At 67.3% G+C, this 89,529-nt stretch carries 83 protein-coding genes and 2 pseudogenes; 32 read left to right on the forward strand and 53 right to left on the reverse strand.

The genetic code is table 11. From position 1 onward, the window contains the following. From QSJ18_RS16130 to QSJ18_RS16140, 3 genes are all read left to right on the forward strand, one after another. Window positions 1–333: hypothetical protein (locus QSJ18_RS16130; protein WP_286327603.1), on the forward strand; the 333-nt coding region annotated here is incomplete at its 5' end. Continuing rightward, entirely contained in the window at window positions 330–677 is a 348-nt protein-coding gene (locus QSJ18_RS16135) for a hypothetical protein (protein ID WP_286327604.1), read from the forward strand. The genes QSJ18_RS16130 and QSJ18_RS16135, both read left to right, overlap by 4 nt. After that, window positions 665–892, forward strand: a complete 228-nt coding sequence (locus QSJ18_RS16140; RefSeq protein ID WP_286327605.1) for a hypothetical protein — start codon at window positions 665–667, stop codon at window positions 890–892. Before QSJ18_RS16135 ends, QSJ18_RS16140 begins: the two co-directional genes overlap by 13 nt. Window positions 893–901: 9 nt before the next feature. On the opposite strand, the gene QSJ18_RS16145 is transcribed toward QSJ18_RS16140, so the two are convergent. Then, window positions 902–2,428 carry a recombinase family protein gene (locus QSJ18_RS16145; protein ID WP_286327606.1) on the reverse strand — a complete coding sequence of 509 codons (1,527 nt, stop codon included), beginning with the start codon at window positions 2,426–2,428 and terminating at the stop codon, window positions 902–904. A gap of 21 nt (window positions 2,429–2,449) precedes the next feature. Here QSJ18_RS16145 and QSJ18_RS16150 point away from each other — a divergent pair, with 21 nt between their 5' ends. Next, a complete protein-coding gene (locus QSJ18_RS16150; protein WP_286327607.1) occupies window positions 2,450–2,914 on the forward strand; it encodes a tRNA (cytidine(34)-2'-O)-methyltransferase in 465 nt (154 codons plus the stop codon). Between the two features lie 17 nt (window positions 2,915–2,931). Here the strand turns inward: QSJ18_RS16150 and QSJ18_RS16155 are convergent, their stop codons facing one another. Next, on the reverse strand, window positions 2,932–3,159 hold the full coding sequence (locus QSJ18_RS16155; protein WP_286327608.1) for a DUF167 domain-containing protein: 228 nt from the start codon (window positions 3,157–3,159) through the stop codon (window positions 2,932–2,934). A gap of 22 nt (window positions 3,160–3,181) precedes the next feature. Continuing rightward, window positions 3,182–6,499: an error-prone DNA polymerase gene (locus QSJ18_RS16160; RefSeq protein WP_286327610.1), complete on the reverse strand. Its 3,318-nt coding sequence runs from the start codon at window positions 6,497–6,499 to the stop codon at window positions 3,182–3,184. Between the two features lie 144 nt (window positions 6,500–6,643). Here QSJ18_RS16160 and QSJ18_RS16165 point away from each other — a divergent pair, with 144 nt between their 5' ends. After that, on the forward strand, window positions 6,644–8,593 hold the full coding sequence (locus QSJ18_RS16165) for an SDR family oxidoreductase (RefSeq protein ID WP_286327611.1): 1,950 nt from the start codon (window positions 6,644–6,646) through the stop codon (window positions 8,591–8,593). On the opposite strand, the gene QSJ18_RS16170 is transcribed toward QSJ18_RS16165, so the two are convergent. From QSJ18_RS16170 to QSJ18_RS16180, 3 genes are all read right to left on the reverse strand, one after another. Continuing rightward, a complete protein-coding gene (locus tag QSJ18_RS16170; RefSeq protein WP_286327612.1) occupies window positions 8,584–10,176 on the reverse strand; it encodes a DNA polymerase Y family protein in 1,593 nt (530 codons plus the stop codon). The two genes, QSJ18_RS16165 and QSJ18_RS16170, sit on opposite strands and share 10 nt — an antisense overlap. A gap of 15 nt (window positions 10,177–10,191) precedes the next feature. Beyond that, window positions 10,192–10,983, reverse strand: a complete 792-nt coding sequence (locus QSJ18_RS16175; RefSeq protein ID WP_286327614.1) for a hypothetical protein — start codon at window positions 10,981–10,983, stop codon at window positions 10,192–10,194. A 151-nt stretch (window positions 10,984–11,134) separates the two neighbouring features. Then, complete coding sequence (locus QSJ18_RS16180) at window positions 11,135–12,151, reverse strand: Rv2578c family radical SAM protein (protein WP_286327615.1); 1,017 nt, start codon at window positions 12,149–12,151, stop codon at window positions 11,135–11,137. A 78-nt stretch (window positions 12,152–12,229) separates the two neighbouring features. On the opposite strand from QSJ18_RS16180, the gene QSJ18_RS16185 reads away from it, so the two are divergent. Continuing rightward, on the forward strand, window positions 12,230–13,429 hold the full coding sequence (locus QSJ18_RS16185; RefSeq protein ID WP_286327616.1) for a serine/threonine-protein kinase: 1,200 nt from the start codon (window positions 12,230–12,232) through the stop codon (window positions 13,427–13,429). A gap of 17 nt (window positions 13,430–13,446) precedes the next feature. On the opposite strand, the gene QSJ18_RS16190 is transcribed toward QSJ18_RS16185, so the two are convergent. Together QSJ18_RS16190 and QSJ18_RS16195 are read right to left on the reverse strand one after the other, a co-directional pair. After that, window positions 13,447–14,121, reverse strand: a complete 675-nt coding sequence (locus tag QSJ18_RS16190; RefSeq protein ID WP_286327696.1) for a response regulator — start codon at window positions 14,119–14,121, stop codon at window positions 13,447–13,449. A 62-nt stretch (window positions 14,122–14,183) separates the two neighbouring features. After that, on the reverse strand, window positions 14,184–15,536 hold the full coding sequence (locus QSJ18_RS16195) for an ATP-binding protein (RefSeq protein WP_286327617.1): 1,353 nt from the start codon (window positions 15,534–15,536) through the stop codon (window positions 14,184–14,186). Window positions 15,537–15,624: 88 nt separating this feature from the next. On the opposite strand from QSJ18_RS16195, the gene QSJ18_RS16200 reads away from it, so the two are divergent. Both QSJ18_RS16200 and QSJ18_RS16205 read left to right on the forward strand, forming a co-directional pair. Next, window positions 15,625–17,055, forward strand: a complete 1,431-nt coding sequence (locus tag QSJ18_RS16200; RefSeq protein WP_353507219.1) for a PspC domain-containing protein — start codon at window positions 15,625–15,627, stop codon at window positions 17,053–17,055. Further along, window positions 17,052–17,282 carry a hypothetical protein gene (locus QSJ18_RS16205; RefSeq protein ID WP_286327619.1) on the forward strand — a complete coding sequence of 77 codons (231 nt, stop codon included), beginning with the start codon at window positions 17,052–17,054 and terminating at the stop codon, window positions 17,280–17,282. Before QSJ18_RS16200 ends, QSJ18_RS16205 begins: the two co-directional genes overlap by 4 nt. A gap of 15 nt (window positions 17,283–17,297) precedes the next feature. Here QSJ18_RS16205 and guaA read toward each other — a convergent pair whose 3' ends face one another. After that, window positions 17,298–18,893, reverse strand: a complete 1,596-nt coding sequence (guaA, locus tag QSJ18_RS16210; protein ID WP_286327620.1) for a glutamine-hydrolyzing GMP synthase — start codon at window positions 18,891–18,893, stop codon at window positions 17,298–17,300. An 85-nt stretch (window positions 18,894–18,978) separates the two neighbouring features. Between guaA and QSJ18_RS16215 the strand changes: the two genes are divergently transcribed. Genes QSJ18_RS16215 through QSJ18_RS16225 form a run of 3 tightly spaced genes read left to right on the forward strand, consistent with a single transcriptional unit; the run spans window position 18,979 to window position 20,890 of the window. Then, window positions 18,979–19,611, forward strand: coding sequence for a biotin transporter BioY (locus QSJ18_RS16215; protein ID WP_286327621.1), 633 nt, complete (start codon window positions 18,979–18,981; stop codon window positions 19,609–19,611). Then, window positions 19,608–20,291: an energy-coupling factor ABC transporter ATP-binding protein gene (locus QSJ18_RS16220; RefSeq protein ID WP_286327622.1), complete on the forward strand. Its 684-nt coding sequence runs from the start codon at window positions 19,608–19,610 to the stop codon at window positions 20,289–20,291. Before QSJ18_RS16215 ends, QSJ18_RS16220 begins: the two co-directional genes overlap by 4 nt. Continuing rightward, window positions 20,288–20,890, forward strand: coding sequence for an energy-coupling factor transporter transmembrane component T family protein (locus QSJ18_RS16225; RefSeq protein WP_286327623.1), 603 nt, complete (start codon window positions 20,288–20,290; stop codon window positions 20,888–20,890). Before QSJ18_RS16220 ends, QSJ18_RS16225 begins: the two co-directional genes overlap by 4 nt. A 14-nt stretch (window positions 20,891–20,904) precedes the next feature. Here the strand turns inward: QSJ18_RS16225 and QSJ18_RS16230 are convergent, their stop codons facing one another. The 4 genes from QSJ18_RS16230 to guaB form a co-directional block, all read right to left on the reverse strand. Then, window positions 20,905–21,327, reverse strand: a complete 423-nt coding sequence (locus tag QSJ18_RS16230) for an NUDIX hydrolase (RefSeq protein ID WP_286327624.1) — start codon at window positions 21,325–21,327, stop codon at window positions 20,905–20,907. A gap of 75 nt (window positions 21,328–21,402) precedes the next feature. After that, window positions 21,403–23,172 carry a GMC family oxidoreductase gene (locus QSJ18_RS16235; protein ID WP_286327626.1) on the reverse strand — a complete coding sequence of 590 codons (1,770 nt, stop codon included), beginning with the start codon at window positions 23,170–23,172 and terminating at the stop codon, window positions 21,403–21,405. A gap of 61 nt (window positions 23,173–23,233) precedes the next feature. Beyond that, a complete protein-coding gene (locus QSJ18_RS16240) occupies window positions 23,234–24,391 on the reverse strand; it encodes a GuaB3 family IMP dehydrogenase-related protein (RefSeq protein WP_286327627.1) in 1,158 nt (385 codons plus the stop codon). A 57-nt stretch (window positions 24,392–24,448) separates the two neighbouring features. Continuing rightward, window positions 24,449–25,960, reverse strand: a complete 1,512-nt coding sequence (guaB, locus tag QSJ18_RS16245; RefSeq protein WP_286327628.1) for an IMP dehydrogenase — start codon at window positions 25,958–25,960, stop codon at window positions 24,449–24,451. Window positions 25,961–26,107: 147 nt separating this feature from the next. Between guaB and QSJ18_RS16250 the strand changes: the two genes are divergently transcribed. After that, a complete protein-coding gene (locus QSJ18_RS16250; RefSeq protein ID WP_286327629.1) occupies window positions 26,108–26,497 on the forward strand; it encodes a DUF5319 domain-containing protein in 390 nt (129 codons plus the stop codon). Between the two features lie 71 nt (window positions 26,498–26,568). Here QSJ18_RS16250 and QSJ18_RS16255 read toward each other — a convergent pair whose 3' ends face one another. From QSJ18_RS16255 to QSJ18_RS16265, 3 genes are all read right to left on the reverse strand, one after another. Then, window positions 26,569–27,564 (reverse strand): anti-sigma-D factor RsdA, encoded by a 996-nt coding sequence (locus tag QSJ18_RS16255; protein ID WP_286327630.1) that lies wholly within the window; start codon window positions 27,562–27,564, stop codon window positions 26,569–26,571. Further along, entirely contained in the window at window positions 27,561–28,136 is a 576-nt protein-coding gene (locus tag QSJ18_RS16260; RefSeq protein WP_286327631.1) for a sigma-70 family RNA polymerase sigma factor, read from the reverse strand. Before QSJ18_RS16260 ends, QSJ18_RS16255 begins: the two co-directional genes overlap by 4 nt. Window positions 28,137–28,250: 114 nt before the next feature. After that, window positions 28,251–29,051 carry a hypothetical protein gene (locus tag QSJ18_RS16265; protein WP_286327632.1) on the reverse strand — a complete coding sequence of 267 codons (801 nt, stop codon included), beginning with the start codon at window positions 29,049–29,051 and terminating at the stop codon, window positions 28,251–28,253. A gap of 494 nt (window positions 29,052–29,545) precedes the next feature. On the opposite strand from QSJ18_RS16265, the gene QSJ18_RS16270 reads away from it, so the two are divergent. Then, window positions 29,546–29,842 (forward strand): WhiB family transcriptional regulator, encoded by a 297-nt coding sequence (locus QSJ18_RS16270; RefSeq protein WP_286327633.1) that lies wholly within the window; start codon window positions 29,546–29,548, stop codon window positions 29,840–29,842. Window positions 29,843–29,942: 100 nt separating this feature from the next. Here QSJ18_RS16270 and groL read toward each other — a convergent pair whose 3' ends face one another. From groL to QSJ18_RS16285, 3 genes are all read right to left on the reverse strand, one after another. Next, window positions 29,943–31,553, reverse strand: coding sequence for a chaperonin GroEL (gene groL / locus QSJ18_RS16275; protein WP_286327634.1), 1,611 nt, complete (start codon window positions 31,551–31,553; stop codon window positions 29,943–29,945). 101 nt (window positions 31,554–31,654) lie between these two features. Beyond that, window positions 31,655–31,954, reverse strand: a complete 300-nt coding sequence (groES, locus tag QSJ18_RS16280; protein WP_004019185.1) for a co-chaperone GroES — start codon at window positions 31,952–31,954, stop codon at window positions 31,655–31,657. A gap of 153 nt (window positions 31,955–32,107) precedes the next feature. Then, complete coding sequence (locus QSJ18_RS16285; RefSeq protein WP_462476098.1) at window positions 32,108–33,601, reverse strand: MFS transporter; 1,494 nt, start codon at window positions 33,599–33,601, stop codon at window positions 32,108–32,110. A 152-nt stretch (window positions 33,602–33,753) separates the two neighbouring features. Here QSJ18_RS16285 and QSJ18_RS16290 point away from each other — a divergent pair, with 152 nt between their 5' ends. Beyond that, complete coding sequence (locus tag QSJ18_RS16290; protein WP_286327639.1) at window positions 33,754–34,224, forward strand: MarR family winged helix-turn-helix transcriptional regulator; 471 nt, start codon at window positions 33,754–33,756, stop codon at window positions 34,222–34,224. Here QSJ18_RS16290 and tsaD read toward each other — a convergent pair. The 19 genes from tsaD to eccCa all read right to left on the reverse strand — a co-directional run bounded on the left by tsaD (window position 34,215) and on the right by eccCa (window position 55,682). Next, complete coding sequence (gene tsaD, locus QSJ18_RS16295) at window positions 34,215–35,261, reverse strand: tRNA (adenosine(37)-N6)-threonylcarbamoyltransferase complex transferase subunit TsaD (protein WP_286327640.1); 1,047 nt, start codon at window positions 35,259–35,261, stop codon at window positions 34,215–34,217. The two genes, QSJ18_RS16290 and tsaD, sit on opposite strands and share 10 nt — an antisense overlap. Then, the gene (rimI, locus tag QSJ18_RS16300) at window positions 35,258–35,689 is read right to left on the reverse strand and encodes a ribosomal protein S18-alanine N-acetyltransferase (protein WP_462476099.1); all 432 of its coding nucleotides are present in this window, start codon (window positions 35,687–35,689) and stop codon (window positions 35,258–35,260) included. Before rimI ends, tsaD begins: the two co-directional genes overlap by 4 nt. 71 nt (window positions 35,690–35,760) lie before the next feature. Continuing rightward, a complete protein-coding gene (gene tsaB, locus QSJ18_RS16305; protein ID WP_286327642.1) occupies window positions 35,761–36,507 on the reverse strand; it encodes a tRNA (adenosine(37)-N6)-threonylcarbamoyltransferase complex dimerization subunit type 1 TsaB in 747 nt (248 codons plus the stop codon). Beyond that, window positions 36,470–36,916: a tRNA (adenosine(37)-N6)-threonylcarbamoyltransferase complex ATPase subunit type 1 TsaE gene (gene tsaE / locus QSJ18_RS16310; protein WP_286327643.1), complete on the reverse strand. Its 447-nt coding sequence runs from the start codon at window positions 36,914–36,916 to the stop codon at window positions 36,470–36,472. The genes tsaB and tsaE overlap by 38 nt, the downstream gene beginning before the upstream one ends. Further along, window positions 36,913–38,034, reverse strand: a complete 1,122-nt coding sequence (locus QSJ18_RS16315) for an alpha/beta fold hydrolase (protein ID WP_286327644.1) — start codon at window positions 38,032–38,034, stop codon at window positions 36,913–36,915. Before QSJ18_RS16315 ends, tsaE begins: the two co-directional genes overlap by 4 nt. Beyond that, window positions 38,034–39,206 (reverse strand): alanine racemase, encoded by a 1,173-nt coding sequence (gene alr, locus QSJ18_RS16320; RefSeq protein ID WP_286327645.1) that lies wholly within the window; start codon window positions 39,204–39,206, stop codon window positions 38,034–38,036. The genes QSJ18_RS16315 and alr overlap by 1 nt, the downstream gene beginning before the upstream one ends. Before the next feature lie 64 nt (window positions 39,207–39,270). Further along, window positions 39,271–40,701, reverse strand: coding sequence for an NAD(P)H-hydrate epimerase (locus QSJ18_RS16325; RefSeq protein WP_286327646.1), 1,431 nt, complete (start codon window positions 40,699–40,701; stop codon window positions 39,271–39,273). A 10-nt stretch (window positions 40,702–40,711) separates the two neighbouring features. Beyond that, on the reverse strand, window positions 40,712–42,574 hold the full coding sequence (glmS, locus tag QSJ18_RS16330) for a glutamine--fructose-6-phosphate transaminase (isomerizing) (protein ID WP_286327647.1): 1,863 nt from the start codon (window positions 42,572–42,574) through the stop codon (window positions 40,712–40,714). Window positions 42,575–42,605: 31 nt separating this feature from the next. Beyond that, window positions 42,606–43,589, reverse strand: coding sequence for a dienelactone hydrolase family protein (locus QSJ18_RS16335; RefSeq protein ID WP_286327648.1), 984 nt, complete (start codon window positions 43,587–43,589; stop codon window positions 42,606–42,608). A gap of 10 nt (window positions 43,590–43,599) precedes the next feature. After that, complete coding sequence (locus tag QSJ18_RS16340) at window positions 43,600–43,857, reverse strand: hypothetical protein (RefSeq protein ID WP_286327649.1); 258 nt, start codon at window positions 43,855–43,857, stop codon at window positions 43,600–43,602. After that, window positions 43,854–44,717, reverse strand: a complete 864-nt coding sequence (locus tag QSJ18_RS16345) for a hypothetical protein (protein ID WP_286327651.1) — start codon at window positions 44,715–44,717, stop codon at window positions 43,854–43,856. The genes QSJ18_RS16340 and QSJ18_RS16345 overlap by 4 nt, the downstream gene beginning before the upstream one ends. After that, a complete protein-coding gene (locus QSJ18_RS16350) occupies window positions 44,711–45,124 on the reverse strand; it encodes a hypothetical protein (RefSeq protein WP_286327652.1) in 414 nt (137 codons plus the stop codon). The genes QSJ18_RS16345 and QSJ18_RS16350 overlap by 7 nt, the downstream gene beginning before the upstream one ends. Window positions 45,125–45,269: 145 nt before the next feature. Continuing rightward, entirely contained in the window at window positions 45,270–46,004 is a 735-nt protein-coding gene (locus QSJ18_RS16355) for an HAD family hydrolase (protein ID WP_286327653.1), read from the reverse strand. A gap of 66 nt (window positions 46,005–46,070) precedes the next feature. Then, the gene (locus QSJ18_RS16360; protein ID WP_286327654.1) at window positions 46,071–47,447 is read right to left on the reverse strand and encodes a DUF222 domain-containing protein; all 1,377 of its coding nucleotides are present in this window, start codon (window positions 47,445–47,447) and stop codon (window positions 46,071–46,073) included. 319 nt (window positions 47,448–47,766) lie between these two features. Continuing rightward, window positions 47,767–49,161: a phosphoglucosamine mutase gene (gene glmM / locus QSJ18_RS16365; protein ID WP_286327656.1), complete on the reverse strand. Its 1,395-nt coding sequence runs from the start codon at window positions 49,159–49,161 to the stop codon at window positions 47,767–47,769. A gap of 2 nt (window positions 49,162–49,163) precedes the next feature. Then, window positions 49,164–49,697, reverse strand: a complete 534-nt coding sequence (rpsI, locus tag QSJ18_RS16370) for a 30S ribosomal protein S9 (protein ID WP_286327657.1) — start codon at window positions 49,695–49,697, stop codon at window positions 49,164–49,166. Continuing rightward, window positions 49,694–50,137, reverse strand: a complete 444-nt coding sequence (gene rplM, locus QSJ18_RS16375; RefSeq protein WP_286327658.1) for a 50S ribosomal protein L13 — start codon at window positions 50,135–50,137, stop codon at window positions 49,694–49,696. Before rplM ends, rpsI begins: the two co-directional genes overlap by 4 nt. 183 nt (window positions 50,138–50,320) lie before the next feature. Beyond that, a complete protein-coding gene (locus tag QSJ18_RS16380) occupies window positions 50,321–51,613 on the reverse strand; it encodes a type VII secretion-associated protein (RefSeq protein WP_286327659.1) in 1,293 nt (430 codons plus the stop codon). A gap of 1 nt (window position 51,614) precedes the next feature. After that, window positions 51,615–55,682 carry a type VII secretion protein EccCa gene (eccCa, locus tag QSJ18_RS16385; RefSeq protein ID WP_286327660.1) on the reverse strand — a complete coding sequence of 1,356 codons (4,068 nt, stop codon included), beginning with the start codon at window positions 55,680–55,682 and terminating at the stop codon, window positions 51,615–51,617. 200 nt (window positions 55,683–55,882) lie between these two features. Here eccCa and eccD point away from each other — a divergent pair, with 200 nt between their 5' ends. Further along, complete coding sequence (gene eccD / locus QSJ18_RS16390; RefSeq protein ID WP_286327662.1) at window positions 55,883–57,397, forward strand: type VII secretion integral membrane protein EccD; 1,515 nt, start codon at window positions 55,883–55,885, stop codon at window positions 57,395–57,397. A gap of 8 nt (window positions 57,398–57,405) precedes the next feature. After that, entirely contained in the window at window positions 57,406–58,821 is a 1,416-nt protein-coding gene (gene mycP / locus QSJ18_RS16395; RefSeq protein WP_286327697.1) for a type VII secretion-associated serine protease mycosin, read from the forward strand. Between the two features lie 33 nt (window positions 58,822–58,854). Here the strand turns inward: mycP and QSJ18_RS16400 are convergent, their stop codons facing one another. From QSJ18_RS16400 to QSJ18_RS16410, 3 genes are all read right to left on the reverse strand, one after another. Further along, window positions 58,855–59,595 carry a substrate-binding domain-containing protein gene (locus QSJ18_RS16400; RefSeq protein WP_286327663.1) on the reverse strand — a complete coding sequence of 247 codons (741 nt, stop codon included), beginning with the start codon at window positions 59,593–59,595 and terminating at the stop codon, window positions 58,855–58,857. A gap of 34 nt (window positions 59,596–59,629) precedes the next feature. Continuing rightward, complete coding sequence (locus QSJ18_RS16405; protein WP_286327664.1) at window positions 59,630–60,511, reverse strand: SGNH/GDSL hydrolase family protein; 882 nt, start codon at window positions 60,509–60,511, stop codon at window positions 59,630–59,632. 81 nt (window positions 60,512–60,592) lie between these two features. Beyond that, window positions 60,593–61,549 carry a 4-hydroxy-3-methylbut-2-enyl diphosphate reductase gene (locus QSJ18_RS16410; protein WP_286327665.1) on the reverse strand — a complete coding sequence of 319 codons (957 nt, stop codon included), beginning with the start codon at window positions 61,547–61,549 and terminating at the stop codon, window positions 60,593–60,595. Between the two features lie 65 nt (window positions 61,550–61,614). On the opposite strand from QSJ18_RS16410, the gene QSJ18_RS16415 reads away from it, so the two are divergent. Genes QSJ18_RS16415 through QSJ18_RS16425 form a run of 3 tightly spaced genes read left to right on the forward strand, consistent with a single transcriptional unit; the run spans window position 61,615 to window position 63,814 of the window. Next, on the forward strand, window positions 61,615–62,316 hold the full coding sequence (locus tag QSJ18_RS16415) for a lipid droplet-associated protein (RefSeq protein WP_286327667.1): 702 nt from the start codon (window positions 61,615–61,617) through the stop codon (window positions 62,314–62,316). After that, complete coding sequence (gene xseA, locus QSJ18_RS16420) at window positions 62,313–63,575, forward strand: exodeoxyribonuclease VII large subunit (protein ID WP_286327669.1); 1,263 nt, start codon at window positions 62,313–62,315, stop codon at window positions 63,573–63,575. Before QSJ18_RS16415 ends, xseA begins: the two co-directional genes overlap by 4 nt. A gap of 14 nt (window positions 63,576–63,589) precedes the next feature. Then, window positions 63,590–63,814: an exodeoxyribonuclease VII small subunit gene (locus tag QSJ18_RS16425; RefSeq protein WP_286327698.1), complete on the forward strand. Its 225-nt coding sequence runs from the start codon at window positions 63,590–63,592 to the stop codon at window positions 63,812–63,814. 19 nt (window positions 63,815–63,833) lie between these two features. Here QSJ18_RS16425 and QSJ18_RS16430 read toward each other — a convergent pair whose 3' ends face one another. Together QSJ18_RS16430 and QSJ18_RS16435 are read right to left on the reverse strand one after the other, a co-directional pair. Next, window positions 63,834–64,388 (reverse strand): early set domain-containing protein, encoded by a 555-nt coding sequence (locus tag QSJ18_RS16430; RefSeq protein WP_286327671.1) that lies wholly within the window; start codon window positions 64,386–64,388, stop codon window positions 63,834–63,836. 162 nt (window positions 64,389–64,550) lie between these two features. Continuing rightward, the gene (locus QSJ18_RS16435) at window positions 64,551–65,141 is read right to left on the reverse strand and encodes a DUF4245 domain-containing protein (protein ID WP_286327673.1); all 591 of its coding nucleotides are present in this window, start codon (window positions 65,139–65,141) and stop codon (window positions 64,551–64,553) included. A gap of 194 nt (window positions 65,142–65,335) precedes the next feature. On the opposite strand from QSJ18_RS16435, the gene glpX reads away from it, so the two are divergent. From glpX to QSJ18_RS16460, 5 genes and pseudogenes are all read left to right on the forward strand, one after another. Next, window positions 65,336–66,328, forward strand: a complete 993-nt coding sequence (glpX, locus tag QSJ18_RS16440; RefSeq protein WP_286327674.1) for a class II fructose-bisphosphatase — start codon at window positions 65,336–65,338, stop codon at window positions 66,326–66,328. 147 nt (window positions 66,329–66,475) lie between these two features. Continuing rightward, complete coding sequence (locus QSJ18_RS16445; protein WP_286327675.1) at window positions 66,476–68,167, forward strand: fumarate hydratase; 1,692 nt, start codon at window positions 66,476–66,478, stop codon at window positions 68,165–68,167. A gap of 173 nt (window positions 68,168–68,340) precedes the next feature. Then, window positions 68,341–69,741 (forward strand): class II fumarate hydratase, encoded by a 1,401-nt coding sequence (locus tag QSJ18_RS16450; protein WP_286327699.1) that lies wholly within the window; start codon window positions 68,341–68,343, stop codon window positions 69,739–69,741. A gap of 51 nt (window positions 69,742–69,792) precedes the next feature. Continuing rightward, window positions 69,793–70,476: pseudogene (locus QSJ18_RS16455) on the forward strand (PIG-L deacetylase family protein); the annotation flags it as partial. A gap of 51 nt (window positions 70,477–70,527) precedes the next feature. Further along, entirely contained in the window at window positions 70,528–71,097 is a 570-nt protein-coding gene (locus QSJ18_RS16460; RefSeq protein WP_286327700.1) for a class I SAM-dependent methyltransferase, read from the forward strand. 11 nt (window positions 71,098–71,108) lie between these two features. Here QSJ18_RS16460 and QSJ18_RS16465 read toward each other — a convergent pair whose 3' ends face one another. The 5 genes from QSJ18_RS16465 to QSJ18_RS16485 all read right to left on the reverse strand — a co-directional run bounded on the left by QSJ18_RS16465 (window position 71,109) and on the right by QSJ18_RS16485 (window position 77,515). Further along, window positions 71,109–72,035, reverse strand: a complete 927-nt coding sequence (locus QSJ18_RS16465; protein ID WP_286327676.1) for a L,D-transpeptidase family protein — start codon at window positions 72,033–72,035, stop codon at window positions 71,109–71,111. Between the two features lie 182 nt (window positions 72,036–72,217). Further along, window positions 72,218–73,525, reverse strand: coding sequence for a PhoH family protein (locus QSJ18_RS16470; protein ID WP_286327677.1), 1,308 nt, complete (start codon window positions 73,523–73,525; stop codon window positions 72,218–72,220). 338 nt (window positions 73,526–73,863) lie between these two features. Next, window positions 73,864–74,730 (reverse strand): acyl-ACP desaturase, encoded by an 867-nt coding sequence (locus tag QSJ18_RS16475; protein WP_286327678.1) that lies wholly within the window; start codon window positions 74,728–74,730, stop codon window positions 73,864–73,866. A 153-nt stretch (window positions 74,731–74,883) separates the two neighbouring features. Beyond that, window positions 74,884–76,191 carry a serine hydroxymethyltransferase gene (gene glyA, locus QSJ18_RS16480; RefSeq protein WP_286327679.1) on the reverse strand — a complete coding sequence of 436 codons (1,308 nt, stop codon included), beginning with the start codon at window positions 76,189–76,191 and terminating at the stop codon, window positions 74,884–74,886. A gap of 79 nt (window positions 76,192–76,270) precedes the next feature. Then, a complete protein-coding gene (locus QSJ18_RS16485) occupies window positions 76,271–77,515 on the reverse strand; it encodes a DUF885 domain-containing protein (protein ID WP_286327680.1) in 1,245 nt (414 codons plus the stop codon). Between the two features lie 125 nt (window positions 77,516–77,640). Here QSJ18_RS16485 and coaA point away from each other — a divergent pair, with 125 nt between their 5' ends. Continuing rightward, on the forward strand, window positions 77,641–78,582 hold the full coding sequence (coaA, locus tag QSJ18_RS16490) for a type I pantothenate kinase (RefSeq protein ID WP_286327683.1): 942 nt from the start codon (window positions 77,641–77,643) through the stop codon (window positions 78,580–78,582). 8 nt (window positions 78,583–78,590) lie between these two features. Here the strand turns inward: coaA and QSJ18_RS16495 are convergent, their stop codons facing one another. Together QSJ18_RS16495 and QSJ18_RS16500 are read right to left on the reverse strand one after the other, a co-directional pair. Then, window positions 78,591–79,382, reverse strand: coding sequence for an SDR family oxidoreductase (locus QSJ18_RS16495; protein WP_286327684.1), 792 nt, complete (start codon window positions 79,380–79,382; stop codon window positions 78,591–78,593). A gap of 145 nt (window positions 79,383–79,527) precedes the next feature. Further along, window positions 79,528–80,310 carry an isoprenyl transferase gene (locus QSJ18_RS16500; protein ID WP_286327685.1) on the reverse strand — a complete coding sequence of 261 codons (783 nt, stop codon included), beginning with the start codon at window positions 80,308–80,310 and terminating at the stop codon, window positions 79,528–79,530. Between the two features lie 126 nt (window positions 80,311–80,436). On the opposite strand from QSJ18_RS16500, the gene trhA reads away from it, so the two are divergent. The 3 genes from trhA to QSJ18_RS16515 all read left to right on the forward strand — a co-directional run bounded on the left by trhA (window position 80,437) and on the right by QSJ18_RS16515 (window position 83,299). Then, window positions 80,437–81,105 (forward strand): PAQR family membrane homeostasis protein TrhA, encoded by a 669-nt coding sequence (gene trhA / locus QSJ18_RS16505; RefSeq protein ID WP_286327686.1) that lies wholly within the window; start codon window positions 80,437–80,439, stop codon window positions 81,103–81,105. A gap of 52 nt (window positions 81,106–81,157) precedes the next feature. After that, entirely contained in the window at window positions 81,158–81,694 is a 537-nt protein-coding gene (locus tag QSJ18_RS16510; protein WP_286327687.1) for a hypothetical protein, read from the forward strand. A gap of 126 nt (window positions 81,695–81,820) precedes the next feature. Further along, window positions 81,821–83,299: a PepSY-associated TM helix domain-containing protein gene (locus tag QSJ18_RS16515; protein WP_286327688.1), complete on the forward strand. Its 1,479-nt coding sequence runs from the start codon at window positions 81,821–81,823 to the stop codon at window positions 83,297–83,299. Here the strand turns inward: QSJ18_RS16515 and QSJ18_RS16520 are convergent. Continuing rightward, window positions 83,285–84,370 carry a 3-deoxy-7-phosphoheptulonate synthase gene (locus QSJ18_RS16520; RefSeq protein WP_286327689.1) on the reverse strand — a complete coding sequence of 362 codons (1,086 nt, stop codon included), beginning with the start codon at window positions 84,368–84,370 and terminating at the stop codon, window positions 83,285–83,287. The two genes, QSJ18_RS16515 and QSJ18_RS16520, sit on opposite strands and share 15 nt — an antisense overlap. Before the next feature lie 397 nt (window positions 84,371–84,767). Between QSJ18_RS16520 and rocD the strand changes: the two are divergent. Continuing rightward, a pseudogene (gene rocD / locus QSJ18_RS16525) lies at window positions 84,768–85,940 on the forward strand (ornithine--oxo-acid transaminase); the annotation flags it as partial. A gap of 56 nt (window positions 85,941–85,996) precedes the next feature. Here the strand turns inward: rocD and QSJ18_RS16530 are convergent. Then, a complete protein-coding gene (locus QSJ18_RS16530) occupies window positions 85,997–86,326 on the reverse strand; it encodes a hypothetical protein (protein WP_286327691.1) in 330 nt (109 codons plus the stop codon). Further along, entirely contained in the window at window positions 86,323–87,174 is an 852-nt protein-coding gene (gene mca, locus QSJ18_RS16535; protein WP_462476100.1) for a mycothiol conjugate amidase Mca, read from the reverse strand. Before mca ends, QSJ18_RS16530 begins: the two co-directional genes overlap by 4 nt. 96 nt (window positions 87,175–87,270) lie before the next feature. Here mca and QSJ18_RS16540 point away from each other — a divergent pair, with 96 nt between their 5' ends. The 3 genes from QSJ18_RS16540 (at window position 87,271) to greA (ending at window position 89,165) form a co-directional block, all read left to right on the forward strand. Then, entirely contained in the window at window positions 87,271–87,756 is a 486-nt protein-coding gene (locus tag QSJ18_RS16540; protein ID WP_286327694.1) for a DUF4307 domain-containing protein, read from the forward strand. An 83-nt stretch (window positions 87,757–87,839) separates the two neighbouring features. Further along, the gene (locus QSJ18_RS16545) at window positions 87,840–88,541 is read left to right on the forward strand and encodes a queuosine precursor transporter (RefSeq protein WP_286327701.1); all 702 of its coding nucleotides are present in this window, start codon (window positions 87,840–87,842) and stop codon (window positions 88,539–88,541) included. A gap of 138 nt (window positions 88,542–88,679) precedes the next feature. Beyond that, complete coding sequence (gene greA / locus QSJ18_RS16550; protein WP_286327695.1) at window positions 88,680–89,165, forward strand: transcription elongation factor GreA; 486 nt, start codon at window positions 88,680–88,682, stop codon at window positions 89,163–89,165. The last annotated feature ends 364 nt before the right edge of the window (window positions 89,166–89,529 follow it).

Here is an 89,529-nt window from a genome sequence, read left to right on the forward strand (position 1 = left end):
AAGGCTATGCAGATGACCGACTCGCTCAACAACGCCTTCCGCGAGCTATGCGGCGATGTTCCCGAGGAACCGAGCAAGCCCGAGACCGAGCTAGAACGGTTCATGCGAGAGCAGTTCGGAGAGCCGGAGGCACCGCCGGCCGAGTCGAACTCGGCAGCAAAAGCGCTCTCGGACGCGCTGACCGAAACAGCAGCACGAACAACCGCCGAACCGACGCACGTGCGAGAACTCAACGACCTGGAACAGGCCGCTGTCTCGTCTGGGCGGCAAGCGATCGTCATGCCGCTCAACGGGTCTCAGGTCACCGATGCGGTAAAGCGGGCGGGCCAGTGACACCCCGAAAGCCGAAAGGGTTGGGGACCGAAGGCGCGAAACTGTGGAAAGCGGTAACCGCTGACTACGACCTCACGCCAGCAGAACTGACCCTTCTCGAACGAGCAGCACGCGAACTCGATGTCATCGCCCGACTACAGAACGCGGTCGACGAAGCCGACGAACTGTGGACCCGAGGATCGATGGGCCAACGAGTCGAACTCCCGGAGCTGAAAGAACTACGACTCCACACCGCGACATACCAGTCACTGATCCGACAACTCGACCTACCCGAGGACGACGGAGAAGTACTGGTCGTATCAGTTCGCAGCACCGGAGAACGGCGCATCGAATGGCAAAGCTGAAAGCTCAACAGACCGTCACAGACCCGGTCGGTACCGTGGTCAACGCACTTCCCGAGGCCCTCACCCGGCCTCGGGTCACCGGGTACGAAGGTCTGACCGAATGGGCCTCGGAGGTCAACCAGATCATCCGAGAACTCGACCTAGCCGAGATCGTCACCACCACCGACGTGCTCGAAGCGCTCGGTACGTCTGTTGCTGACTGGTACCTGAGATAGCCCCGGTTCTCAGACCGAGCTGAGCCGCTCTCGCAGGTCTTCGGGCACGTGGACATCGAAGAACACAGGATGAGACTCCGTCGGCTTCCGGCGGTTGCCTTCGGAGTCGATCCGTAGACCGACGGTTATCCCGGCGCGAACCAACATGTCGTGTCGTTCGTCGTCGGTCATCTCCGACCAGGCATCGCGGTAGGTTCTGCCGAGCGGGCGGAACTCCCAGTGAGCTTCGGTCGTCGGAGCCTGTTCTAGTTCGGCTAGCTGAGCGTCTTTCGCTTGTATCTGCTTCTGTAGCCGTTGTTTTCCGGACTCTGAGCTGAGAGTCCCGATCATCTCGGTCAAGTCGTCTAGGTCCGATAGAACCTGTCGGATCTCGTCGGACTTCGAATCTCCGGAGACCCACACCCGTTCGACCATCTCGTCGTCGCCGATCTCGTCTAGAACGAACTCTTCGACGTACGACATAGCGAGTTGCTCCGGGATAGGTGTCGACGAGCACTCGGGGCCGGGGGAGAACTCGACAGGGTGTCGGAGGTAGACGTATTCGTACTCCCGGATCTCTCCGGACTTCCGTTCCCGTTTGTGGGTACTTCTGTCGTAGTGCAACGGTCGTCGGCATCCGTGACAGACGACGATCCCGGCTAGCGGGGACGGTGCCGCACGTCGTCGGGGAGCGGTCTTCCCCTTTGGGGCTAACGCCTGTTGGACCTTCTCGAACTCGTCGAGCGTGACGAGCGGTTCACCGATCAGCACCGGGTTACCGGAGTCGTCACGGACGGTCTCGCCTTTGACTACCTGGTATCCAAGGAGTGCCTTGGACTTCAGAACTTGTCTGACGGTCTGTTGCTTCCAGGTCTTCGATGGATCGAACGGCTTTCCCCGTACAGCCTTCCGGTGTTCGGCGGGTATTGGCGTACCCGCTTCGTTGAGCCGTTTCACGGCGTAGGCAACGCCACGCCCATCGACTACGTCTCGGATCATCTCGTGGATGACGGCCTGTGCGGACTCGTCCACCGCTAGAACGAATCCGGGTCCGTCGGGGTTGTCGACAGGCTTGTATCCGTACGGGAATTGCCCGCCGGGCCAGCGTCCGAGCTGCCGAAGCTTCTGCCGACTCGCCAGTTGCCGTTCCCGGATCGCTTCGAGCTCGCCTTTCGCCAGACCCGAGAGGAGGCCAGCGATCATCTGTCCAACCCAGTTGGACATGTCGATGTTCTCGGTGACCGATACGAGCGACTTGTTGTGTTCGTCGGCCCAACCGAACAGAGCGTGTAGGTGGATCGAGCTTCGACCGAGGCGGTCGAGCTTCCACGCGGCTATCGCGTCGTAGGTGTCGATCAGATCTGGACTGGTCAGCCACCGCCCGAACTCCGGGGTTTTGAACGGGTCGATCGATCCCGAGACTCCGTCGTCTACCGCCCAACCGACGACGGTGTGGCCTTCGCGCTCAGCCCACTGTTCGACGACTTCGCGCTGACGCTCGACGGACGTAGATTCTTCAGTAGACCTCGACAACCGCACTCGACCAAGAACACGCATGTCAGGAGACTAGCAAGAGTTATGTGGAAGATCATGTTCTATCAACCGTGCATCCCGCCCAACACCGGGAACGCGATCAGGCTTGCCGCGAACACCGGCTGCGAACTGCACCTCATCGAGCCGCTCGGATTCTCGATGTCGGACGCACAGGTGAAGCGGGCGGGCCTGGACTATCACGAGATGGCGCATGTCACGGTGCATCCGGATCTGGCCACCGCATTCGCCACTCTGCAACCCGAACGCGTGTTCGCCTTCACCGCACATGCCACGCGGTATCACTCCGACGTCGAGTACCGCCCGGGCGACGTGCTGCTGTTCGGCCCCGAACCCACCGGCCTGCCCGACGAGGTGTTCGAGTTCGACGAGATCACCGACACCATCCGCATTCCGATGCTTCCCGCACGGCGATCACACAATCTGGCCAATGCGGCGAGTATCGCGGTCTATGAAGCTTGGCGGCAGAACGGCTTTCAGGGCGCCGTCTGACCACCAACGCGGCCCGGTCACCCGACGCGGAATCGTTTGGTGCGCGAGGTCGCGCCACCGATCAGCGCCACCTTGCTCTTGGGTACGCCCAGATGCGCGGCCAACACTTCCGCGACCGCCTTGTTCGCCCGGCCCTCGGTGGCCGGTTCCCGCACGAAGAGGATCAGCGATCCGTCCGGTCCTTCCTCGACCGCTGGCCCCTTGCGGCTGTTCGGTTTCACGGTCACCACTACCTGCTGCGACATGTCTCCCCTGTCATCTGCGGCCTCACTGCCAGTCCCTCGATCGGGTCCCCACCCGAAGATCCATGCGCTGCAACCGTTCTGCGACGATGGTTACCGCCCCCTCGGCATTCTGCACCCGGCCGCGGACGAGTAACGCCGACGCCGACTGCGCCAGCCCCCGATACTTCGACCACAATCCGACCGAGCAGACCACATTCACCATCCCCGTCTCGTCTTCGAGGTTGATGAAGGTGACCCCGGAGGCTGTCGCCGGCCGCTGCCGGTGCGTCACCGCACCTCCGACCAGTACGCGGGAGCCATCCGGAACCGACAATAGCCCCTCGGCCGGAACCACCCCCATCGCCTGCAGCCGGGGACGCAAGAACTGGGTGGGATAGGACGTCGGGGTGATCCCGGTCGCCCAGGCATCGGTGGCCGCGAGTTCGACCTCGGACAGACCCGGTAACGCCGGTGCCGCCGACGTCGGCGTCAGCGGCAGATGATCGGCCCGCACCTTGGCGGCCGCCCCCGCCTGCCACAGCGCCTGCCTGCGGCTGACACCGAATCCGTCGAAGGCGCCCGCACCCGCCAGGCCTTCCAGTTCCGGCTCGGTCAGCCCCACCCGCCGGGCCACATCGGTGATGTCGGTGAAATCACCCACTCCCCTGGCCTCGACGATCCGCTCGGCGACGTCGGTGCCGACCCCACGTATTCCGTCGAGCCCCAAGCGCACCTGCATTCCCTGATCTTCCAGGGTGGCGTGGGCCAGCGACAGGTTGATATCGGGCCGATGCACCGTGACTCCGTGCCGGCGGGCGTCGGCAACCAGTGACTGCGGGGAGTAGAAGCCCATCGGCTGTGCGCGTAGCAGTGCCGCACAGAAAGCGGCCGGGTGATGCAACTTGAACCACGACGAGTAGAAGACCAGCGAGGCGAAACTCTGCGAATGGCTTTCCGGAAAACCGAAATTCGCGAAGGCCGACATCTTCTCGTAGATACGATCGGCGACCTCACCGGTGATGCCGTGGAGTCGGTTCATCCCGTCGTAGAAGTCCTGCCGCAGCCGGTCCATCCGCTCCGGCGATCGTTTGGAGCCCATCGCCCGGCGCAACCGGTCGGCACCCGCGGCATCGAACCCGGCGACGTCGACGGCCAGTTGCATCAGCTGTTCTTGGAAGAGCGGGACACCCAGCGTGCGGTCGAGCGCGCGCCGCATCGACGGATGTTCGACACTCGGCGCCTCCAACCCATTGCGCCGACGGATGTAGGGATGCACCGACCCGCCCTGGATCGGGCCGGGCCGGATCAGCGCGACCTCGACCACCAGGTCGTAGAAACATTGAGGTTTCAGCCGGGGCAAGGTGGCCATCTGGGCTCGTGACTCCACCTGGAAAACGCCGACCGAGTCCGCTCGGCACAACATCTCGTAGACGGCCGGTTCACTCAGGTCGAGGGCGGCGAGATCGACCTCGATCCCCTTGTGTTCGGCGAGCAGGTCGATCGCGTAGTGCAGCGCCGACAACATGCCGAGGCCGAGTAGGTCGAATTTCACCAGCCCGATCGCCGCACAGTCGTCCTTGTCCCACTGCAGGACACTGCGATCGGCCATACGCGCCCATTCGGTGGGACAGACGTCGGCGATCGGCCGGTCGCAGATCACCATGCCACCGGAGTGAATACCCAGATGTCTTGGCATACCGGCGATCTCGGCAGCCAGCTCGGCGACGTCGGCCGGCGCCTCGTCGGGCGCCTTACTCCACGCATCCTGCTGGCCGGTCGCATATCCCAGCGCCCGCGCGGTGTCCCGAATCGCCGACCGCCGACGATAGGTGATGACGTTGGCGACCTGCGCACTGTAGTCGCGGCCGTAGCGCCGGTAGACGTATTGGATGGCCTCCTCACGTCGATCCGATTCGATGTCGACGTCGATATCGGGCGGGCCGTCGCGCTCTGGCGAGAGGAACCGCTCGAACAACAGCTTGTTCTCCACCGGATCGACATTGGTGATGCCGAGCGCGTAACAGACCGCCGAGTTGGCCGCACTCCCCCGGCCCTGACAGAGGATGTCGTTGTTCTTGCAGAAGTCGACGATGTCGGCGACCACCAGGAAGTAGCCCGGAAATGTCAGCGTCTCGATGATGGCCAGTTCGTGCTCGATCTGACGATAGGCCTGCGGCGCCTGCGATGGCGTGCCGTACCGGGTGCGCGCACGAGCCATGGTGAGTTCCCGCAGCCAGCCGATCTCGGTATAGCCTTCCGGTACCGCGAAGGGCGGCAACTGCGGTGCGATCAAACCGAGTTCGAAGGCGCAGTCGGCGGCGATGCCGACCGCATTGTCGATGGCATCTCGGTGCGCGGGCAGCAGCCGCGCCATCTCGTCACCGCTGCGCAGATGTGCACCGGCCACCCCGGGCATCCATCCCGCGATCGTCTCGATATCGGTCCGCGCCCGAACCGCGGCCATGGCCATGGCCAGCCGCCGGCGATGCGGGGCGGCGAAATGGGCGCCCGTGGTGGCCACCGTCGTCACCCCCGCCCGGAGGGCGAGTCCGGCGAGCGCCGCATTGCGTTCGTCGTCGTCGGGCAGCCCGTTCGCGGTGAGTTCGACCGCGACATTGTCCCGCCCGAATTCCTCGACGAGTCCGGCCAGCGTCGCCGCGGCGGCGCGCACGCCACCGCGGTCCAGTGCTCGGCGTACCGACCCTTTACGGCAGCCGGTCAGAATCAGCCAATGCCCGTCGCCCGCACCGGCCAACGCCGCGCGGTCATAGCGCAACAGCCCCTTCTCCCCGGCCACCATATGTGCGGCGGCGATCGTGCGGGACAGCCGCCGGTATCCTTCCCCGTCCCGAGCGAGCACCAGCAGATGCTCCCCGGGTGGATCCCGATGACCGGTTCGCGTGACATCCGGTTCCAGCGACAGTTCCGAGCCGAAGACCGTCGGCATCCCGAATTCCCTTGCCGCCTCGGCGAATCGGACGATGCCGTAAAAACCGTCGTGGTCGGTGACCGCCAGGGCCCGCAGGTCGAGGCGTTGCGCCTCCTCGACCATCTCCTCCGGCATCGACGCACCGTCGAGGAAGCTGTAGGCACTGTGCGCATGCAACTCGGCGTAGGCGATCGTCGACCTGCCACGCTCGATTCCCTCGGCCCGGTAGGTACCACGTTTGCGGGACCAGGCCGGACTGTCATTCCCGTCCCCGGCCGGATCACCCGCGGCCAGGCCGTCACCGGCGTGACCGCTGCGCACAGCGCTACCCGGCCCGAATGTCTCACCCGGCCGGTCGCCGGAACCCGGCGCCCGCCCCGAGAGCACCCGTTCCATCTCCGACCATGTCGGGGGTCCTTGATCCCAACCCACCACACCATTCTATCGAAAGTATGTTCGATAGCCAACGTGAGTGGCAGCTCACCCGACAAAGACATTGCCATTCGCCAATGTAAGTGTCACTCTGGGTACCAGATATCGCCACCAAGGCCCCGACAGTTCGATCGGATACATCACATGCCGAACTACTTCATCACCGGTGGAAGCGGTTTCATCGGCCGCCGGGTCATCGAACGACTACTCGTCGTCGAACCGACCGCAACCATCCACGCGCTGGTCCGCGAACAATCACGCACCAGATTCGTCGAATCCTTCATCGGTCACCCCGGCGCGGACCGCATCACACCGGTCACCGGCGACCTCACCGCCCCCGGGCTCGGACTCCGCCCCGGAGAAGACGGCGCCGACGATCTGCCCGACATCGACCACGTCATCCATCTCGCGGCGATCTACGACATGTCCGCCGACGCGGACGCACAACAGTCGGCCAACGTCGAGGGCACCGCTCGCGTCGCCGACTTCGCCCTCGCCCGCGGCGCACTGTGCCATCACATCTCCTCCATCGCGGTCGCCGGAGATCACCAAGGCCGGTTCACCGAACGTGATTTCGACGCCGGACAGGGCTTCCCGTCCCCCTATCACCGCACCAAATTCGAGGCCGAACGGATCATCCGGGAACGTGAGGGACTGCGCTGGCGGATCTATCGCCCCTCCGTGGTGGTCGGCGATTCCCGCACCGGCGAAATGGACAAGATCGACGGCCCGTACTACTTCTTCGGGCATCTCGGCGTGCTGGGCCGTCTGCCCTCGGCGATGCGAATCCCGATGCCCGACCTCGGGACCATCAACATGGTCCCAGTGGATTACGTGGTGCACGGCATCGTCGCCCTGCTCGGCGTCGACCCACAGCGCAGCGGGCTCGTCTTCCATCTCGGCGACACCCGTCGCCGGAGCATCACCGAGATGTACAACGCCATCGCCCCGGGTTTCGGTGCGCCCCAAGGGTTCAGTGTCATCCCTCACCGACTCGTCGAACCCGCACTGGTCCTGTCCGGACGAGGTCCGCTGCGCCTGGGCCGGAACGCGATCGCCGCGCAGCAGGGTATCCCGCCCGCCGTCCTGGACTCGTTGTCGTTGCCGGTCGACTTCCGCTCCGAGGCCACCCTGGCGACGCTGCGCGACCAGGGCATCACTCTGCCCGAACTCAACGAGTACGGACCCCGGCTGTGGCAGTACTGGGCCGACCACCTCGACCCGGCCCGCAACCGGCGGACCGATCGGCGCGGACCGCTGGTCGGCAAACACATCCTCGTCACCGGCGGCTCGAGCGGAATCGGGAAGTCGGTCGCCCGGATGTGCGTCACCCGCGGGGCCGACGTCATCATCGTCGCCCGCAACGCCGCCGAACTCGACGCCACCGTCGCCGAACTCAACGCCGCCTCTACCAAGAAGGGCATCCCACCGGGCCGCGCGACCGCCTACCAGTGCGACATCACCGACGAGGAGTCGGTGGCGTCGATGGTCAAGAGCATCCTCGCCGACCATGGCCACATCGACGTCCTGGTGAACAACGCCGGGCGGTCGATCAGACGCGCCACCCTCAACTCGGTGGACCGGATGCACGACTACCAGCGGGTGATGGCGGTGAACTACTTCGCCGCCGTCCGGCTGACGCTCGCCCTGCTCCCCCACATGGTGCAACGACAGAGCGGTCACGTGGTCAACGTGACCTCGATCGCGGTCCAGACACATGGACCGCGGTTCGGCGCCTACGCCGCGTCGAAGGCCGCCCTGGAGGCCTTCAGTGAGGCCACCGGCACCGAAACCCTGTCCGACCATGTGACTTTCACCAATGTCCGGCTGCCACTGGTGCGCACCCGGATGATCGCGCCGACCGAGGCCTACCGCAATCAGCCGGGCACCTGGGATGTCGACAAGGCCGCCTCGCGGGTACTCGAGGCGATCGTGCGCCGGCCACAACGCATCAGTTCGCCGGTGGGCACCCTCGCCGAAGTGGGTCGGCGGATCACGCCGAGACTGGTCCGGCGGGTGCTCCATCAGGAGTTCCTGATGTTCGACGAATCGGCCGCCGCGCTCGGAAAGAACACCGGTCGATCTCACTCGTAGACCCCTTCGACGATCCAGCCACCGGCGCGGTAACACAGCAGCAGTGCCCGGGCATCGTCGAGCAGAACCTGTGCGCGGGCGGTGATCCCGGCCGCGTCGGTGCCGGTCGGCCACGGCCCCGCCCACCAGTTCAGCCCCCAGCCGCGGCGGCCACCCGCCTGGGTGAGCGTGACCGGTTCGGCGGTGAACGCACCCCGGCCGGTCACCGACACCGGACGTCCGAGTCCGTCCAGCACCGCGACCTCGGCATCGGTCAGCACCGCCGGGGCCGGTTGCGGCAATCGGCCCGGCCAGGGTGCGTCCGGGTCCGCGGCGGGCACCTGCTCGTCACCGAGGGCCACCAGGGTCACCTGCTCCCCAGGTCCGCGACCGCCGCTGAGCACCGGCACCTGTACCGAGTCACCACCGAGTAGGCCCTGGATCCGCACCAGCGACCGGCGCGCACGTGCGTCGGCCTCGACATCGGCGACCCCGCCGGATCCGGTCAGCTCATATTGCAGCGCACCGGCTTCCACGAGTTCCACCGGTTCCAGCCGCAGGAAGGCGATCGGCGAATCCGGGCGATCCTCGGGCACCCGGCCGCTGCCTCGCCGACGCCCTTCGGTGAGCCAGCCCTCCAGCTGCCACCGAATCCGATCCGCGGTCGATTCCGGGGTCAGCGGCTGTGCGCAGCACCAGGTTCGCGAATGCCGTTGACCGCGTTCGGTTCTGGCCTCGATCGTCAGGCGGGTACAGGCCACCCCGGCCGCGACCAGCCCCCGATGCAGGGTGTCGGCGAGTTGCCTGCCGAGGAAGGCCGCCGCGTCGACCCGATCGATCGGCGGCTCACATGCCTGTTCGACGGCCACTTCCACCGGATCCCGCCGCCCCGACGGCACCCGCCCCGGCTGCGCGTTCGCCAGCCGGTGAGCCACCACCGCATCCGCCGGAAACCTGGTCGCGACATCGGCCGCCGACAGTGCTGCGAAGGCACCGATCGTCGAAATCCCCAGCCGGCGCAGCAGACCCACCAGCTCGGTCCGTGACGGATCACCCAGGCTCGGCTCGATGGCCAGATCCGCGACCGGCCGACCGGCCAGGAACTCCCGGTCACCACCGGATCCGACATGCGTTCCGCCGCGGGCGGCGAGCACCGCGGTGAACAGCTCGTCGGCGACCCCGGCCTGGGATTCGACGCCGCAGGCGGAGACCGCGTCGATCACCTCTTCGGCCATCCGTTCCTCCGTGCCGAAATAGCGGACCGCGCGGTCGCCGGGAACCACGAGCAGGCCCGGGCGCAGCACCTCCAGGGTCGGGACCACGTGCGCCACCGCCGAGACCACCGGTTCGAACAGCCGGCCGTCCCGGTTCTCGTCCGCGCTGATCACCGTCATCTCCGGGCAGGCCGCCTGTGCCTGCCGCTTTCGCATGCCGCGCCGGACCCCCAGTGCACGCGCCGACGCCGAACAGGCGACCACCCGATTCGCCGCCAGCACCGCCACCGGATCACGCGGGGAGAGTTGCGCATCGACGGCCGCCGCCATCGCAGGCCAGTCCGGACACCACAGGGCCAGCACCCGCCGGGGCGCCGCGGATCGTGACATCGTCTCCGCCATCGGTCAGTTCGCGACCGCGAGTTCTGGGCGAGCATCCCCCAGATGCACCAGCTCCACCTGCCGGGCCGCCCATTGGCCACGTGTCACCAGCTCCACCTCGACGGTGCCCGGCCGGCCGGAGCGGCGCGACACGGTCACCCGTAGACGCATTCCGCCGATGCGGCCGTACCCGTTACGGGCGGCGGTGAGATCCACGACCGATCGGTCCGGACTGTGCCGGTAGGTGATCACCTCCGCGTCCAGCCGCAGCTGCGCCCCCGGCCAGTCACCCCCGACCACCAGCAACACCGACGACTGCTTCCGCGCTCGGCCCTGCACCACCCGCGCACGCGATGGCGCGACGGCGGTACCGCGCGCCCCGAGCACCACCAGATCCATGCCGTCCAGCAGGACCGCGGCCACCTCCACCGGATCCAGTCCCGGCGCCGGGATCACCGCGATCCGCGACAGATCCGCCCCCATCTCCACCGCCGACAACAGATTGAGTCCGGGCAATCCCACGATCCCGACGCGGCCACCGGCCCCGGTCACCGAGGCGATCATCGCCACCAGCATCGAGTTCGCGCCACCGAGGCAGGCGACCGTGCCCCGTGGTATCCCGTTCTGCGGCAAGACCTCCGACAGACATTCCGGCATCACCAGCGCATCCGCCGACCGGTCCGGCCGCTCCGGCGACCGACGATCGGGATCACCGGACAGGACCGCCATCTGCCTGCGTAATCCCGCCAGCGCATCGGCATGCACCCGCTGCGCGTGCGCCCGCTGCGATGAAATTGCTTCCGGTGAAAAACCCATGTCGACCCTCCAGAACCGCGATGAGAACAGCGCAGCCGGGAAGGTGCTGCATCGAACATACTTTCGATGCCTCGATCGTAGGACCGGCCACCGACAAGCGTCAACATCGCAGGTCACCGCCACTACCGATCCGGAGATCGGGAGACCGGAGTCAGAACAGCGTCAGCGCCTGCTGCAGCTCGGGCTTCGCCACCGGCTCGATGTCGCCGGCATTCTCGGTGCGCAGTCCGGCCAGTCCATGCCGCTCCACAATCGGCACCATGCGCTCCCGCAGCCACGACGAATATTCCGGCGTCACATACGCCCCACGGCCGTACAGGCCGCGATAGCGACGCACCAAGGCCGGATGCTGTTCGGCCAGCCACTCCAGGAACCAGGGTTTCGTCGCACCGCGCAGATGCATGGGAAAGGCGGTCACCCCGGACGCCCCGGCCGCGGCGAGCTCTCCCAGTAGTTCATCCAGATGCGCCGCCGAATCGGTCAGGTAGGGAATCACCGGCGCCAGCATCACCTGTGGCGCGAAGCCGGCATCGGCCACCTCCCGGATCAGCGCCAGCCGCGCGCGCGGCGACGGGGTGCCCGGCTCGATCTGCTTCTGCAGGTCGTCGTCGAAGATCGCCAGCGAGATGGCGATACTCACCGGGACCTCGCCGGCCGCCTGGCGCAGCTGCGGCAGATCCCGCCGCAACAGCGTGCCCTTGGTGAGGATCGAGAACGGGGTCCGCGCCTCGGTCAGCGCCGAGATCACCCCGGGCATCAGCCGATACCGCCCTTCGGCCCGCTGGTAGGGATCGGTGTTGGTACCGAGCGCGACCGTCTCGCGCGTCCACGACCGTCGCCTCAGCTCTCGACGCAACACGGCCGCGACATTGAGCTTCACCACGACCTGGGTGTCGAAGTCCTTACCGGCGTCGAGGTCCAGATACTCGTGCGTCGGACGCGCGAAACAGTACCGGCAGGCGTGCGTACACCCACGAAAGGTGTTGACGGTGAAGCGAAACGGCAGATGTGCGGTATCCGGTACCCGATTGAGCGCACTCTTGGCGAGCACCTCGTGAAAGGTGATCCCCTCGAAATCCGGGGAACGCACCGAACGAACCAGACCCGAGCGCGCAAACCCGGGGAACGCACCGTCGTCGGCGTCGACCGCCTGCTCCGACCATCGCATAGCGCGAGTCGAACATATGTACGACTACGATGTCAAGTGGGTCGCTCGGCGGTATCCGCCCCCGCTATCATCGCCGTTATGCCCACCGAGTCCGGAAACCACCGCAGGCCAGGCCCCCAGTACCTGGTTGCCGGACGATACCGGCTGCAATCGCACATCGGCGGCGGCGGTATGGGCACCGTCTGGCTCGCCCGCGATCAACTACTCGACCGCGAGGTCGCGGTCAAACAGGTCGTCTCCACCGAGGGTATGTCGGAGGAATCGGCAGACAACATCCGGCAACGCGCCATGCGTGAGGGCCGGATCGCTGCCAAACTCTCCCACCGCAACGCCATCGCCATGCACGACGTGGCACTCGATCGCGGTGAACCATGGCTGGTGATGGAGTATCTCCCCTCCCGGAGTGTGGCCGAGATTCTGCATGACACAGGAACTCTCAGCATCACCGAGGCCGCACAGATCGGCGCGCAGGTGGCCGACGCGATGACCGAGGCGCACGCGGCGGGCATCGTGCACCGCGACATCAAACCCGGCAACATCCTCATCGCCACCGGAGCCCGGATCGCCGGGCTGGTCAAGATCACCGACTTCGGGATCTCGCGCGCCAAGGACGATGTCTCCCTCACCCAGACCGGCGTCATCACCGGCACTCCGGCCTATTTCGCCCCGGAAGTCGCCCGCGGCTCCGAAACCGCCGAACCCTCCGACGTCTACTCCCTCGGGGCGACGGTCTACACCATGGTCGAGGGCGAGCCGCCCTTCGGACTCGATGAGAACTCGCTGGTACTGCTCCATCGCGTGGCCCGTGCACAGATCAAGCCGATGACCAGAGCCGGCGAGCTCGAACCGGTGCTGTTGCAGCTACTGGAACCGAGCCCCACCCGACGACCCACCATGGAGGAAGCTCGCAACCTCCTCGCCGAGGTGGCCGCGGGTACCCATCGCACCACGGCTCAGATCCTCGTCACCCCGCTCCGGCCGCCCGGACTCATCGGTTCTCCGTCGGGCCCCTCCGCCCAGACCCTACTCCCGCCCACGGGCAATCCGTCCACCCGCGTCGGTCCACCGTCGACGCCGGGCTCCGCCTTCGCGCCGACCATGACGCCACAGCCGTTCATGCCCGAACCACCGGTCCACCAGCCGTATACGAGTCCCTACGACCCGATCCCCGGTGTCCGCCCGTCCTCGACCTCACCGACCAGACTCGCCCTCGCGGTCTTCGGCTGCTTCCTCGTCATCGCGATCATCGCGGTGCTCGTGGTCGCACTGCTGAAGTAGCCGCCCACCGGGCGTCGTCAGCCGATATGGCGGGTGGCCGCCCACCGGGTCAACGCATTCCGATTGGACTGCTGCGTCTTTCGCAACACGTTGGAGGCATGCGTCTCGACCGTCTTGATCGAGATGAAGAGTTCCTCGGCGATCTCGCGGTAGGTGTATCCGCGGGCGAGCAACCGCAGCACCTCCAGCTCACGGCGGGTCAGCGAATCCAGTTCCGGATCCAGCGGCGGTTCCGGTGCACTCGACTTGCCGGTGAAGGAATCGAGCACGAAGCCGGCCAGCCGTGGACTGAACACCGCATCGCCATCCGCGACCCGGCGAACCGCGTCAGCCAGGTCACCACCGCTGATCGTCTTGGTCACATAGCCACGGGCGCCCGCCCGGATGGTCGCGATGACGTCCTCGGCCGCATCGGACACGCTGAGCGCCAAGAAGACCGGGGCCTGCGCTCCCAGCGCATCACTCACCCCACGCAACACCGACACGCCACCCCCACCGGGCATGTGTACGTCGAGCAGCACGACGTCGGGACGGGACGCGACAATCGCCTCGACCGCCTCGGGCACCGTGCCGGCCTCCCCGACGACCCGTAGCCCCGACTCCCCCGCCAGTTCCGCGCGGACGCCCGAGCGGAAGACCGCATGGTCGTCGACGAGGAAGACCCCACACCTGCGTCCCTGCTCGGGTTCCATCGCTGTAGCCGGATCACCCACACCCGGATCATTCACACCCGGATCACTCACACCCCGATCACTCACACCCGATGCCCTCTCTCCTGCTGCCGAGAATCCACTCGTTCACCATCTCTGTTCGGACTGTCCTTACCGCCAGACCCGGACACGTCACCCCTCGGCATCGACAATCGCACATTCGTCCCGCGCCCCGGTACCGAGTCGACATGTGCGCTGCCCCCGGCGCGTTCGATCCGAGCGGTGATCGAGCGGGCCACTCCCTGCCGGTCGGCGGGTACCGCGGCCGCGTCGAAACCCTTACCGCGATCCCGGATGAAGACCTCCACGGTCTGTTCCCGAACCGCGGTTTCGCGATCGGGGGCATCGCCGTCGCCCTCCGGGAGTTCGTCGTCGGGAACCTCGCAATAGACATCGACCGACCGTTCCCCAGAATGCTTGGCGGCGTTGATCAATGCCTCGCGTGTCGCCCCGATGACCGCCGCCCAGCGTTTGTCGTCCAGATCGGGACGCAGATCGCCGACGGTGACCACCTCGACCTCCACCCCGTAGGTGTCCTCCACCTCGCCCGCGACCTCACGCAACGCCCCGGCGAGCGACGCGGAGTGCCTCGCCGGGTCGCCGAACAGCCAGGTGCGCAACTCCCGCTCCTGACTGCGGGCCAGGCGCGCCACCTCCTCGGGTCGCTGCGCCCGCTTCTGGATCAGTGCGAGGGTCTGCAGTACCGAGTCGTGCAGGTGTGACGCGATCTCCTCGCGTTCAGCGTTCCGGATCCGTGCGGCCCGCTCCTCGTTGAGTGCCCGCCACAACCGCATCCACAACGGGACGGTCAGCAATGACACCCCGACCAGGGTGGCGACCACCGCCAGCAGCGTCGTGTTCAGACCGCCGAAGGAGCGGTTACCCGCGACCACCACGACGACCAGTCCACCGATCACCAGCACCGCGCCACCGATCACCCGCGTCCAGGTCAGCACCAATGTTCGCGGCGCACGGGCCGACGTATCGAATTCCCGCCACACCAGACTCGCGCCGATCGCGATGAACACGAAAGGCACCAGATATTCGGCCGCGGTTCCCGACGCGGCGAAACCGACCACCGACATCGCCACCAGGCCCAACACCGCCAGCCCCAGCGACTGTCTGCGCACACCAGGCGCCGGCGGCGCGGTGTCCTGGCCCGGCGGACAGAAGAACCACAGCAGGCCGTAGGCGAGCACCCCCGCCCCGGCGAGCGCCGCCAGCACCACGAAGACCACCCGCACGCGGAAGACGTCGACGCCCAAATGGTCGGCGATACCGCCCGCCACCCCGCCGATGACACGACCACCGTCACGCCGCACCAGACGCGGCGCCGGCTCGATCTGTACGGGGCGGCTCACCACTCGATGGTGGCACGAAAATCCGGTCAGGCACATCAGGGTCCACCCCGGTTCTCCATCTCCGGGGATATCTCAGGGTGACACCCGATGCGCAGTCACCACCACGATGACCATGATGGGCAGCATGGACACCAAGCTCTTCCAGGAGCGACTCGAACGCCTGTGGGCGACCCGGCCGGTCCGCCCGTCCGAGCCGCGCACCATCGCCGGAGTCGCCACCGGCATCGGCGCGCGATATCGAGTCGATCCCACTCTGGTGAAGGTGGCCTTTGTCGTCGCCGCACTCTTCGGGGGCAGCGGACTGTTGCTCTACCTGGCCGCCTGGATCGCCTTTCCGGCGGCGAGCAACGTCAGCTACGCCAACGGCAACACCACCGGACCGACCGCCCGCCCGTGGGGACACCGGCACCACCGACCGTGGCACCGACCCCGGTTCCTGCTGTTCGTGGTCTTCGCGATCGTCGTCATCACCTCCTTCGGCCCCAACCGCGCGTGGGGCTCGGGTGGCATCGTCGGCGCTCTACTCCTCCTGATCGGATGGTGGCTGCTGTTCATGCGAACCCCGACACCCCCGCCGGGCACCTCGGTGGACACCCGGCCGGCGCCCGCGCCCGCACCGGTGGCCGACGGTTTCCAGCGCTGGATACCCCGCGGCATGACAACCCCGGAAAGTACCGGCTACCAGCCGAATACGATGTCGCAACGCTGGCAGGCCACCGGCGCGGGCACCCCGACCCCTGCCTCCACGCCGACCGCCGTCACGACGCCCACGACAGCTACGGCGAACGCCGAGGAGACCACCGGTCTGGCAACGCCCGCCACCGACACCCCAGGCACTGATCCCGGCGACGTGCTGTCGGAGCAGCCACCGGCCTGGGATCCGTTGGGTACCGCCCGATTCGCCTGGGATCTCCCCGAACCGTCCGACCCACAACCACCTGAACCGAAGGCCGCACGCCAGCGGCGATCACCACTCACCCTCATCGTCATCGGTCTGGCGATCATCGTCGCGGCCATCGGCGCCGCCGCCAACAATGCGGGCGCCGACTGGTTCACCACGGGCCGAGTCCTATCACTGTCGCTGTTCGTCGTCGGTGCCGGACTCGTCGGCGGTGCGCTGCGCCGCCGCAGCACCGGTCGGCACAGCAGTGGCCTGGTCCCGGTCGCGCTGGGCCTAGGTGCGGCCGTCGTGATCGCGACGGCCGGATCCCACGGCTTCACCGGGCTGATTCCCCCGGGTGGGGTCGGGGAACGGAACTGGAAACCGATCGCGGAGACCGACATCAAACCCGAGTACAGCCTCGGCATGGGCGACATGACCCTGGATCTTCGCCACATCACACTCACCGCAGACCGGACAGTCCGCCTGCGCGCCGGACTCGGCCAGATCACCGTCCACGTACCCCCGACGATGAATGTCCGGGCCGACTGCAGCACCACCGTCGGCGACTACAGCTGCCCGGACGGCCTCGACGGCGGCAGCGACGGTAACCCCGGGCCGGTACTGACCGTCGAAGCACACGCCACCATGGGAAATGTGGAGATCAGCCGATGAACGCGAACCCCGCCGAGCACACCGACCCCGGCACCGAAACCGTCGACAATCGCCACCGCTCACCGGGACTGGTGATCATCGGCATCGCCGCACTGCTGGTCGCGGGCTGGGGGCTGGCGGACGGCCCCGCGCTGCCCGACACCGCCGATCTCGGATGGGTCGCGGTCGCCGCCGGTTTGCTCATCGGCCTGGTGCTGATCGTCACCGGCACCCGGTCACAACGCTGAGAGAAGCCCGCGGGCTCACTCCCACTCGATGGTGCCCGGCGGCTTGCTCGTCACGTCGAGGACGACGCGGTTGACGTCGGGCACCTCGTTGGTGATGCGGGTGGAGATCACCTCGAGCACCTCGTAGGGCACTCGCGTCCAGTCCGCGGTCATGGCGTCCTCGCTGGAGACCGGCCGCAGCACGATCGGATGGCCGTAGGTACGGCCGTCGCCCTGGACGCCGACGCTGCGCACGTCGGCCAGCAGCACCACCGGGCACTGCCAGATCTGGTTGTCCAGTCCGGCCGCGGTCAGCTCCTCGCGGGCGATCAGGTCGGCCTTGCGCAGGATCTCCAGCCGGTCCGCGGTCACCTCGCCGACGATCCGGATGGCCAGGCCCGGCCCCGGGAACGGCTGCCGCCCGACGATCTCCTCGGGAAGACCGAGTTCCCTGCCGACCGCGCGCACCTCGTCCTTGAACAGCAACCGCAGCGGCTCGACCAGGCTGAACTCCAGATCTTCGGGCAGACCGCCGACATTGTGGTGGCTCTTGATGTTCGCGGTACCGCTGCCACCACCGGATTCGACGACGTCGGGATACAGCGTGCCCTGCACCAGGAAATCGACCTTGCGTCCATCGGAGGCATGCTCGCCGAGGACATCGGAGACCGCACCTTCGAAGGAGCGGATGAACTCGCGGCCGATGATCTTGCGCTTGGCCTCGGGATCGCTGACCCCGGCCAGTTCGGAAAGGAAGGTCTCCTCGGCGTCGACCGTCACCAGTTTGGCACCGGTCGAGGCGACGAAGTCGTGCTGGACCTGCTCGCGTTCACCCGCGCGCAGCAGACCGTGGTCGACGAAAACACAGGTCAGCCGGTCGCCGATGGCGCGCTGCACCAGTGCCGCGGCGACCGCCGAATCCACCCCGCCCGAGAGTCCGCAGATGGCCAGTCCGTCGTCGCCGATCTGGTCGGCCACCGCATCGATCAGGCTGTCCGCGATATTCGCCGGTGTCCAGGTCGCCTCGAGGCCGGCGATCTCGTACAGGAACCGGGTCAGCACCTGCTGGCCGTGCGGGCTGTGCAGGACCTCCGGGTGATATTGCACGCCGGCCATCTTGCGCTCGACGGACTCGAAGGCGGCGACCGGTGCACCCGGCGTCGAACCGGTGACCTCGAAGCCTTCCGGAGCGACCTGTACGGCGTCGTTGTGGCTCATCCACACCGGCTGCGTCTCGCTGAGCCCCTGATGCAGCACACCGGTGCCGGTGGCAGTCATCGTCGTGCGGCCGAATTCGCGACCGCCGGTGTTCGCGACCTCACCACCGAGCTGGCGGGCCATCGACTGGAAGCCGTAGCAGATACCGAAGACCGGAATGCCCAGGTCGTAGATGCCATCATCGACCGTCGGCGCGTTCTCGGCGTATACCGACGACGGCCCACCGGACAGGATGATCGCGACCGGGTTCTTCGCGGAGAACTCGGCGAGCGACGCGTCGTGCGCGATGACCTCGGAGTAGATCCGCGCCTCGCGGACGCGACGCGCGATGAGCTGGGCGTACTGGGCCCCGAAATCGACAACCAGAACCGGGCGCGGACCTTCGAGGAAGTCCGGAGCAGCAGAATCCGTCACTGTTGAGAGTGTAGTCGGCGTATGCCGCGCGATCGGCCCGGGCCGCCCGACGCCGAATGGTGACGTGGGATACTGAGCAATCGTCATGGACACATTCCCCGAATCCGACCGGCCGACGCGCCGACGCGCCGCCCTGTCGCTCTCCATCACCAACATCACTCAGGCGGCCGTTTTCGCCGCACTGATCGCCGTACTCGGCATACCCGGCTCGTTCAACCTGGCCAGCGGTGTTCCGATCACCTTGCAGTCGATGGGTGTCATGCTCGCCGGCGCCGTCCTCGGCCCCAAGAAGGGCACCCTCGCGGTCGTCATCTTCATGGCGCTCGCGATCGCCGGCCTGCCGATCCTCGCCGGCGGCCGCAACGGCCAGACCGCACTCAGTTCCCCGACCGCCGGATACTTCCTCGGATTCCTGCCCGCGGTGATCGTGATCGGCGTGGCAACGGCTTTCATGATGCCGCGCTACCGACTGTGGCTCGGGATGATCATCAACGTCGTCGGCGGCGCCCTGGTGATCTACGCCTGCGGCACCATCGGACTCATGGTGCGCACCGACATGTCGTTGCGCCAGACCATCACCACCAATGGGCCGTTCATCGTCGGCGACCTCATCAAGGCCGCGGTGACGACCGTCGTGGCGCAGCAGGTACACCGCGGACGTCCCGGCCTGATCGCCCCGCTCCGCTTACGCCGCAACCGATCTCCGCGACAACTATGACCAGTGTCGTCTTCGACACGGTCGCGCACGCCTTCGGTGACCGGCCGGTGCTCCGCGATATCAGCGTGGAGCTGACCGAACGCCGGATCGGGATCGTCGGCGCCAACGGCAGCGGCAAGTCGACGATGGCGCGGATGATGAACGGGCTGATCCTGCCCGAGTCCGGGACGGTCACCGTGAACGGGATGAACGTCGCCAAGAACAAACGTAAGGTACGCCGGGAAGTCGGGTTCATCTTCTCCGACCCCGACCGGCAGATCATCATGCCGACGGTCGCCGAGGACATCGAGCTGTCGCTGACCCGTACGGTCGGCGACAAACAGGTTCGTCGTACACGCGCCCGGGCGGTGCTCGCCGACTTCGGGCTGGCCGACCACGCAGATCAGCCGGCCCATACGTTGTCCGGCGGACAGAAGCAACTCCTGGCACTGGCCGCGATCATGGTGCTCGGCCCCTCGATCCTCGTCGCCGACGAGCCGACCACCATGCTCGATCTCCGCAATGCACTGATGCTGCGCGACGTACTCGCCGGCCTCGATGAGCAGGTCATCGTGGCCACCCACGACCTGGAGATGCTCACCGACTTCGACCGGGTTCTCGTGATGGACGACGGGATGATCGTCGCCGATGACGATCCCACCGCCGCGGTCGCCTTCTACCGGAGCCGCATGTCGTCGTGAGCATGCTGGGCACCTACGTCCCCGGCCGGTCGCCGATCCATCGGCTACCGGCCGGGTTCAAACTGCTCGCCCTGTTCGGCTCGATCATCGCGATGACGCTGAGCGTCCACACCCTCCTCGGTGTCGCGATCAGTTGCGCGTGCGTGGTGGCGACCTTCGCACTGGCCGGGGTCGGACCGCGTCAGGCGTGGCCGTTGATGCGCGGCGCGGTCTGGGTCGTCGGGATCGTGCTGGTGATGCAGTTGATCATCACCGACTGGCAGCGTGCGGTGGTGGTGTGCACCGTCCTCATCGCCGCTATCGCCCTCGCGGCGGTCGTCACCCTGACCACCCGCACCGCCGACATGCTCGACGCGATGATGAAAGCCCTTGCACCCCTGGCCCGGTTCGGAGTCCGCACCGACCTCATCGCCATGGCGCTGGCGCTCACCATCCGCTCGATCCCACTGATCGCCGAGATCGCCGTGCAGGTCGATCAGGCGCGGCGGGCACGTGGCCTGCGAGCCGGCCCGCGTGTGCTCGTGGTGCCCGTCGTCTTGGCCGCGCTGGCCACCGCGGACGGTTTCGCCGACACCCTGGCCGCCCGCGGGCTGGACTGATCCGCCGGGAGATCTCAGCTCGTCAATGCGGGGAAGACCGCCTCGGCGAGCAGCGGCGCGAGATCGGTGCGCTCCCGGAATTCGCCGTCCTCGACGCGCTGCCACCGGATCTCGGCGATCTCCGCCGACGGTGCGGCGTTCGTCAGCGGGAGCGGGTAGGTGAACACGGTCGCGTGGACCAGCGTCCGGGATTCGTTGGCCGCCGCAGTGGTGAACGTACCCAGGTACGTGAGCAGATCGATGTCGAGTTCGACGTCGAGTTCCTCGCGTGTCTCCCGGACCGCAGTCTGCACCGCCGTCTCACCGGCTTCGGGTTTGCCACCGGGGAACATGAATCTTGTGGTGCCACGTTTCCGGACGGTCAGGACCGCGCCGTCGGCGCCGCGAAGGACGACCGCGCTGACCACGATGACGTCGTCGGGTATTCGGGAACTCACCCCGGAACCTTAACCGGCACGGCGCTGGCCCGGCGGCCAGGCGATGCTCAACCCCAGTAACTCAACCCCAATAGCTCAGCCTGCCGACGCCGACCGCTGGATCGGAGTGATCGACAGGCGTAGCGCACCGGGGGCGTCGGCGGGCACCACCGGGGACACCGGGGCGACCGCGGCCAGCCGACGGTAGGGCGAGCCCTGCGCCGGACGCTGGTCTGCCTCACCCTTGTTGGGCCACAACGAGATCGCCCGCTCTGCCTGTGCGCAGATCGACAGTGAGGGGTTGACGCCAAGGTTCGCGCTGATCGCCGCACCGTCGGTGATGTGCAGCGTCGGATAGTTCCACACGCGGTGATACGCGTCGATGACACCGGCACCGGGATCGTCGGAGATCGCACAGCCACCGAGATAATGCGCTGTCAACGGCATGTTCACCAGGTCGCCCCAGGTGCCGCCGGCGAGTCCGTTCGGGAGCTTCTCCGCCACCCGGCGGGTGGCCTCGTTGCCCTTGGGGATCCACGTCGGATTCGGTTCACCGATCCCCTGCTTGGAGGTGATGTAGCGCAACGGGCCACGTTTGCGGACGAAGGTGGTCAGCGAATTGTTGTTGTTCTGCATGACCAGTGCGATGACGGTGCGCTGACTCCACTTGCGCACCACCAGCAGCCGCACCAGGAGGAACGGATTCTTCGCGACCTGCTTGAGGAACTGTCCGACCCGGTTGCCGATGCTGCCACCATCGGTCAGCGCGGTCTGGAGATAGGCGATCGCGTTGGAACCCTTGCCATATCGCACCGGCTCGATATGGGTGTTCGACTCCGGATGGAAGGAGGATGTGATCGCGACCCCGTGCGAATAGTCATGTGCCGGATCGTATTTCCCGGCCATCGCACCCAGGATCGACTCGGAGTTGGTGCGGGTCAGCTCACCCATCGCATCCGAGATGGCCGGTAGCGTCGACTGCTTGGCGTGATGCATCAGTCGCTGGGTGTTGAAGGTGCCGGCGGCGACGATCACCTGCCCGGCGGTGTAGGTGCGCGCGGCGCGTCCCAGCGGCCCCCACGACGACGAACCGTGCGTACCGATCGCCCACGTGCCGTCCGGCCGCTGCTCGAGGGAATCCACGGTGGTGCGGGCGATGATCCGCGCACCGTTGCGCTCGGCCAGGCCGAGGTAGTTCTTCATCAAGGTGTTCTTGGCGCCCACCCGGCAGCCCGTCATGCATGCTCCGCATTCGGTGCAGGCGGTCCGTGCCGGGCCCGCGCCCCCGAAGTAGGGATCGGCCACGGTCTCACCGGGCTGTCCGGCCAATCCTGTCTTGGCACCGAAGAACACACCCACCGGTGTCGCGGTGAACGTATCCCCGACACCCATCTCGTCGGCGACCTCCTTCATCACCCGATCGGATTCGGTGAAGGTCGGGTTGGTGACCACCCCGAGCATCCGGCGTGCCTGCTCGTAGTGGGGCGTCAGCTCCGATTCCCAGTCGGTGATGTGCGACCACTGCGGGTCGGTGAAGAACGGCGTCGGCGGCTTGTACAGGGTGTTCGCATAGTTCAGCGAACCACCACCGACCCCGGCACCGGCCAGGATCATCACATCCTTGAGTGCGTGGATGCGCTGGATGCCGTACAGGCCCAGCTTGGGCGCCCAGAGCCACTTGTTCAGTCGCCAGCTGGTCTTCGCGAAGTCGTCATCCTCGAAACGACGGCCCGCCTCGATGACCCCGACCCGATACCCCTTCTCGACCAGGCGCAATGCACTGACACTGCCCCCGAAACCGGATCCGATGATCAGTACGTCGAAATCGGTGGAGGCGGTGGTACCGGGAGTAGCAGAGACTGACATACGACCATGCTAACGGCCGTTGTCACATAACTGATACCTTAGGTCCTCCTTACCGGCAGGATCAGCCGCGTACCGACAAACCGACCTTCTGGAACTCCTTCAGGTCGCAATAACCGGCCTTGGCCATCGCACGACGCAGCGCGCCGACCAGGTTCAGCTCACCGAACGGGTCGTCGGACGGGCCGTTGAGTACCCGCTCCAGCGAGGGGCGCTCTTCCTCGGCGGCAACCTGCAACAGCGCACCGCGCGGGGTGTCGGGATGGGCGGCAGCCGACGGCCAGTACCAGCCCCGACCAGGAGCCGACGACGTCGCTGCCAGCGCAGTACCGAGGACCGCGGCGTCGGCACCGCAGGCGATGGCCTTCACCAGATCGCCGGAGGTGTGGATGTCGCCGTCGGCGATGACGTGCACGTAGCGGCCGCCGGTCTCGTCGAGATAGTCGCGGCGCGCGGCCGCGGCATCGGCGATCGCGGTCGCCATCGGCACGCCCAGGCCGAGCACCTCGCCGGTCGTCGTCGCACCCGCCGCCGACCCGTAGCCGACGATCACACCGGCCGCGCCGGTCCGCATCAGATGCAGCGCCGTGCGGTGATCGTGCACCCCACCGGCGACCACCGGGATGTCGAGGTCGGCGATGAAGGTCTTGAGGTTCAACGGCTCTCGCTGAGTGCCGTCGGAATCCACCTGTGCCACATGCTCCGCCGAGATGATCGTGCCGTGCACCACAAGCAGTTCGACACCGGCCGCGAGCAATGCAGGTGTCAGTTCCGGCGCATGCTGCGGGCTGACGCGCACCGCGGTGGTGACACCGGCCTCGCGCACCCGGGTGACGGCTTCGCCGAGCAGCCCGCTGTCGAGCGGCGCGGCATGCAGCTGTTGCAGGAAACGCACTGCCGCATAGGGATCGGGATCCTCATTCGCAATCGCGATGAGTTCGGCGATCTTCGCCTCGACGTCGCGGTGACGAGCCCACAGGCCCTCACCGTTGATCACGCCGAGCGCGCCGAGCCTGCCCAGCTCGATGGCCATCTCGGGAGACGCCAGCGCGTCGGTGGGGTGGCTCAGGATCGGGGCCTCGAACCGGTAGGCATCCAGCTGCCACGCGGTCGAGACGTCCTTGGACGAACGGGTCCGCCGAGACGGCACGATGCTGATGTCATCCAGCTCGTAGGTCCGTCGGGCTGTTCTGCCCATGCCGATTTCAACGAGATCACGCACCGGTGCGCCTTTCTCTTTCCTTTGTGCTCACACGAACGACGACTGCACCCAGTCGGGTCAGCGGGTGTAGTAGTTGGGCGCCTCGGCGGTCAGGGTGATGTCGTGCGGATGCGATTCCTTGAGCCCGGCCGCCGTGATCTGCACGAACTGAGCTTCCTGCAATCCGGCGATGGTCGTCGATCCGGTGTAGCCCATGGCCGCCCGCAGGCCGCCGACGAGCTGATGGATGACCTGGCCGAGCGGGCCGCGGAACGGCACGCGCCCCTCGATGCCCTCGGGGACCAGTTTCTCCTCCTTGAGGACGTCATCCTGGAAGTAGCGGTCCTTGGAGTACGACTTGCCCTGGCCGCGGCCCTGCATCGCGCCGAGCGAACCCATGCCGCGGTAGCTCTTGAACTGCTTGCCGTTGACCAGGATCAGCTCACCCGGCGATTCCGCGGTGCCGGCGAGCAACGACCCGAGCATGGCGGTCGAGGCACCGGCGGCCAACGCCTTGGCGATGTCACCCGAGTACTGCAGCCCACCGTCGGCGATGACCGGGACGTCGGCCTTCTTGCAGGCGGCGACGGCTTCGAGGATCGCGGTGATCTGCGGGGCGCCCACACCGGCGACGACACGCGTGGTGCAGATCGAACCCGGACCGACGCCCACCTTCACCGCATCCGCGCCGGCGTCGATGAGGGCCTGGGCCGCCTCACGCGTCGCGACGTTGCCACCGACGATCTCGACCCGGTCCCCCACCTCGGCCTTGAGCTTGGCGACCATGTCGAGCACCAGACGATTGTGAGCGTGCGCGGTGTCGACGATGATGACATCGGCACCGGCATCGGCGAGCGCCATCGCACGGCCCCACTGCGGTTCCCCGGTACCGACCGCGGCACCCACCAGCAGCCGCCCGTCGGCGTCCTTGGTCGCCAGCGGATGCTGCTCGGTCTTGACGAAATCCTTCACGGTGATCAGACCCGTCAGCCGACCGTTGCCGTCGACGATCGGGAGCTTCTCCACCTTGTTGCGGCGCAGCAGTCCGAGCGCGGCCTCCGCGGACACCCCTTCCTGCGCGGTGATCAGCGGGGACTTGGTCATGACCTCGGACACCGGACGGTTGAGGTCGACCTCGAAACGCATGTCGCGATTGGTGATGATCCCGACGAGTTCACCGCGGCCGTCGACCACCGGCAGACCCGAGATGCGGTACCGGGCGCACATCGCATCGACCTCGGCGAGGGTGTCGGTCGGCGAGCAGGTGACCGGGTCGGTGACCATGCCTGCCTCGGACCGCTTCACGGTTTCGACCTGCGAGGCCTGGGCCTCGATGGACAGGTTCCGGTGCAGCACGCCCATGCCACCGGCCCGGGCCATGGCGATCGCCATCCGCGACTCGGTCACGGTGTCCATCGCAGAACTCACCAGCGGGACCCGCAGACTGATCTTCTTCGTCACCCGCGAGGAGGTGTCCACCTCGCTGGGGATCACGTCGGAAGCCGCGGGCAGCAACAGCACGTCGTCAAAGGTCAGGCCGAGCATCGCGACCTTGTTGGGATCGTCTCCACCGGTACGAACAGGGGTCATCGGTCCATGGTATCGGCTCCCGCGACCCGATTTGGCCGTCCCGCCCGCCGCGCGGCGTGAGACTCGTCATGTCAGACTGTTGGATTTCGCATCGAACCGTGGGGATGCGTGCGGGTGTGGGCATCGGGAATCGGCTACCGTGGTGATGTGCGTGACCACCTGCCACCCGGCCTTCCGCCGGATCCGTTCGCCGACGACCCCAGCGACCCCGCAGCGGCCCTGGACTCGGTCGAACCCGGCATCCCCCTCGACGAGACCGAACGAGTCGCGGTCGAAGAAGATCTCGCCGACCTCGCCGTCTACGAGGCCCTCCTGTCCCATCGCGGTATCCGTGGTCTGGTCGTGGTCTGCGAGGACTGCCACGAAGACCACTATCACGACTGGGACATGCTGCGCGCCAACCTGCTTCAGCTCCTGATCGACGGCACCGTCCGTCCGCATGAGCCGGCTGTCGACCCGCGACCGGACACCTACGTGACCTGGGACTACTGCCGGGGCTATGCGGACGCACACAGTCACTTCGACGACGAACGCTGAGTACGCGAGCCGAGCCTACGAGCGTTGAGCCGGCCGACTCATAGCTCGGCTACCTCAGCCCACCCACAACCTCAGCTTGAGGTCTGGCCCGAATGCGGCTTCGACGGGTAATTCGACGTCTCGATCGACGTCGCCTCGGCCGAGGTGGTCGGCGTGGTGTTTGTCGGCTTCGTCTGGGTCGGCTTCGTCTGGGTCGGCGTCGGCTTCGTCGTCGGCACGGTAGACGACGGTGGCGTCGGACTCTCGGGGGTCGACGGCTCGGTCGTCTCGGACGGGGCGCTGGACCGATCGTCGGGGCGTGTCGTGGATGGTCCGGTGGTCAGCAACCGCGGATCCTGCGACGACGTCCCGGGCAGCGGTTCGGTGCTGTTGCCCGGCAGCGTCGAACTCGACGGCGCTCCCGGCGTGATCGTCGTCGGCGTCGCCTCCGCGCGCAGCCGTTTGATCCACTCACCCATCTGCTCACGCGTGTCCGAGCTGCGTACCGGCCCCATCTGGCTCTCGGCCTTCTGGATCAGGCTCGCCGCCTCGTCCATGCGACCCGAACTGATCGCCTCCTGGGCACGTTCGAGGTTGTTGCGGACGTCGTAGGAGGCCTGCGTCTCCGAGGCGGCCTCGGCGAACACGACCTTCTTGACACCCCACAGCGGATCACCGGGCTGGGCGCCCTGGGACAGGACCGTCAGGCCGGCTGCGGCGACGATGACAACCGCCGCGGCCCCCGACACCACACGCAGATGACGCACGATCCGCTTACCCCGGCCGGCGCGCTCGGTCGCCGCGATCGCCCGCTCGACCTCCTCGACGGTGGGCAGCTCCGGCGCCGGCGTGCCGACGACCTCGTGGCGCCAACCCGAGAGCAGCGCGGCGAGTTCGTATTCGGCGTCATCGCGGGTCGGTACGGGGACGTCACGCGACAGCGCATCGAGGAACTGATCATCGAGGCTGATGGCCGCGATGTCGACGGGGTCACCCGCGTCGACATCGTCGGACGGAGTCGTGCTCGGCGGCTGCGGGAATCGACCGTCGTGCCCACGACGCCACGGCTGCCGGTCATCGGCGTTCATCGATCCCCTCCTGTCCGCTTGAGTTCGTTCTTGAGCTTGGCCAGCGCACGGTGCTGCGCCACCCGTACCGCACCGGCGGTACTCCCGACCGCGGCCGCGGTCTCCTCGGCCGACATCCCGACGACCAGCCGCAGGATGAGGACCTCACGCTGCTTCTCGGGCAGGATCTCCAGCAGCAGCCGCATCCGGCGGCTGTCGTCGGCGGCCATGGCCAGCTGTTCGGGTCCACCGCCGACGTTGGTCAGCTCGGGTACCGCGTCCACCGGGTCCGCCTTGATGCGGCCGGCCGCGCGGAGCGCGTCGGCGACCTTGTGCGCCGAGATGCCATAGACGAAGGCCATGAAGGGCTTGCCCTGATCCTGGTACCTGGGCAGCGCTGTCATCACCGCCATCAACGCCTCCTGCGCAATGTCGTCGGCGGAGAACAGGTGGCGTTCTCCGACTCCAATACGCCCTCGGCAGTACCGCAGGATGGGATCCTGCACACTCTCGAGAACTGACGTGAGAGCCGCGCGGTCGCCCTGCCCTGCGGCGCGGACGGCGGCGTCCAACTCAACACCTGTCAGCTTCATCGTCAGTCGGAATCCCCGTGTTACACGTCGTTATGACCGGCTATGCCGGCTCTGATGGTGACCCCCCGTCGGCCCATGAGCGCACCGGACGACGGCCGCGGGCCTCCAATAACCTTAGCGAGGCCTGTCCATACGGAAGGGCATGCCCTGTCTCGTCAACCGTTTCGACAGGTTGACCAGCTCAGATCGCTCTGATTCGGTCACCACGGCGACCCCGTTGCGCAGTGACAGCGCCGCCCACGTGAGGGGCAGGAGACCGGCCGCGGACGCGGCGGCGGCGAGTTCGCGGGCCTCGACCTCCGCACCGTCGGTGTTTCCGATCACAGCTTGTGCGGCCGCGGCGATCAGCCGGGTCTTGATCCGATGCCGTGGCACCGGCAGCGCTTGCGCACGCTCCATCAGATCCAGCCCGGCCGCGGCATGGGCTACCGCGGCGTCCGGATCCCCGCTGTACATCGCGAGTTCGGCGGACACCCAGCGGTGCCGCAGCAGACCGCGACCACCCTCCTCCCACAGCGTCGTATCCCAGGTACTCGGGTCGGTGGCGGCAACCGGGGCGAGTTCACCGGCTGCCCGATCGAGCAGTCGGCGAGACGCGCCGAAACGGCCGAGACCCAGATTGTCGGCGGCCAGTCCGACGACGGCATCGGCGAAGCCCGCCACCCCGGACGCCGACGCGAGCGCGCGGCCGTCATAGATGAGCGCCTGGGCGTGATCGCCCCCCTGTCGATAGAGCGAGCCGGTGGTACTCCAGGCCAGTGACTCAAGCTCCGTGTGCGCACGGGCACGCGCGCGCAGGCGAAGCGACTCGAGTTCACTGAGTGCGACGGCGATCGCACCACGACCTCCGGCCTCGACCGCCCGCCGCCAGCCCTCCCACAGGTCGCCGGAATCCCACCGACCGGCGGTATACACGCGTTGCCGCAGTTCAGAAGTGATGATCTGACCTCTCCAAAGTGGGCTGGATCACCCATTTCGTTTCTCGTTTGCGTGAATTTAACCAAGAGAAACAAACGTTAATTCAAAGGTCACGTCACGTCCAGATGATCTATTTATTTCAACCGCGTTACGTGACCGCTGCCGGTCCGACGACGAAAAGCGGCCGAGGATGTGCGTCCAGAATGCCGATCAATCGCAAAGTGCCCAGTTCACAGGCATTCTCCCGGCGCGAGCGCCACCCTGGGACCATCACCTACCACCGGTGTGATACCACTGCCATTCGAGCTAACGACCCGTTAACATTTCCGAGATTTTCACCCTGGTTCTAGGGCCTTTCGGCGGTATTGACTGCATTTCTCAGCCCCGCTTAATGTGATCGGTGTTGCCAGGGAGAGCAGTGACGAAGAGACGTTCCGAGTTCTTCTCCCGGTAGAGCGACAACCGTAAGACCTGACCAAGGAGGAGCCACCATGCCTGCGCCCAACACTCTCCCCGGACCCAACGCAGACATCTGGGATTGGCAGATGCAGGGCCTCTGTCGCGGTGTCGACTCGTCGATGTTCTTCCATCCCGACGGTGAGCGGGGCCGCGCACGTGCCCAGCGCGAGCGCCGCGCCAAGGAGATGTGCCACCAGTGCCCGGTGATCGCCCAGTGCCGTGAGCACGCCCTCGCCGTCGCCGAACCCTACGGAATCTGGGGCGGGCTGTCGGAGTCCGAGCGCAGCATCCTGATGAAGCGCAGCGTCAGCCGCCGCATCGCCAGCTGACCCACGCGATCGCCGGATGCACCGGCATATCCTCACCTACGACAGCGGGGCTGCCACTGAGATCTCAGTGGCAGCCCCGCTGCTATTGGTCACGCCGTGATCAGTGCGCGTGTCCGTGTCCGTGGTCGTCGGCCTCGGCGGGCCGGTCGGTCACCGCGGTCTCGGTGGTGAGCACCATGCGGGCCACCGACGCGGCGTTGACGACCGCCGAGCGAGTCACCTTCACCGGATCGATGATGCCCTCGGCGACCAGGTCGCCGTAGGACAGTGTGGCGGCGTTGAATCCATGGCCCTTGTCGGCCTGGGCCACCTTGTCGACGACGACCGCACCGTCGAGACCACTGTTCGCGGCAATCCAGAACAGCGGCGCCTTGGCCGCGTCCCGGACCACCCGCACACCGAGTGCCTCTTCCTCGGGCAGACCGGCGGCGAGTTCGTCGAGCACCGAGGCGGCCTGCACGATGGCCGAGCCGCCACCGGGGATGATGCCTTCCTCGACCGCGGCCTTGGCCGCGGCGACCGCATCCTCGACGCGGTGCTTGCGCTCCTTGAGCGCGGTCTCGGTGGCGGCGCCGACGCGGATCACCGCGACACCGCCGGCCAGCTTGGCCAGACGCTCGGCGAGCTTCTCACGATCCCAGTCCGAATCGCTCTGCTCGATCTCACGGCGCAGCTGTGCGGCGCGGTCGGCGACGGCTTGCTTGGTCCCGGCACCCTCGATGATGGTGGTCGCCTCCTTGGTGACGACCACACGACGAGCCGAGCCGAGCACCTCGACGCCTGCCGTCGACAGGCTCAGTCCGATGTCGGCGGTCACCACGGTGGCACCGGTGACGACCGCGAGGTCCTCCAGGAAGGCCTTGCGACGGTCACCGAAGAACGGTGCCTTGACCGCAACGGCGCGGATGGTCTTGCGCAGCGAGTTCACCACGAGGGTCGACAGCGGTTCACCCTCGACATCCTCGGCGACGATGAGCAGCGGCTTACCGGTTTCGACGATCTTCTCCAGCAGCGGCAGGAAGTCGGGCAGTGAGCTGATCTTGTCGCGATACAGCAGGATCAGCGCATCGTCGAAGGCTGCCTCCTGGCTGTCCGGGTCGGTGACGAAGTACGGCGAGAGGTAACCCTTGTCGAATTGAACGCCCTCGGTGATCTCGAGTTCGGTGTTCAGTCCGGAGCCCTCTTCGACGGTGACCACACCGTCGGCGCCGACGACGGTCATCGCCTTGCCGACGAGTCCGCCGACCTCTTCGTCGCGCGAGGAGACGGTTGCGACCTGCGCGATGGCATTCTCACCGTCGACCGGGGTGGCGGCGGCGAGCAGTGCCTCGCCGAGCGCGTCGGCAGCCTTACCAATGCCGCTTCCCAGCGTGATCGGGTTGGCGCCCGCGGCGACGTTGCGCATACCGGCGCGCACCATGGCCTGGGCGAGCACGGTCGCGGTGGTGGTGCCGTCGCCTGCGACGTCGTTGGTCTTGGTGGCGACCGACTTCACCAGCTGGGCACCGAGGTTCTCGAAGGGATCCTCGAGGTCGATGTCACGTGCGATGGTGACGCCGTCGTTCGTCACGCTCGGGCCGCCGAATGCCTTGGCCAGCACCACGTGCCGGCCACGCGGGCCGAGGGTCACCTTCACGGTGTCGGCGAGCTTGTTGATCCCGCTCTCGAGGGCGCGCCGCGCCTTCTCGTCGAATTCGATCTGTTTGGCCATATGTCATTTCTCCTTGGGGCGAAAGACCGCGTTACGCAGAACGCCCCGGTGCCCGGTGAGGGGCGCCGGGGCGTTGCGACACGCGAAAGTGTTCGCGGGTCTTACTTGCCGATGACAGCCAGCACGTCGCGTGCCGACAGGATCAGGTATTCCTCTCCGGCATACTTGATCTCGGTGCCGCCGTACTTGCTGTAGATGACGGTGTCGCCTTCTTTGACGTCCACGGGGACGCGGTTGCCCTGCTCGGTGACCCGACCTTCGCCGACTGCGATGACGGTGCCTTCCTGCGGCTTCTCCTTGGCGGAATCCGGAATGACCAGACCCGACGCGGTGGTCGTCTCGGCCTCGACGGCCTGCACCAGGATCTTGTCCTCAAGCGGCTTGATGTTCACGCTCGCCACGATGTGAGTCCTCAACTTTCGTCTGAGAAAGAATCTTCAAGTTCATGGCCCTGGGTCCATTCCTCGTCGTCGCGGGTGAACGAGGTCTGTGCACAGCGCCAACTAGCACTCTATACATGCGAGTGCCAGCACTCAAGGTATCCGGCTGCAAAATCAAAAGTCGGCAAGTATCGCGGCCTCGCGACGCTCCCGCCGTTCCAGCGAGGCGACCACTACCGCGCCGACCAGTCCGACGACCGAGAGCCCGCTGACCACCCAGATCGCGGTGTCCATCCCGGCCAACGGTTCGCCGGGCACATTGGTCGACCCCGAGCTGGTCAGGATGGCGGTGACCACCGCCATCATGATCGCGCCACCGACCTGAACACTGGTGTTGACCAGCCCTGAGGCCAGCCCCTGCTCGTCGTCGGAAACGCCGGAGGTGCCCTGTGCGGTGACCGACGGGAAGGTGACCGCGAAGCCGATGCCGAGCAGGATGATCGTAGGCAGCAGGAACTCCACATAACTCATCCCCGATTCGGCCCGCGCGAACCACAGGTATCCGCCGAGGAAGGCCGCGAACCCGACGATCATCAGCACCGGCGTACCGACCCGATCGAGTACCTGGTCCATTCTGATCGCACTCGCGGCGACGATCAGCCCGGCAGGCAGGAAGCCCAGCGCCATCGACAGCGGCGACCACCCGAGGGAATCCTGCAGGTAGAGCGTCACCACGAACTGGAAAGCCGCATAGCCGCCGAACATCAGCGCCCCCGAGAGATTGGCATGCACCAGACGCATCGACCGCAGGATGCCCAGCCGGACGAGCGGGTGGCGATGCCGACCCTCGACCACGACGAAAGCTATCGCCGACGCCGCGGCGACCCCCAGAGTTCCCAGGGTGGCCGGGGCCACCCAGCCGATGACCGGCGCCCGCACCACACCCAGCACGAGGAGAAGTAGCGCACCGGTACTCGTCACCGCCCCGGCCAGGTCGAACTGGGCCCACCGGAATGCACCCCCGGTGATCTTGGGGATCACCAACACCCCGGCGATCAGCAGCAGCAACGCCACCGGGCCGGGGAAGCCGAGCGTCGCACGCCACGAGATCTCGGTGAGAAGACCACCGAAGACCAGTCCGAGCGAGAACCCGCTGGCACCGCAGACCGTGTAGATCGACAGCGCCCGGTTACGGGCCGGCCCTTCGGCGAAGGTCGTCGTGATGATCGACAACCCGGCGGGCACGGTGAACGCGGCCGCGACCCCCTTGACGAAGCGCAGGGCGATGATCAGCCCGTTGAGGTCGACGACGGCGCTGATGACTGACGCAACGCCGAAAACGGCCAGGGCAGAGAGGAATACGCGCCGCCGCCCGAAGAGGTCACTGGCCCGGCCGCCCAGTAGCAGCAGGCCGCCGTAGCCCAGCACGTAGCCGCTGACGATCCACTGCAACTGACCCTGCCCCATGTCGAGGTCGGCGCCGATGGACGGTAGCGCCACCCCGACCATGGAGATGTCGAGGCCATCCAGGAACAGCGCTCCGGCCAGCACGACCAGGAGCAACCAGGTGCGCGGGGTCCAACCCGACGCACTGGTGAGGTGTAGGGGCGCTTGCTCCCCCGCCGGATCGGCGTCGCGTACGGGCGACTCCGATCGCACGTTCGTCATCACTTCGGTAGTTGTGTGTGCCACCCGGCCAACTATATGCATACGCATGGGTTGCGTCTACATCTATTTCTTATGCATAAGATGCATAAGAAATATCTCCTACTGCATAAATTTCGATTGCATACCCGTGCCGGCGCACATAGAATGCGGCCATGAGCAGCGCTGCGTTCGACCACGACGACCTCGCTGCGTCCGACCACGACGACCTCGCTGCCGCCTGGCACGACCTGTCGGTGAGCTACCACCGCGTACTGTGCTCCCTCGACCGCGAGCTCGAAGCCCGCCACCAGCTGTCCTCCAGCGAGTTCGAGGTCCTGGAATTACTCTGGACCGCCGACGACCACCAGCGCCGGATGAGCGATCTCGCCGACAACGTGCACCTGAGTCAGAGCGCACTATCGCGTGTCGTCGCCCGTCTGGAACGCGACGGCCTTGTCGAACGCACACTCTGCGTCAGCGATCGCCGTGCCGTGTTCGCAGCACTGACCGAGGCCGGCGTCGAGCGCTACGGTCAGGCACGCCCCACCCAGCGCAGCGTCCTGGCTGAGCTGTCCGGCGGATGCCCGCAGATGCTCGTCGAACTGACCCGCGAGGAACACGCGGACGCAGACGCTCAGAGCTGACTGACCTGAACCGACATCCCCGGATCGGTGGCCACCGTCAGCGGCGACGGATCCGCACCGCCCGCGATGACATGCGCCCCCAGGGTCGCGATCATCACCCCATTGTCGGTGCACAACCGAGGTTTCGGCACGCGCAGCGTGATTCCAGCTGCCGCACAACGCTCTTCGGCAAGTGAGCGGATACGCGAATTGGCTGTCGCGCCGCCCCCGAGCACGAGCGTGTCCACGTCGAGGTCCGTGCAGGCGCGAATCGCCTTCATCGTCAGCACGTCGGCGACCGCCTCTTGGAACGACGCCGCGACGTCGGCGATCGGCACCTCACGCCCGTTGCGTTCGCAGTGTTCGACATGCCGGGCCACGGCGGTCTTGAGCCCGCTGAAGGAGAAGTCGTAGCGCGCATCCTGCGGCCTGATCATCCCTCGCGGGAAAGCGATCGCGTGCGGATCGCCCTCGCGCGCAGCCCGATCGAGAGCCGGACCACCGGGGAAACCGAGATCCAGCAGCCGGGCCACCTTGTCGAAGGCCTCCCCCGCAGCGTCATCGACGGTGGTGCCGAGTTCGACGATCGGCCGCGCCAGATCGGTGACGTGCAGCAGATGGGTGTGGCCGCCGGACACCAGCAGTGCAACACATTCGGGCATCGGACCGTGTTCGAGGGTGTCCACCGCGACGTGGCCACCCAGGTGGTTCATCGCGTACAGCGGCACATCCCAGGCCAGCGAATATGCCTTCGCCGCCGCCGCACCGACGAGCAACGCACCGGCCAGACCCGGTCCGATGGTCACCGCGATGGCGTCGGGACGGTCGATCCCGGCGGCCTCCCGTGCGCGCTGCATGGTCGGCACGATCGCCTCCAGGTGGGCGCGTGAGGCGATCTCGGGGACCACCCCGCCGAACCGGGCGTGCTCGTCGACGCTGGAGGCCACCTCATCGGCGAGCAGCGTCGCCGATCCCCCGCCGGTGTCGTCGGACGGATCCCATCGGACGATGCCGACACCCGTTTCGTCGCAGGAACTCTCGATGCCCATCACGATCATGCCGGGCCCTCCTCGCTGTACTGCCGTCCCGACCGTGGGGCTCGGATCATCGTGTACGCGTCCGCACCCGACGGCTGATAGTAGTTGCGCCGAATCCCTGAGGTGGCGAACCCGTGCTGTGAATACAGGGTGATCGCGGGCTCGTTGTCGGTCCGCACCTCCAGGTACACCGGCGCGTCGCATTCGTCGGCGATCGCCAGCATGGCCGCCAGCAACGCTCGACCCAGTCCCCGGCCGCGGAACTCCGGGACCACCGCGATGGTGTGAATCTCGCATTCGTACTCGGCCGGCTGCCCGAGAGTGGAGACACCCGCGTACCCCACGACCTCACCGCCGGCCTCGACGCGCGCGGCGAAATACGTGTTGTAGGGCGCGTTGAGTTCGGCCCGGAACGCCGACGCCGGCCACGGCGAGTCCTCGGCGAACATCTCCCGTTCCAGTGCGGCGCATCGGGGGATGTCCCCATAGGTGAGTGCGTCGATGACCCCGTGTGGCCCGCTCACACCGCCCCCGCCGCTTTCGGTTCGATCGGCTTGCGCGGCTTGCGTTCCACCGCATCCGGTCGCCGCAGATACAGCGGCACGAGGGGTTCGGGGGTCACACCGTCGAGGACGGCCCGGGCCGCCACCGTCGCGAGCCCGGCGACCGTGGGCACCGTGACGAGCGGGGTGCCGCCGGTCCAGCCGACCAGCGCCAGCTGTGCCGGCGAGCCACCGGCCGCATCGAGGTCGACACCGGTGAGCGTCTGCGCCACCGTGGCAGGCGCCTGCACCTCGGGTCCGACGACCCGCTCGCCGTCGCGGTACAACGCCCAGTACACCTCGCGGCGACGGGCGTCGGTCACGGCGATGACCGTGGCGGAATCCGGCTGGGCCGCAACGGTGTCCGAAGCGATCGCATCGAGCGAGCACACGCCGTGGGCGGGAATCGACAGGGCGTCGGCAAAGGCCGCCCCGGTCGCCATCCCCACCCGCAGCCCGGTGAACGGACCGGGTCCGGTACCGGTGACGACGGCGTCGAGTTCGCTGCGGGCAACGCCGGATTCGGCCAGGCATTCGGCCATCAGGGTGGTCAGCAGTTCGGCATGACGACGATGGTCGGCGACCGTCCGTTCCGCGAGCACCCGGATCCCGGTCTCGGCGATCTCGGCGATCCCGGTGACCACCGCGTCGGTCGCCGTGTCGACGATCAGGACACGCTTGCGCCCATCACTGCTCATGTTCATCCACCCATTCCCATTCGGCATGTCGCACATCGGAATCCGGATCCCGACGAAGACGGACGATCAGATGCCGGTCGGTCAGACGTTCCACCACGCCCTCACCCCACTCGACCACCACGACGGTGTCGTCGAGGTCGGTGTCGAGGTCGAGCGCATCGAGTTCGTCGAGGCCACCGAGCCGATAGGCATCCACATGCACCATCCCCGGCCGTCCCGGCGTCTGCGGACGATGCTCGCGGGCGATGATGAAGGTCGGCGAGGTGACCCGGCCGGCGACACCCAGTCCGGCCCCGATACCCCGAGCGAGCGCGGTCTTACCCGCGCCGAGCGGACCGTCGAGGATCACCAGATCACCGGCCCGCAGGTCGGCGGCCAGTTCGGCGCCGAGCGCCTCGGTGTCGGCGACGTCGGGCAGTTCGCGGCGGGTCGTCATCGCGTGCTCCGTTTCCACCAGCGTTCTCGCGGTGCCGGCGCGGCCACCCGCGCCCGATCGACGAGATCGGCGATCGCGTCGGTGACCAGTTCCGGCTGTTCCATCAGCACCATGTGCCCGGCACCCTTGACGACCACCAGCCGCGAATCGGTGCCGAACTGCGCAAACATGTTCACCGAGTTCGGCAACGGCGTCAGCCGGTCCCGATCGCCGCAGACGACGACGGTGGGAACCTGTGCCAGAGTCGGCAGCGCGGTCGACTCGTCATGGGTCTCCAGCGCGTGCAGGAAGTTGACCAGGGTGTCGATCGGCGTGTTCTGGATCATCTTCTCGACGGCACGCCCCACCGCCGGGCTGTAGAAGCCCGGACCGAAACTCGCCGCGACGAGTACCGGTTCGAGTGCTTGCCGGGTGATGCCGCGGCCGGCCTGCACCAGGCGCGGCGCCCTGCGCACCGACACCCGGAAGGCGCCGACGACCGGATTGTGCAGTCCCTCACCGAGTCCGGCCTCGGTGATGCCGCGCGCCGCGGTGGCGACCAGTGCCACACCGGCGATCGGCCCGGACGCGGTGAACAGGCCCGGATGTCTGCGGGCCAGCGCCATCAACGCCATCCCACCCATCGAATGCCCGACCAGCACCACCGGCCCGGACGGGGCGGTCGCCGCGATCACCGCGGCCACGTCGTCGGCGAGCTGACCGACGGTACAGGTGTCGTCGGGGGCCGGGTCGCTCTTGCCGTGGCCCCGATGATCGAAGAAGACCATTCGGATGTCGCGGTCGGCCCATTCGGCGGCCAGCTGTTCACGCTGGAAGTGCCACGCCGCCATGCGAAGACTGAACCCGTGCACGAAGACGACCGTCAGAGCCGGTTGTCCGCCGTCGGCCACCGCACCCAGGTCGACGGTACGGACCGCCAGGTCGAGGCCGTCGGCGGTGGTGACGGTCCGCGGGTCGCCGTCATAGGTCGCGGTGAAGTCGATGTCGGCGAACGGATCGGTCCGGCCGGTGACGCGTCTGCGGGCCATGTTGCGGGCCGCCCCGGCCACCGCGACACCCCCGAGTGCCGCGACCCCGGCGACACCCGCGAGTAGCCCGACCCGCCCCGAGTTCTCCACTACCGCCGATCCTGCCCGGATCCGTCGTCGACGCCCAGTTCGGCGGCCACGCTGCCGGTGTATCGCCGTACCGCACGTGCGCCGATACCCGAGACGACCTCGTAGTCGATCGTGCCGATCGCGTCCGCCCAGTCCTTGGCGGTGGGACCACCGTGGGCACCCGTGCCGAAGAGTTCGGCCCGATCACCTTCGCGCACCCCGCCACCGTCGGGACCCAGGTCGATGACCAGCTGATCCATGCAGACGCGGCCGATCCCGGCGAAATCCTGATCGCCGATGCGCACCGACAGCTTGCCCGAGAGCAGCCGCGGCACACCGTCGGCGTAGCCCGCCGGGAGCACCGCAACGGTGGTGTCGTACGGGGCAATCCAGGTGTGGCTGTAGGAAACACCTTGTCCGGCAGCCACTTTCTTGACCAACGCGACCTCGGCGGACAGTGTCATCACCGGGATCAGACCGAAGTCCCCTCGATCGGGCAGCGGTGTCCGGCCATAGAGTGCGATACCCGGCCGGACCAGGTCGCGAGCCAGATCCGGTCGGCTCAGGGCGGCTGGTGAATTCGCCAGATGAACCACCTCGGGCGCCACCCCGGCGCGCGTGAGATCGGCGACGGCGGCGTCGAGCCGGGCGGCCTGTGCGTCGTTGAGAGGATGATCGGGTTCATCGCCACGCACCAGATGACACATTGCCGCGCGCACCCGCACCGCGTCCTCGGCGTGGGCCTTGGCCAGCGATTCGGTGAAGCTCTGCCATTCGTCGACGGCCACGCCGCTGCGATTGAGACCGGTGTCCACCTTCACCGACACGGTGGCCGTCGTCCCCGATTCCCGGGCGGCGGCCACCACCGCCGCCAGCTGCCGCTCCGAGGACAGTGCGATGTCGATGCCGGCAGCGATACCGGCGGCAAAATCTGCGCTGGGGGCATGCAACCACGAGGTGATGTGCGCATCGATGCCCGCCGCACGTAGGTCCAGGGCCTCGGTCAGATGTGCGACGCCGAGTTCGGCCGCGCCCGCCGCGATGGCGGCCCGGGCCACCGGTACCGCACCGTGACCGTAGGCGTCGGCCTTCACGACCGCCAGGACATCGGCGTGTGAGGCGGCTCGCAGGATGGCGACATTGTTCGCGATCGCGTCGAGATCAACGGTCGCGGTCAGGGCAGATGCAGTCATATCGCCACCATTGTCCCAGATCGGCGCCACCGGGTTAATCCGCACCGACGGCGCGTGTGTGTGGTCAGCTCACGCGGATCGCGCGGATTGCCTCGCGCAGGGCGGCGAGCAGGTTCGACGCGCCGATCGGCGCCCCGCGCGCGGCCCGGGCTGCGGCGTGCGCGTGCACCCGCGCCGCAGCGGCCCCGGCGATGCGCGGTTCGAGTCCGGCCGCCAGCAGCGCGCCCGCGATTCCGGAGAGTACGTCACCGGCTCCCGCGGTGGCGGCCCACGACGACCCGGCGTCGTTGCCGTACACGATGCCGTCAGGCCCCGCGACCAGCGTGATACGCCCCTTGAGCAGAACGGTCACCCCCCAGTCGGCGGCCAGGGCGGTTACCGCGGCCAGCCGGTCGTCGGGCAGGCGTGTTCCGCGCAGCCGGCCGAACTCACCCGCATGCGGGGTAAGCAGTGTCGGGGCGCCGCGTCCGACGACCAGTTCCGGGTGACCGGCGAGCAGTGTCAGAGCGTCGGCGTCCACGAGTACTGGCACGTCGGTGGCCAGAACTGTGCGCAGCGTGGCGAGTGCGGCGTCGTCGGTGCCGCCGCCCGGACCGACGACCCATGCCTGGACCCGGCCGGCGTCGGCGAGGTCGGGCACCGCGACGACCTCCGGCCACCGGCCGACGACCTCCGCATGGGCCGAACCCACATATCGGGTCATCCCGGATGTCGTGGTAACCGCGGCCCCGGCGCAGAGGACGGCGGCCCCCGGATAGCGGTGCGAGCCTGCGATGATCCCGACGACACCCTGGGTGTATTTGTCGTCGTGCGGCCCGGGTACCGGCCACCGTCGGCCGATCTCGGCGTCGGTCAGTGACCACAGCGTCCCGGGCGGCACCGCGTCATCGGCGCGGATCCCTATGTCGGCGACGATGATTCGCCCGCATTGTGGGGCAGCCAGCAGGTGGGCGTTGCGTCGGACGCCGAAGGTGACGGTGATGTCGGCGGCGACGGCCGGGTCGTGCACGACGCCGGTGTCGGCGTCGACTCCCGAAGGGAGGTCGACACTCACCACGCAGGTGCCCGGTTCGAGGGCGGCGAAGGCGGCGGCGGCCGGTGGGCGCAGCGGGCCGCGCCCACCGATACCCACCACACCGTCGATGACGACGTCGACGCGTGCGGCGAGGGCGTCGACGACCCGGCCACCCGCACGCCGGAAATACGCCAGCCCGGCGTCATGGGCCTTCTCCGGAGCCAGGAGCACCGCCTCGACGTCGGCCCCGCGGCGGGCGAGTCGGCCACCGGCGAACAGTGCGTCGCCACCGTTGTCGCCGGCACCGACGACCAGTCCCACCCGGCGGCCGTAACACCCGCCACGGGCATCGAGTTCGGCGACGACCGCCTGGGCGACCGCGTGTGCGGCCCGTTGCATCAAGGTCCCGCCGGTCAGCAGATCCCCCGTCGCGGATTCGGCGGCGCGAATCGCGTCGGCGGTGAGGTGGCAGACCGGCATCGCGGGGACGCTATTCGACGGTGACGGACTTGGCCAGGTTGCGTGGCTTGTCGACGTCGTACCCGCGGGCCTGGGCCACGCTCGCCGCGAACACCTGCAGCGGCACCGTCGAGACCAGCGGCTGCAACAGCGTCGGCGTCTTCGGAATGGGGATGAACTCGTCGGCCACCGCGCGGGCGGCCTCGTCGTCGGCCTCCGCGATCACGATGGTGCGCGCACCGCGGGCCTGGATCTCGCGGATGTTGCTGACCATCTTCGAATGCAGCACCGCCCGGCCGTCCGCCGATGGCATCACGGTGATCACCGGCAGACCGTCCTCGATGAGTGCGATCGGACCGTGCTTGAGTTCACCCGCGGCAAAGCCCTCGGCATGCATGTAGGCCAACTCTTTGAGTTTGAGTGCGCCTTCCAATGCCACCGGGTACCCGACGTGGCGACCGATGAACAGCACGGTGTTGTGATGCGCGAGCGAGCGGGCCAGATCTCGCACCGGCTCCATCGTCTCCAGTACCGCGGCGACCGCATCCGACATCGCCTCCATCGCCACGAACTCGCGAGCGACCTCGTCGGCGTATTTGGTGCCACGAGCCTGGGCCAACGCCAGACCGACCAGATAGGCCGCCGCGATCTGCGCCAGGAAGCATTTCGTTGATGCGACACCGATCTCGGGGCCGGCATGGGTGTAGAGCACGGCATCGGACTCGCGTGGGATCTGCGCGCCGTTGGTGTTGCAGATGGCCAGCACGCGGGCTTTCTGGTCCTTGGCGTGGCGGACCGCCTCGAGGGTGTCCGCGGTCTCACCCGACTGGGAGATCGCGACCACGAGTGTCGACCGGTCGAGGACCGGGTCCCGATAGCGGAACTCGCTGGCCAATTCGACCTCGACGGGCAACCGGGTCCAGTGTTCGATCGCATACTTCGCCAGCATGCCCGCGTGATAGGCGGTACCGCAGGCGACGACGAACACCTTGTCGATGTCGCGCAGGTCGTCGTCGGTCAGGCGCTGCTCGTCGAGGACGATGCGCCCCCCTTCGAGGTGCCCCATCAGAGTGTCGGCGATCGCGCGCGGTTGTTCGGCGATCTCCTTGAGCATGAAGAAGTCGTAGCCACCCTTCTCGGCGGCCGCGAGATCCCAGTCGATGTGGAAGGGCTTGCCGGCCCGCGGATTCCGGTCGAAATCGGTGATCTCGTAAGTGTCCGCGGTGATCACCACGACCTCGTCCTGACCGAGCTCTACCGCGTCGCGGGTGTGTTCAATGAAGGCCGTGACATCGGATCCGACGAACATCTCGCCCTTGCCGACGCCGACGACGAGCGGCGTCGACCGGCGGGCCGCGACGATCGTGCCGGGATGGTCGGAATGGGTGAACACCAGGGTGAACGCGCCTTCGAGCCGTTGCAGCGCGGCGTAGGCACTCGCGACGAAGTCCCCCGCGGTCGCCCCGGTCGCGTATTCACGCTCCAGTAGGTGGACCGCGGTTTCGGTGTCGGTGTCGGAGGCGAATTCGATACCCGCTTCTTCGAGTTCGGCACGCAATGGTGCGTAATTCTCGATGATGCCGTTGTGCACCACGGCGATCTTGCCGTCGGTGCTGACGTGCGGATGGGCGTTGCGATCGGTGGGCTTGCCGTGGGTGGCCCAGCGGGTGTGGCCCATGCCGGTGGTTCCGGTCAGGCCGTCGCGGCCGATCGTCGCGATCTGCTTGTCGAGATTCTCCAGGCGTCCCGCCCGCTTCTGGATGGCGGTGTTGCCCTGACCATCGACGATGGCGACTCCGGCCGAGTCGTAGCCGCGGTATTCCATCCGCCGCAGGGCCTCGACAACGATGTCCAGGGCGTCACGTTGCCCCACGTATCCGACAATTCCGCACATAGGTAGTCAGGGTACCCGGCGGGACGCCGGATCAGCCTTCCCGCGTGGCCTGCGCCCGCCCGGCGAGTGCACCGGCCAGTTTGGCTCCCGGTCCGCGTTTGGCGGTCGTGGCACCGAACAATCGGGCAATTCGGTCGAGTTCCTCCACCGGCGGGTCGTCGAGGTCGACGTTGGCCAGCGCCCCGAGCAGTTCCTCCGGGTCGCCGAATGCCTGGTATTCGTCATCGCCGGTGAGCGTTTCCAGTAGAAAGCCGGTCAGCACTGCCCGGACCTGGGCATGGGTTTTCGGTTCGATGCCGGGTTTGCCGAGCAACGCCCCGATCGACCGGCGCTCCACGAGTCCCCGGGACGTGGCGCCGACCACGGTGCGCAACGCCACACTCCCCTCGACTGCGTCTGCTCCGTATTCCAGGGCCAGCGGCAGCCCGTTCTCGGCGACGGTGTCGAGATAGCCGGATCCCGCGACGATGAGACCTGGGGCGGTCACGGTACGGGCGGCGGGCAGCAGGCCGGGGGTGGTCGGCGCCGGGAACAGCGCCGCGACAGCCTTCACCGGCGGGCCGGGTTGCCCCTGGATGACGGAGTCGGAGGCGGCGATCACCGCGGCCGAGGCACCGAAGCCGTGTCCGGCGACCCCCAGCCGCTCGGGGTCGACGCTGACCCGGCCGAAGCCGAGGGACACCCGCGCCGCGATCGTGAGCGATGACCGGAGGTCCGCGGCGAGCCCGACGTCGGAGGCGAGAATCCCCTTCTGGCCGTTCGGCGCGGCAACCACGATTCCCCAGGAGGCCAAGTGGTACATCAGATCCCGATACTTGGCCGGGTTGACCATCCAGCCGTGGCCGAATGCCACCGCGGGTAGGCCATCGCCGGTGTCGGGTGTGAAGATCTGGCCCGGCAGCCCGATCATGCCCAGGTCACCGCGCAGGACGCGGTGCGGCCCGCGATGGGCCAGCGCGGACATCAACTGCGCGGGAGTTCGGGACGGCTTGCGTCGACGCTTTTTGCCTGGCACACCGCACAGCCTATGCGTTTCTCCGCGACAGATGGGGACTACCCTGCGCCATGTCGGCGGGAAGCAGGATGCCCGGCAGGTTGTCCTCGGCATCGGCTTGCGCCTGAAGCCGGGCACACAGCCGGTCGTCGGCGCCGACGTGGGCAGCCCGATGTGCCGCAAGCGCATCGGCGAGGTCGCGCTGGATGCCGGAGAGTTTCCGTGAGGCCGCTGCGACGTGCGCGGTCGCCATGCGTGCGACCGCCTCGATCTGGTCGGCGGGATTCACTGGTCACCGGCCAGCGCGAGGTCACCGGCCGAGTCGGTGGTCCGCGGCCGGCTGCCGACAGGGTGGTCGGTTCCGCTCGCACTGTCGATGGCCCCAGGTTCTGTTTCGATCGTCAGCCGTAGCGGGACATCCGGTGTCGGCGTCTCGTCCTTGGTGGCGGCAATCCGGCGGTGGTCGGGCGCCGAGGGTTCCGGGTGAGAGGTCGCGATCCCACGCTCCTGCGGGTAGGGGTCGGCGCCCAGACCGTCTGCCGCGCCGTTGAGAATCTCCAGGATCTGCCCGATGCCATCGATGACGGCCTGCGACGATGTGAGGAACATCTGGAGTCGGGCGCCGATCTCCCCGACGGCCACCTCGTGCGGTACGCGTCCGGCGAAGACCGCCGCGCCCAATTCGGCGGGCGGGCAGTCGGCGACACCGGGATCGGCGAGGCGTGCGGTGGCCAGGAGGAAGGTGCGCAGCAGTCGGTCGACGCCTGCAGCCGCGGCACTCGTCGCGTCGCTGAGCGTATGGAGCACATGCAGATCGGATTCCGCGCGGCGTTGGTGGGCGACCACGGCGCCGATCACCTCTCCCGACGACGAACTGCGCCAGGTGTGGTCGAGTCGGATCTGTTGTTCGGGAAGCCGATGCAACTGATCGGACAACACCCGGTTCGCCGACAGCAGACATCGGGCATCGGCACTGAGGGCCGCGGCGTCGAATCGCCGGATCGCGGCCAACCGCGCACGCACCTCGTCGTCCGCGATCACCGACATCCCCAGGCTCCGCCCCACTCCCAGCGCGACGATGAGGCCGTCCACGCCCGCAGCCGCCTGTTCGTGGAGTTCGACCAGCGATGCCCCGGCCGACCTCACCATCGGTCCGCCTGCCATCGAGAGATCTCGGCAGTCAGCAGCGTCGCCGCCTCGAGATCGGCGTCGGCGAGGTGCCCGGCGGTGACATGCAGCGCCGTCGCCAGATCGTCGGCTGCGGCCGCATGCGCATGCAACCGGCTCACGAGACCACTACACAGAGACGAATAGCGTTGGGCGGCATACTCATCGATGCGCACTTCCACAGGGTCTACACCCTCGGCCCCGGCCAGTTCCGTGTCCGGGGCCGGGTCATCGCTGCCCCAGCGACCGAAGTCATGGGAGGCGAGGTCGTCGGCGGCCGCGGTCACCACCAGGGCGGTGCGGCGGTAGAAGGCGACCACCTCCGACACTTGAGCGACGTCGATAGCGACATCCGCCGTCCTCGTCGTCACCGACCACGATTCGTCCATCTCGCCCTCCCCGACCGCTGATCAGAACCTCAACCCCACACCGTGCCGCCGTCAGAGATGAGACGCAGCCGCTGCGACCGTGGTTCCATTCCGCTGACGATTGTCACCCAAAACCACCTGGCGCGCCGGAGATCGGCGACGACGCTTACGTCACCGCCAGCCCATGTGCGGCAAGCGCGTCGAGCAGTGCGGTCCGCCGCTGTGCGATCGGCCCGTCCTCGACGAGGGCGAACGCACACCCCACCGCGCGCGCCCCACCGTCGGCCTTTTCGCTGTCCCCGATCATCAGTGCCTGCGTCGCCGGTACGGCGAGTGCATCGAGTGCGGTCTGGAAGATCAGTGGGTCGGGTTTGATCACGCCGACCTCATAGGACAGTGCATATGTGCCGACGAGATCGGCGAGTCCGTGGCGCGCGAGCACAGCACGGAGATCGAAAGCGATGTTGCTGACCACGCCGACCTGGACTCCCGCCGCCGCCAGCCGACGCAACGCCGATTCGGTGTCGGCGAAGATCCGCCACGAATCGGGGTCGACCACACGGTCGTAGAGCGCCTCGGCATGCCCGGGCACCGACAGCCCTGACGACCGCAGTACCGCGAGATAGGCGCGCCGGTGCATTTCCGGGTCGAGATCCCTTCGTTCCCAGGCGATTCGGTCAGCCTCCGACAGGTCGGCGGACACGCCGACCGGCTGGGTCATGCGCCGCACGACCTCCGCCTGATGATCGAGATGGAAGGGCTGTCCGGCCTCGTCGTGCAGATCCGCGAACCAGTCGTCGCGCGCCTCGAAGCGGAACAGAGTTCCGGAGAAGTCGAACAGGACCGCACGCGGCGCAGTGACGCGTCGCTCGGCCCCCGGCCCATAGTCGTCATCAGGCATGCGTCGGCTCCTCACACCGTTCGGATACTGACTCTCCACGATGCGACCACCCTAACGCCGGCCCCGTCAGTACTGTTCTTCGCCGGGATTGGTGTGGGTGGATTCGCGTTCGGCCCGGTTACGGCGTCGCAACGCCCGCCGCCGGGCATGTTTGTCCGCCGTGCGCGGTCGACGTCGTCGCGGTACCTCACCGCCACCCAGAACCCTCGGCGATGGCGGTGGCTGGGCCACCGCGAACCGCACCCGCTGGAGCCCGGGGAACAGGTCCAGATTGTTTTCCGCCGGACCATCCACCACCACCCCCTCCGGGGTGATCACCTCGATCCGGGTATGCCCGTCTGCATCCAGATACTGATCATCAACCCAATCACCGAACGTCTTGAGCAGATGATGAAACCGACACTTGACATTCATGCCTTCCGGGCTGGTCCGCCCACCCGCAGCCGGATCATCATGGTCATATTCGGCGACGTGATCACCATCAGCCCTCCACGCCGACCGCGTACAGCCAGGCACCGTGCAAAAACCGTCCCGAATCTCGAGGAACGTGTCCAACGCCGTCGACGGACGATACGGATCCGAGCGCAGATGCGGCGGAAGCGGATGGTCGGCGTCATCTCCACCCAACGGCCGCACCACAGTGTCGTCGCGGGCCACGATCTGCTGGACGTGTTCCCCCGAGATCACCCCCACCCCGTCCACAAAACCAGGACGGTTCGCCTCGCCGGCGACGGTGCCCGCATCGGCCACCACATGCACCACCACCCGCGCATGAACACCCCGATAATGCACCGGCCCAGGAATCCGGGCATCACAGTCGGCGCAATCACACTCACAGACGAATGGTTCACCGGAGAGCAGGGCGAACATCGCATCCGACTCCCGGGCCGGCTTACGCCGACGGTCGAACCGGCAGGCGGTGGCCGCCAACCGCACGACAGCGTCATGGGAGATACGGGCATTCTCCGCCGACATCGACACCCCCACATGCGCCATCCCACCCTCAACCGCAGTGATCCACGTACCCCGATCAGCCAGGGCGGCGTCACGTTTGCGGCGGACCGCATCCAGATCATGGCGGAACACAATCCGATCCACCATCGTCCGCAACCCCGCCACCGACCACCCCCCACATGCGCGACGTAGCCGGTCGGCGATCCCCGCATCCACCACCGACATATGCTCACCATCGACCAGATCAGTGCGAGTCACGATCGCCGCGAACTGATAGCCGCCGATCAGACCATCCCGCAAACACGCCCCCACCACCGGGAGACGATCACGCATCGCCAACCCAGCCGCCAACAACCGTTCCGCCGCCACCTGGGTGACATGACGACTGACCGCGATACGTGCCGCAACCTGAATGGTGGTGTCCAACAATCGCGTATCCGCATCGACGTCGACCCCCGACAGCCATCTCGTCGGCCAACACCGCATCATGCAACTCACCGATCAGCCGATACGACATCCACTGCGCGAACGCCTCGGCCTGCGCACACACCGACAAACCCGCCACACCCGCCGCCGCCGAGTCGGCCGGCACCATCACAGCCTTGGTCACCGCCGGCGCCACACACGCCCACCGCACCACCCCCGACTCGACTGATTCGACTTCCGACATCAACCCACCCCCACGATCTGATCGAACGTATGTGCTAATACTAGCCCGCACATCCGACAAGATCGGGGTCACAACCCAACCTGTGGAGAAATTGCTCGGGGGCGTGACCGGACAGGTCACTGACGCAACGCGCCGGAACTATGCCTGAACGTGCTCGCCGCTACCGGCGGCCTCGACAACGTCGGCGATCCGACGTGCGATACCGAGGGCGGTCTCGGCATCGGCCGCCTCGACCATCACGCGCACAAGCTGTTCGGTACCGGAGGGACGTAGCAGCACGCGGCCGGTGTCGCCGAGTTCGCGTTCCGCGGCCGAAACTGCTGTTGCCACCGAATCCGACTGGGCGACAACATGTTTGTCAGCGACCCGCACATTGATGAGTTCCTGCGGCAGCACGGTCACGATGCCGGCCAGCTCGGCGAGCGAGCGGGCGGTGGCCGCCATCCGGGCCATGATCAGCAAACCGGTGAGGATGCCGTCGCCGGTAGTCCCATGACCGGGCACCACGACGTGTCCGGACTGCTCGCCGCCGAGCGAGTAGCCGCCACGGCGAAGCTCCTCCAGCACGTAGCGGTCACCGACTGCGGTGGTGCGCACCGTGATGCCGGCCTCGCGCATGGCGATATGCAGCCCAAGATTGCTCATCACGGTGGCGACCAACGTGGTCTCGTGCAGCGATCCCCGGTCACGCAGCGCAGTTGCCAAGACGGCCATGATCGCGTCACCGTCGACGAGCGCACCGGTGGAATCGACTGCGAGACAACGGTCGGCGTCACCGTCGTGAGCCAGGCCGAGGTCCGCGCCGTGTTCGAGCACGGCGGCCTGCAGCTTGTCCATATGTGTAGACCCGCAGTCCTCGTTGATGTTGAGGCCGTCGGGTTCGGCATGGATCGTGATGACATTGGCACCGGCGGCGGCATAGGCGGCCGGTGCGAGTTCGGAGGCGGCGCCGTGCGCGCAATCGACCACGACGGTCAGTCCGTCGAGCCGGATGTCGACAGCCTCGGCGACGTGCCGCAGATAGCGCTGCGCAGCATCGGGAGCATCGGTGATGCGACCCACCGCGGCACCGATCGGCCGGATGTAATCGTCGTCCATCAGCGCTTCGATACGGTCCTCGACGTCGTCGTCGAGCTTATGTCCGCCACCGGAGAAGAATTTGATGCCGTTGTCGGGCATGGGATTGTGCGACGCAGAGATCATCACACCGAGGTCGGCGTGGTAATCGGCAGTCAGGAACGCCACCGCCGGGGTCGGGACGACTCCGACGCGGATAGCGTCGACACCCGCCGCAGCCAGGCCGGCGCACACCGCGGCCTCCAGCATCTCGCCGGATGCGCGGGGATCACGACCCACCACCGCGCGCGGGCGGCGGTTCGACCGCTCGATGGAGTCGGCAACCCCGGTCGCCGCAGCGACGTCGGGGTCGGAGAAAACGACCGCGGCGGCCGAGGCCAGGCGCAACGCGAGCTCGGGAGTGAGCTCGGCGTTGGCCAGGCCTCGGACGCCGTCGGTTCCGAAAAGGCGTGCCAAGATCAGCGCTTGGAGTACTGCGACGCCTTGCGGGCCTTCTTCAGACCGTACTTCTTGCGCTCGACCGCACGCGGGTCGCGGGTGAGGAAGCCGGCCTTCTTGAGAGCGGGACGATCCTCCGGGGTGACCTCGATGAGGGCGCGAGCGATAGCCAGACGAAGCGCACCGGCCTGACCCGAGGGGCCGCCGCCGACGAGCTTGGCGTGGATGTCGAACGACTCGGTGCGCTCGACGGTGACCAGCGGAGCCTTGATCAGCTGCTGGTGCACCTTGTTCGGGAAGTAGTCCTCCAGGGACCGCTTGCCGTTGAGAGTGAATTCGCCGGTGCCGGGCAGCAGGCGAACGCGAACGACGGCTTCCTTGCGGCGGCCGACGGTCTGGATCGGGTGATCGATGACGACCGGGCCGCGGGCGGGAGCCTCGTCGGCGACGGTGTCGTAGTCGTCAGCAGCGGTCTCGACGACCTCCACAACCTCGACGACCTCGTCAACAGCCGGGGTTTCCACTATCTCTTCGCTGATGTTCTCGTTGCTCACTGGGCCACCTGCTTGATCTCGAAGGGAACGGGGCGCTGGGCCGCGTGCGGATGATTGGGGCCGGCGTAGACCTTCAGCTTGGAGAGCATGGCGTTGCCGAGCTTGTTGCTGGGGAGCATGCCCTTGATGGCCTTCTCCAGCACGCGCTCAGGGTGCGACTCGAGCAGCTCCGCGGTGGTGCGCGACTTCAGACCACCCGGGTGACCGGAGTGGGTGTAGTTCAGCTTGGTGTTCGCCTTGTTGTTGGTCAGCGCGACCTTCTCGGCGTTGATGATGATGACGAAGTCGCCGCCATCGATGTGCGGGGCGTAAGTCGGCTTGTTCTTGCCGCGGAGCAGGTTCGCGCTCTGCACGGCGAGTCGGCCGAGCACCACGTCGGTGGCATCGATGACGTGCCACGCACGCGTGATGTCACCGGCCTTCGGGGTGTAGGTAGGCACAGTTGTCCTCACTCTTTTTCGTTTGACTACCGGTCGGGTGCGACAGCGGAGAACTCCCGGCGACCAGCGGGGACCCGGGTCTCGTCTTACCTGAGGCGACCCCGCCGAACCGGCGAAGACGTCCAGGTGCCACGCACCAGCGATCCAGAGTACGGGAACGCACAGGTCAGGGTCAAAACGCAGCTACTCAGGGCTGATCGCGACGGTACGGACCGCGGTCTCACATTCGGCATCGACCGATTCGGCCCCGTCACCGGTCTGACAGCCGATCGAGGCCTGCAGACCGTGAGCGACCACCACATACCAGCGGATCGCCGACCCCGACGCCGGGGCCTCGCGGTAGCTGATGACCTCACGGCCGGCGAAACGCGTCGATGCCGAGAACTCGCTCACCACATCCTGGCCGCGGTGACGGATGCGGTTCCCGAGACTGACCGCCACCGACGCCATCGTCGAATCCGGCCGCACCCGGGTTTGCACCAGGATGATGCGCTGCCCCCCGTCGCCGACGAACTGGGTGCGGGTCGTGGACGGATCGTCGGCGGTTCCGCTCGGCGTCGACTGTCCCGATTGCCGCCACCGGGCCGGCACCGCCAGCATGGTGCGGCCGAGGCTGACCGTCGTCGGTTCCTCGGCGTCGGGTGGATCCTCCCGCGCGGCCCAGCCGACAGCCAGGGAACCGGCCACGACCACCGCCACCGCGGCCGCCGCGAGCCGCACCGACCGCGCGCGTGCCCGCCGCACCGGTAGGACGGTCGTGGTCGGCGCGTCGGCGACCGAAGCCTGGATCTCGTGCGCCCCCGTCCGCCAGCCGTACCGCACGACCATGTCGCGATCAACCGCGACCACCCGGCCCGCGACCGTGTGTGCGGTGACGAGGTCGATCGCACGTTGGACATCGGCCCGGTCCGCGCCATCGACGAAGACCGCCTCGACCGTGTCGTCGAGGATTGCCTCCACCGCACTCCGTCCACCGGCTGCCGCCAGGATCGCCGAGGACTCGACCGCCCATCCGTCCACTCCACGGCACAGCAGCGTCACATCCCACCGGTCGCGCGGACCACGCGCCGGATCGACGGGCAACGAGGGTAGATGTGTCGTCTCCACGACCGCGCAGCGCCGCATCGCCACATCGCCGTGTGAGCGGGCGATCAGGACCGCCCGCGGCAGCAGCGTCACTGCCGAACCCGCGCGTACCCCCACATCGGCGAAGACCGCCGTGCGCCGCGGCCCCCAGGTACTGGGATGGCCGATGACCAACGGCCGCATGCCGTCCGGGGATCCGGTCGGTAACCCGCGCCGGGCGAACAGGGTCGCCCACGCCTGGCGGATGTGTACATGCATTCCGTTGAAGACGACGGTCGGCGAGTCCACCGCGTCGAGCAGCCCCCGCACGTCGCCCACCTGCCGGTCGGCCACCGGGGCGGGTCGGCCATAGGCCAGGTCCACCACGGTGGGGTACTGCGGCCCGGGCATCTCACTCCCCCGGCTCATAGGCGATCTGGATCATCTCCTGCGGCCTGCTGCGCGACATCAGCTCACCGCGACCCGGGATGAGGTTCTGCATCCGGGCCCGACCGACGAGATATCCCTCGTCGCGGTCCCCGCTCATCAGGAGCACATCGCAGGAGAGGTCCTTCAGCCGTGCGATCAGCGGGTCGAACATGGCCCGGCCGGCACCGCCGGAGCGTCGAGCCAGAATGATGTGCAGTCCGATGTCCCGTGCATGGGCGGCCAACTCGACCAGCGCGAGCAGCGGATTGCCGGACGCGGTGGCGACCATGTCGTAGTCGTCGACGACCACATAGACGTCGGGACCGGTATACCAATTGCGTTCTCGCAGTTGGCTGACGGTCAGATCCTCCGGCGGCAGTCGCGCGGCCAGGTAGCCGGCCAATTGATCCATCATGCTCGTCGCCCGCTCAGCCGAACTCGCATAACCGGCGAGATGGTCGCCGTCGATCACCCCGAGCAGCGTGCGCCGGTAGTCGACGAACACGATGCGCACTTCGTCGGGCGTGGCATTGGCGACCAGTCCGGTGACCATGGTGCGCAACAGGTTCGTCTTGCCGTGCTCCGCATCGGCGAAGGCCAGGAAGTGTGGTTGTTGCCCGAAGTCGAGCACCACCGGTGCCAGTTCGAGTTCACCCACCCCGATCGCGACCTGATTGGGCCCGAGCACGATGTCGGCGTCGGTGACGGCCGCGTCCACCGTCGCCCGATCGATCTCGGCGCCGAGCCGCCGCACTGCCATCGCCGTGCGATCCGGGTAGGCAGCGACGATCTTTTCCACCGACTGGGCGACACCGGCGGGCAGCGACTCGGCGGCGGTGACACCGTCCAGCCGAGGAAGCGCGATGAGCAGGTGTAGTTCCTGCGCGGTCAGGCCACGTCCGGGACGGTCCGCCGGGACCAGTGCCGCTGCCCGCCTGCCCATCTCGGAATCCATCGGATCACCGAGCCGCAATTCGATACGGCTACCGATGAGGTCGCGCATCGCCGGACGCACCTCGGCCCAGCGTGACGCGCTGACCGCCACGTGCACGCCGTAGGACAGCCCTTGCGCGACGATCATCGCCATCGGTTCCTCGAGGAATTCCAGCTCCGACCGCAATACTCCGAGACCGTCGAACACGAGGAACACATCGCCGAACAGGTCGTCGGCGAGCGGGTCGTCGGCGGCCTTCTCACCGGTGGCGAACCACTGTTCGCGGCGCGATCGATAGTCGCGCATCGACTCGATACCCAGCCTGGCGAACAGCAGTTCCCGACTGCGGACGATCGCGGCCACCTCGGCCACGGTTCGGCGGACGGCATCCATGTCGCCACGCGAGGCCACCGCACCCACATGCGGCAGGCCGGCCACACTCGCCAGGCTGCCGCCGCCGAAATCCAGGCAGTAGAACTGGATCTGCTCCGGGGTGTGCGAGGCCGCCGCCGACATGATCAGCGTTCGCAGCGCTGTCGACTTCCCGGATTGCGGGCCGCCGACCACCGCGACGTTGCCGGCCGCCCCGGCAAGGTCGAGGACATGGAGTTCGCGACGCTGATCGTAGGGCCGGTCGACTATGGCGACCGGCACGGCCAGCGGCCCCGGCACCGACGGACGGGTCCACTCACGCTCTCCCCACATTCCGTCGACGGTCGGCGAGTGCTCCAAGGGCGGCAACCACACCTCGTGGGCAGGTGGTCCCGAACCGGCCATCCGCCCGACGAGGGTCTCCAGCAACGATGGCATGGTGGACGCCGACGGTTGCGCGTCATCGATGCCGGGCGGGAGTTCGTCGAGCAGACTCTGCGCTCGATCCAGCAGTGGCACCGGCTCGACGACCTCGTCGGCCGGGACCGGGAGAGCGGTGAACATCTTCAAGCACCCGCGCGCCGGAGCCGCGACACCCGCGGTGATGTCGGACGACTCCGGGGCTACCGGCGGATGGTAGGGCCCCGAGACATACGAAGTGTTGAACCGCAGCGGTTCCGAGGAATCACATTTGAGATAGGCGGATCCCGGGACGTTGGGTAGGTGGTAGGCATCGGGTACCCCGAGAACCGATCGGGATTCGTTGGCCGAGAAGGTCTTCAGACCGATCCGGTAGGAAAGATGCGAATCCAGTCCGCGCAGCTTGCCCTCCTCGAGTCGCTGAGATGCGAGGAGTAGATGAATGTGCAATGACCGGCCAAGTCGGCCGATGGCGACGAACAGTTCGGCGAAATCCGGTTTCTGGGAGAGGAGTTCGGAGAACTCGTCCACGACGATGAACAGCGCGGGCAGTGGTTCCAGCCGCACCCCCGACGCGCGAGCGCGTTCATAGTCGCCGACGTTGGCGAAGTTCCCCGCCGCACGCAAGATTTCCTGCCGACGGTTCATCTCCCCCGACAGCGCGTCCCTCATCCGGTCCACCATCGCGAGTTCCTGTTCGAGATTGGTGATGATCGCCGCGACATGCGGCGCGGACTCCAACCCCAGGAAGGTTGCGCCGCCTTTGAAGTCGACGAGAACCAGGTTCAGCTCAGCGGGTGAATGCGTCGCCAGCATGGCGAGGACCAGAGTCCGCAGGAACTCCGACTTACCCGAACCGGTGGCCCCGATGCACAGTCCGTGCGGCCCCATTCCGCCGTGTGCGCTCTCCTTGATGTCGAGTTCCACTCTCGTCCCGGTCGGGGTGTAGCCGATCGGCACCCGAAGACGATCGCGACCGCTTCGGCCACTCCACCCGGTGGCCGGATCGAACCGGGATGCATCGTCGATACCGAGCAGTGCCGGCAGTCCGGGATCGGCACAGCCGGCCTCCGAATCGAGACTCGCCAGGGTGGCTGCGGTGGCCAGTCGATATCGAGCGAGCCGACGGGCGATGGCCTCCGCCTCGGCGATCCCCACCGCATCCATCTCGGCGAAGTCCTCGGTGCCGAAGGCGCTGCGCGCGGCGACACGGCCACCACGCACAACGAGTTGCAGCCCACGCCGCGCGGCCAGACCGTCCGGCGGCGCGGTGAGGTCGATCAGGGTGACGCCTTCCATTCCGGCGTCGTTGACGAGTCGCTCGTCGCCGGACACCCGCCCGTCGTCGATGATCACCACCAGGTGCGCGCGTCCGGCGGCCGGCGGCGCAGATCGACTGAAGCGGCCACGATCAAGGAGATCGGTGGTCAATGAGTCCTCGAGATCGAGCAGCGAGGGATAGATCATCCGGAGCGGTCCCGCACCGTCCGACGAGGTCGGATGGCCGACCTGCGGCAACCATTTGGCCCAGTCCCATGCCTCGCCTGCCGGATCCGCGGTGACGATCGCGATCAGCAGATGGTCGGGACCGTGGAAGACACAGAGTTCGACGACCATCGCCCGGATCAGGTCACGCGTTTCCTGCCGGGCCCCTTCTATGTTCACGGCCGGGAAGCCGCGCAGCGAGATGGCGGTCGGCAGGCGATGCACCACCGAATGCGTCCGGACGAACCGGCGCAGGGCAACCATCGACACCGGTTCGACATCTTCGAGCGGACCGGTCTCCGGCGGCATCAAGCGTGTGGCCAGTCGTTGTGATCCCACACCGACGCGCACATGCACGAAGTCAGCATCGCTCGGTCGGCGCTCCCACATGCGACGACCCCCGATGACCTCGGGCAGGGCAGCCGGATCCGGATGACTCCAGGCCAGCGCGGCACGTTGCTTCTCGACCGTGTCGAGAACCTGCTCGCGCGTCTGACCGAGATAGCGAAAGTAGTCCTTGCGTTCCTCATTCAGTTCCGCGGCACGCTTGCCGCCGCCCCGACCACCGGCTGCGAACATGCCGAACATCGACATGAGCATCATCAGGGGGAACATCATGAACAGCGGATTGGCCAGCATGCCCGAGCCGCCGGTGGCGAACATCAGCGCGACCATGCCGATCACCGCGACCACCATCACGATCGGCAACAGTTTGAGCAGCAGGTTGCCCGGGACGACCCGCGGTACCTCCGGCGGTGCCTGCAGATTCACCTCGCCGCCGGGCGTGCGCGGCGGCGTTATCCGCGGTCGTCGGACAAATCCGTCCGTCGTCGTCACCATTGGCGCCCCCACTCGCTACAGGTCCCCGGCACATCCACGAACGCACCGACGACCAGAACCCCCACCCACACCGCTGACCGTGCACGATCGTGAAACTTCTTCGCCGTCGTGCCGACTGCCGGTCAATGTGGATCAACGCGCGTGAAATGCGCTGTGGTTGGCTATGTTAGCGGTTCAACCTGCGGGGGGAGGCCCAACCGATGATGCCTGTGGATACCCGGTCTGCACCGGCCACACCACGCTCCGAGACGCGGATCGAACCGCAACTGGCCCGGGTGTCGGTCCTGGGCGGCAACACCCAGCTCGACGTCGCGCTACCCGCGACCATCCCGATCGCCGGCTTGATCGGGGATCTGCTCGCACACATCGAGTCGCGCAATCCTCGACAGCACAGTCCCGACGATCCGGATGGGGATCCCGACGACGGTCCCCACGACCGCCAGCACCGATGGACGTTGGCCCTGGTCGGGGGTGATCGACTGCCGCCCAACCGTTCTCTCGCCGAGTCCGGTGTTCGGGACGGCGATCTCCTCCTCCTCACCTCAGCCGACGCCGCGACACCGCCGGTCCTCTTCGACGATGTCGTCGACGCCGTGGCCCGGCTCAACGAATCGGCCTTCGCGAGTTGGTCCCCGGTCGCGGCACGGCGCATGGGATTCGCGCTCGCCATCGCCGCAGCTGTTGTATCCGCGGTCGGGTTGGCCGCATACCGCCTCTCCGATCCGGCCCGATGGGTGGCGGCACTGCCCGGCGGGCTGAGCCTCGGCTTGCTCGTCGCCTCCACGATCCTCGCGCGACACTATCGCGCAGCGACTGTTGCCACCGTGTTGGCGATGGCCGCCATGCCACCGGCCTTCGTCACCGGGATGCTCGCCGTCCCAGGGCCTTTCGGTGCCGCGCATCTGACCCTCGCGTCGACGACGACTCTGCTCCTGGCGGTGCTGTCCTACCGCCTGACCGCGGTGGGCCCGGCACCGCACGCAGCGGTGACCAGTGCATCGATCGGCGGCGCCATCGCCTGCGGAACCTGCCTGCTCACCGAGTTCTCCGTCGGTGACGTCGCCGCGGTAACCGCCGCGGCAGGCGTCCTCACCCTCCTCGGTGCCGCCCGCCTGACGATCCTGCTCGCGAAACTGCCCCTGCCGCCGGTACCCACCGCCGGCGCCCCGGTCGACGCCGAGGACATCGAACCCCGGCCGGCCATCGAGGGAATCGGCGCCATCGGGGCGATGGCCCTGCCGAAGGCAGACGCGTTGACGCAGCGATCCCAGGTCGCCAACGACTATCTGACCGGTATCACCGCGGGCTGCGCCGGCGTCATCGCCATCTCGGCCATTTTGACGACTCTTCCGGTCAGCGAATTCGATGTGAAGACAACCCTCTTCGCGGCCATCATCGCCCTCGTCCTGTGCCTGAGAGGCCGGTCGCACAGCGACCTGTATCAGGCCTGCGTGCTGATCGGCTTCGGCGCGTCGACTCTATTGATACTGGTCGGCAGCCTTTCCTTCGGTGGTGGTCACCGCCCGATCATCGCGTTCGGACTTGCCGCCGGGATCATCGGTGCGGCAATGCTGTTCGGCGTCTTCGCACCGGCCACCGAGTTCTCGCCGGTCATGCGACGCTGGGCCGAGATCGTCGAATACCTTCTCGTGTCGAGCATCATCCCGCTGTTGCTGTGGATCCTCGATCTGTACCGCATGATCGGCGAGCTCTGACGGTGCACATCCGCGACCGACTTCACCGACCGTGCGCGGCGACCGCAGCAGCACTACTCCTGACCGTCTCGTCACTGGTCGGTGGTCCTGGTTCACCGGCGGCCGCGACCACCCCGCCGCATATCGACCCGGGCGCTCTGATCCGGTCAGCACCGCGCGCTCCACTGCAGCCGACGGAGCAGCGACACTTCTGCACGAGCGGCACGATCACCCGTCCGGTCGCCGAACCGGGTGCCGCGCAGGCGATGATGAATCTGCCGCAAGCATGGCGGTTCAGTCGCGGCGCGGGACAACGCGTCGCCGTCATCGACACCGGGGTGAGTCCGCATCCCCGACTCGGCCGGGTCGTCGCGGGTGGTGACTACGTCTCGACCGGTACCGGCCTCGAAGATTGCGATGCGCACGGCACCCTGGTCGCCGGAATCATCGCGGCACGACCCAGTGCCGACGACGGATTCGCCGGGGTGGCACCGGATTCGACGATCATCGCGATCCGGCAGTCCAGTGGCGCCTTCGCCGCCCGTGTCGATCGCCGGACAACAGGCGACCCCGATCCGACGGTCGGGTCGTCGGGTTACGGGTCGGTGCGAACACTGGCGCACGCGATCGTCCACGCGGTCGACGATCTGCGTGCAACGGTCATCAACATCTCACTGGTGGCGTGCTCACCCAGTGCCGCCAAACTCGACGACCCGGCGCTCGGTGCCGCGATCAAGCACGCCTACGACCGCAACGTCGTCGTGGTCGTCGCCGCGGGCAACGTCGAGCGCGAAGGTGCCTGCCGACCACAGAATCCCGCCCCGGCCGGCAACGATCCGACCGGCTGGCGATCGCTGCGCACCATCCCCAGCCCGGCCTGGTTCGCCCCCCATGTCCTGGCCGTCGCGGCGGTGCAGGCGCCGACCGGCGCACCCGCCGACTTCAGCCTGCACGGCCCGTGGGTGTCGGTCGCCGCGCCCGGCACCGGGATCGTCAGCCTCGACAGCCGGCCGGGAGCACGGGGTCTGGTGTCGGCGCAGAGCAGCCCAACCGGCCCACTGTCCCTGATCGGGACGAGTTTCGCCGCACCGTATGTGTCCGGCACCGTCGCATTGGTACGTGCCCGTTTCCCCGGACTCGACGCCCGGGCGGTGATGGACCGGATCATCCGCACCGCACATGCTCCCGGCACCGGCCACGACGACCAGATCGGTTACGGCGTCATCGATCCCGTCGCCGCACTCACCGCGGTGCTGCCCGGCTCCGCGGTGAATCCGAACTCCCCGCGGGCGATCGCCGCGCCGGCGATAGAACCAGCCCCCGATGATGGGCCGCGGAATGCCGCGCTCGTCGGTGTCGCGATCTGCGCCGTGGTCATGGCCGCGGCACTGGGTGTCTCCTATCCGTACCGGCGGATCAAACGTCTTGACCCCGAGGACTATTGACCAACGACATCACTGCACCCGGATACGCGGAGATCAGCGAGACCCTCGCCGACGCGCCGCCGACTTCCCGAAGTTGCGACCGGGCACCTTCCCGGCGGCCTCTCGTGCGGCACGTTTGGCAGCCGTCTTCTCCTTGGCGGATCGCTTCCGGTGTTCCTCCGTGCCGCCGCGGGATGAGTTGACCCCACGGCCACGCACGATGCCGACGAAGTCTTCGGTGACATCGTCGGTGGGCGCGGGCCAGCACAACGCGACAATACTCGCGGGCGCATCCGTGACGACCCGATGAGCGAGATCCTTCCGGTGGTGTAGCCGGGCCAACGACTGCGGGACGACCAGCACCCCGACCCCGGCCGCAACCAATTCGACGGCGTCGGCGGTGGTCTCCGGCCGATGCTCGATCATCGTGCCGGGCAACCCTTCCCACGCCAGGACCGCGTCCAGGGGCTGCAGCAGTTGCTCGTCGGCGAGGTCGGCGACCGTCAGCTGCGCCGCCGCCGTCAGATAGTGGTCGACGCCCGCGATCACGACGGTGTCCTCGGTGTAGAGCTCGACCGTGTTCAGCGCCGATCCGCCATCGGAGGCGACCAAACGGGTGAGTGCCGCATCGACGTCGCCGTCGGCGATCAGACGGATCGCATCGGGCACCTCGCACGCGTGAAGTTCGAGCCGAATGCCGGGATGGCGCTGCGTCCAGCGTCGCGCCCACTTCCCAGGCGTGGTGCCGGGCACGTAGGCCAGCCGAAAGCGCGGCTGCTCGTCGTCGGTGGTCACGCTGCCAGGTTATCCGGAACGATCGCCGCGGGTGTCATCGCAGGTGGAGCACAGCGGCGGTGATCGCGGCCATCTCACGCTCACCCAACCCGTTCGGATGAACCGGCACCAGTTGGGTGGCACCGACCACCGGTTCCACCCAGCGAACCCCGACGGGACGGCAGCTGTCGTGCCCGACCGATGGCGTCGTGACGTCCACGTAGATCACCCCGGTCTCGCCCGCAGCCCGGCGGATCGCCGCGTTGAGCTCAGCCTGAACTCCGTGCGCGTACGGGAAATCGCCTGCCGCGATCGGGAATTGGGGGCACGGACGATAGCGGTCGGGCAACAGCAGCGGGTAGCTGAGGACCGCAACGCGCGCGTTCGGCGCCTTCACCCGGACAGCCCCCATCGCCCTCACGAGCTTGGGATAGGTGACGGTGCGAATCTCCCGCCCGATGCTGTCCCCGTAGGTGGCCCGGCACGGAGCTCCTTGCCCCAGCGTCGCCATCGCCGCCGTCACGCACTTGCGAACGGTGTCGGCGAAGATCATCCCGTCATTGCCACCGATGGTGAAAGTGACCAGGTCGGTCCGCGAGGACAGGGCGTCGAGCTGCGGTTTCACCCCGGGGTGCTGCGACGCGAAGAAGTCGGCGGTCGTGGCACCGGCGCAGCTGACATCGGTGAGCCGATAGCCGAACTCCCGTGCCAGGCGACCGGAGAAGTTGTTCGACGACCGATAGCAGTCGCGAGGTGAGTCGGCCGCTGCCGGTGCGACACTCGCCGCCGACGAATAGCTGTCGCCGAGCGCGACATAGTCGACTGGGCCGCCCGTCACGGTCGGGGCCGCACCCGAACTACCGGCGCCGACCGTGGTGGCGACGACAAACAGTGCGGCGGCCAGCGCAGCGGTGCGCAGGAATGTGATCGGTGACATATCTGTCGGTATCACAGATACACCGCGGCCGACGGTGATCGGACGCTTCTGGGTCACCCGAGCCGGGTCACCCCGGCGGGGCTACCGTCCGCCGGTACGCGACGGCCGCAACTCGCGCGGCAGCGCGAAGGTGAGCGTCTCGTTGGCCGTGTTGACCGTCTCGACCGTGCTGTAACCGCGTTCGTCCAGGTAGTCGAGCACACCACGGACCAACACCTCGGGCACCGAGGCTCCGGAGGTGACACCGACGGTGCTGACCCCGTCGAGCCAGGACTCGTCGATTTCGCGTGCGTAGTCGACCAGATGGCCTGCCCGCGCACCCGCCTGCAGCGCGACCTCGACCAACCGCACCGAGTTCGACGAGTTCTGCGATCCCACCACGATGACGAGATCGCAGTCGGGGGCCATCGCCTTGACCGCGACCTGACGGTTCTGGGTGGCGTAGCAGATGTCGTCGCTCGGCGGGTCCTGCAGATCGGGGAAGCGTTCCCGCAACCGCTTGACCGTCTCCATCGTCTCGTCGACCGACAGGGTCGTCTGGGACAGCCAGATCACCTTCGACTCGTCACGTACCGAAACCTTGTCCACGCTGTCGGGTCCGTCGACGATCTGGATGTGTTCCGGCGCCTCACCCGAGGTTCCCTCGACCTCCTCATGACCTTCGTGACCGATGAGCAGGATGTCGTAGTCGTCCCGTGCGAACCGCTTGGCCTCCTGATGCACCTTGGTCACCAGCGGGCAGGTGGCGTCGATCGTCTGGAGGCTGCGGGCGGCCGCCGTGCGGTGCACCTCGGGTGAGACGCCGTGTGCACTGAACACGACGATCGCCCCTTCGGGCACCTCGTCGGTCTCGCCGACGAAGACCGCGCCACGTTCGGTGAGGGTGTCCACCACATGCCGGTTGTGCACAATCTCCTTGCGGACGTACACCGGTGCACCATGCTTGTCGAGCGCCCGCTCCACGGTCTCCACCGCCCGGTCGACGCCGGCACAGTAGCCGCGGGGTTCGGCGAGGAGGACACGCTTGGCTTCAGACATGCCTCAAGGGTACGTGTTCGCGAGTCCCGGTTTGCTCCGCGCGCATGTGATGGCAGAGTGTGAGCATGGTTCGCGCACCGTATCCGGCCCGTATCGCCGCAGGACTGATCGTTACGGCGATCGAAGAGACCAAGAAACTCCCCGCGTTGATCGTCACCCTACCGATGACCGCAGTGAGCCAGACCCTGCAGGCGGGTATGCGCGCTCAGCAGAATATCGCCGAACTGGCGATCAAGGGTGACGCCGTCCTCGAGTCGATCTTCGACAAGCCCGACGAACAGCCGGCCTGGGCCCGCTTCGACGAGGATGAGGACACCTCCGAGCTCCACGCCGCGATCGCGACCCCGATCGAGATCACCCAGACCGACGAATCGGCACCCGCACGCGCCGCCGCGAAGCCGGCGAAGAAGGCAGCGGCCAAGAAGACCGCCCCCAAGCCCGCCGCGGTGGACCCGGCGACCGACGACGCAACCGAACCTGCTGCGGGACGTTTCGCGCTGTACAGCTCGGCGCCTGAAGATGTGGTCACCGCGGCCGAGACCGGCGCGCCGAGACCTGCTGTCGACGGGCAGACTCCCGAGGTCGTCGAGTACCTCGAATACGACGGGCTTACCCTCGCCCAGCTGCGCGCCAAGCTGCGCACCGTCGGCGCCGACGATCTGGCCGCGCTGGCCGAGTACGAGAAGGACAACCGCAACCGTTCGCCGTTCGTGACCATGCTCGACAATCGGATCGCCGCCCAGAACAAGCGCCCGTCGACCACGTGACCGGCTCACCGAACAGCGCCGAGCATCCCTGGCCGGTTCGGACCGTCAACACCAAGATCGCGGACTGGATCCACCGTCTCGGGCAGATCTGGGTGGAAGGGCAGATCACCCAGATCAACCGCCGCCCGGGGACCCGGACCGCCTTCCTGACTCTGCGTGACCCGGCAGCCGACATCTCCATATCGGTCACATGCAGCCCGGATCTCCTGGCGCGCACCGAGATTCCACTCACCGACGGCAGCCACGTCGTCATGTTCGGGCGGCCGAGCTATTACACCGGACGCGGCACCGTGTCCCTGCGGGTCAGCGACATCCGCCCGGTCGGCATCGGTGAACTGCTGTTGCGGATCGAACGTTTGCGGCAGCTGATGGTCGCCGAAGGTCTCTTCGATCCCCGACTCAAGCGGCCACTGCCGTTTCTGCCCAACCGGATCGGCCTCATCACCGGCCGCGCCAGTGCGGCCGGCCGCGATGTCCTGTCCGTCGCCCAGCAGCGTTGGGCGGCAGTCAGTTTCGAAGTTCGCGACGCACCGGTCCAGGGACCGACCGCGGTTCCGGCGATCCTGCGTCACCTCACCGAGCTCGACGACCACCCCGACGTCGACGTGATCATCATCGCCCGCGGTGGCGGCAGCGTCGAAGACCTACTCCCCTTCTCCGACGAAGCGCTGCTGCGCGCGGTGTCCGCCTGCACCACACCGGTGGTCAGCGCCATCGGGCACGAACCCGATGCCCCACTGCTCGATCTGGTCGCCGACCTACGCGCCGCCACCCCCACCGACGCCGCCAAACGGGTCGTCCCCGACGTCGATGCCGAGTTGGCCGCGATCGCCACGCTGCGGCGTCGTAGCGCGCATGCTCTACGGAACTGGGTACGCCGGGAAGCGCACATCGTCGACGGCCTGCGCGCCCGGCCGGTTCTCGCCCGGCCGCACACCCTCATCGACATCGAGTCTGCCGAGGTCCACCGGTCGCTGCGGGCAGTGCGTCGCGACATCCTCCGCCACCTCGATGCCGAGGATCGGCGCACCGAACATCTGTCGGCCCGGCTGTCCACGCTGGGACCCGCTCAAACCCTGGCCCGCGGATACGCCGTCATCACCCGCGCCGAGAGTTCCGGCGCGGGTCCGGGTGGCACCATCGTGTCGTCGGTGCGGGATCTGCCCGCGGACGCACGGGTGCGGATCCGGGTGGCCGACGGCTCCGCCCACGCCACGGTCGACCCGGACCCGGCACCGCAGAAAGGACCCACCTCGTGAGCACCGACGACAGCATGCCCGCGCCGGTCGACACCCTCGGTTACGAGCAGGCGCGCGACGAGCTCGCCGACATCGTGGCGACCCTCGAACACGGTGGTCTGGACCTCGACGCGTCCCTGGCCCTGTGGGAGCGCGGCGAAGCCCTCGCGACCCGTTGCGAACAGCACCTGGCAGGTGCCCGCGAGCGCATCGAATCGGTCCTGGCGCGCGAGGACGAGGACGACTCCGCGGACGACTGATCCCGGCCGTCGCGAGTGCTCACCCCAGCTCCGCGACCGCCTGACGTTCGACGGCGAAGGCGTCGATCTGCTCGGCCCGCACCCCGTCGTCGGACGCAGGCAGAGATTCGGTGTCCCGCACGTCGACGATGGCCTCGGTACGCGCGGCGGATGCGATGCAGCCTCCGGCCGGACGCAAGATCACGGCGAACCGGTACCGCCCGGCCTCGGCGACCGGCCCGGCGACGATCGTCAGCGAACCGGGCGCCGACCCTCGGACCGATCGCGACGTCGCGGGTTCGACTCCGTCGAGCGGGTGGCCGTTGCGCGTCACCGCGAGCATGGTCAGGTCGGCCACCACCGGGCATCCGTTCACACCGGCGAGGTTGGCGCCGATCCGCAGCAACAGCTCCTCACCCGGGTGATGGCGCGCCTGCTCGCCGTGCACCACGACGGTCAAGGTCGGCGTCGGCGGCTCGGGCGCCCGCCGACCTGCCGCCGCGGCGCGCGACACCGGAACCACCGCGACCATCAGCACCACCAGGACCACGACCACCAGCAGGTGAGAGCAGGCGACAGCACTGATCCCACTCATGTCACGCTGCTGATGTGTGGCCCTCGGGCCGCGTACGCGGTGCACGGCAACCTCCTCGCAGCTGACGCTACGAACCGGAGGCCGCATGATCACGAGTAGCGCGCTACTCGGATATCGCTGCCGGATACGCGGTTACACCCGACTTGCGCCGCGCCTACGACGTCACTTGCGTGCTTGCAGCGGAGCTTGAGCCAGGACCGCGGTCGCGAGGGTTTCCAGATCGGCGTCCGGTCCGCGGGTCGCCACCGCGATCCGCACATCCCCGAGATCGGTAACCCAGAACTTCTTGTTGAGATTGCCGGTGGAGTACGCCACCCACCCTCGGCCGGCGACCGTCCGCGGACCGTCGGTGTCGATGCTGTAGGTGGTCCCGTTGTCGTCCTTGCCCGCCATATACGCCAGCAACGATTCCTCGGTCGCATCGCTCTGCGTGAGCTGCACATATGCGCCGTTGGCCGAGAGCCAACCCACCGTGCTCACGCGATGTCCGTCGACATCGGCCGTCGACCCCGAATTGGGCTTCCACTTGGGCGGGGTGTCGGGTAACCGGATCGGAAAGGCCATGGTGGAGGCGTCGGCCTTGAGGGCGTTCTCGACGTCGAACGCGGCTGTCCGATCGTCGGCCGCGGTGCCGGTCAGACCGACCGAACAGTTCCCCGATGCCATCACCACGAGCCCGCACACGAGGATCAACGGGATCAGCGACCAGATCATGTCCCTGCCGTCGGTGAGAATGCGCGGTTTACCTGCCATGACAGAGGAGTATCCCACCAGCAGGGCCGACGACCGAACTCGCGGTGTGACATGCAAAGATGGGGAACGAGACGAGACCAGCAGGATCGCCGTCCGAACAGTAACCAACGTCACACTGTCGCGCCATCACAGTGCAGGGTATCGCCGACCATCGGCTGCCGACGCACGGTGGCCATGCCGAGGAGTCGATACCCATGTCCAACAACCACCAGGCCCCCGACCGCAACCTCGCGATGGAACTGGTCCGCGTGACCGAGGCAGCCGCACTCGCGGCGGGCAAGTGGGTCGGCCGCGGCGACAAGAACGGCGGCGACGGCGCGGCGGTCGACGCCATGCGCGAACTGCTGTCGACGGTGTCCATGCGCGGGGTCGTGGTGATCGGCGAGGGCGAGAAGGACGAGGCGCCGATGCTGTTCAACGGCGAGGAGGTCGGCAACGGCGACGGCCCGGACTGCGATGTCGCCGTCGACCCGATCGACGGCACCACCCTGATGGCCGAGGGCCGCCCGAACTCGATCTCGGTGATCGCGGTCTCCGAACGCGGCACCATGTACGACCCATCGGCCGTCTTCTACATGGACAAGATCGCGGTCGGCCCCGAGGCCAAGGGCGCCATCAACATCGACGAGTCGGTCGAGTGGAACATCAACTCGGTCGCGAAGGCCAAGGGCATCGACGTCGCCGACCTGACCGTCATCGTCCTCGACCGCCCGCGCCACGCCGACCTGATCGCCGAGATCCGCCAGGCCGGCGCCAAGATCCGCCTCATCTCCGACGGTGACGTCGCCGGTGCCGTGGCGGCCGCCGACGACGTCTCCACCGTCGACATGCTGATGGGCGTCGGCGGCACCCCGGAGGGCATCATCACCGCCGTCGCCATGAAGTGCATGGGCGGCGAGATCCAGGGCAAGCTGTGGCCGCGCAACGACGAGGAGCGCCAGAAGGCCATCGACGCCGGCCACGACCTCGACCGGGTCCTCACCAACGACGACCTGGTATCGGGTGAGAACGCCTTCTTCTGCGCCACCGGTGTCACCAACGGCGACATGCTGCGCGGGGTCACCTACCGCCCGAATGGCGCCACCACCCGTTCCCTCGTGATGCGTTCCAAGTCGGGCACCATCCGTCGCGTCGAGGCCGTCCACAAGACCGCGAAGCTGCGCGAGTACGCGCGCATCGACGTCTGAGACCGGACTCGCCCAGCAGATCCGCACCCGCGACCCCATCGACGCATCGCCGATGGGGTCGCGGTCTTTTCAGCCCAACCCGATCGAGCAGAGGTTAGGGTGTACTAACCCGCAGGTCACGGGTGTGGGTACGTAAAATCAGGGCCCGTGAGTGCAGCCCCCGAATTTCTCTACTCCGACCTCCTCCCGATCGGCGCGGACGACACCCCGTATCGCCTGATCACCACCGAGGGCGTCTCGACCTTCGAGGTCGATGGCCAGAAGTTCCTCAAGGTCGAACCGGAAGCTCTGCAGCAGCTCACCGCCGAGGCGATGCACGACATCAGCCACTATCTGCGGCCGGCCCACCTGCGACAGCTCCGCAAGATCATCGACGACCCGGAGGCGTCGGGCAACGACCGGTTCGTCGCGCTCGACCTGCTCAAGAACGTCAACATCTCCGCAGGCGGCGTGCTGCCTATGTGCCAGGACACCGGCACGGCGATCGTCATGGGCAAGAAGTCCGAGGGCGTACTCACCGGCACCGACGACGCCGAGTCGATCTCGCGCGGCGTCTACGACGCCTACACCAAGCTGAACCTGCGGTACTCGCAGCTGGCTCCGCTGACCACCTACGAGGAGAAGAACACCGGGACCAACCTGCCGGCGCAGGTCGAGATCTACGCCACCGAGCAGGGCCCCAAGGGTCCGGAGTACAAATTCCTGTTCATGGCAAAGGGCGGCGGCTCCGCCAACAAGTCCTTCCTGTACCAGGAGACCAAGGCCATCCTGAACCCCAAGAGCATCCTGAAGTTCTTGGACGAGAAGATCCGGTCCCTGGGCACGGCGGCCTGCCCGCCGTATCACCTCGCGGTGGTCATCGGCGGCACCTCCGCCGAGTTCGCGCTCAAGACCGCGAAGTACGCCTCGGCTCATTACCTGGACAACCTGCCCACCGAGGGCTCGATGGCCGCGCACGGCTTCCGTGACGTGGAGCTCGAGGACGAGGTCTTCAAGCTGACCCAGTCCTTCGGCATCGGCGCCCAGTTCGGTGGCAAATACTTCTGCCACGACGTGCGCGTGGTCCGGCTGCCGCGCCACGGCGCTTCCTGCCCGGTCGCCATCGCGGTGTCCTGCTCGGCTGACCGTCAGGCGCTGGGCAAGATCACCGCCGATGGTGTGTTCCTGGAGCAGTTGGAGACCGACCCGGCGCAGTACATGCCCGACGCCGGTGTCGCAGAAGACATCTCCGGCGGCGAGGTGGTCGAGGTCGACCTGAACCGCCCGATGACCGAGATCCTCGCCCAGTTGTCGGAGTTCCCGGTGAAGACCCGCCTGTCGCTGACCGGTCCGCTCGTGGTGGCGCGCGACATCGCACACGCCAAGATCAAGGAACGCCTCGACGCAGGCGAACCCATGCCCGACTACCTGCGCGACCACCCGGTGTACTACGCGGGTCCGGCCAAGACGCCCGAGGGAATGGCGTCGGGATCCTTCGGCCCGACCACCGCAGGCCGCATGGACAGCTACGTCGAACAGTTCCAGGCCGCGGGCGGCTCGATGGTCATGCTGGCCAAGGGAAATCGTTCCAAGCAGGTGACCAACGCCTGTGACAGCCACGGCGGGTTCTACCTGGGCTCGATCGGCGGACCAGCCGCCCGCCTGGCCCTGGACTGCATCAAGAGCCAGGAGATCATCGAGTATCCCGAGCTCGGCATGGAGGCCGTCTGGAAGATCGAGGTCGAGAACTTCCCCGCCTTCATCGTCGTCGACGACAAGGGCAACGACTTCTTCACCGATCCCTCCGGTTCGGTTACCGTTCCGCTCGGTGGCGTGCGCATCCGATCCAAGGAACGCTGAGCCCAGCACCCTTGACCCTGAACGCCGACGGGTTCGATGGTCGGCGAGATTCCCGTACCCAACAGCACACCACCCCCTCCCGAAGAGGCACACATCACATGTGGCGCACGCCTCTCCGGCGTACCGTGGGATGAGGACACCCTAAGTTTCTCATCGTGGAGGGCAGCGACGTCATGGCCGAACAGCAGTACCGCATCGAACACGACACCATGGGCGAGGTCAAGGTTCCGATCGACGCACTGTGGCGCGCACAGACACAGCGCGCGGTCGAGAACTTCCCGATCAGCTTCCGCCCGCTCGAGCGTGCGCAGATCCGCGCGATGGGGCTGCTGAAAGCCGCATGCGCACAGGTCAACACCGACCTCGGACTTCTTGACGCCGACCGGGCGACCGCGATCATCGTCGCCGCCAAGGAGATCGCCGACGGCGGACACGACGACCAGTTCCCGATCGACGTCTTTCAGACCGGATCCGGCACCTCCTCGAATATGAATGCCAACGAGGTCATCGCATCCCTCGCGAACGCCGCCGGCGTCGAGGTCCATCCCAACGACCACGTCAACATGTCGCAGTCGTCCAACGACACCTTCCCCACCGCCACCCACGTCGCGGCTACCGAGGCCGCGGTCACCAACTTGATCCCGGCACTCGAACACCTACAGAAAGCCTTGGCGGACAAGGCGTCACAGTGGCGCACCGTCGTCAAGAGTGGCCGCACCCACCTGATGGACGCGGTACCGGTCACACTCGGACAGGAGTTCGGCGGATACGCGCGCCAGATCGAGGCCGGCATCGAACGCGTGCGGGCCACGCTGCCCCGCGTCGGGGAACTCCCGATCGGTGGTACCGCGGTGGGCACCGGACTCAACGCTCCCGACGGTTTCGGCACCAAGGTCGTCGCCGAGTTGGTCAAACTCACCGGGGTCACCGAACTATCCTTGGCCGCAGATAATTTCGAGGCCCAGGCGGCACGCGACGGGCTCGTCGAGCTGTCCGGCCAACTCAAGACCGTCGCGGTGTCGTTGACCAAGATCGCCAACGATGTGCGTTGGATGGGGTCGGGGCCGCTCACCGGACTCGGCGAGATCAGCCTCCCCGACCTGCAGCCGGGTAGCTCGATCATGCCCGGCAAGGTCAATCCCGTACTGCCCGAGGCGGTCACGCAGGTCGCCGCGCAGGTGATCGGTAACGACGCCGCGGTCACCTGGGGCGGCGGCAACGGCGCCTTCGAGCTCAACGTCTACATCCCGATGATGGCGCGCAACGTCCTGGAGTCGATCACGTTGCTGACCAACGTGTCCCGGCTGTTCGCCGACCGCTGCATCGACGGCCTGGTCGCCAACGAAGAACGGCTGCGCACCCTGGCCGAAAGCTCTCCGTCGATTGTCACGCCACTCAACAGCGCCATCGGGTACGAAGAGGCAGCCGCTGTCGCCAAACAGGCGTTGAAGGAGGGCAAGACGATCCGGCAGACGGTGATCGACCGCGGCCTCATCGGCGACAAGCTGTCGGAGGAGGAACTCGACCGTCGCCTCGACGTGCTGAAGATGGCCAATCTGGACCACCAGCGCTGAGCCACCACGCCGGTCTGCCTGTTTGTCGGGCGACCGGCGTAAGTTGCAGGTGTGGCCGAACACCCGCTCCTACCGTTCCCCGAGGACTGGACCACCGCCCTCGTCCTCGTCGCACACCCCGACGACCCCGAATACGGGATGGCCGCCGCCGTCGCCCGGTGGACCGCCCAGGGACGGCGGGTCGTCTATGCCCTCGCGAGTAGCGGCGAAGCGGGCATCGAAGGTCTGGATCCCGCCGAGTGCGGGCCGCTGCGGGAGACCGAACAGCGAGCGTCCGCTGCGATCGTCGGGGTCGACGAGGTCGAGTTCTGGGGTTTCCCCGACAGCGAGATCCGCAACACGCCCGAATTGCGCGCGGCGATCACCCAGGCCATCGAGCGGGTGTCACCCGAGGTGGTCCTCTCCCTCTACGGCGGGCCGGAATGGGCTCCCGGACAACCGAATCAGCGCGACCATATGGAGTTCTCCGCGGCCGTCCTCGACGCCTACGACGCGATGGCCATCGATCACCGTCCGCCACTGCTGTTCGAGAACGGCCCCCACGCGACGCACGCTGTCGACGTCACCGAACACATCGAGGACGCGGTGCGGTCACTGTCCGCACATGACCGATATCTGTCGGTCCTCGATCCCGACAACCCGGTCACCGAACAGGCTCGGACCCAGGTCGACATGACGACCGCGGCCCGGGACGACTTCGGCGGGCGTCGCGCGTCCGGATTCGAGCTCAAACGTGCCGCACCCCGCTGGGTCACCGACACCGACCCCGGTCACAGCCAGTGGTACATCGACCGTTTCCGGACGATGGCCGACGAGGGCGCCGACCTGGACGGCGAGGCTCGCATGATCGATGCGATGGTCGGCCGTGGCGCCCGCATCCTCGACGCCGGCTGCGGTCCCGGCCGGGTCGGTGGGCGCTTGCACACCCTCGGCCATCGGGTCGTCGGGGTCGACGTCGACCCCGAACTGATCGCTGCCGCGCGAGCCGACCACCCCGGCCCCCGATGGCTGGTCGGCGATCTGAGCATCCTCGACCTCGGCGGGTCTGCCCCCGACGATGCCGAGGTCACCGAACCGTTCGACGCCATCGTCGCGGCCGGCAACGTGATGGTCTTCCTCCGTAGCGGCACCGAGGCGCAGGTGCTGAGCAGGCTGGCCGCCCACCTGCGCCCCGACGGCATCATCGTCACCGGCTTCCACACCAATCGAGATCTGTCGCTCGCCGATTTCGATGCAGCGGTCGAGGCGGCCGGGCTGTACGTCGAACATCGGTTCGCGACCTGGGATCTACGTGCGTTTCACCCCGACGCCGATTTCGCGGTGAGCGTGCTGCGACTGCGCACCAGCCCAAGTTGAGGCCCGAAGCCCTAATTCAGGCTCCCCGCCCCGGCGCCGAGTAGCGCAGGCACCAGGCTCATCAGCTGCGTCAGCAGATCGGAGACGATCGGCTGGTCGGGCAGGCTCGGTACCGCGGGAGCATGACGAGGCACCGTGTCCGCCGGCGCATCGCCTGTCGGGGCGGCCTTGTTGACGCCGATGACGATCTTCGGACTCTTGGCTGGGTCGAGCCAGACCAGCACCTGCTTCATCAGTTCACGCTCGATGGCGACACAGCCCATGGTCGGCTGGTTGTCGGTGACGTGCAGGAACATTGCCGACGCCTTACCCGGGGTGCGCTGCGGATTGTGCGCGATGTTGACCGCGTAGTCGTATACCGGCCCGATGTTGTAAAGGTTCTCGCTGTCCGCGCCGGGGCCCTTCACCGAGCGGACGTGTGTGTTGTAGGTCGGCGACTTCTGGTTGGAGTCCCACCAGTCCTGGGCGTCGGTCTTGAAGTAGGGCATCTTGGTGCCCGGGTTCGCCTGGCGGCCGAAGGCCTGATCGAGGGCGAAGGTGCCCTCCGGGGTGCGATAGACGTTGTCCTTCGGTTCGCCGATACCCAGCGATCCGACGCGCGCGTCGGCCGGTCCGATCACCGGCTTCCAGCTCTTGTCCGAGCCGCGTTCGAAGGCGGTCAGCTTTGCCGTCGTGGAGTTGGCGGTCGGTGCGCTGACGACGATCAGCTGATTGGTCGGCGCCACCGCGCTACCCTCACCGGGCAGCAGCCCCTCCAGCGATCCGGTACCGCCTGCGAGCTGATTCAGAATGTCGTCGAGCAGCGAAATCCCCAGGCCCGGCGTCTGAGCTCCGGAACCCGGTGGGGGTGTCGTCGGGGCCGGCGCCGCGCCGGACTGACCGGCACCACCGGCGATAGCGGCCATCACCGCAATCACCATTAGTCCCAGCAGTCTCATACGCAACTTCAGTAACTTCAACACCACACCAGTGTGCCAGCGCGCAAGGGCCAGTGAGTCACATGAGGGTCACGGTGGGGTTGTTATTCCATCACCCCGGACCACGCACGGCTCCCCCGGACGACGCACGGCGCCGTACCCCTGAATCGGGATACGGCGCCGTGTGCTGACGACTGCGGTGATCAGGCCGGTCCGACGGGACCGAATTCCTCCAGCATGTCGGTGACCAGGGCGGCGATCGGCGACCGCTCACTGCGGGTCAAGGTGACATGCGCGAACAGCGGATGTCCCTTTAGCTTCTCGATGACCGCCGCGACACCGTCATGCCGGCCGACCCGCAGATTGTCGCGCTGGGCCACGTCGTGGGTCAGCACGACCCGCGAACCCGCACCCAGTCGGGACAGGACCGTGAGCAGCACGTTGCGCTCCAGGGACTGCGCCTCGTCGACGATCACGAACGAATCGTGCAACGAGCGGCCGCGGATATGAGTCAGCGGCAGCACCTCCAACATCCCGCGACTGAGCACCTCCTCGATGACCTCGGGGGACGCGAGCCCCTCGAGGGTGTCGAAGACGGCCTGAGCCCACGGCCCCATCTTGTCCGCCTCGCTACCGGGCAGGTAGCCCAGCTGCTGGCCGCCGACCGCGTACAGCGGACGGAACACCACGACCTTGCGCTGGGTGCGTCGTTCCAGCACAGCTTCAAGACCCGCGCACAGCGCCAGGGCCGACTTGCCGGTGCCTGCCTTACCTCCGAGGGAGACGATGCCGACGCTCTCGTCGAGCAGCAGGTCGAGGGCTACACGCTGCTCAGCCGACCGTCCGTGCAGACCGAACGCCTCTCGATCACCTCGGACCAGTTGCACCCGTTTGTCCTCGTTGACCCGACCCAGCGCACTCGACGAACCCGGGCCGATGAGCCGGATACCGGTGTGACACGGCAGTTCTCGCGCCGCATCGTGGTCGACGGCCCCTTCCGCGAACAGCGCGTCGATGGTCGTCGTGTCGACGTCGATCTCGGTCATCCCCGACCATCCGGAAACCACCACGTCCTGGGCGTGGTACTCGTCGGCCGCGAGGCCCACGGCGCCGGCCTTCACACGCAGCGGGGTGTCCTTGGAGACGAGGGTGACGTCTTTACCCTCGGCCCGCAGATTCAGGGAGCATGCCAGGATGCGCGAGTCGTTGGTGTCGGTACGGAAACCTGCCGGGAGCACCGCCGGATCGGTGTGGTTCAGCTCGACCTGCAGCGTGCCGCCTTCGTCGCCGATCGGGATCGGCACATCGAGGCGACCGTGTTCCAGGCGCAGATCGTCGAGCATGCGCAACGACTCACGGGCGAACCACCCGAGCTCGTGATGATGGCGTTTGCCCTCGAGTTCGCTGATGACGACCAGCGGTAGAACCACATGGTGTTCGGCGAAACGTGTGACCGCCCAGGGATCGGACAGCAGCACGGAGGTGTCGAGGACGTAGGTGCGAGTGCTCACGTGGGCTCCTACATTTGTGCGGCACCCGCACAAACCAGTTCTGAGTCGACCGGCCGGTTCTTCCATCCACTCCGGCGTCAGCCGAAGTCGATGAGGACCGGGGCCGGCCCTCTCGTGATGCTGGTGTCAGCCACGATCTGAACCTCCCGGACGAACCGCTTCCCCGCGGCCCGTCACTGGTCAACGTACGCGCCCGGCACCACCTTCGGCGCGGCGAAACCGGGTGTGTCGGCGTGAAATTCAGGTTAACGGACGTATTGTCGATGCAGGGACGCACAACGGCGCCACCAGGGCTTTCACCGCCCTGGTGGCGCCGTTCGTCGTTATGGGTTAACTGTTCAGTTGCCGGCGATCTCCAGGATCCGGGTGCGCGCGGCCTGCGCCTGCTCCCCGAGACCGTCGATGCTGTCCAGCTTGATCGCGTCGGCCAGCGCCTTGGCGATGGCCGCCTTGGTCTCCGGGTTCTCGTAGTCCGAGATCAGCGCCCACTCGGCTTCGAAGTCGTCGACGTCGTGACCGATCGGCTCGTCACGCGCCAGCGCCCGGTCGATCGCGAGGACCGTCGAATCCTGGTCGGCGACGGTGGCCGCGTGCAGGAACGCACCGAAGGTCTCCGCCTGCACCCGGTCGTCGTTGGCGATCTTGGCCAGGATCTGCAGGTAGACGTCGTCGGTGACGGTGGCCGAGAGCCGTTTGATGAAGTGCACACACTGGTTCTCGTGCACCGCCATCAATGCCAGCACGTCGAGCGGTCCGATTTCGGCGACCTGCTCGGGGGTCTGCCGGTAGCCCTTGGTGACGTGGATCCGGCGACGTTCCTCAGCGTCGACGACGTCGATGGCACGACGGACGACCAGGTAGTCGCGCAGCACGATCGCATGCCGGTTGTCCTCGGCGGTCCAGACGCCGACGAGCTGACGCCAGTCGGAGAATGCCGGGAAGTATTTGGCCAGTACGCGGTGGTAGCCGGGCAGGTTGTCCTTGGTCAGCAGCAGCGCCAGGGTCCCGGCGCGCGCCTCCTCGGACAGGGTGGCCTGCGAGGGATCCCAGTCCTCGCCACCGAGGAAGGCGAAGTTGCGTCCGTCCGCCCACGGCACCCAGTCATGCGGCTGCCACGTCGTCGCGGCGGCCTCGTGGCCTTCCGCGATCTCGGGAAGCGCCTTCTCCAGCGCGATGATCAGGTCGTCTTCATCCAAGGCGTTCACGCTTACCGAGGATAGTGAACGTCACGCCCGGAGGACCAATCACTCCCGAATCTGCCCCGGATCCCCCCGCAAAAGCGCCACGAAAACACAAACGCGCCACGTAGAAGTGGCGCGTTTGCGCAAAGGTGGCGCGTTTGTGTGGGGAGAGAGAGGTCAGATCCGCGACATGAGGCCCCACTCCTCCAGACCGTCGTAGAGCGGGAAGTCTAGCGCCAGCTTGGACACCCGGGCGCGCAGCGCGGCGACGTCGGCGTTCTGCCCGGCGGCCAGTGCCGTGCCGATGATGTCGGCGACCTCGGTGAACTGCTCGTCGCCGAAGCCGCGGGTGGCCAGTGCCGGTGTACCGATCCGCAGACCCGAGGTGACCATCGGCGGACGCGGGTCGAAGGGCACCGCGTTGCGATTGACGGTGATGCCAACCTCGTGCAGAAGGTCCTCGGCCTGCTGGCCGTCGAGAGGACTGTTGCGCAGATCCACGAGCACCAGGTGGACGTCGGTGCCGCCGGTGAGGACGGACACTCCCGCGCCGGCGACGTCGGCGCCGTTGAGACGCTCGGCCAGGAGCTTGGCACCGGACAGGGTGCGCTGCTGACGATCCTTGAACTCGTCGGTGCCTGCGATCTTCAGCGCGACGGCCTTGGCGGCGATGACGTGCATGAGCGGGCCACCCTGCTGGCCGGGGAAGACCGCGGAGTTGAGCTTCTTGGCCCACTCCTGCTTGGCCAGGATGATGCCCGACCGCGGTCCGCCCAGGGTCTTGTGCACAGTGGAGGAGACGACGTCGGCGTGCGGCACCGGCGACGGGTGCAGCCCCGCGGCGACCAGACCGGCGAAGTGCGCCATGTCGACCCACAGGTGCGCGCCGACCTCGTCGGCGATGGAACGGAAGGCCTCGAAGTCGAGGGTGCGCGGGTACGCCGACCAGCCGGCGACGATCACCTTCGGTTTGGTGTCGAGGGCGATCTTGCGCACCTCGTCCATGTCGATGCGGAAGTCTTCCTTGCTGACACCGTAGAAGGCGTTCTCGTAGAGCTTGCCGGAGAAGTTCAGCCGCATGCCGTGGGTCAGGTGACCGCCGTGCGCGAGGTCGAGACCGAGCAGGGTCTCGCCCGGCTCCATGAGTGCCTGCAGCACCGCGGCGTTGGCCTGTGCACCCGAATGCGGCTGCACATTGGCGAAGTCGGCGCCGAAGAGTTCCTTGGCGCGGTTGCGGGCGATGTCTTCGACGACGTCGACATGCTCGCAGCCGCCGTAGTAGCGGCGACCGGGATACCCCTCGGCGTACTTGTTGGTCAGCACGCTGCCCTGTGCCTGCAGCACCGCGCGCGGCACGAAGTTCTCCGACGCGATCATTTCCAGGGTGTCGCGCTGACGGCTCAGCTCACCGTTCATCGCGGCGGCGACATCGGGGTCGAGTTCGGCGAGGGAGAGCGCGTTGACGGACGCAGAGTTCTCGGTCATGGCGCCCAGTCTAGAAGGGTCACCTCACCAGCGGAAAATCCACCCCGGTCGGCCGCCGCCCGCACTGACATTCACCGTCTCAGACCGCTTCGAGTTCGGCCCGCAGGCTCGCCGGGATCAGCGGTTCGTCGAGCAACCGCCCGAAGCGTTGCGCCCGGTCGCCGGGACCGGGGGCGTCGAGCCACTCCTGCAGCAGTCGATAGCCCTCGACATAGGTGCTGATGTAAGCCCGCCACAACGGAGAGGTGAGGAAACGTAGCATCTGCCGGGCCCGCTCCTCGGGGGCGAGCAGCCATTGCCGGAGGTAGGCGACGACCTCGTCGGTGTCGGCGTGCCGATCGTGCAGCATCAGCGCCGCGTCCTGGCGGACTCCGAGCAGGCCCGACGTCGCGGCGGAGACCCGGCGCGCCCGGTCCCCGTCGAACCGCAGTCCGAGGTCGGCGTAGATCTCCTGCGCCCAGCTTGCCCATTCCGGGCCGATGATCGCGTGCAGCGCATGGTCGGCGAGCCCTTCGGCCATCAGACACTGCGGGGTGTTGACCAGGAAGATCGACTGCTCGTGCTGGCCCGCCGCGTCGACCAGGAACTGCTCCTTGCGGCAGTGTTCGGTGTGATGGCCGGGATACGCCTCGTGGGCGATCAGATGCGGCAGATTCGACATGTACTGGGTAAGGTCGGCGTTGATCGCGACCCGGGAGCGGAAGTCGCCCAGGTAGTAGTTGAATCCCGACCACGGCTTGTCGGTGACGACCTCGAACTCGACGATCTCGTTGTCGGGCAACGGATATGTCGCGCGCACCCGCTCTCGCAAGGCACTGCTGAACGCACGTACGCATTCGTCGACCCGCTCCGGCGGGATCTCCTCACTGCGACGGTGGGCGAGGTAGGCGTCGGTCAACTCCTGCCCAGTGGCCCCCGGCGAGTCCAGGGCGATCGCCAACTGTTGGTGTGCATCACGGTAGATCTGCGGATCGGCGAGGGCGATGTCGACGTCGAAGTAGGCGCGCACCTCGTCGACGAAACCGACCTGTTCGCCGGCGAACTTGCGCGCCGAGCACTCCAGCGCCCGCAGATGCGCGCCGACGAACGTGGCCCGCTCGCCGTCGAGGCCGGCCGGGAGTTCCGCGGCCAATTCCCGCGCGCGCCGCGCCAGCTCGCCGGGCGTCGGCGCAGGCGCATTGGCCACCTCCGCGCGCAGTGCCGGGTCGCCGGTGAACGCGTCGACGAAGCCGTCTTCGAGCCGGTCGAAGGCCAGGCCGAGACGAAGATAGTCAGTGATGAAACCGGACGATGTGTCGCTTGGGGTACGTGCGGCTGTCGACATTGCGCCGATGCTACTCATCCACCGCCGCTCATCCACCGCCGCGACACTGAGCACGATTCGGTGTGGCCACCGAGGTGGACCCTCGAGTGCGACGCGCGTAGGGGCGTGGGAATAGTCTGAGCCACATGGCGCGCACCGAAACCGGCCGGGATCCGAGCCTGTACCTGGAACTCGACCGCAAACAGTGGCGTGACCTGCGGCAGTCGATGCCGATGGTGCTGAACGAGGACGAACTCGCCGAGCTGGTCGGCCTCGGCGAACAGATCGACCTCGACGAGGTCGCCGACGTCTATCTGCCGCTGTCACGTCTGATCCACCTGCAGGTCGCCGCTCGGCAGCGGCTCTTCGCCGCCACCTCGACCTTCCTCGGCGACCGCCAGACCAACCGGCAGGTGCCGTTCGTGATCGGCATCGCCGGCAGCGTCGCGGTCGGCAAATCCACCACCGCCCGCGTTCTTGCCGCCCTACTGGCACGCTGGGAGTCACATCCGAAGGTCGACCTGGTCACCACCGACGGCTTCCTGCTGCCGACGGCAACCCTCGAGCGGCGCGGCATCATGCACCGCAAAGGTTTTCCCGAGTCCTACGACCGTCGCGGGTTGTTGCGGTTCGTCACCGAGGTGAAGTCGGGGGCCCGGGAGGTCACCGCACCGGTGTATTCACACGTCGCCTACGACATCGTCCCGGACGTGTACCACTATGTGCGCCACCCCGACATCCTGATCATCGAGGGGCTCAACGTCCTGCAGACCGGTCGGACACTGATGATCTCGGACCTCTTCGACTTCTCCATCTACGTCGACGCCAAGATGGACGACATCGAGAAGTGGTACATCTCCCGCTTCCTGCAGATGCGGACGACCTCCTTCGCTGACCCCAATTCACACTTCCACGCCTACGCGTCGCTGACCGACGAGCAGGCGACCGCAGCCGCACGGGATCTGTGGATCTCGATCAACCGCCCGAATCTGATCGAGAACATCCTGCCCACCCGGCCACGGGCAAACCTGGTGTTACGCAAGGACACCGATCATTCGATCAATCGGGTGCGCCTACGCAAGCTCTGATCGTCGCCTCACCCTCGACCGTCGGAGTCGGCTGCGAGCCACTGCGTCAGGGTCGTCGGCGTGACGACGTCGGGGTGCGCCGGGATGAGGCCACCCTCGCGGATCGCCGCACCACCGACGTTGACCCCGAAGACCTTGCGCGGGGAACCATCCCGCTGCGCGATAGCCCGCGCCACATCGAGCAGATCGAGCTCGTCGGGTCCGGCGATCTCGACTCGTCGAGCTTCGGTCGCAGCTCCGGTGACCGGCGTCGTCACCACGTCGGCGAAGGCCGCGGCCACATCGCCGACCGCCGCCGGACGGCACCGCATATGCGGCACCACCGCGAGGGGCCCGAGGCGCATCTGCGACATCATCTGCGCGGCAAGGTCATACCATTGCGTCGAGGCGACGATTGTCAAAGGTGCGGGGGTCGGCGACGCTGGGGCCAGCACTTCGCGATAGGCCTTCTCCTGAGCCGACTTCCCCTGGTAGTAGCCGAATTTGGCGTTCACCGCCGGATCGTTGGCGTTGACGATGGACAGACACACCACCGAGGCGCCGGCAGATGCCGCGGCCCGGCCGATATTCGTGGCAGACGTACCGAAGAAGTCGATCGCCCGCCGCGCCCGCGTGGTCATCAGGTTCAGACAGTCGACGACGACGTCGGCCCCGGCGAACGCCTCGGACAACCCGCTCCCCTGGTACGCATCTACACCCGTGGACCGCTGCGCCGCAACGACATCCACACCGCGAGCGGACAGATCACCGACTACTGCGGCACCGAACAATCCACTGGCCCCAACCACCACAACCCGCATGAGATCTCTCCTCGGATCCGGCGCGGCGCCGTTGCCGCACACCGATCAACATAAGCCGAGGCAGGGGCCGGTGTGAAGAGCATCGATTGAGGCGTACGGTGTGGGAATTGTCATGCCGGAGAGAAGCATCACCGGCGGCGCACGGCTACTTGCCGAATCTCCGGTTGCGGGCCGCGTAGTCACGCAGGGCGCGCAGGAAGTCGACCCGACGGAACGCCGGCCAGTAGGCGTCGGTGAACCAGATCTCCGAATAGGCACTCTGCCAGAGCAGGAATCCCGACAGTCGCTGCTCACCCGAGGTGCGGATGACGAGATCGGGGTCGGGCTGCCCCTTGGTGTAAAGGTTGGCGTCGATCGCATCGACGGTGACCGCGTCGACCAGCTCCGCCGGCGTGGCACCGGCCTGCACCTTCTCCTCGAGCAGGGCCCGGACCGCGTCCACGATCTCTTGGCGGCCGCCGTACCCGACCGCGACGTTCACGTTCATCCCGTCGCGTCCGCGGGTGCGGTCCGAGGCAGCGCGCAGCCGATCGGCAACGGCGTCCGGCAGTTGGTCGAGGGTGCCGACGATCCGCACACGCCATTGGCCCGCAGGGGCAGAGATCTCGTCGACGATGTCGGGAACGATCGTCAGCAGCGCATCGAGTTCCTCCGACTCCCGGCTGAGATTCTCGGTCGACAGCAGGTAGATGGTCACCGCCCCGATACCGAGTTCATGGCACCAGCCGAGCATGTCGGCGATCCGTTGTGCACCGACGCGGTGACCGTGACTGACGTCCTCGAACCCGGCTTCGCGCGCCCACCGGCGGTTACCGTCGCAGATGATGGCGACATGTTTGGGCATCCGCGTCATATCCATCAGCTGGATCAGCCGACGCTCGTAGATGCTCAGCGCCGGCCGCCGCAGTTGGTCGGGCAGCAGTTTCATGAAGCATCCTCGCGTCGTCCGGCTGTCACCTGGGACACCTTACGCGTCCGATCGTGTCCGGTCCGACTGGCGAGATGAGACGCGGATCAACCCCACCCGCCGGTAACTTACGCTACCGTAGGTTTCGTGAACACCCTGCTGAGTCCCCCCGCCGACGAACGTCCGCGGCTGCGTGGCGTCATCCACCAGTACTCGGCGTTCGTGGCCGCCATCTGCGGCATCGGCGCGATCATCGCCGCATCCATCGTGCGCGGACCCATCGGCGCACTGTCCACGTCGATCTATGCGGTCACCATCGTCGGGCTGTTCGCGGTGAGCGCCACCTACCACCGCGTGACGTGGAAGACCCCACGCGCCCGCGTCCGGATGAAGCGGGCCGACCACTCGATGATCTTCCTGTTCATCGCCGGGACGTACACCCCCTTCTGCGCCATGGGATTGCCGTCGCCGACCCGATGGTGGGTGCTGTCGATAGTGTGGGCGGGCGCATTGGCCGGGGTTGCACTGAAGATGGCCTGGCCCACGGCCCCACGCTGGCTGGGGGTGTCGCTCTACATCTTGCTGGGCTGGGTGATCGTCGCCGTCGCGCCGACGTTGGTCGCACACACCGGCGTGACCGTCATGGTGCTGCTCGCCGTCGGCGGCGTCCTCTACAGCGTCGGCGGCATCCTGTACGCGGCCCGCTGGCCCAACCCGTGGCCGGCCACCTTCGGTCACCATGAAGTTTTCCACCTGTGCACCGCGATCGCCGCGCTGCTGCACTACATCGCGGTGTGGTTCGTCATCTTCGCCTGACCGCCATCATCCGGGTTCCGTCAACACCGCGGTGACCAGCTACGATACGGCGGTGTCGCAACCGTCCCGAACCATCCGCCACCTGCGTGGCGCGATCGTCGGTGCGGTCTGCGCGATCACCGGGATCTCGGCACACGCCGGCGCGGCAGGCGTGCTGCCTGCACCCGACGCACTGGCCGTGACCGCCGCCGCCTGCGCGGGCCTGGGCGCTGCTGTCGCCGCGCGCCCCACCCGGCTGGCCACCCCACTCATCCTCATCGTCTGGCTTGCCGCCGGCCAAGGCCTCGCCCATGTGCTGTTGCTCGTGCTCGCCGACCACGCCGCCGGCCATCCACAGCTCCTCAGTCCGGCGATGCTCGTCCTACACACGATCGCCACGCTGGCCACCGCTGCCGCACTGATCGTCGTCGAACCCGCACTGGTCACACTCCTGACCGCGGTCGTGCGGATGCTGCGCGCCGTCCTCGCCCCACCCGATCCGGCGACCTTCGCGACACGGCCCGGTCGCGCACTCACCCGCGACGTCCGGCCCATCCTGCGGGCTATCGCACCACTCGACGCCCGCGGCCCGCCGCCGCGCGCAGCGTGACCACCACGCCCCGACTTCCCCATCCGCGAACGAGCTGAGTCCGTCCGCGGTTTCCTCCGCATCCGCCCACCCGGCCGAGCGCATCCGCGCGCCGGGTGTCGATGCGCGCACCCGAAAGGCGACCTCGTGTCCCTGACCGACAATTCACCAGCAACCGACAGTTCCCCGCCGACCCGAGCGGAGTCTCCGCCCTCATCCGCTTCCGCACCCCGGCCCACCGGCCGCACCTGGCAACCGCTGATCCGTCGTCTGCACTTCTACGCCGGCATCCTGGTGGCCCCGTTCCTACTCGTCGCCGCGATCAGCGGTGGCCTCTACGCGATCGCCCCGACCGTCGAACAGGTCGTCTACCGCGATCAACTGCACACCGACAGCGTCGGTAATCCGGCGCCGGTCGCCGATCAGGTTCGCGCGGCGATGGCCGTCCGGCCCGACCTCGCGCTCTCCGCGGTACGGCCGGCCGCCGAGCCCGGGGATACCACGCGCGTCCTGTTCACCGATCCGTCGCTGGGCGAATCCGAACGCCTGGCCGTGTTCATCGACCCGGTGACGCTCGCGTCCCGCGGCGAACTCGTCTCCTATGGCAGTTCCGCGGCCCTGCCGATGCGCACCTGGTTGAGCAATTTGCACCGCAACCTTCATCTGGGCGAACCGGGCCGGCTCTACAGCGAGCTCGCCGCGTCGTGGCTGTGGGTGATCGCGCTCGGCGGTCTCATCCTGTGGGTGTCGCAGTACCGCAAGCGACGCGACGCCCCGACTGCACGACTGTTCGCCCCTGAACGCGGCCGGTCAGGCCGGTCCCGGCTGCTCAATCAGCACGGGGTGATCGGGATCTGGCTGGTTGCCGGGCTGGTCTTCCTGTCCGCGACGGGACTGACCTGGTCGAAGTACGCGGGTGAGAACGTCAGCGAACTGCGCAGCGCGCTGAGCTGGACCACCCCGTCGGTGAACACCGCACTGACCGGCGACGCCATCCCGGCCGGCGGCGACCATGCCGACCACAGTGGCCACCAAGGTCACGACCCGGCAGCCACACCCGCCCCCCAGACCGCGCTCGACGGGCTCGATGCGGCACTGTCGACCGCCGCAGGTGCCGGCGTCGGCGGCGACGTCGAGGCGACGGTCCCCACCAAGGCGGGCACCGCGATCACCGTGACGCAAACCCGTCAGCCGTGGCAGTTCAGCCCCGATGCCGTGTCGATCGACCCGACCAACGGTCGAGTGGTCGACGAATCCAGGTTCGCCGACTGGCCGCTGGCCGCCCAGCTCACCAACTGGGGTATCGCGTTGCACATGGGCATCCTGTTCGGGTTGGCCAATCAGATCGCCCTATTACTGCTCTCGATCGCACTGGTCATCCTGATCGTGCGCGGCTACCAGATGTGGTGGCACCGGCGCCCGCAGACGGCCGGTCCCCGCGCCGTCGGGGCACCGCCGGTCCGCGGCACCCTGCGGCGACTCGGCGCAGCCCGTTGCACCGCGCTCGCGGTGATCGCGCTCGCCGTCGGCTGGTTCGTCCCGCTGCTCGGCATCAGCCTGCTCGCGTTCCTTGTCCTCGACGTGATCATCGGCGTGACCCGGCGACGCGCGTCAGCGACGAGCTAACGCCGCCAACACGTCGACACTGGCATCCCAGCCCATGCATTTGTCGGTGACCGACTGGCCGTAGACGAGTTCCTCGGCGTCCGGTGACTGGGCACCGGGCTCCAGGAAACTCTCCAGCATGACGCCACTGATCGTGATGTCATCCCCCGCGGCGAGGGTGGCCCGCACGCTCGCCGCGATCTCGGTGGCCACCTGTGCCTGGCGGATGTGGTCCTTACCCGAGTTGGCGTGACTGGCATCGATCATCACGCGTGCCGGCAGCCCGGCCTTGCCCAGCGCGGCGGTCGCCGCGGCGATCGACTCGGCGTCGAAGTTGGGTCCGTGCGTACCGCCACGCAGGATGATGTGGCAGTCCTCGTTGCCCGCGGTCTCCACCACGGCGCCGTTGCCGAAGTCGTCGACACCGAAGAAGACATGCTGCGCCGCAGCAGCTTTCACACCGTCGATGGCAACCTGCACGTTGCCGTCGGTGCCGTTCTTGAACCCGATCGGCATGGACAGACCGGAGGCGAGCTGACGATGAACCTGCGACTCGGTGGTGCGGGCACCGATCGCCCCCCACGCCACCGCGTCGGCGATGTATTGCGGGCTCGTCGGTTCCAGGAATTCGCAGCCGACCGGAAGCCCGAGGTCGATGATGTCGAGCAGCAGCGAACGCGCGGTACGCAATCCACGTTCGACGTCGAAGGTGCCGTCCATCCCGGGGTCGTTGATGAGTCCCTTCCAGCCGACGGTGGTGCGCGGCTTCTCGAAGTACACCCGCATCACGATCTTGAGCCGGTCGGCGTACTCCTGGGCCAGCGGCGCCAGACGGCGCGCGTAGTCGATCGCGGCGATCGGGTCGTGCACCGAACACGGACCGACGACGACGAGCAACCGGTCGTCGTGTCCGGCGAGGATCTCGGCGATCTCGTCGCGGTCACGCTGCACGGCCACCGCACGGCGCGCGGTCAACGGGAGCTCGCTGCGCAGGGTGTCCGGGGAAGGTATCGCACGGAAGGACTTGATCCGCCGGTCCGAGGTCGACTCGGCGGACGCCGACGTCCGGGGCAGATCGGGGATGGTGGTCACGGTTGGTGCCTTTCACGGGTTGTGTCGCCCTGTCGTGGTCGATGGCCATCGTGGTCGATGGTCTTGTCGACCGGGGCGTCCCGCAGGATCGGTACCGGATGCCCCTGAAATGACAAAAGCAGCGACCATGTGGTCACTGCTGGGCTCCGGGTTGGTGTGCGCGCGAAAGTTCAGCGCTTCATCGTGGCCCCACCCGGAGCCTCGATAAAGCGCCAATAGGCGCGCACAGTGCTGATCACGGCGCCCACGCTAGCACACGAATTCCCCGACGCTCGGCCGGGTGCACCTCACCACGGCCGAATCGGGCGCACACTGGTGGACAACGGGTCGATCCAGGAGGCGCGACATGGCCATCGACATCGGAGCGGCATTGCGGGTCGTCGCAGATGAACCGAACCCCGAACCGCACGTCGCACACAACTACTCCCCCATCCCGGTCACCGCCGCAACGGCGGAGGGCGCCTGGGTCACCGACGTCGACGGTGCCCGCTACCTCGACTGCCTGGGCGCCTACTCGGCCGTCAACTTCGGGCATCGACATCCCGCGATCGTGGCCGCCGCCCTCGAACAGATCAATCGGGTCACACTGACCAGCCGGGCGTTCCGCTCCGATCGGCTGGAACCGTTCTGTGCCGCACTGGCCGGGCTGGCAGGCAAGGACATGGTGCTGCCGATGAACACGGGCGCCGAAGCGGTCGAATCGGCTATCAAGGTCGCCCGGAAATGGGGCTACGAGGTCAAGGGCGTCCCCGATCTGCAGGCACAGATCATCGTCGCCGGTGGCAACTTCCACGGCCGCACCACGACCATCGTCGGATTCAGCGACGATCCCGATGCCCGCAACGGATTCGGGCCGTTCACACCGGGTTTCGTACGGGTCCCGTTCGGCGACGCCGACGCGGTGGCCGCAGCCATCGGCCCGGACACCGTCGCGATCCTGATCGAACCCATCCAGGGTGAGGCCGGGATCATCGTGCCGCCCGACGACTTCCTGCCCCGGGTGCGTGACTTGTGTACGGCGCACGGCGTCCTGATGATCGCCGACGAGATCCAGTCCGGACTCGGACGGACCGGCAAGACCTTCGCCGTCGAACACTGGGATGTGGTGCCCGACATCTACACGTTGGGCAAAGCGCTCGGCGGCGGACTGGTGCCGGTGTCGGCGGTGGTCGCCGACCACGACGTCCTCGGAGTGCTGCGCCCCGGGCAGCACGGCTCGACCTTCGGTGGCAATCCGCTGGCCGCCGCGGTCGGCCTGCGGGTTGTCGAGATGCTGTCCGACGGAAGCTGGCAGGCGCGTGCCGCCGAACTGGGTGAGCACCTGCACACCCGTCTGCGCGACTTCGTCGGATCCGGCGTGATCGCCGTGCGCGGCAAAGGCCTGTGGGCGGGTATCGACCTCGAACCCGGACGCGGCACCGGCAAAGAGTTCTGTCTACGTCTCGCCGATCACGGCGTCCTGGCCAAGGACACCCATGACTCGACGCTGCGCCTGGCCCCGCCGCTGGTCGTCACCCATGACGAGATCGATTGGATGGCAGACCGTTTCGCCACCGCACTGCACTCTTGACCGGACGGTCGGCACCATTGACCGGCCGGCCGGCGATGAACCCGGGCGACCGGACGTCAGGTGTCGGCGGACTTCCGGTGGTCGGTGTCGGCAGGCGAGGTGTCGGCAGGCGAGGTGTCGGCAGGCGAGGTGTCGGCAGGCGAGGTGGCGCCCTGACTGTCGGTGCCCTCGTCGAAGGCCTGATCCGGCGCCGGATTCTCCGAGTCGAAGGTCTTCGGCAACTTCTTGAGCTGCCGGTTCATCGACCAGATCAGGAACGCAGTGGCGGCCAGCAGTAACACGATGAGCAGCAGGCCGATCGGCGACGCCTTACCGAACTCTGGCCCCTTCGGCTCCTGATCGGCGAGGACGGCGACCTGCCAGCTCAAATTCGTCACGGTATTCATGGCAACTCGATTCCGCTGAAGAGATCGGTCTCCGGGATCGACGTGCTGACCCGTGTCTGGGCCAACTCGAACTCCTCCGTCGGCCACAGCCGCTGCTGCCACTCCAACGGCACGGCGAAGAACACGCCGTTGGGGTCGATCTGGGTGGCATGAGCCCGCAGCGCGTCGTCACGCTGCGGGAAGTACTTGGCGCATTCCACCTGGGTGGTGACCCGGCCCATCAGGTCTCCGCGGCTCGGGTCCCACTTGCTCAGCCACTCGGCGAAGGGACTCTCCTGCCCGTGACGCGCGAACTCGTCGGAGAACAGCACCATGCGATCACGGATGAATCCGTGGGTGTAGTAGAGCTTCGACACCGTCCATGGCGCACCGGCCTCCGGATAGGCCGTGGGGTCCCCGGCCCGCTCGTAGGCCGCCACCGACACCTCGTGACAGCGGATGTGATCGGGATGCGGGTAACCGCCGTGTTCGTCGTAGGTGATGATCACATGCGGCCGGAACTCGCGCACCAGCTTGACCAGCGCCTCGGTCGGCCCGTCGATGTCGATGGCTGCGAAGGATCCCTCCGGCACCGGCGGCAACGGGTCACCTTCGGGCAATCCCGAGTCGACATAGCCCAGCCACACCTGGTCGACGCCGAGCGCGGCAGCCGCGTTCGCCATCTCCTCGCGCCGCACCTCCGGCATATTTTCCTTGATGCCAGGACGGTCCATCGCGGGATTGAGGATGTCCCCACGCTCACCACCGGTGAGCGTGACGATCAACACATCGTTGCCCTCATCCGCATATCGCGCAGACGTCGCCGCACCCTTGCTGGACTCGTCATCAGGGTGCGCATGCACCGCCATCAGACGGAACACACCCGACTCACGGCCACCGGTAGGGGCTTCGCTCACGGTTCCTCACCTTCGAATCGCTACTGCACCCATGGTAGGTATTAACGCGTGACGAGTTCGGATGGGGGCACCACGCGGGGCGACGACCAGCCACGCAGTGGTCCGCGGGCGACGTACCCCACAACCGAGCGGTCGCCGGCCAGTCGTCGGCGATGGTTCATCGGCCTGTCGACACTTGTCGTCGTCGCCGGTGTCGTGCTCGCCGTTCTCGGGTGGTCGAAGTTCGGTTCGGAGGATGTCTCCGGCGACGTCACCGGCTACGAACTCATCGACGACCACACGGTCGCCGTGCAGTTCACCGTCACCCGATCCGATCCCGGCCGGGCGGTCGCCTGCGTGATCCGCGGACGATCGAAGGACGGCAGCGAGACGGGCCGTCGTGAAGTTCTGATCAAACCCGGCACCGCCAACCAGGTCGGCGCACGCGCCGAGGTCCAGACGTCGGCACCGCCGGTCATCGGCGAGGTCTTCGGCTGCAGCACCGACGTGCCCAGCTATCTGACGGTCGCCGACGTCGCGGTCTCGGAGTCGTGACCGCCCCGCAGTTCCAGGGCCCCGAGTTCGATGGCCCGGCGCTCGGGGGCTCGGACAACCGGGGCCGGGCGGTCTTCGCGTCGATCTCGAGTCCGTATTTCCCGATCCTGACGGCATTGTTCGTCGGCGTGATGCTGATCAGCAACATCACCGGCACCAAAGGTGTCGTCCTCTTCGACGACTGGCTGCACCTGGACATCGGCCCGATCCACATGAACGGCCTGGTCACCGACGGCGCGTTCTTTCTGTTCCCACTGGCCTACGTGCTCGGCGACGTCATCAGCGAGGTCTACGGTTTCCGTGCGATGCGCCGGACCATCCTCGCCGGTTTCGCGGTCCTCCTGCTGGCGTCGTTGTGCTTCTGGCTGACCATCCACCTCCCCGAAGCCGACTTCTACGACGGACAGGAAGCCTTCGAGCGCGTCGCGGGTGTGGTTCCGCAGTTCCTGCTCGCCGGGCTGGCCGGTTATGTGGTCGGCGAGTTCCTGAACTCGTTCGTCCTGGTCAAAATGAAAGAACGCACGGGCGAACACCGCCTGTGGGCGCGCCTCGTCTTCTCCACGGTCGTGGGCGAATTGGCGGACACGGTGGTCTTCTGCGCCATCGCCGCATCGGCTCTCGGTATCTCGACGTGGGGAGACTTCCTCAACTACACGATCATCGGCTTCGTGTGGAAGACCCTGGTCGAGATCGTGATCATGCCGGTCACCTACGCCGTCGTCAACTGGCTGAAACTGGCCGAACCGTCCTACCGGAAAGCGCTCGAGGACACCCCCACCGAGTGACGGTATGTGCTTTAGCTCTCAGCAACTGGTATCCTGTATTGATACACGGCTCCGCAAGGGGTCGTGTTGCTGCATTTTGAGCAGTCCATATGCCCTGGTCATCACCGACCGGGCGCGGACAACACAAAGGAGTGACCGATGACCGACACCCAGGTGACCTGGTTGACCCAAGAGTCGCACGACCGCCTCAAGGGCGAGCTCGACTCATTGATCGCCAATCGTCCGGTCATTGCCGCGGAGATCAACGAGCGCCGCGAAGAGGGCGACCTCAAGGAGAACGGTGGCTACCACGCCGCACGCGAGGAACAGGGACAGCAGGAGGCGCGTATCCGCCAGCTGCAGGAACTGCTGAACAACGCGAAGGTCGGCGAGGCCCCCACCCAGTCGGGTGTTGCACTGCCCGGCTCCGTCGTCACCGTCTACTACGACGGCGACGAGAAGGACACCGAGACCTTCCTCATCGCCACCCGCGAAGAGGGCGGCAAGCTGGAGACCTACTCGCCCAGCTCCCCCCTCGGCTCGGCCCTGATCGATGCCAAGGTCGGCGACACCCGCGAGTACACCGTGCCGTCGGGCGCCACGATCTCGGTGACGCTGGTCAGCGCGGAGCCCTACCACGGCTGACACCGCGACAAGACGAACACCCAACGGGTGCCGGCGACATCGTCGGCACCCGTTGTCGTCGGTTCACGCCGCTGTCGCGTGATGCTGCCAGACCGCGTACAGCACCTCGGTGGTGTACGCGAAGGCCGAGTTTGCCGCAGCCGACCGGAGTCGGCGCGTCCGACAACTGCGCCGGTGGACTCGCGTCAAAGATGCTGTCGGACTTGGGATCAACGACGGTATCAACGGACATGACCACACCCCCAGATGAACTCGACCCTACTGACGACGCCAAGCTACCGCGGTGGTCCGACAAAAACGACGAGGTGTGGGGGGGGGGGGGGGGCCACCCCCCCCCCCCCCCCCGGCCCCCCCCCCCCCCACA

The organism is Gordonia heveisoli (genome assembly GCF_030315745.1).
In the GTDB taxonomy this organism is placed as follows: domain Bacteria; phylum Actinomycetota; class Actinomycetes; order Mycobacteriales; family Mycobacteriaceae; genus Gordonia.

Excerpts from the sequence above, each read along its gene's own strand:
- QSJ18_RS16185 (WP_286327616.1), top strand. The coding sequence starts at position 12,230 with ATGCCCACCGAGTCCGGAAACCACCGCAGGCCAGGCCCCCAGTACCTG.
- QSJ18_RS16500 (WP_286327685.1), bottom strand. The coding sequence starts at position 80,310 with ATGAAACTGCTGCCCGACCAACTGCGGCGGCCGGCGCTGAGCATCTAC.
- QSJ18_RS16430 (WP_286327671.1), bottom strand. The coding sequence starts at position 64,388 with ATGAGTGGGATCAGTGCTGTCGCCTGCTCTCACCTGCTGGTGGTCGTG.
- QSJ18_RS16405 (WP_286327664.1), bottom strand. The coding sequence starts at position 60,511 with ATGTCACCGATCACATTCCTGCGCACCGCTGCGCTGGCCGCCGCACTG.
- greA (WP_286327695.1), top strand. The coding sequence starts at position 88,680 with ATGACCGACACCCAGGTGACCTGGTTGACCCAAGAGTCGCACGACCGC.
- QSJ18_RS16215 (WP_286327621.1), top strand. The coding sequence starts at position 18,979 with ATGGACACATTCCCCGAATCCGACCGGCCGACGCGCCGACGCGCCGCC.
- QSJ18_RS16285 (WP_462476098.1), bottom strand. The coding sequence starts at position 33,601 with ATGACGAACGTGCGATCGGAGTCGCCCGTACGCGACGCCGATCCGGCG.
- QSJ18_RS16350 (WP_286327652.1), bottom strand. The coding sequence starts at position 45,124 with ATGGACGAATCGTGGTCGGTGACGACGAGGACGGCGGATGTCGCTATC.
- QSJ18_RS16425 (WP_286327698.1), top strand. The coding sequence starts at position 63,590 with ATGCCCGCGCCGGTCGACACCCTCGGTTACGAGCAGGCGCGCGACGAG.
- QSJ18_RS16190 (WP_286327696.1), bottom strand. The coding sequence starts at position 14,121 with ATGGAACCCGAGCAGGGACGCAGGTGTGGGGTCTTCCTCGTCGACGAC.
- QSJ18_RS16485 (WP_286327680.1), bottom strand. The coding sequence starts at position 77,515 with ATGTCGACAGCCGCACGTACCCCAAGCGACACATCGTCCGGTTTCATC.
- glyA (WP_286327679.1), bottom strand. The coding sequence starts at position 76,191 with ATGACCGAGAACTCTGCGTCCGTCAACGCGCTCTCCCTCGCCGAACTC.
- eccD (WP_286327662.1), top strand. The coding sequence starts at position 55,883 with ATGATGCCTGTGGATACCCGGTCTGCACCGGCCACACCACGCTCCGAG.
- QSJ18_RS16145 (WP_286327606.1), bottom strand. The coding sequence starts at position 2,428 with ATGCGTGTTCTTGGTCGAGTGCGGTTGTCGAGGTCTACTGAAGAATCT.
- QSJ18_RS16325 (WP_286327646.1), bottom strand. The coding sequence starts at position 40,701 with ATGCCGGTCTGCCACCTCACCGCCGACGCGATTCGCGCCGCCGAATCC.
- QSJ18_RS16140 (WP_286327605.1), top strand. The coding sequence starts at position 665 with ATGGCAAAGCTGAAAGCTCAACAGACCGTCACAGACCCGGTCGGTACC.
- QSJ18_RS16255 (WP_286327630.1), bottom strand. The coding sequence starts at position 27,564 with ATGAACGCCGATGACCGGCAGCCGTGGCGTCGTGGGCACGACGGTCGA.
- guaB (WP_286327628.1), bottom strand. The coding sequence starts at position 25,960 with ATGACCCCTGTTCGTACCGGTGGAGACGATCCCAACAAGGTCGCGATG.
- QSJ18_RS16465 (WP_286327676.1), bottom strand. The coding sequence starts at position 72,035 with ATGAGACTGCTGGGACTAATGGTGATTGCGGTGATGGCCGCTATCGCC.
- QSJ18_RS16415 (WP_286327667.1), top strand. The coding sequence starts at position 61,615 with ATGGTTCGCGCACCGTATCCGGCCCGTATCGCCGCAGGACTGATCGTT.
- QSJ18_RS16380 (WP_286327659.1), bottom strand. The coding sequence starts at position 51,613 with ATGCCCGGGCCGCAGTACCCCACCGTGGTGGACCTGGCCTATGGCCGA.
- tsaD (WP_286327640.1), bottom strand. The coding sequence starts at position 35,261 with ATGATCGTGATGGGCATCGAGAGTTCCTGCGACGAAACGGGTGTCGGC.
- QSJ18_RS16260 (WP_286327631.1), bottom strand. The coding sequence starts at position 28,136 with ATGAAGCTGACAGGTGTTGAGTTGGACGCCGCCGTCCGCGCCGCAGGG.
- glpX (WP_286327674.1), top strand. The coding sequence starts at position 65,336 with ATGTCCAACAACCACCAGGCCCCCGACCGCAACCTCGCGATGGAACTG.
- QSJ18_RS16180 (WP_286327615.1), bottom strand. The coding sequence starts at position 12,151 with ATGCGATGGTCGGAGCAGGCGGTCGACGCCGACGACGGTGCGTTCCCC.
- QSJ18_RS16235 (WP_286327626.1), bottom strand. The coding sequence starts at position 23,172 with ATGTCAGTCTCTGCTACTCCCGGTACCACCGCCTCCACCGATTTCGAC.
- QSJ18_RS16360 (WP_286327654.1), bottom strand. The coding sequence starts at position 47,447 with ATGATGCGGTGTTGGCCGACGAGATGGCTGTCGGGGGTCGACGTCGAT.
- QSJ18_RS16435 (WP_286327673.1), bottom strand. The coding sequence starts at position 65,141 with ATGGCAGGTAAACCGCGCATTCTCACCGACGGCAGGGACATGATCTGG.
- QSJ18_RS16530 (WP_286327691.1), bottom strand. The coding sequence starts at position 86,326 with ATGAATACCGTGACGAATTTGAGCTGGCAGGTCGCCGTCCTCGCCGAT.
- QSJ18_RS16220 (WP_286327622.1), top strand. The coding sequence starts at position 19,608 with ATGACCAGTGTCGTCTTCGACACGGTCGCGCACGCCTTCGGTGACCGG.
- QSJ18_RS16205 (WP_286327619.1), top strand. The coding sequence starts at position 17,052 with ATGAACGCGAACCCCGCCGAGCACACCGACCCCGGCACCGAAACCGTC.
- tsaB (WP_286327642.1), bottom strand. The coding sequence starts at position 36,507 with ATGCCGAATGGGAATGGGTGGATGAACATGAGCAGTGATGGGCGCAAG.
- QSJ18_RS16175 (WP_286327614.1), bottom strand. The coding sequence starts at position 10,983 with ATGGGTTTTTCACCGGAAGCAATTTCATCGCAGCGGGCGCACGCGCAG.
- QSJ18_RS16150 (WP_286327607.1), top strand. The coding sequence starts at position 2,450 with ATGTGGAAGATCATGTTCTATCAACCGTGCATCCCGCCCAACACCGGG.
- mca (WP_462476100.1), bottom strand. The coding sequence starts at position 87,174 with ATGGCGGTGCATGCGCACCCTGATGACGAGTCCAGCAAGGGTGCGGCG.
- QSJ18_RS16495 (WP_286327684.1), bottom strand. The coding sequence starts at position 79,382 with ATGCGGGTTGTGGTGGTTGGGGCCAGTGGATTGTTCGGTGCCGCAGTA.
- rimI (WP_462476099.1), bottom strand. The coding sequence starts at position 35,689 with ATGTTCGCCGAGGACTCGCCGTGGCCGGCGTCGGCGTTCCGGGCCGAA.
- QSJ18_RS16450 (WP_286327699.1), top strand. The coding sequence starts at position 68,341 with ATGGCCGAACAGCAGTACCGCATCGAACACGACACCATGGGCGAGGTC.
- eccCa (WP_286327660.1), bottom strand. The coding sequence starts at position 55,682 with ATGGTGACGACGACGGACGGATTTGTCCGACGACCGCGGATAACGCCG.
- coaA (WP_286327683.1), top strand. The coding sequence starts at position 77,641 with ATGGCGCGCACCGAAACCGGCCGGGATCCGAGCCTGTACCTGGAACTC.
- alr (WP_286327645.1), bottom strand. The coding sequence starts at position 39,206 with ATGACTGCATCTGCCCTGACCGCGACCGTTGATCTCGACGCGATCGCG.
- QSJ18_RS16270 (WP_286327633.1), top strand. The coding sequence starts at position 29,546 with ATGCCTGCGCCCAACACTCTCCCCGGACCCAACGCAGACATCTGGGAT.
- glmS (WP_286327647.1), bottom strand. The coding sequence starts at position 42,574 with ATGTGCGGAATTGTCGGATACGTGGGGCAACGTGACGCCCTGGACATC.
- QSJ18_RS16200 (WP_353507219.1), top strand. The coding sequence starts at position 15,625 with ATGGACACCAAGCTCTTCCAGGAGCGACTCGAACGCCTGTGGGCGACC.
- QSJ18_RS16170 (WP_286327612.1), bottom strand. The coding sequence starts at position 10,176 with ATGTCACGATCCGCGGCGCCCCGGCGGGTGCTGGCCCTGTGGTGTCCG.
- QSJ18_RS16345 (WP_286327651.1), bottom strand. The coding sequence starts at position 44,717 with ATGGTGAGGTCGGCCGGGGCATCGCTGGTCGAACTCCACGAACAGGCG.
- QSJ18_RS16165 (WP_286327611.1), top strand. The coding sequence starts at position 6,644 with ATGCCGAACTACTTCATCACCGGTGGAAGCGGTTTCATCGGCCGCCGG.
- QSJ18_RS16410 (WP_286327665.1), bottom strand. The coding sequence starts at position 61,549 with ATGTCTGAAGCCAAGCGTGTCCTCCTCGCCGAACCCCGCGGCTACTGT.
- QSJ18_RS16155 (WP_286327608.1), bottom strand. The coding sequence starts at position 3,159 with ATGTCGCAGCAGGTAGTGGTGACCGTGAAACCGAACAGCCGCAAGGGG.
- QSJ18_RS16195 (WP_286327617.1), bottom strand. The coding sequence starts at position 15,536 with ATGTGCCTGACCGGATTTTCGTGCCACCATCGAGTGGTGAGCCGCCCC.
- QSJ18_RS16290 (WP_286327639.1), top strand. The coding sequence starts at position 33,754 with ATGAGCAGCGCTGCGTTCGACCACGACGACCTCGCTGCGTCCGACCAC.
- QSJ18_RS16355 (WP_286327653.1), bottom strand. The coding sequence starts at position 46,004 with ATGCCTGATGACGACTATGGGCCGGGGGCCGAGCGACGCGTCACTGCG.
- tsaE (WP_286327643.1), bottom strand. The coding sequence starts at position 36,916 with ATGACGACCCGCCGCGAACTGCCCGACGTCGCCGACACCGAGGCGCTC.
- groL (WP_286327634.1), bottom strand. The coding sequence starts at position 31,553 with ATGGCCAAACAGATCGAATTCGACGAGAAGGCGCGGCGCGCCCTCGAG.